Source organism: Proteus sp. HMSC14B05 (genome assembly GCF_001808035.1).
Classification (GTDB): Bacteria; Pseudomonadota; Gammaproteobacteria; order Enterobacterales; family Enterobacteriaceae; genus Proteus; species Proteus mirabilis.
This window is the reverse complement of the sequence record NZ_KV791964.1, coordinates 1-91,421: the sequence shown is the minus strand read 5'-3', so window position 1 is coordinate 91,421 and position 91,421 is coordinate 1. Positions and strand designations below refer to the sequence as shown.

Below are 91,421 nucleotides of genomic sequence, written 5' to 3'. Positions count from 1 at the left end.
GCTAATTAAGCCACTATTTTTATTTAACACACTCAATATGCGTATATTTCGGTCTTATTTTTACGTACCAATACTCATTTTATGGGCGTTAATAATAAATAAATTCAATGAACGAGTAGGAAAAATAACGATTGATAGATAGCGAAGTTTTAATTTAATCGTCTGAGTTTCTATTGTTATTATGTTAACGATAGTTATAAATTAAAAAATTATTTTTATATAATAAGGTGTAAATATAGAGATGAGATATATTGAGAATGAGAATAGAGGAAGGCAAAATAATTGAATGATTGGGCGAAATTAAACACCATCGCCCAATGATATCCAAAGCACTTTATCAGATCACGGTGCTTCCATAATGCGATTAAAGTGACGATAAGCATGATTTGTGGCTACCCGACCACGGGGGGTGCGTTGAATAAAACCTTGCTGAATTAAATAAGGCTCTAATACATCTTCGATAGTTTCACGCTCTTCACCAATAGCTGCCGCAAGATTATCAAGCCCTACGGGGCCACCCATAAATTTATCAATAATGGCAAAGAGTAGTTTTCGGTCAAGATAGTCAAAACCGGCAGCATCAACATTAAGCATATCGAGTGCTTTAGACGCGATATCTTCATCAATTTCGCCATTACCTTTGACTTGAGCAAAGTCTCTTACTCGGCGTAATAAGCGGTTAGTAATACGCGGTGTACCTCGTGAACGCATAGCAATTTGTCGCGCCCCTTCTGCGGTTATTTCTAACCCCATAAAGCTGGCACTACGTGCAACAATATGCTGTAAGTCATCGACATTATAGAATTCAAGGCGTTGTACAATACCAAAACGATCACGTAATGGAGAGGTTAACGAACCAGCTCGGGTCGTCGCCCCAACTAAAGTAAATGGCGGTAAGTCGATTTTAATGGAGCGTGCTGCCGGCCCTTCACCAATCATAATATCAAGTTGATAATCTTCCATTGCCGGATAGAGTATTTCTTCAACAACGGGAGAAAGTCGATGAATTTCATCAATAAACAGTACATCATGAGGCTCAAGATTGGTTAGCATAGCGGCAAGATCGCCGGCTTTCTCTAATACAGGCCCTGAGGTTGTACGTAAATTAACACCCATCTCATTGGCAATAATATTAGCCAGCGTGGTTTTACCAAGCCCCGGCGGACCAAAGATAAGTAAGTGATCTAAGGCATCATGACGTAGTTTAGCCGCCTGAATAAAGATTTCCATCTGTTCACGAACTTGTGGTTGTCCCACATATTCAGCAAGCAGCTTAGGACGAATAGCCCTATCGATAATTTCTTCTTCAGGTTGTTGTATATCTGCTGAAATCAGGCGATCTGCTTCAATCACAATCAATTACTCCTAAATCGCTGCGCGTAATGCTTCTTTGATAAGTGTTTCACTATCAGCACCCGCCGTTGCTACCCGACTAATCATCTTGGCAGCTTCTTGTGGTTTATAACCTAAGGCAATTAAGGCAGCGGAAGCTTCTGCTTCAATATCTGCAGCAGATGGCGCTTTCGATGATGCACTGGCTGGTAGCTCAATATCGCCGTTTTGTTCAAATAGATCGCCATTAAGCCCTTTGAAGCGATCTTTCATTTCAACCACTAATCGTTCTGCGGTTTTTTTACCGACTCCCGGTAATTTAACTAATGAGGAGATGGATTCATTTTCAATTGCGGTGACAAATTGGCGTGCAGACATTCCTGATAAAATAGCCAGTGCTAGCTTAGGCCCTACACCATTGACTTTTATCAATTCACGAAACAGTGCCCGTTCTTGTTTTTGATTAAAACCATATAGTAATTGCGCATCTTCACGAACAATAAATTGTGTGTAGATAATCGCCTCTTGACCAATATCAGGTAACTCATAAAAACAGGTCATAGGCATATTTATTTCATAACCCACCCCATTACCCGCTTCGATCAGCACCACTGGTGGCTGTTTTTCAAGAATAACGCCTCTAATACGTCCTATCACCCTAACGCCTCCGCAAAAATATTGACGCCAAATTTATAACATAAAAAAAGCTGGACGTATATCCAGCCTGCGAAAAACTCATCTGTTTTACCAACAGATAGCCTATCTTAACCTTCCTCGCGTTAAAACAAGACGCGGATCACCTACACGCAATAAGTTTTGATTAAAGTGGCAGTGTGTAATCGCAATCGCTAGCGCATCGGCAGCATCTGCCTGTGGCGCTGCAGATAGTTTTAAGATTGAGCGTACCATATGTTGTACTTGGCTTTTATCGGCTCCCCCTGTTCCTACCACACTCTGTTTTACTTGACGTGCCGCATATTCAAATACGGGAAGATCATTATTGACTGCCGCTAAAATCGCCACACCTCTTGCTTGGCCTAATTTTAATGCCGAGTCTGCATTTTTTGCCATAAAGACTTGTTCAACAGAAAATACATCGGGTGAAAATTGAGTGATGATTTCACTGACTCCCGCATAAATGCGTTTCAGTCGGCTTGGTAGATCAGGAACCTGTGTACGAATACATCCGCTTCCTAAATAGATAAGTTGTCGCCCTTGTTGGCGAATTACGCCATATCCCGTGACACGAGAGCCAGGGTCAATACCTAAAATAATAGCCATAACAATTCCTATGGCGGATAAGGTCGATGGCGAGAGAAAAGAGCAAATACGCTTGCTCTGCTCTTCTCTTCGCACTATTCAACGCAGTGTAAAACACCACTATTGGCCGTTATCGTGATACCAATTACAGAATATCTTCCAGTTGTTTTGCAACTTCATCAGAGATATCACCGTTGTGATACACTTCTTGCACATCGTCGCTATCTTCTAGCATATCGATAAGGCGCATTAATTTTGGTGCGGTATCAATATCAAGCTCTGCTTTTGTTGATGGGATCATGGAAACTTCCGCTGATTCAGCGACAAAACCCGCAGCATCCATGGCATCTTTTACTTCACCGAAAGCTTCAGGGGTTGTGTAAACGTCAATAGCACCATCATCATAAGTTTCAACGTCTTCTGCACCCGCTTCTAGTGCGGCTTCCATGACGGCATCTTCATCAACACCCGGTGCATAAGAGATAACACCTTTTTTGGTAAAGAGATAAGATACCGAACCGTCCGTTCCTAAGTTACCACCTGTTTTGGTGAAGGCATGGCGAACATCGGAAACAGTACGGTTACGATTATCACTTAAACATTCAACCATAACAGCAGTACCACCAGGGCCGTAGCCTTCATAAATGATGGTTTCCATATTATCGTTTTCATCATTTCCCGCACCGCGAGCAATTGCGCGGTTTAGTGTGTCACGAGTCATGTTGTTAGATAATGCTTTATCAACTGCCGCACGTAGACGTGGGTTAGTTGCAGGATCACCACCACCTAAACGTGCTGCTGTAACTAATTCACGAATAATTTTAGTGAAAATCTTACCGCGTTTCGCATCTTGCGCTGCTTTACGGTGTTTAGTATTGGCCCATTTACTATGACCTGCCATGAAAATATCTCCAAACGTGGTCTAATAATTAAATAACAAATTCTTCAATCGCTTGCTGATTGCTGGCTGACTTAGTTAATTTTGCCGCCAGTGGCGCATCTAACCATTGGTATTGCGTATGCTCAGTCAGTTCAATTTCCCGTTCAGAGGGAAGTGCTAACATAAACCAATGTTCCTGACAATGTGTCACATTAGGCGCATAACGATGGCGAAAGTGTGCGAATATCTCAAAAATAATTGAACGATGGCAATCCACCAGCTCAAGATTTTCTTTTATGATATCAATTCCTACTTCTTCCTGCACTTCTCGTAATGCGGCCTGATAAGGTGTTTCGCCCTCTTCAAGGCTCCCTGTCACAGATTGCCAGAAATCAGGATCATCTCGACGCTTCAGCATAAGCACCCGCTTAGTCTGTTTGGCATAGATAACAACTAAAACACATACTGGGTGCTTATATTTCATCATTTACTCGTTATCTGTGCTAACTTCTTTTTCTGTCACTTGAATAGCCAGCTCTTTTAACGCGTCTTCATTTGCAAAACTTGGTGCATTGGTCATTAAGCAAGCCGCTGCCGTGGTTTTCGGGAACGCAATAACATCACGGATATTATCTGTTCCTGTTAATAACATCACTAAGCGGTCTAAACCAAATGCTAACCCGGCATGCGGTGGTGTACCAAATTTCAGAGCATCTAATAAGAAACCGAATTTCTCACGTTGCTCATCCGGAGTAATACCTAAAATGCTAAATACCGCTTGTTGCATTTCATTACGATGGATACGCACTGAGCCACCACCAACTTCATAACCGTTAATGACCATATCATAGGCATTAGCTACAGCGCCTACAGGATGTGCGGTTAGCTCTGCCGGTGTGAGATCTTTTGGTGAAGTAAATGGATGGTGCATTGCACTTAGGCTGCCGGTATCTTCATCTTCTTCAAACATTGGGAAATCAATAACCCACAGTGGTTTCCATGCGTTAAGATCAGTTAATTCCAGATCACGACCGACTTTCAGGCGCAACGCTCCCATAGCATCACTCATGGTACCTTGACGACCCGCACCAAAGAAAATTAAGTCGCCATCTGTTGCATTTGTTGTCGCTAAGATGCTGTTAACCACATCATTAGTCAGGAATTTAGCAATAGGGCTTTGTACCCCTTCAATACCTTTTGCCTTTTCGTTGACTTTCATCCACGCTAGGCCTTTGGCACCATAAATACTGACAAATTGAGTATATTCGTCGATATTTTTACGAGTTAACGATGCACCACCCGGTACACGTAACGCGATAACACGACATTTTTCATCATTAGCCGCTTGTGCAAAGACGCTAAACTCAACATTTTTCACTAAATCAGCGATATCGATGAGTTCCATTGGGTTACGTAGGTCTGGTTTATCAGAGCCGTAACGACGCATAGCCTCTGCAAAGGTCATGACAGGGAATGCCCCTAAATCAACATTCAGGATATCTAGCCACAATGCGTGGATCATGCGCTCCATCACTTCACGCACTTGTTCTGCGGTCATGAAAGAGGTTTCAACATCGATTTGGGTAAATTCAGGTTGGCGATCAGCACGTAAATCTTCATCACGGAAACATTTTACGATTTGATAATAGCGATCAAAACCAGACATCATTAACAGCTGTTTGAAAAGCTGTGGTGATTGAGGTAATGCGTAGAATTTACCTTTATGAACACGACTTGGTACTAAATAGTCACGCGCACCTTCTGGCGTTGCTTTAGTTAGCATTGGCGTTTCTACATCAAGGAACCCTTCACCATCCATAAAGCGACGAACAAAACTTGTGATTTTCGCACGAGTTTTTAGGCGTTGTGACATTTCAGGGCGACGTAAATCTAAATAACGATAAGTTAAACGACGCTCTTCTGTATTCGTTTGGTTGCTATCTAAAGGTAGCGCTTCAGAACGGTTAAAAATAGACAGCGATTCTGCCGCTAGTTCAATTTCACCTGTTGCCATATTTTTATTAACTTGGCTATCAGGGCGAGCACGTACTGTTCCTGTGACTTGAATACAAAATTCATTACGCAGTTCTGAAGCCTGTGAAAATGCCTCTTTCTGCTCTGGGTCAAAAAAGACCTGAACGATACCTTCACGATCTCGCATATCAATAAAGATAAGTCCACCTAAGTCACGGCGGCGGTTAACCCAACCACAAAGAGTCACTTTTTGGCCCACATGGGCGCTATTCAACTGCCCACAATAATTAGTACGCATACAATATCCTTTTACTCAGCTTGTTGTGCTTTCTGCTGCGGAAATTTTGGCAATAGTCTTTTTCGAGTAGTGTCAAAAAAAAGGCAGACATTATAACGAAAATTCTTCCCGACGATAAGAGTATAGACCTAGATTATATGATACATCTTTTCAAGGATTTGCTAATCCCCAAATAATTAATTAATAATAATTATTTATAGCGACATAAATCGCTTTGAGGTTTATCATTAAATTCGCCGTTTTTTTAGTTTTGGCAATGGAGAAAAGATGGTTAGCTCGCTTTATATCGTATTGGGCGCACTATTATTGATTAAATTGTCCCTAAATGTTGTAAAACTTAGAACACAATATCGAGTTGCATACGGTGATGGTGGTTTTTATGAGTTACAAACCGCTATTCGCGTCCATGGTAATGCAGTGGAATACATCCCTATTTCTATGATTTTATTACTTATCATGGAAATGAATGGCGCCTTTGTTTGGATGGTACATATTTGTGGCTCCATTTTAATAGCCGGTCGTCTTCTTCACTCTTACGGGTTGAAACACCGCGAGATACGCTGGCGTCGCTCTGGTATGGCCGCAACCTATTTATCAATGGTCTTAATGATCCTTGCTAATATTTACTTCCTTCCTTGGATACAAATTTTTTCCTTCTACTATTAATACCACAAGGAAAATATGATCATCCATGATCACAATAGACATCCTTGCTGTTGAGTCTAATAACGGCAAGGTATCGAAAAGGTTTACCTGTTTTTCTAATTTATTTCTAAATAATGCAACTTTGTGAGCAACGTCGCTTCTGGTAGAATACCCGCTTCTTTTATTCTTTAAGTCTATTTTAGTTATGTCTAATTCAAAATCAGCACCACAAGACAACTTATTTGCGACACCTATTGCTAATCTTGGTGACTGGCGCTTTGATGAAAAAGTCGCTGAAGTGTTCCCTGATATGATCAAACGCTCAGTGCCCGGTTACTCCAATATTATTTCCATGATAGGCATGTTAGCGGGTCGTTTTGTCACCCCTCACAGCCAAGTTTATGACTTAGGATGTTCGTTAGGTGCTGCTACCCTTTCCATGCGTCGTAATATCGATGTAGCGGGATGTAAAATTATTGGTGTTGATAATTCACCTGCGATGGTTGAGCGTTGTCAACGTCATATTGATGCTTATAAAGCAGCAACACCCGTTGAAATTATTGAAGGCGATATCCTTGATATTGACATTAATAATGCCTCAATGGTTGTCCTTAATTTCACCTTACAATTTTTAGCCCCTGATAATCGCCAAAGATTATTAAATCGAATTTACCAAGGGTTAAATCCTGGTGGGGTTTTAGTGTTATCAGAAAAATTCAGTTTTCAAGATAAACAAATTGGTGAATTACTGTTTAATATGCACCACGACTTTAAACGTGCTAATGGCTACAGTGAATTAGAGATTAGTCAAAAACGTAGTATGTTAGAAAATGTGATGCTCACTGATCCTGTTGAAACACATAAATCACGCTTACATCAAGCAGGTTTTCCTCATGCTGAAGTTTGGTTCCAATGTTTTAATTTTGGCTCTCTGTTAGCCATTAAAGGCGAATAATCATGATAAATTTTAGCTCATTTTATCAACATATTGCGCAAGATGAACGGTTATTTCATTGGCTTGATACGCTGCCGGCACAATTATCAGAATGGCGCGCCCATGCTTTACATGGCCATTTTGCTTCATGGGAAAGAATGCTGGAAAACTTACCTGAGATTACGCCCACTGAACTTAATTTAAAGCAAGGTGTTATCGCCAATAAAACCCCAGCATTAAGTACCGGTGAACAACTTGGTTTAACGAATATTCTAAAAGCGTTAATGCCATGGCGCAAAGGCCCTTTTTCTCTTTATGGTGTCAATATTGATACTGAATGGCGTTCAGACTGGAAATGGGATCGCGTATTGCCCCATCTTTCGCCTCTTAAAGGCCGATTAGTTTTAGATGTTGGTTGTGGCAGTGGTTATCATATGTGGCGGATGCTTGGTGAAGGGGCTGATTTTGTTGTCGGTATCGATCCCACTCAGCTCTTTTTATGCCAATTTGAAGCAGTCAGAAAATTATTAGGTAACGATCAGCGTGCCCATTTAATCCCTGTCGGCATTGAACAAATGCCAGAACTAAATGCTTTTGATACGGTATTTTCAATGGGGGTTCTTTACCACCGTCGTTCACCACTTGATCATCTTTGGCAATTGAAAAATCAGCTCGTTTCTGGTGGTGAATTAGTATTAGAGAGTCTTGTGATTGATGGTGATGAATTCCAATGTTTAATTCCTGGTGAGCGTTATGCACAGATGCGTAATGTGTACTTTATACCGTCAGCCAAAATGCTCAAAGTATGGTTAGAAAAATGCGGTTTTAAAGATGTACGCATTGTTGATGAAAATGTCACATCACTCGAAGAGCAACGTAAAACGGATTGGATGGTGACTGATTCATTAGAAGCATTCTTAGATCCTCTCGATCACACCAAAACCGTTGAAGGCTATCCAGCTCCTAAACGGGCAATTTTAATTGCGACTAAACCTTAATTAACGACGAGTTATTTCTATAAAAAGGGTATTTATCAATAATACCCTTTTTATAACCTGTTGGTTTTATTTTCTGTTTATATAAAATCCCCGTGTCTATAAACAATAAATTTTATATGAGTATTGATTAAGGTTTTTTTGTCATTATAATTCTTCATGATTTTATCTTTTTTCTCTCCAAGAGGTACTTCCCTACAATGAACTAAATTCTGCCAGAAAATTCTCTCAATACCGTTTTGGTATCCATTTTCTGTTACTGGCAGACACTCGTTTATTGCTCTATAAACTCAATTAAGATCATTGCTGTCTGCCACCTATTTTTTAGGAGGCTTAATTATGACGATCGCCTGTCAATTTTCTCAGCTTAATATTGAATTCAATCAAGAAGCGCTTTTCCCACCGCTGACTCATTCACTGACTTGCCAAAGAAATGCTTTAATTGGTCAGAACGGTAAAGGAAAATCGGTGCTGTTAAAATTGTTAGCACAAAAACTATTGCCTTCATCAGGCCATATCATGTGGCGTATGCCTTTTATTCATGTCGACCAGCTTACTCGCCTAACAGGTAATACCATTGCTGATGCTTTAGGTATAGAGACTTTTTTTCAAGCATTTAAGCGGGTTGATAACGGCAGTGCTTCATTAGAAGATTTTGAGTTACTTGAAGATAAGTGGCATTTGCCCATGACTTGGCAAAATTTACTTCATTCAGCACAACTGCCGGTTTCACTTGATACACCTATTCCCCACTTAAGTGGTGGTGAGCAAACGCGTTTAGCATTATGTCAGGCTTTTTTACATGACGATCATTTTCTATTATTAGATGAACCAGATAACCATCTCGATCATCAAGGTCAGCAATGGCTCGTTGAACAATTAATGCATCATAAATCAGGTGTATTATTTATTAGCCATAATCGACATTTATTATCTTATGCTGAAAATATATTTGAACTGAGTGAAAAAGGCTTACAAGAATATGGCGGTAATTATTCGCTTTATGAAACACAAAAAAATGCGCAAATAGCCTCAATCGAAGCTGCAAATGAGCGTATCAATAGTCAAATAAAACAGGAAAAACGCCAACAACATGTAACATTACAAAAAGCATTACAGCGACGTAAACAAGGTGAAAAGATAAGAAACAGCGGCTCTCAATCACTGTTACTTCTTGATATGCAAACCAATCGAGCTGAGAAAAAACAGTCATCAATAGCTAAACGACATCAGCGCGTTATGGATGATATGCAGTCACAAAAACAACAGTTAGAACAAGAGTTAACTCATATTCATCAGCAAAAATTAATATTAAACTATCAAGGCGATGGCCATCGGTTAAATGTATTTGCCACAGAGCTTGTTTTACCTTTTGGCAAGCAAACTCCCTACTCCTTTTCCGCTTATGGTGGTGAACATTGGCATATACAAGGTAAAAATGGCAGCGGTAAGTCAACCTTATTAAAATGTTTAATGGGCAAGCTATCCCCGTTATCCGGCGAATATCGTCTCAACCCAAATTATTGCTATCTTGATCAACATTTAACTTTATTAGATAAATCATTACCCGTTGCTGAAGCGTTATATCAATACCAGCCATTAATGACCATTGAGCAGTGGCGCACAAAACTGGGTATGTTACGTATTCGAGGTAACAAGTCTTTATTTCCTTTAGAAACACTCAGTGGCGGTGAGCAATTAAAAGCAACACTATTAGCATTAATTTATAGTCCTCACCCCCCTGCCGTTTTATTATTAGATGAACCAGATAATTATTTAGATTTAGACTCTAAACAATTATTGGAAAATTTATTATCTCAATATCAAGGAACATTATTATTAATCTCTCACGATGAAGATTTTGTTAAACAATGTGGTATAACAAATACATTATTACTCTAATAGCAACATACCAAACTAATTAGCTCCCACGTTAAAACAGTATAGACGCTAGAAACAATAAAAAACTTTAGCGTCTTTATTGCTAATAATCTTTTTGTTTTAATCTTAACGATAAATATTATTAGCAGTTTCTATTGTTTTATTTTATTTTTTGGATATTTATTTTTAACAGTCTGTTAATTATAAAACTTAACTCAATAAACACTATTTCAATATTATTCTCCACTGTGAGGAATTTTATAATATAAAAAGCAGTAAAACATTTGCTAACTTTAATCTTTAACTTATTCATTATTAATGAAGATCTATTTTAATTTTTATCAAATTATTGTTAGCTAAATGGAGAAAACTTTATGTTAAAACATTATTTATTAGCCATTATTATAGGGTGCAGTATATTTCCTGCCTTCTCTGCCACTATGCCATCAAAGCAAGATAATAGTCCCGCACCAGCAGCAAAATGGAATTGCTGGGGAAGAAAAGAAGTGAATATGTCTAATCGAAATATCAATAATAAATCGGTCAGTTTAAAGTTAAGTACTGATATTTGTGATAGAAAAGATCTAAGACCATTATTTATCGATGTTTATCTACACAAGATATCCTTTAAAGGGGCGAAATACGATGGGATAACTATTGATATTATCGCCAATGCCACTCATAAATTAACAGGGAAAACACAAGAAATAAGATCAACAGAAAATATTAATAACATAGATGAACATGTGCAGAGATTGCAGTTTAGCGCAGTGCGTTCGGGAGATTATAACGTAGATATAAAACAGATATGGCTTATTTTTAGGGAGCATGGTAAAGCAGTAGGTTCATTTCAGATAACAGGGGATAATGCTCGTAATGGCGAGGCTTATATCGAATCTCATATCACCTATAATGCAATGCTTTCTCTCATTGAGAACGCAAAATCAGAAACGTTAACAACAGGAAAACCAAGTCATATCGTTTTTGGTGGTCATTATGAAATACCAATGAATGCAGGCTCAGGAACCTATACATTAGCCAATAACGGCAATCTACTGATTATTCCTAGGATCCATGAAAAAGAAAAATACCTTATTCCTCATCTATTAGGTGATACTCATCAAGGCGAGGCAGCCCGCTGCGAAGGTAATACAAATGCTAAAACACAGGATGGCACTTCACAGACAGCGGAGCTTTATACCCCAGAACAGGCATGGAACAAACTAGATAAACCGTTAGTGGCTTTAAATGCAAACTATTTTGATGTTCGTCCTCAACTCAATAACACCACTTGGCAGAGTAATCTTTGCTCAGTGCCATTAGGGATATATTACGATAATATCGCGCAAGGGCCCACTCATGGTACTCATAACGAGCCCAATCAGTTTTTTGCAGGGCCTAATTACTTTATCAATAACAATAATGAGCAAATCGCATTAGATGCACTGTTTTGGGTGTTAGATCAAACATCTAGGATAGATATCTACTATAGCAAAAAAGTATCTGATCCTGCGATTGAACTGTATGCCAATGAACTCTCTTTATCAGGATATCACTTTATTGCTATATCAGGCTCCGGTTTACCTGTTCGCGGATTAACACCACTCCCTACCCCTGATTCTGGCGATTCAGAGACAACCCGACTCGCAATGGGTGCTGATGATAACAATAGCCTTATTTATATTTTCCAAGGTGGTAGTTATAGAGAGGGAATAAGCCGCAATGATCTGCATCATTTATATTATGGCCTTAGCATTGCGCAATCTATGGAGTTAGATGGCGGTGGCTCAGCTGCGCTGGCTTTAAAGGCAGATGAATTCACAGTAAGAGGTGATACAAGGCCTGATTCATCTTGTAACGAAGCAGGTTTGTGGTGCTCTTTGATAACACAACCTGACGGAAAACATCGCCCCGTTCCATCTTGGATTGGTCTGGCTATTAATAATCTAGCTATTGGTCAATAAGTTTAATAAAGGGAGTGAAACACTATCACTCCCTTTCGATTTATAAAAGATTATATTAATTAACAGATGTTGTATAAATACTCATAATATCCTTCATTGCCCCCACCACATCTTCATCCACACAATAATGGGTAAATTCATCCACTTCGCTGTCTGAACTCATGGTGACCCCCGCTTTACGATAATTCATTGTCGAGGGTGCTTGTTTGCCCGCTGAGCTATGGATCTCTTGTAATCCCGAGTCTAAAAATTTCTGAATATTACTTAAACGAACTCCCGCCCCCGCCATGATAATCGGCCCTTGGGTTTTTTCATTCAGTGTTCTTAATAGAGGTAAGCCTAATTCAGCATTAGCTTGCTGACCTGAAGTTAAAATACGAGCAACACCTAATTGAGTCAGCTGATCTAACGCTAGCAATGGATTAATACACATATCAAAAGCGCGATGAAACGTAATGGCTAAAGGCCCTGCTAATTCCATCAAAATCGCCATTTTAGGTAAATCAATGTGACCTTCTTCATTTAATATACCAACCACAGCACCGGAAAAACCCATATCACGGATCATACTGATATCGTTTTTCATCGCAGCAAAATCGGCTTGGCTATAACAAAAATCACCACCACGCGGACGAATAATAGGATGAACGGGGATACGAACGAGATCTATGACTTGTTTTAATATTCCATAACTCGGTGTTACACCCCCTTCTGACGGGCTTGTACACAGCTCAATTCTATCAGCCCCCGAACGTTCTGCGATCAGTGCGCATTCTGCACCAAAGCAGCAAATCTCCAGTTTTGCCATACCACCCCTCTCTATCCTTAATACAGAAAGCAATTAGAAAATAACGATATTTCTCAGCAACTACTATCAGTAATTGTTAATAATAGTTGTCGAATATCGTTACTCATTCAATTCCAATATCAGAATTTTGTGCTGATACAAGCAATTTATTTTCTAAAAATGTTGTTCAACACTCACTTTCTACAATTTTCAGTAAGGAATATGGGTGATACTTTATGGTAACGATACCATCGGTTATGGCAACGGTTGGATTAGGTAAACGTTCTTTTTCAGCTTTAGGTTCACTTATTTTAATTCTAATCCCTTCAGGTAAAGGATGGGGTAATAATGTCATCACCTTTTCAACTAATTTTTCAGGAGCAACATTTATTACCTGTTCAATATGTTCCCAACCTTGATATTGGTATTTTTTATCTGTTGGATAAGGTAACTCAACAATAGATATTTGCTGGCCTAACAGTGTTAAAGGTGAGGCTAGCTTGAAGAGATAAATAGGTCGCCCATTAATCATATTATCTGAAATACACTCGCCACATTGACTTAAGCCATTACGCCACTGTTCTGCTAACGCCAAATCGTGACAACGTAACGATATATGATCGGTTTGATAAGCATCAAGGTCGAGGGATAGTTTATTCGCCAGTAGAGTTAAATTTTTTGCAAATAGAGGAAGCTCTTGCGTTAAGTTATTTAAGAAAGGAATTGCGGAAAAAAGCACCATGATAAGTAACCTAAGAGAAAAAACAGAGAAAAACCCTTAAAGATAAGGCGCAGATAGTAGCATGTTCTAGCTAGAATATGTTATAAATTCAAGGTTAAATTCATATTCTTTATAAAAACCTGTCTGGCTAATGTCGTCAGGTTTTATTTTCTCAATAATTTAAGGTAACCCGGTGAATATTCAGGCTTTTCTTTCAGAAAAAATCAGTATGGCGATGAGCGCTGCTGGCGCCCCTGCTGATAGCGAACCACTTGTCCGTCAGTCAGCTAAAGTGCAATTTGGTGACTATCAGGCGAATGGTGTCATGGGAGCGGCAAAAAAAATGGGTATTCCACCCCGACAACTCGCAGAAAAAATTCTGGAACACCTTGATATCACAGATATTGCAGATAAAGTTGAAATAGCAGGCCCTGGTTTTATCAATATCTTCTTATCACCCGTTTGGGTTGCACAACAAGCCGAATTCGCATTAGCGGATGAGCACCTTAATATTACCAAGGTAACCCCTGAAACGATTGTGATTGACTACTCATCACCTAACGTTGCAAAGCAAATGCATGTGGGTCACTTGCGTTCAACCATTATTGGTGATGCCAGCGCACGTACTCTCTCTTTTTTAGGTCATAATGTTATTCGCGCTAATCACCTTGGTGATTGGGGTACGCAATTCGGTATGCTGATTGCTTATTTAGAGAAAAAGCAAAATGAAAATGCCGCAGATATGGCATTAGCGGATCTCGAAGAGTTTTACCGTGAAGCTAAGAAATGTTATGACGAAGATGAAGTATTCGCTGAACGTGCCCGTAATTATGTCGTTAGACTACAAGGTGGTGATGAATACTGCCGTACTATGTGGCGCAAGCTTGTCGATATCACAATGCAACAAAATCAGCTAACTTATCAACGCCTTAATGTCACTTTAACCGAAGATGATATTATGGGTGAAAGTCTTTATAACCCAATGTTGCCGGGTATTGTTGCTGATCTTAAAGCAAAAGGTCTTGCTGTTGAAAGTGAAGGCGCTACTGTTGTTTTCCTTGATGAATATAAAAACAAGGAAGGCGAACCAATGGGAGTCATTATCCAGAAAAAAGATGGTGGTTACCTTTATACAACAACGGATATTGCCTGTGCTAAATATCGCCATGAACAATTACATGCAAACCGCGTATTATATTACATCGACTCACGTCAACATCAGCATTTAATGCAAGCTTGGACTATTGTCCGTAAAGCAGGCTATATTCCTGATAGTATGTCACTCGAACACCATATGTTTGGCATGATGTTAGGTAAAGATGGACGTCCATTTAAAACGCGCTCGGGTGGCACAGTACGTTTAACTGACTTACTCGATGAGGCTCATGAAAGAGCATTAACATTAATTCGCGAAAAAAATCCTGATATGGATGAAGAGGAATTAAATAATATTGCTCGTGTAGTGGGCATTGGTGCTGTTAAATACGCAGATTTATCAAAGAACAGAACCACCGATTATATTTTCGATTGGGATCTGATGTTAAGTTTTGAAGGTAATACTGCACCTTATATGCAATATGCCTATACTCGTGTTGCCTCTATCTTTAAACGTGCAGATATAGATGAAAGCGCATTAACCCAGCCTATCTCATTAACACAGCCTCATGAAAAACAACTGGCACTACGTTTAGTACAGTTTGACGAGACTATCACGCAGGTTGCACGTGAAGGTACACCTCATGTGATGTGTGCATACTTATATGATTTAGCGCAGTCCTTCTCAGGTTTTTACGAGAACTGCCCTATTCTATCGGCCGAAGATGACAATGTACGCCAAAGCCGTCTTAAGCTAGCACGTTTAACAGCAAGAACCTTAAAGCAAGGCTTAGAGACTTTAGGTATTGAAACTGTCGATAGAATGTAATTAAGCCATTATATTTATCTAAAAAAACCGATGGTGAAATCACCATCGGTTTTTCATTATAGAAACTTAATAGATAGAAACTTAATAGCGAGTTGATTAACCGTTACTATCTTAACTAACAATAAACCATGCCTTGATGCTAATATCACTAGTCTTCATTAGCCGTGATCACATCCTCACAGAGAAGACCAAAAACATCTTTAACATCAATCCAACCATCAACACTGTCTATTGGCTTATCTGGGCTGTATAAGCGCTGATCAACATCTTTTGCCGTAAAGCTGACTTGTTCATTAGTTTTATTAAATACGCCGACACAGTTAACGGGTGTCAGTTGAGAGGTTTTGATTTTTCCATCTGCAGTACAACCAGCAAGAAATAATGTGGCTAATGATACCGAAAGGATAATGGCCTTTTTCATAATCGCTCCTAAAACACACTTTATTTTTTAGTGTGATAAAATACTCGTTAAATGATTATTTAGTAGTTTTTATTCTACATATTCAACGGTTATAACGCTTGATAGCTTAGTTAATTATAATAAATTAGATAGAAAATAATTTGCGTTATAGAGCTATTAATAGAAAAAATAAAGAAAGGTATTCAAGAATAAGAAAAGAGAGGGAAAAACAGAAAACAAAGACGAGAGAAATGAAAAAACCACTATAAGGTTTTAGACCTAAAATGAGTAGTTATAACTACTTACCAATCACAGATCCAAAATAAATTTCATTATTAACACAATCTACTGTTCACTGCTTATCCCTAGCAATCGCATTATCTATCCGAAGCGCAGACAAAATAGATATGATTGCTTTCAGTAGTACTGAACGATAACAAGCAAATAACTTTACAGTCACTGTTAATCTACCTGAATGAAAAAATAATAATATGTCTCAAATCAAAGAATTCAAATGTTTTAAAATATAGCTCAACATTTTGAAATATTCGTAATATCTCATCATTTAGTAAGAAATATTTAACAGATGTGTCAATTTTTAAACCTAAACAACACAAGAGAGTTTATCTAAAAAAAGATAATTTGTCAAAGCGTAAGTTGCTAGAAAATAGCGTCTATTTTTTTACTTTATGTAAAATATTACTTAAAGTACACAATTTGTCTAAACCCATCACCTTTAAAATATGTTAAGTTTTTCTTATTAATTAACGGTTAAATATGGGCTAATATAGGCAAAAAATGGAGGATTTATTTATTTGACAGAAAAAAAATTAATAAAAAAATAAATGTTTATCTCTTGTTTTCCTTCACGACTATTCGCTAGAAAATTTAATCATGTATTTTATTGCGTAAATTACATGGTATAAATGTGATCTAGATAACAATATTTTTTGTCTAAAATAAGAGAAAAACACTAACTATAGGTGATGTTAAATAGTGGTAATAAATAGACAACGCCCCACTTTGTTACACTCAGTGGGGCGCCAGTTTGACAATAAAATTATAATGCTCGTAGAGAAAAATGTTTCGGTCTAAATCCAACAGCATATAAAGTGACAAAATAACTTGCGGCACCTGCCACAACAACAAGTAATAAACGTAAAATACGCATTAGCATATTCCCTTGTTGCCAATCAGGCATCACCCATAGCATACCGACTAATACAGCACTCATCACAGCTAACGCAATGGCAAGTTTTAATAAAAAGATAGGCCAACCCGCTAATGGCTGATAAATATCTTGTTTACGGATTTGCCAAAATAGCATTCCTGCATTAAAACAAGCGGCTAATCCAATCGAAAGAGCCAGTCCCACATGCTTTAAACTCCCAACAAAAGCAAGGTTCATTAATTGAGTCAAAATAAGCGTTGCAATGGCAATTTTAACTGGGGTTTTAATATCTTGGCGAGAATAAAAGCCCGGTGCCAATATTTTTATAATAATTAACCCCATTAACCCAATGCAATACGCCACTAATGCTTGTTGAGTCATTAGAGCATCATGCCCATTAAAATTACCATATTGAAATAACGAAATGGTTAAAGGGCCTGATAATAAAGCTAAACCCAAGGTACAAGGTAAAGCCAATAAAAAACAAAGCCTTAATCCCCAATCCATTAATTTCTGATATTCTTGTGTGTTGCCGCTGGCAAAACTTTTAGATAATGAAGGTAATAGAATTGTTCCTAATGCCACCCCTAACACACCAGTAGGAAGTTCCATTAGGCGATCGGCGTAATACATCCAAGAGACTGAGCCAGACACCAAGAATGAGGCAAAAATAGTATTGATGATCAGCGAAATTTGGCTGACAGAAACCCCTAAAATAGCGGGTCCCATCAATTTAATAACACGCCACACTCCGCTATTTTTAAACGAGATCCGCGGTAATACCAACATCCCTATTTTTTTCAGATGCGGAAGTTGATACCCCAACTGTAAAATTCCTCCTGCTAAAACAGCCCAAGCAAGCGCCATAATAGGTGGATCACAATAAGGAGCAACAACGAGAGCAAAAAAGATCATACTCACGTTTAACAACGTAGGTGCAAAAGCTGGAACAGAAAAGCGATTCCAAGTATTTAAAATAGACCCTGTTAATGATGCTAATGAAATTAATAAAATATAGGGAAAGGTGATTTTCAATAGATCCGTTGTGAGTTGGAATTTATCCGCTGAATCAGCAAAACCGGGTGCCGTAATATAAATAACCCACGGTGCGGCAACTATCCCTATTACTGTGACAATCGCTAAGATCAACGTCAGCATTCCCGATACATAAGCAATAAAGGTACGAGTTGCCTCTTCTCCCTGTTGACTTTTATACTCAGCTAAAATAGGAACAAATGCCTGTGAAAATGCGCCTTCGGCAAAAATGCGTCGCAATAGATTAGGTAGTTTAAAAGCAACAAAAAAAGCATCGGTTGCCATACCTGCGCCAAAAATACGCGCAATAATCGCATCACGAATAAAGCCCAGTACTCGTGAAAACATCGTCATCGAACTCACTGCAGCCAGTGATTTAAGTAAATTCATAGTTCATTCTAGTGTTTGTTGTGGTAAGGAATAAAAAGAAAGAGACTATACTCCGTCTCTCACACTGAAAAATCAATCATCAACTTGCTAGGAATACACTTAACTGTTTTTTTGATCAAAAAATAGTTCACCTTAGTCAAAAAACTCAATATTTTAATGTATATTCGCCATTATCCTTTGGGAAAAGGACGAGTTGTTAATGCGGTAAGCACATGATCACGCCATTCTTGATTTATCTGCAGATAATTTTTAGCGTAACCTTCTCGTTCAAAGCCATGTTTAGCCAATAAATTACCACTGCGTAAATTATGAGGCATATAATTTGCCATAATACGATGCATTCCTTGTTGACGTTGCATAAAGCGTAATGTTTCATGCAATGCTTCTGACATATAGCCTTGCCCTTGCCACTTCTCACCGACGGAATAACCTAAAAAGCAGGCATTAAAAGCACCACGCATGACATTGCTGTAATTAGCAACCCCTATGACTTCATCTTCTTTTGGCGTCAATAATAGAAAATGAAAAGCACTCTCTTGGCGGTGCAATTCATTTATATAAAGTAAGCGGTGCTCCCACCCTGAAGGTAAATAGTGCGATTTATCTCTTACTGGCTCCCAAGGGATCAAAAAATGGCGGTTTAGTGTATAGTAATTAGCTAACTTCTCTGCATCTCTTTCATAAGCTAAGCGAACGATCATTCTTTTCGTTTCAAAACGAACTTTAGGGATCCCACTACGATAACCAAACATATCAGTCCTGTTGTATTTTTGATTAATCTTATTCTGAAGTAATCCTACTATTTCTAGCATTATCATCAATAAAAAAATATCATCTATAATAAGCTATCAATTAATAAAATTAACAGACAGAATAGATAAACAAAGCTCTGTCTTTGCCCTTCCTTTTATTTATTTTAAATCATTTGTTTAACTTATGGTGAATAATGGCACTGGTAACACAAGCTCGCACCTTGGGGAAATACTTTCTCCTCCTTGACAATATGCTGGTTGTTTTAGGATTTTTTGTCGTATTCCCTTTAATATCAATTCGGTTTGTTGAGCAATTAGGCTGGGCGGGTGTGATTGTCGGCTTTGCCCTTGGGTTAAGACAACTTGTTCAGCAAGGCTTAGGTATTTTTGGCGGTGCCATCGCCGACCGATTTGGTGCTAAGCCGATGATTATTACCGGTATGCTATTACGTGCTCTTGGCTTTGCATTAATGGCTTTAGCGGATGAACCTTGGATCCTTTGGTTATCTTGTATTTTATCTGCACTCGGTGGCACTTTATTTGATCCGCCAAGAACTGCCCTCGTGATAAAATTAACTCGCCCTTATGAACGCGGTCGGTTTTATTCTTTATTATTAATGCAAGATAGTGCGGGTGCCGTTATTGGGGCTTTAATTGGCAGTTGGTTACTCCTTTATGATTTCCATTTAGTTTGTTGGGTTGGCGCTGGCGTATTCGTTCTTGCGGCTATTTTTAATGCTTGGTTACTACCTGCCTATCGTATATCAACCACGAGAACACCGATAAAAGAAGGGCTAAAACGCGTTATTCTTGATAAACGTTTTGTTCAATATGTTCTTACTCTTACGGGATATTTTGTACTGTCGGTACAAGTTATGCTAATGTTTCCGATTGTTGTTAATGAAATTGCCGGCACCCCTAGCGCAGTAAAATGGATGTATGCGATTGAAGCTTTATTATCATTAACACTGCTTTACCCTATTGCCCGTTGGAGTGAAAAACATTTTCGCCTAGAACAACGCTTAATGGCAGGTTTATTTCTGATGAGTATCAGTATGTTTCCTGTGGGGATCACCCACTCATTACATGCCATATTTCTTATTATCACCCTATTTTACCTAGGCACTATTACCGCAGAGCCTGCTCGAGAAACATTAAGTGCCTCTTTAGCAGATCCTCGTGCTCGAGGCAGTTATATGGGTTTTAGTCGATTAGGGTTAGCTTTTGGTGGCGCGATTGGCTATACCGGAGGGGGATGGATGTATGATATTGGCAAACAACTTGAACTGCCTGAACTACCTTGGTTTTTATTAGGCTCAATAGGATTTATCACCCTTTACGCACTACATCGACAATTTAATCGTAAAAAAATTGAAACAGCCATGCTTACCCCATAGAGATCAGGTACACTTAGCGTGTTTACCATCAAGGAGTGTGTATGAAAGCTATTTTTTTGACTGCTTTATTTGTATTAACTAGTTTAGTGACTGGCTGTGATCAAATCAGACAATTTGATGTCAGTGAAAAAGTAATTAATGACTATCTGAGTCAAAAATCGGGATTACAAAAACACATTGGGGAAGACGGTGTTGTTTCTGCCGATATCACATTAAGTGATTTAGCGATCCAAATTGGTCGTACTGAGCCTGGAAAAGTGAGCTTTTCTGGTAGTGCTTCTCTTAAAATTGATTCTTTGTTTGGCAAAACTGGCGCGAATGTGAATTTAACTTTATCAGGCCAGCCCTTTTATCAAGCAGAGCTTGGGGCGATATATATCAAGTCAATGAAAATTGATAGCTATAAAGTGTCTCCTGAAAAAATGGAGCCAGTTGTAATGGCATTAAAACCTTACTTAGATACGACTATTGCGACTTATTTTGATAATCAGCCTGTTTATGTGCTCAACCCTGAAAAAAATAGTGCAGAAGCGGCTGCCTTTAAATTAGCAAAAGGGATTGAAGTTAAACCGGGTAAGTTTGTGATCCAACTTTAATCACAAAATGGTTAATTAAATATTTTTATCGTAATAAGGGCATTGGTTTTTATAAATATAAATAATTATAATATATATTGAATATTAATCATGATGATGAGTCATAGGATTAATGCTGATATAAATTAATTATTTTCTAGCCATAACATGCGCAATAAGCGGAACGGCACCCAAATAAGATAGCTATTCTAGGGTGTCGTTCAAAACATCAACGTTTTTATTATAGGATTTGATTATTTATTTTTCGTCTTCTTCATCTGATAATTCTTCTCGTAATGCAGAAAGTGCACCACGCGTAATTGCTGCTAAAGTACGATAAAAATTTGTTTTAGCATGCGCTTCAACCTTACCTAAAAAAGTTCCCGCCCAAGGTAATAGATAGTTATCAAATAGCTGTGTTTGTGCTAATACTTCATCTTGTGCGGCATTATCTTCAAGCCAAGAAGCGGCAAGTAACAACGCACCAAAGCTATCTGTCGCTGATCCGGTGACAGGCATACCTCGAGTGACTAAGAATTGACGAATATCTTGCTCTTTTATATCACCGTAATCATGTGCATAAAGAGATACTGCGGGTATTGGGTCAGCAAAAAGCGATTGGTAGTCAGCTTCTACTGCCGCTAAATCAGCTACGCTACTTTTTAACGTTTTGAATAGTTCATCTTGCTCTAATGGCCATAATTGGCTTAGTTTATCTTCCGCTATCATGGTTATGATCGGTGCTAAAATAGCATCACTCGGTGCACGTTGAAATAATGTACCTAATAGACGGCAGACAATCGAAAATTCATTCATTCTATTTTTACCCCATAAAGTTTGGTTTTATTGTCCTGTTAACCACCAGAAAATCAACAATTTTCTTTATTCTCTTTTCACTCTATTCCATTAATTACACATTATTTTCAGTCATTAATAACAGAAAAAGCGCGCTCTTATCATTAAGCTATATAACCTAATATAAGAAACGCGCCTAATCCCATGTTATTTCTATTACGACAATAACACTTTATTGCATCATTTAGCTGGCGATATCGAGAAAATTATCTCTGACACCATTAACTCGAAACCACCCTGCAATACTGATCCTTTCTTTATGAGTAGGTAATACTTCATGTGGAAATTGTTCTGAAAGAAAAACCACTAAACGACCACCTTGAGGGGCGACTGTCGCTAATTGATTATCATCCAGATCATAGATAACTAGCTCTCCACCATCTTGTTGTGTCCATTCATCATTAAGATATAACACTGTCGTTAAACGTCTTGTGACATTTTCTTTAAATGCATCAAGATGTTTTTTATAGAAAGCACCTTTTTCATAACAAGCGAAATGCGCTTCATATTCAAACAGCCCTAAAAAGAACTCACGATTAACTGCTCGTTGAATGCTTTCCATTTGCATAAGGTAATGTTGAACTGGCTCTCCCATTTGCGGCTCTAGCCAACGAATTTTATCACTGCGTATCGTGGTTTCTGCTAATAGGTTTTCATGACGTCCTATACGTGCTTGTTGTGCATCATTACCAAAACAAGCACGCAATTGTTTAACCGCCTCAGGTGTAAGGAAATCATCCCATACACACCAACCTTTATCTGCAATTTGTTCAAGAAGACTTGCTATATTCATTAGTCATATTGTCTGATTAACAGGGGAAACTATCTTATAGCACCATATTAGGCCAAATGACAATCTAATAAACTTATCCTTTCGATTACATGAATTTATTAGAACTAAACTCTATAAAAAAGAAAAACACATTGAAATATAAGATATTATTCCATAGAGGGCTACTATAAAAAACTAAAAAGCATTGAATAATAATATATTGCGTTATACATCACCCCAAACAAAGATAAGAAAAATAAATGGTTTACTGAAAATAATAATTGGTAGTTATTTTATCCAATTGCTTTTCATATTCATCATATAAAAAATTAATTTCACCTTTAACTTGATGATGCATAATAGACTTTTTGCTTTCTAATCGTAAAAAAGCAAGAGGAAATGATTTTGCTTTATCAGCGAGTTCACTTATAGACATCACATCTATTGAATTAAGCTGATATACAATATTATTTAACTCTTGTTTCGCATTATTATAGAAATTATCTAATTTATCTTTTATATCATTAACTGTTAGATTTTCATCGGTTTTCACCTCATTGATAAGCTCTTCCAGTTGAGTTTCAAGCACTGTATAACGCGCTCTCCCCTCACTATTTAGCTGATATTTAGAAATAAAATATGGCGTAAATTTTTCATTCATATTATTTTTTTGCTGTGAAGAAAGTATTTTTTTCTTTTCTGTTAAATCAGCTAAGAATTGTTGTACTCTGTTATTATTGTGTACTAGATCTATTGAGTTATCTATTACATCACTCTTGAGAGAAAGATCATTCTCCATCAATTGTGGATTTAGTTTGTTTTTTAATTTCTTATTTGCATCCAACTGTAAATAAACATGATCAAGTTTATTTATACTTCTTTTAACATCGTATTGAACAGGGTATTTATCAAATAGCTTATTTATTTTAAGTACTCTTTTATAAAGTCCTTTTAAATTATTTTTATGTGCTTCAAATTCTTTTTTGTCTTGTTTTATTTTGCCATCATAAATTCTATGTTTAAATAGTGAATTAACTCTTTTTTCTAACATGACTTCAAAATTTTTCAATGATGTCAATGGATACCAGTGAATATTATGCGATGCTTTTGTCGCTGAAGGTGTAAATTTTAAATCTCGGTATAATTCAAAACTTCCGCTAAAATACTCAACATCAACATTTTTTTCCAACTGTTTTGCTTTGGTTTCTCCATGACCAATAAATTTATTTATATTGTGAATGACATTTATTATTTTTAAAGAGAGATTAGCACCAACCGCATTTCTCGGTAAATTTAATTCTATATTTTCATTAGCAGAAACTCCCACATCAAAACTAGCTTCACTTCTAAGTTCAACACCTAATGACGCGTTTTGTGTTCTATTAAATTCCAGCGTTGCATTATCCTTAAGTTCACTCTCTGTAAGAGATACCCCTTGATTAATAAATTCGACTAAATCTTTTGGTTGAATTTTAAATGAAAAATTAGATTTTTTTTCATAATGATAATCGAGTATCACACTGGCCATTAACGGTGTAACAAAACCATAATCAATCGGCCCTTCTCTCCATTTTTGATCATAGCTAAAAACCCCAGCAGATAAGCCCGTAGCAATCCCCGCATCCATTTTATTTACAAATGAGAATACAACTTCATCTTGCTTATTTTTTGAAATTGTCAGAGCATGTGTTTTTGCATAATTAGCTAAAAGAAATGCATTTACATCAATGCTTTTAGGTAAATTAAATGCACTAATGCCAAAGAATGCACGGATATCATTATATTGGCTAATTGTAATACTCTCTTTATCATTTAATTGTTCTACTAAAGAATAAACAACCTCACCTTGAGATTTACCATTGTTAATTCCAGTAATATATTTATTAAGCAGATGATAATCATGTTTAATCGCTTTTTTTACATCATTTAGAGCATCTGTTTTAATTGTTCTCGGTAATGTAGCAGAATTAACTATAGCTTTTATAGTAGAAAACATCCCTCTAAAACCAGGATCAAGACTTTTCGCGATATCTTTTACCATTGCACCATATTTTTTTAATGCATATTGTTGTTTTGCTCTATCAAAGTGAACCCTTGCATTATCAATAGCCGACGAAAAAAAGGGAATATTTTTAGCACTAAAATTACCTATTTTTTGAGTAGAAAATGGCTGTCCTGAGTGATAGTTTTTATAGTTATTTTCTCCAACCATTGAATAAAAAGATAACGGTGGCTCTTGAGTTAAACGAGTGATTTCATAATGATAATCTTTTAATGCAAAAATATGCAGAGGATCAAAGTAATATATTTTTATTTTATTACCTTTATCAACCACAAGTTGGATTTTATTTAACACCGGTTTTATCGCTAATATTTTATCTTTTGATTTTAATGGCAATTTTATTTCATTTTTTTTACTCTTACCATCTACGTCATCCTCTTTAGGCATTAGCGTTGGTGGTAAGCCATATGTAAAAAGTTTATTATCTTGTAAATTTATAGTAATAGGCATCCCTTCTCTATTTATTTTTAATACATTTCCTTCTTCTTTCTCTATAATATTATTAATATTAGATAAATCATGTTTTAAACTATCTTCTATTTCATATTTTTCATATTCAATAATAAAATTAATATTAGTATTATCGGTGGCGTCATCGCTTAAATTATATTCACCTTCAATCTTTTTAAACTTTATTTTATAAAGTTCATTATTATTTCCTGAACTATCTCTCTTACTCCCAATTAAAAACCCATTATAATCGACATATAGTTCTTTAAATTTTATATCATCACCATGTTGAGAGTTGATATGAAATACATTATATTTAAAACCTCCATTAAAGTACTTTTGAATTAATCCGGTAAATAAATCATATGTTTTCCCTTTTATTAACATTAAGGTTCCATCATCATCAAGGGTAATTCCCATATTATTAAGTAGTGGACTATTTGTTGATCCAAGATAAACATAATTATTTACATTATTTAAGCTAAACTGTTTAATATTTGTATTATATACAGCAGGGGTATTAGACACATCGGAAATATAATTTGTTGATTTATAATTATTAAAAACACCAACCTCTGTTAACTTATTAACATATGTCATTATTTTATCAATCATAAACACCTCAACATTTCAAGCAGATGAGGTATCATCGATAAGACATATTATAAGAGATATCTTTTATAGCCTATTTTTTATTATATTATCTAAAATTTAGAAAAAGTTCTTTTTTTGAAAGTTTAGGAAAAAAAATAGACAATAAAATAAAATTTATTGTCTATTTATATATATATTATATCTATATTATTTAATAGCCACTTTTCATATCCACAACACCAAAAGGTGTTTCGCCCTTTTCAATACGTTGAATATTTTCAACAATTGTATCCATTGCAATATCTGGAATAGTAAAAGCAGCAATATGCGGTGTAATAGAGATACGAGGATGAGTCCAAAACGGATGCATACCCGGTAATGGCTCTTGGCTAAATACATCTAAAGAGGCATCAGCAATATAACCTTGATCGATAGCTTCTAGCAGATCTTGATCAACAAGATGTGCTCCCCTTGCCAAATTAATTAAATAAGAAGAAGGTTTAAGCTGTTCAAAAAGCGAGAAATTTAAAATACCATGAGTTTGTGGTGTATAAGGTAATAGATTGATTAACAACTGACACTCTTTAACAAAATCGCTCAGTTGATCGTTACCATAAAAACTCTCTACCTGATTAATTTGCTTTTTACTACGACTCCAGCAACGCACGTTAAAACCAAGTTCAGCAAGCTTAGTCGCTACACTTGCGCCTAATGCACCTGCACCCAAAACACCAATAACAAAATTATGATAAGTATGTGCGGGGAGTTGTTTCCATAAGCGTTGTGATTGTTGACGTTTATAATCATCCATACGGCGAAAATAATACATCACTTTAGCAATGGCATACTCTTGCATTTGCAAACCCATACCCGTGTCTTCTAAGCGCATTACCGGAACCCCAGCGGGTAATGTGCCTGGTTTTTGTTGCTCTTGCTTTAAAATGGCATCAACACCCGCACCAAGTGCAAAAATACCTTTTAATTGGTTACGGCTTGCTAACATTTCATAGGGAGGAAGCCAGACCATTGCATAATCAGCAGGCTTATCATCACCATGCTCCCAAACACGAATATGCGCGTCAGGAAGTCGTGCTTTCATTCCACTTATCCATGTATTTGCATCAAAAAAAGGATGATAAAAAATAATATTCATTTTTGCCTTCCTCCAGCATTTTTACCATAGGGTGCGAGGGTTATGCTTTTATTTCAAGTCTGTTTGAAAAAGTTGTTAAGAAAAATGTTGATAATGTTAACCAGCTAACGAAATTTAGCTAAAAAATGGATGTTACATCTCAAAAGAGATCACATTATTTGCTTAAGCCTTGTTCATATTGTTTTTTATTTGACTGGTTGGCATAAAAGTTAAGGAAAAAACGCATTTAGCTGTTGACGCTTATCACTCTTTTCCCTATAGTAGCGCCCCGTTGAGCATGAATGCCATGTTTAGCCACAATACGGTGAGATGTCCGAGAGGCTGAAGGAGCACGCCTGGAAAGTGTGTATACGGCAACGTATCGAGGGTTCGAATCCCTCTCTCACCGCCATCTTCTAAGAAAGCGCCTAGTTAAAAAACTAGGCGTTTTTTTTGTCTTTCTGTCCTTAATCTATACAGCGACAAAGTTCTGCTTGCTACCAGTACTAAAATTGTAATAATAAATTTATTGTAATTGTTTTTATATACGTTGCTATTAACCTATTCTAGATACTTAATTAGTCTATTTAATAAAAATGCTCTTTTTCATATACACTAATTAGCTTTATTTATAGAATTGTTTTTTCCTTTATTTTATAAAATACTTTTTAGCTATTTTTATACATTACTATTTTTAATGACAATTATTCTAAAATAAAACGCTTTATATAATTTATAGAATAACGTCAAACTTCTTTTTCATGAAAGTAACAGAATAAATACAATACGTTACATAACGTTATCTCTTTTGCTTAAGTTTTTCAATTAATTGCTTTAATTTTCGCTAAGTATTAAGATAGTGTTTAATAATTTGATATATCACATTATTATTAGCAAATAAAAGCGATATCCTTTCTGCTCTTTTTTATCGCCTTTATTCGGCATTTGACTTCTTATTTTGGTTTAAGCCTAAATGAAAACGCATAAAGTTAACCGGGTTCGCCCCTTTAGTGCATTTATTGATGCATGTGTAAAAGAGCCTTACTCTTTTGCCCGTTTATTAAAAGATATTATTGCAGGGATCACCGTCGGCATTATCGCAATACCACTGGCAATGGCATTGGCTATTGGTAGCGGTGTTCCCCCGCAATACGGTCTTTATACCGCAGCTATTGCCGGTATTATTATCGCTGTAACAGGTGGCTCTCGCTACAGTGTTTCAGGGCCTACTGCCGCCTTTGTGGTGATACTTTATCCTGTTTCACAACAATTTGGTTTAAGTGGGCTATTAATTGCCACTTTGATGTCTGGGATTATTTTAGTGGTTATGGGGTTAGCTCGTTTTGGTAAGCTCATTGAATATATTCCCGTTTCTGTCACATTAGGATTTACTTCGGGGATTGCCATCACTATCGCCACCATGCAGATCAAAGATTTCTTTGGTTTAGAAATGTCGCATGTCCCAGAAACCTATATTGATAAAGTAATTGCTCTAGGTGCCGCTCTACCGACAATCCATCTTGGAGATACATTAATAGGCGTAACCACTCTCTTAGTATTAATTTATTGGCCTAAATTGAATTTACGCCTTCCCGGCCATTTACCAGCATTAATTGCCGGTACGGCTGTTATGGGGATAGTTAATTTATTTGGCCATGATGTTGCCACCATTGGTTCACAATTTAGCTATCTATTGCCTGATGGTTCAACAGGACAAGGTATTCCGCCGATCCTGCCACAATTTGTGCTACCGTGGAATTTACCCAGTAGTGGTGAGTCTATTGCATTAAATTGGAGCACGGTCAGTGCGTTATTACCCGCCGCTTTTTCAATGGCAATGTTAGGTGCGATTGAATCACTCCTCTGTGCTGTGGTGCTTGATGGTATGACGGGGAAAAAACATCACTCTAATGGTGAGTTAGTCGGTCAAGGTATTGGTAATATTGTAGCGCCTTTCTTTGGTGGGATCACCGCAACTGCGGCTATTGCCCGCTCAGCGGCAAACGTACGTGCCGGTGCAACGTCCCCTGTATCTGCGATTGTGCACTCTTTATTAGTTTTAGTAACTTTACTGGTTTTAGCGCCTTTTCTCTCTTATTTACCATTAGCAGCAATGTCTGCATTGTTATTAATTGTTGCATGGAATATGAGTGAAGCTCGTAAAGTTATCGATCTTATTCGTCATGCACCAAAAGACGATATTATCGTTTTAGTATTATGTTTATCGCTTACCGTGCTGTTTGATATGGTTATTGCGATCACTATCGGCATTGTATTAGCCTCTTTATTATTTATGCGTCGTATTGCTAATATGACGAAAATAACAGAATCAACTTATACTGATGATGATAAACAATTATTAGTTGTGCGTGTTAATGGTCCGCTATTCTTTGCTGCCGCCGAGCGTATTTTTAATGAATTACGTGAACGTAGTAAAGGATATAAAACTCTTATTATGCAGTGGGATGCTGTACCTGTATTAGATGCTGGGGGATTACATGCTTTCCAACACTTTGTGGCGGATGTGCAACATGATACTCATATTATTGTTTGTGATATTCCCTTCCAGCCATTAAAGACATTAGCAAGAGCACGAGTAACGCCAATTGATGGCACACTTAATTTTTATCCTTCGCTACAAAAAGCGCTGGATGATATGGAATTAATTCAGTAGTTTTTTAATTATTAATTATAAAAATCTTTAAGCCCTTAATTTACACTATTTAATTAAGGGCTTAATTATTAAGTTATTATTTATATTTTATTTGCCATTGAAAGTGCAGTATAAATGGTTTTAAAGGAAATTAATAAAGAAAGAGGGGTATCTAATAATGGTATTGCCCCGTAGCTAATATACCAATTAGCGACTCGTTCATTTTTAGCATCTATAAGTAAAGCAACGCCTCCCAATTCACTAGCAACGGAAAGACAACGCCTTCCTGCTGCAAGCAATAGTTGCCCACCCAAACCTTTTCCTTGAACGGATAGATCCGTAGCTAGTCGTGCAAGTTTAAAAACAGGGATATCATGACGCGCTAAGCCATGTTTGATCAATTCGGGCGTTCTTTCGAACTCAATAGAAGCAGGACATAAGCTGTAATAACCTAATATAATATTATTACTATTATTGATAGCTAAATATGTTTTCGCACTACCATTCTCATGATTTTGTCTTGCATGGCGATACAGAAATTGGTTTAGTACTGCATCGCCACAATTAAATCCATTTCTATTATGTTTTTTACTGATCGCTTCTTCGTGCCAATTTGGTATTGTCATGCATTGTCCGGTAGAGCAAAAGCCGCTGCAAGTAGTTTAGCATTAGGCTTTGGTGGATTATCTAAAAGTTCCATAACACGTAATGTGTCTTTTTCTGATAATTTTAAACGCTCATTATTTTCAATAACTTGCCGAGCTACAGGTACAATATTACGAAGTACAAACTCTGTTAAGTTTGTATTTTCCAAACTAGCAGCACGAACCAGCAGTGATTTATCTTCTGTAGTGATACGAATTGACACTCGTTCACTGTTTTCTACTAGTGCTTGAGCCATAGCAACCTCCTTTGTACAGCTTCAAAGCGTACAGTATGATTAAAAAAGTTACAAGTGATTTTATGTTGAGTGGATAATTATTTACAATTAGCCACAAAAGGGTTATTTATCCCACTACCTTGTACGCCTTTTTCTAATAAGTATTGATAGAGTGCATTCATACCCAACCAGTGATTTTCACACCATTCAGGGGCTAATAAAGTAGGTTTTCTGGCACTGGCACAAACACGATGATAAATAACTTCTGCAGGAGTATGACGGATTATTTCACCAGCAGTATAAACATATTGTTGTTGTGTTAATGCACGAATACGCCCTGCTTTCCATGCTTTGGCTATCGTACTCCCCTCAACTATGTGTAAAGGGTGTAATTTTAGTCCATCAACACCGGTTTCTACTACCTGCTCTAAGGTTTGCATATTTAACTGATGATCTTCACGAGGTAAACCGATAATAAGATGCGTACACACTTTTAAACCTCGTCGACGCGCTTCTTTTGTGGTTGCTTGATAACATTGAAAATCATGACCACGATTAATATGCTTTAATGTCTTATTATGTGCAGTTTGTAATCCTAACTCTAACCATACTTCATAACCTTGTTCGCAATAGCCTTGCAGTAGATCTAACACACTGACGGGCACACAATCAGGGCGTGTTCCCACACATAATCCAACCATATTGGCTTGTAATAATGCACTTTCATACATTTTTCGTAGATGTTCTACTTCTGCATAGGTACTAGTATAGGCTTGAAAATAAGCTAAATAACGGCGAGCACGGGTAATATGCTTAGCTTGGTAGGCGATTTGCTCTTCAATAGAGTGATATTGCGTTTGCTCATCAGCAAAAGAAGAGACATTGCAAAATGTACACCCTCCTCGTCCTAATGTGCCATCTCGATTAGGACAACTAAAACCACCATGAAGGGTTATTTTGTGGATTTTTTCATGATAACGGCGCTGGAGATCAGCGCCGAACATATTCACTACAGTGTGTAGTTGCATAACAATTTTATTTACTGGTATCTAACTCAGGGAAGCTTTTTACCAGAGAGTCAATCGCTTTAATTTGAGCTAAGAAAGGTTCTAATTTAGCTAATGGTAAAGCTGATGGGCCATCACAGCGGGCATGATCAGGATCGGGATGAGCTTCAAGAAATAACCCTGCCAGACCCACTGCCATACCTGCACGCGCTAACTCAGCGACTTGTCCACGACGACCACCAGAAGCCGCACCGAATGGATCACGGCATTGTAGTGAGTGGGTAACATCAAAAATCACTGGAGCCCCTTCTGAGGCTTGCATCATGACATGAAAACCTAGCATATCGACCACTAAATTATCGTAACCAAAATTACTACCACGGTCACATAAAATCACTTGGTCGTTACCGCCTTCTTTAAATTTCTCGACGATATTTCCCATTTGACCAGGGCTAACAAACTGTGGCTTTTTCACGTTAATTACCGCACCGGTTTTGGCCATTGCCTCAACCAAATCGGTTTGACGCGCTAAGAATGCCGGTAGCTGAATAACATCAACGACTTCAGATACAGGCTGAGCTTGTGAAGGTTCATGAACATCCGTGATAATTTTTACCCCAAAAGTCTCTTTTAGCTCTTGGAAAATTTTCATTCCTTCATCAAGACCCGGTCCACGATAAGAGTGGATAGATGAGCGGTTTGCTTTATCAAAAGAGGCCTTAAATACATAAGGAATATCTAATTTTTGAGTAACCGTGACGTAATGCTCACAAATACGCATGGCTAAATCGCGCGATTCCAATACATTCATGCCACCAAAGAGCACAAAGGGTAAATTATTTGCTACCTTGATATCACCAATACTCACCACTTTATGTTGCATATCTATTCCTATCTTATTTTGCCATGTACCGTTATATACCCAGTACGGGATTAAATTTTAATGTAAAACAACAGGATGCTGTTCTATTGAATGAATTTGAATTTTAATCATCTCTGAAATGGGATCTTCCGGACACTGTTCAACAAAGTAGTTAAGGTCAGACAATGCCACATGATTACACTCTAATTGAGCATAAATCAGCCCACGATCACGTATTTCATAGGGATCTTCTGGATCAAACAATAATACCGTTTCACTGGTCTTAAGTGCCTGCTCCATCTTCTTTTCTTCCATTAAAGAGACTTTGAGTGTATCTAATAACTTGCGAATAATAGAACTGTGTTCTGACTCTTCTAGATCGGATGCTGATAGCTCAGATGTACTGCCTACATTACCTTTTAGCCAAACGTCTAAAGTATGACGAGAAAGATATTCACCATTAATGGGATTTAAGAAAAGTGGTTTTTCATCCGGAATATCTATTCTGATAATTAACTGTGTAGGAAAAATAACTGGCGCTAACGGTAAATTTATTGCCTGTGCAATATAAATTAAAATGGAACCTAATGACACAGGTGAACCAATATGAGTGGCCAATACTTTATCTAACCATAACGTATCAGAAAGACAATATTTGCCACTTGCACCACTGAAATGCCATTGTTTATAAAATAGCTTCAGCAGTGCATCAATTCTCTCTTGTATACTGGCTTGGTGGGGAATTTCCGCTTCTGCTTGCTCCACCAGCTGTGCCAATTGATAGCCAACTGAAGTGACCGGAAAATCTGGGCGAATTGCCTGAGAGATAAGGATCATACCCTTAACCAAAGGGGCTTTGTTAAATTCGTAATCAGCTATGGTTTCTATCATCATTCCAACGACCTACTGTCACTCGCTCATTACCGCCGTAATCACGGAAAGTTTCCACGCAGCAGTAACCCTTATCAATAAAAATATTACGTACTCTTTCACCTTGCTGCCAACCATGCTCTATTAATACCCAACCGTTATTAGCTAAAAACTGACGGGCATTTGTAATAATAAGCTCAATATCAGCAAAACCATGATCTGCCGCGACCAATGCGGTTAATGGCTCAAAGCGAACGTCTCCTTGAGAAAGATGTTCATCTTCTTCATCAATATAAGGAGGATTGCTGATTATCATATCAAATTGATAACCAGAGAGTGAACTAAACCAGCAACTTTCCATAAATTCTACGTTGCTAAGTGCCAAATGTTGTGCATTTTCTGTCGCTAATGCTACCGCTTCTGGTTGAAAATCAACACCAAGGACACGACAGTCAGAACGTTCCGAAGCTATCGCTAAAGCAATAGCCCCTGTCCCCGTACCTAAATCTAAAATTCGACTTGCTTGTGCAGAGAGTTTCTCTAATGCTTTTTCAACTAGACATTCGGTATCAGGCCGAGGGATAAGTGTTGCAGGAGAGACTTTTAAAGGTAGTGACCAAAATTCTCTCTCTCCTACTAAATAAGCGATAGGCTCGCCCTTTATACGTCGAGCAAGGAGGGATGACAATTGCACTAGCTCATCTTCTAAAAGTACAGTTTCACTAAAAGCAATCAAATAAGTACGAGCACGTTTTGTTACGTGCCCTAATAGAATTTCTGCGTCCCGCTTTGGGCTGTCACTATCAATTAATTGCAAGGCTGCTTGATGCAGCCATTGTTTATAATTCATTAATCTTGCTCAGATAAAGCGGATAGCTGATCGGCTTGATATTCAGTGACAATAGGTTGAATAAGTGCATCTAGTTTACCTTCCATCACCTCATCTAACCGGTAAAGCGTAAGGTTTATGCGATGATCCGTCACGCGACCTTGTGGGAAATTATAAGTTCTAATACGATCAGAACGATCTCCTGAACCTAATAAGTTACGGCGTTCAGATGCTTCGGCTTCTTGACGTTTTTGTACTTCGGCAGCACGAATACGCGCACCTAATACTGACATTGCTTTCGCTTTGTTTTTATGTTGAGAACGCTCATCCTGACACTCTACCACAATGCCTGTCGGGATATGCGTAATACGGATGGCCGAATCCGTGGTATTTACGTGCTGACCACCCGCCCCTGATGAGCGAAAAGTATCAATACGTAAATCACTTGGGCTAATTTCAGGTAATTCCGCTTCTGGCACTTCAGGCAATACCGCAACTGTACAAGCAGAAGTATGAATGCGTCCTTGAGATTCTGTTTCAGGCACGCGTTGTACACGATGTCCGCCTGATTCAAATTTCAGTACCCCATAAGCACCATCACCAATCACTTTGGCAATGATCTCTTTATAACCGCCATGTTCGCCTTCGTTTGCATTCATCACTTCAATACGCCAACGACGTGCTTCGGCATAACGGCTATACATACGGAATAGGTCACCGGCGAAAAGTGCGGCTTCATCACCACCCGTTCCGGCACGAATTTCAAGGAAACAGTTGAACTCATCATCAGGATCTTTAGGCAATAACAGTACTTGAAGTTGCTGTTCTAGCTCCTCATTGACGCTTTGTGCTTCTTTTAGCTCTTCTTGAGCCATCTCTTTCATTTCAGGATCATCAAGCATCATTTCTGCCGCTTCCATATCATCTTGCACTTTTCGCCATTGACGATAACAAGATGTGACATCCGTTAATTGAGCATACTCTTTTGAAAGCGCACGAAAACGCTCCTGAGAGGCAATAACATCAGCTTCTGCTAGAAGTGCTTGAATTTCTTCATAACGCTCTTGTAGAGCTTCCAACTTAGCGACAATAGAAGGCTTCATTCGTAGATTAAGATCCTGTTAGATAAAGTTAATTATGGGTAATACCCAAACTTTCACGTAAGAGATTCAGGCGTTCAATATCACCATCACTGGCAGCCTGTTGAAGAGATTTGGTTGGTGTATGAATAAGGCGATTCATCAACTGATGAGAAAGCTGTTGGATCACTTTTTCTGCATCAGCGCCATTTTGTATCAATGCAATCGCTTTTTCTGCCATTTCTGCACGTAACATTTCTGCACTATCGCGATATTCTCTAATCGCCCCGACAGCACCTTGAGCACGTAACCAATCCATAAATTGGCCACTCTCTTGTTGCACGATATGTTCAGCTTCAATGGCTGCGGCTTGGCGCTGTTCACGGTTATGCTGAATGATAGCTTCTAAATCATCAACACTATAAAGATAAACGTTACTCAGTTTTTCAATATCTTGTTCAATATCACGAGGCACAGCAATATCAACAAGTAGCATTGGTTGATTACGACGTTTCTTTAACGCCCTTTCTACCATGCCTTTGCCAATAATAGGCAACGGACTTGCTGTTGAACTGATCACAATATCCGCTTGAGAAAGTGACTCATCAATATCAGATAAAGTGATAACCTCAGCGTCAACTTCATTCGCTAAACGTTGCGCTCGCTCTTTGGTGCGATTAGCAATAATGATTTTTTTGACTTGATGTTCACGTAAATGACGCGCCACTAATTCAATCGTTTCACCCGCACCGACCAATAAGATAGTCAATGATGATAATGACTCAAAGATTTGGCGCGCTAAAGTACAGGCAGCAAAAGCGACAGAAACAGCATTAGCACCAATTTGGGTCTCTGTTCTCACTCTTTTCGCAACTGAAAAGGATTTCTGAAACAGACGTTCCAGCTCTGAAGAGAGCGAGTGATAATTTTGAGAATCGGCAAACGCTTTTTTGACTTGCCCTAAAATTTGCGGTTCACCTAATACCAAAGAATCTAAACCACTAGCAACGCGCATCAGGTGGCTCACTGCTTGATTATCTTGATGCCAATAAACACTATTTTTAAGCTCATGAGGCTCAATTTGGTGATACTGACATAACCAACTGATCAGTTGTTCATGGCTATTTTCTTTATCTTCTAGACTCAGATAAAGCTCAGTACGGTTACAAGTAGACAGCACTACACCACCTCTTACAGCAGGTTGCTGTAACAAGTTATTTAAGGCGTCACCCATGGTATCAGGAGAAAAAGAGACTTTCTCACGTAACGCTACGGGGGCTGTTTTGTGATTAATACCTAATGCTAATAACGTCATATCTTATAATTGAGTTATGAATAAATACCGACTCGCGACTTGACTTAGTATAAACCTAAAACAGCGCATTTAGTATGGACTCTTCATTGCCGCCATTCTACTTGATGAACTCTTTCAATAAAAGTGCTTACTTGTATGATAGGCAAATTCAATCGACTATTTAACGAAATATCGTTATATCTTCGCGTTTATGATACGCTTTTTTGCAACAAAGAACGAATGTAAGGAATATCTCAGCTATGCGCTCACGCATTTTTCCAACCAAATCACTTTTGCGTCTCCTTCCGCTAGCTGCGCTGTTACTTAGTGCATGTAATTTAAATAATATACAAACACAAGGTTCAGCGTCAGATAACGATGTTCAATGGCAAACGCGTCAACAAGCATTAAATAAGATTTCACAATATGAGACACGTGGCGCCTTCGCTTACATTGAAGGCACCTATAAAACTTACGCACGTTTCTATTGGCAAGATAAAGATACCGATCGCTATCGCTTACTTTTAACCAATCCATTGGGGACGACAGAGCTAGACTTAAATGTGATGCCTGGAGTGATTGAAGTGACTGATAATGGTGGTAAAAAGTATTATAGTGACAATCCAACTGAAATGATTTATCAGCTCACCGGTATGGTGATCCCTTTAAAAAATTTACGCGCTTGGTTAATTGGTTTACCGGGTGATGCCACGGATTTTGAACTCGATGCAAATCATCTTTTAAAATCGGTTACATGGCCAACCCCAGAAGGTGATTGGGTAGTAACCTACCAATCCTATGACACCGCAATAACACCGAACTTGCCACAGCGCCTTGAATTAAAACAAGGTGAACGCACGATAAAATTAAAAATGGATAACTGGGATATACAGCAATGACACTAAGTTGGCCCTCTCCTGCCAAATTAAATCTTTTTCTCTACATTACCGGGAAACGCCCCGATGGTTACCATAATCTACAAACCTTATTTCAATTTTTAGATTATGGCGATACGCTAACTTTTACGCCCCGTAATGATACGCAGTTAACCATCTTAACCCCCGTTGAAGGGGTTGCAGATGAAGATAATCTGATTATTAAAGCAGCCAAATTATTACGTCAATACTGTCATCAGCACCATATTCCCCTACGCTATCAAGGGGCAGATATTAGTATTGATAAAAAACTGCCCATGGGAGGAGGTTTAGGGGGAGGCTCTTCCAATGCTGCGACAACACTGATAGCCCTTAATTACCATTGGCAAGCAGGCCTAAGCGATGAAACATTAGCCACACTCGGCGTGACGTTAGGCGCAGATGTGCCGGTATTTGTTAAAGGGCATGCCGCTTTTGCTGAGGGTGTTGGTGAAATATTAACCCCGGCATCACCCAAAGAGTGTTGGTATTTAGTTGCTCACCCCGGAATTTCTATCCCAACCCCGACAATCTTCACAGATCCAGAATTAAAACGTAATTCGCCTATTCGCTCTCTGGGCGCATTATTACAGGCTCCGTTTGCAAATGACTGTGAAATGATCGCAAGAAAACGTTTTCGTGAGGTTGAATATCTGCTTTCGTGGCTGTTAGAATATGCACCGTCACGCTTAACTGGGACAGGTGCTTGTGTATTCGGTGAGTTTGAATCGCAAGAGGCCGCTAGTGAAGTGTTAATTAACGCCCCTGAGTGGGTGCACGGATTTGTGGCGCAAGGCGTTAACATTTCCCCTGTGCATTTATTCCGCTCAAGGATACCTGTGTTATTGCACCCGTAACTATGATGTTTACAAACCCTATGTTGATAAACACGTTCTTTACAGGTCAACAATATCTCTCTCTGGACGCAAGCCTGAGGTTTTTCTCGTGCCCGATATGAAGCTTTTTGCTGGTAACGCAACCCCGGAACTGGCTCAACGTGTTGCCAATCGACTCTATACTAGCTTAGGAGACGCTGCTGTAGGTCGTTTTAGCGACGGTGAAGTCAGTGTGCAAATCAACGAAAACGTACGTGGTGGTGATGTTTTTATCATTCAATCAACCTGCGCACCAACTAATGATAACTTAATGGAATTAGTGGTCATGGTTGATGCATTACGTCGAGCTTCCGCTGGTCGTATCACTGCTGTTATTCCTTACTTCGGCTATGCCCGTCAGGATCGCCGTGTTCGTTCAGCCCGTGTTCCTATCACGGCTAAAGTTGTTGCGGATTTCTTATCTAGTGTAGGCGTAGACCGTGTTTTAACCTGCGACTTACATGCAGAACAAATCCAAGGGTTCTTTGATGTACCGGTTGACAATGTCTTCGGCAGCCCGATCCTTTTAGAAGATATGCTTCAAAAAGAATTGGACAACCCTATTGTTGTTTCTCCAGATATTGGCGGTGTTGTTCGCGCTCGTGCTATCGCTAAACTTCTGAATGATACTGATATGGCAATTATTGATAAACGTCGCCCTCGTGCTAACGTTTCTCAAGTTATGCATATTATCGGTGACGTTGCTAATCGCGACTGTATCCTTGTTGACGATATGATCGATACAGGTGGTACATTATGTAAAGCAGCAGAAGCGCTGAAAGAACGTGGTGCTAAACGTGTATTTGCTTACGCGACTCACCCTATTTTCTCTGGTAATGCTGTTGAGAACATCAGAAGCTCTGTTATTGATGAAGTGGTTGTCTGCGATACAATTCCATTGTCAGCAGAAATCAAAGCATTAAATAAAGTCCGCTCATTGACCTTGTCTGGTATGTTGGCTGAAGCCATTCGTCGTATCAGTAATGAAGAGTCAATTTCTGCGATGTTCGAACATTAATTTGTCGATTTAATATCGTACTTTGAGATAATTAAACCCGCTATAGCCTATGTTATAGCGGGTTTTTTGTTATCTTTTTAAGATAAAATATTTAGACAATAAAAAACCCGCGATCACTTTATCAGCGGGTCTTTAGATATGTATTATCTGCATATTAACGACAATGAGTTACTTATTATCTATTCTTACTTTATTATGAATTATGATTTTATCTATATTTTATTGATGCCCACACTGTTATGGATAACGATGATTATCATGGCGACGATAACGTTCGTCATGATTACGCAACCACCAATATCTTTCTGCAACGGTTTCTCTACCACCAATACGAGCCCCTGCTAACCAAACAAGTGCACCAATAAAGATCCCCATTAGCGAAGCATCAGATAAAATATCAGGTAGTCCTAATGGAAAAATATGGCTAAGAAGATTATAACCGAGACTACCGAGCATAAGCACCATACCGATAGCCATCAATAAATTGCCAACGGCAAAAGCATGTTTATATTTCATGTTGCACCTCCAAGCGCGTCGTCAGACGATTCAACACCAAAATACATCGAATAACCTTTTATTCATTGTAGTTATTATAGCCATAAAGACTAAAAAGGTATTGTCGCAGTGATCACATGCTCTGAAAATTATTGACAATTCTTTGCAAAAAATGTGTTTTATTGCTTTTGTAAATCATTTATCGGTGCTAATACGCCTATTTCGCTCTTTTTGCCCTATAAATAATAAGTATTTTCTCCTAGAAAGATTTCAACAAAATAATCATGACAATCTATTTTGTGCTTCTTGACAGAGAAAGGTAAACTAGATGCTTTCTTTTAAGACGATAACAGTGAAAGGCAATTGTGAGTAAAATTAAACTTATCGTCGGGTTAGCCAACCCCGGTGCTGATTATGCCCAGACTCGCCATAATGCGGGTGCTTGGTATGTTGATTTATTGGCTCAACGTCATCAACAATCTCTAAAAGAAGAGAGCAAATTCTTCGGCTATACTGCTCGTATTAATTTAAATGGTAATGATGTTCGTTTATTAGTCCCTACCACTTTTATGAATTTAAGTGGTAAAGCGGTATTAGCGATGGCAAATTTTTATCGTATTCAACCCGATGAAATATTGGTTGCACATGATGAACTGGATTTACCACCAGGTGTGGTAAAAATGAAATTGGGTGGCGGTAATGGTGGCCATAACGGACTAAAAGATATTCAGAGTAAATTTAGCAATAACCCCAATTTTTATCGATTACGTATTGGGATTGGTCATCCCGGTGATAAAAACAAAGTGGTCGGTTTTGTGTTAGGTAAACCACCAACAAGTGAGCAAAAACTTATTGATGATGCAATTGATGAAGCCCTTGCTTGTACAGATATTCTGATGCGTGATGGTTACGAAAAAGCCATTAATCGTTTACATAGCTTTAAAGCTTAACCCCTATCAATAAAGCTATTGGTGTATCAAATAAGTTAACTGGGCAATGCCATGCCCTTTTCTTTTGCGCAATTAATCCCTGATGATTTAATCAAACAGGGATTTGTTCTATAATAGCGCCAATTTTTTTAACAGCACACAACAGGAGCTCCCCCTTTCCTGTTGTTTTTTATGTGACAAGGTGAACGTTTATGGGATTTAAATGTGGTATCGTCGGTCTGCCTAACGTAGGGAAATCTACACTGTTTAATGCCTTAACTAAGGCAGGTATTGAGGCAGCCAACTTCCCATTCTGTACTATTGAGCCAAATACAGGTGTTGTACCCATGCCTGATCCTCGCTTAGATAAGTTAGCAGAAATTGTAAAACCACAACGAGTGTTACCCACTACAATGGAGTTTGTTGATATTGCAGGTTTGGTTAAAGGTGCATCTAAAGGTGAAGGCTTAGGTAACCAATTCCTTACCAATATCCGCGAAACTGAAGCTATCGGCCATGTCGTGCGTTGTTTTGAAAATGACAATATTGTGCATGTGGCGGGTAAAGTCGATCCTGCTGAAGATATTGAAACAATTAATACCGAATTAGCGCTTTCTGACTTAGATACCTGTGAACGAGCAATGCATCGTAATCAGAAAAAAGCCAAAGGTGGTGATAAAGTTGCTAAAGCAGAGATGGAAGTTTTAGAGAAATGTTTACCGCACTTAGAAAAAGCCGGTATGTTGCGTGCATTAGATTTAAGTGATGAAGAAAAAGCGATTATCCGTTATTTAAGCTTTTTAACCCTGAAACCAACCATGTATATTGCTAACGTCAATGAAGATGGTTTCGAAAATAATCCTTATCTTGATACGGTACGTAAAATCGCTGAAGCCGAAGGCTCTGTTGTTGTTCCTGTTTGTGCTGCTATCGAAGCAGATATTGCAGAGCTAGACGATGAAGAGCGCGAAGAGTTTATGCAAGATTTAGGCATCGAAGAGCCGGGCTTAAACCGTGTTATCCGTGCAGGTTATGCGTTACTCGATTTACAAACTTACTTTACCGCTGGTGTAAAAGAAGTCCGTGCTTGGACAATCCCTGTAGGTGCAACTGCCCCACAAGCTGCAGGTAAGATCCATACTGACTTTGAAAAAGGTTTTATCCGCGCCCAAACCATCTCATATAATGACTTTATCACTTATGGTGGTGAACAAGGTGCGAAAGAAGCAGGTAAAATGCGTGCGGAAGGTAAAGATTATATCGTGCAAGATGGCGATGTGATGAACTTCTTGTTTAATGTGTAATAAATAGCTTTATTATTATTTAGTATTATTCGGTTTTCTTCACGTTTAAATACTAACAAAAGCAGCATAAACTCTACGAGACTTATCGAAGGTTTATGCTGTTTTATTTTATAAAAAATAACTTTAATATAATTTAATATCTAATTTATGCATTAAATTTGCATCCCACTCATTTAATGAGTTTTTACTTAAAAATAAAATAGATTATATATTGATAATCAAAAAATAATAAAATGCGTATATTTCAATAAAAACAATTTATTACATTTTAATCATTATAATTTCCCATTAAATAGTTTCATTGCAATTTTTTACAACGAAAGTGCCCAATTAATACGTGTTGAGCAACAGACAAATCACCCTTATCGCCAATTTGGGTGGACTGATGCCGGTGTTATGGCGTGGCATAGCGATAAATATGGCTTACGCAATGAATACCGCTGGGCACTTTCAGAAGATAATCTTTGGCGAGTGATTGAAAACAAAACGAGCGAAGGCGAAAGCTATCGTCTTGAATATGATGATATCAACCTCACACGAACCGCTTATTGGCACGATGGTTCAACCTCATTTTGGCAACTTAATCATGATCACCAAATTATTCATTATACCGACCGTACAGGCATTAAAACGGCGCTAATTTGGGATGAGTTTGGATTACCTTGCGGTTGTCGCAATGCGTTGGGTCATACACATATTAGTGAATGGGACGCACTGGGCCGACTACTCAGCATAACGGATGGTAATGGTAACCAAACGCGTTGGCAATATCAGAATGAACGCGAGCGCCTTATCACTGTATTTTGGCCGGATAACACAGAGTCGCGTTTAGCGTATGACAGTTTGGGGCGACTGGTTGAAGAAGCTCACTTAGGCGACCGAGTCTTCACATCCGCACCACGCACAATATTACTCGACTATGATGCGGCGGGTAACCTTGTCAAACGTGAGACCTTAACTGATCGCTACCAATATCAATGGGATAGTATGAACCGCCTATTGGTCGCCAGCAAACAGCCCAATCAACGTGGTCTTGAAATGGGTTTGCAAGCGAATCAAAGTCCATTTTACCTACGATGCACTTGGCCGCATTACTCGTGAACAAACGGGCGACGATATCGTCGAATTTAATTATGATGAACTCAATAACCTAAGCCGTCTGACGTTACCTCAAGGTGACAGCCTCAACTGGCTCTATTACGGCTCCGGACATGCCACTGCCATCAACCACCTTATTGACGGTCGCTCACAGTTAATTACTGAATTTGACCGTGACGACCTACACCGTGAAATCAGTCGAACTCAAGGAGCTCTCACCCAATATCGGCAATACGATAAACTGGGGCGAACCATTAGCACTTTCAGCTCTCGTGATAAACAGCACCCGTTAAATGGCATTACCTTATGGCGTAAGTGGTTTTATGATCCCCAAGATAATCTTGGTGCCATGGAAGACACCTATCGAGGTTGGGTAGAATACCTGTATGACTCAGAGCAACGTTTAAAAAAAGTCGCCAGTAGTGAAAACCTTGATACCATGCTGTTTTACGATCGCGCGGATAATCTACTTGAGCGTCCGCAATCAGAAATTGATGGTGAACACTCCCCTAGCACTAAAGACAGTTTTCTATTCATGGGGACAAAATTATAGATCTTAGCCCCAATGATAATATTACAGCAATTGCTCTGTAATATATAAAGGAAACATAATATGGCGTTCCCTTTTTGAATAAGATTAAAATAAATTACTTATATAATGCATTAATAATTATGCTACTTTTTAGTGAACCTTTTTCAACAATTTGAGATTGAGCATATGGTTTTGCAAAAAAACTAATATCAAATTGATTATTAAGATCTGCACTAAAACTTTTATTCACTCCAGATAGATTTATTGGGCTTGAGTCTGCCCATGATAAATAAATTCCTACACCAGATAAATTGGTTTTAAGTTCACCACCAATACCATTATTTAATGCACCTTGGCTACCAGGCTTAACTTTGATATCAATATGCTCAGGTTTAAAACCACTTTTTTGGCAATCAACAATAAACTGTGTTTTTACGGCTGGTTGATTACCAGCTAATAAATTACTTTCGTTGATAACATCAAAATCTACTATTTTATTAAATCCTTTTCCATTATTAATATCACAAGTGATTCTAACTACATCCAAAGAAATTGTTAATTGAGCATCAGGTAAGATTTCATCTGATAAACTTGGTTGAGGAAAATTACTTAAACAAGTAATAATAAAATACATATATATTTTTTTATTCATACAAAAACTCATATCAGATATATTTTATTTTGATAGTTATATGGGTATTTCCATTACCCAAATGAACGGACTTTCCTCCTAATGGAAGTACAACTGGTTTTATTTTAAGTTTAACTTTCATCAATGAAGCATCCGTTTTTTTAAAAAAAAGTGCCTTCCCCATTGGTACCCCTTCACCAATAGCACCTATTTGTTCATCTTCCCACGACACAAAATAGCCAAGTGTGGTATTTTTTGAACCAATATAACCCACACTACCCATGGTTAAATGAGGATTAGCAGGTTCAAAAAGTATTGTAACTCTTTGTGGCTTAATTGTGCCCGTACAATCCAAAAAGAGTGTTGAGTGCCCTTCAACTTCACCCGATAAAATAGTCGCTGTATCAACTGCTCCAAAAGTAACATTGTCAACAGTAGCGGGTAAGCATGTAGCTATTTTTACATTCATACTAAATTGCGATTGAACAGCACCGCCAATGATTGAGGTTGCATTTAACTCAGAGCCATAACAACTTCTTGTGATAAAGATTAACAGGCTGGTAAGCAATATAGATTTGCACATAGTCCCTCAACTAATTGAAAGTTAGTTTAATGTTTAACGCCGTATTTGCTGCACCAGGAGAAACAGTCTCCCCAAGAGCAACAGGTTTAACTTTGATTGGAATAGTAAAACTTTCTTGCGTTGGCTTGTTTGTTGGGGTAATTGTACTGCCATTAATAGTAATTGCTGTATCCACAGGTTTAACGGTCGAATCTCCCCACTTAAGTTGATAACCCACCGTTGAATTTAATTTAGTATTAATAATGCCATTTGCTACATCTTTAACACCATCAGCCGCCGTAAATGCTAATGTGTAATTAGTCATTTTTGTATCGCATACAATAGCCAATGATATTACCTTCTCTGCGACAGCTCCTTTTTTAATATCACCCGCGCTTTGGTCACCAAATGTCACATCACCAACCGTTGTACTGCAAGAGGCTTTCACTGTCATACTTAAATTTGAAGTGACTGTTCCACCAGTAACATTAGAGGTGAAACTTGTTGCTCCAACATAAATAGGAAATAAAATAACGCTAAACATAAAACAAGATTTTTTTACCATCGTTAACTCCATTTAATTTAACTTTATATTAATCGTTAATGCAGTATTAGCCGGCCCAGGGATTGGCTGAGTGGATAACGCAACAGGTTTTACCCTTATCGGAATAGTAAAATTATTGGTTTTTGGCTTTGTATTCGGAGCTATTGCCACATTATTAATAACTACAGCACTATTAATGGGTTTAACCGTGCTATCTGCCCAAGAAAGTTGATACCCCACAGAACTATTATCTTTAACCTTAATGATCCCTGTTGTGGCATTATTCACACCATCTTTACCAGAAAAACTGAGTGTGTATGCAGGTAATACAGCATTACACGTAAAAGAAATATTTATATTTTTTCCTGCAATAGTATTCATTTTTACGTCACTAGCGGTTTGTTCACCAAATGCGACGTCATTAACAGACACTGCACAAGAAGCATTATTTATCAACGTCATCGATGTTGGTGCACTAAGAGCAACGCTTTCCTTTTGTAACGTATTGCCCATTTGACCAATTCGAGAATAATAATTACGTTTCAACATATAGACAGGATTAATAACCGTTTTTCCTACAGGTGGCTTTTTTTGTAAATAAACAACGCCTGAATCAGTACCACCACCGGGACCTGTTAAATTGGTCCAGCCAACCCCAGATATTTTATAATCAAGAACTAGCAGCCAAGAAGAATTAGCACAACTTCCCGTTGAACGAAAACGCAAGTATCCATCTGGTGAATTTTTATCAACTGTACCAGTAGTCGGGCATAATGTTGGTGATGATCCATATTGATCAACAATATAAATATAATTTCCATTTGTATTTCCCGCCCCACTATTAGCACGTAGACATTGACCAGCAACGTTTATAGGGGCGTCTGGCGCACCAAAAGAATAAAGCTTATCTCCCACTTTTTTATTTGTAATATCTATTTGGGCTGGAAAATTATATTTGATTGACACATTCCGACATCGAGCAGCAGAAGTATCCATAGCAATAAAAAATAATAATAGCGTGAAATAAAATGATTTATTTTTCATTTTTACTTCCTTAATTAAGCTCAATAACACGTCTAGCACCATAATCATCAATAGCTTCAACGGTTACTTTACCTAACAATGGGCGCTGCACATTTACCTCACTGAAAGGTGGAAATAAACTAATAGATTGCTCAATGTCTTTTGACAAGACCAAAGGATTATTATTGACTGACACTTGAGTTAATGCAAAATAGTAAGGTGTAGGATTCTTTAAAACTGAACCACTATATGTCAGACGTTTTTCTGCATCCTCGCGTTTTTCAGCTAAAATCTTAGGGCGATAAATCAGTTTAACTTGTGTGTTTAATGCAACAGCAAGCACATTACTGTCATCGGCAGAAGAAATTGGCGGGATTTCCTGAATATTGAGCCAAAACAATGATTCCCTATCTTTAGGTAAAATATCATTTACATATAGCAAGCGGATTAATTGTTTTTCTCCTCCAGTTATTTTGAATAAATTAGGTGCAGGAATAAAGAACACTTCATTCCCATTAAGATTATCAATCCAAACTTGGCCACCATAGGTTTTATCACTATTATTCTTAACTTCTATCGCGATATTCTTGCGACCTTCATCATAAATAAAGCGAGTACCATTAAGCGTAAACGCTGAATATGCTTTAAAACAGGTTAATGACGATATGATTAAAGCAAAAACAAATACTATTCTATTCATTACATTCAATTTCCATAATTTTATGATCATTAGATTCTACTTTCTCCAAATTTAAAGTACATTTTTCACCATTAGGTGATATAACGAATAGCTTATTAGGCTTATCTAATAAATTTAATAAAAGAACCCCAGAATTTGAAACAAACCCTATATATTCATCGTTTTTATTTCTAACAGCACTTCCAGCAGAAATAAAATCACCATTTTTATTTTTTATTCTTAATATATACCTTTGAATTGTTGAATATTTAAACTCGCGATAAATAATAGCTTTATCTGCTGGAGTAAAATTTTGAACAGAATCAAGTAATTCAACATTATTCGGAATTTCTTCTGTATTTATTTTTAAATTATTTTCAATGTATGGTGATACCCCAACAATAGTGTTTCCTTCTTTGTCAGTTGGCGGTGAATCATTGAATGTTATACCCTCTATATTTTTAATTTTTGCAATTGCGACAGTATCTCTTCTGACATTACTGAATAATAATCCTGTATCTGGGGTGGCTAATAAACTTCCTGAAGCATTAATAGAACTGGTAGTTTGATGGCCATTCTGAGAAATCGCATATCCCGTATTAATAATACTATGATCAATACCAAAATAAGCAGAATTAGACCAGTTATCACGATCTTTACTTGTATTGATACTATAGTTTATTTTTTCATTAATACTTCCAGAAACACCAGAATTAAAACTAGCTTTATTTTTCCTATCGTAGCTAACAGAATTTGCCCAAAAATGATTTTTATCATATAAGCTAAAGGGAATATTTATTCCAACAGAAATAATATAATTATCATGCTCATAATCGTTTAATTTTTGATAATCCGCTGATAATGAGAAATCGACAGATTTAATTGTTGTATTGTAAGTAATATTTGCGCCAACTTCATTACTAATACTATTTCTATATGTTTGCATCCAAGCAGATAAGCTAACAAAGCTACCATCAAAACTTTGGGACAATATCGTTTCATAACGCTCTTTACGATTACTGCGATGATATAAAGCATTTGAATTAAATTCATTAAAATCAACATAATCTTTACCAGTATAGCGATATGCGAGTAGCTGTAAATTAGTATTATCAGTCAATGAATTTGCATATTGTAACGAATAGCTGATACCAGACTGCCTAACTTCGGATGCTGTTGGTGTCTGTTTTTGAAATACACTTACAGCAGTATTAGCAATAAATGACATTGCACCAAATCGTCCAAAATCTTTACTCATTCCTAATGCTGCACTTTTATAATTATTATGCAAAATTCCCGCAGCATGAACCGTAACATTAGTTAATCCGTAGTCAAATGCACCTAGAAAAAATAAACTATTTTCTCTTTTACCTACTGTTTCTTTTTCTCCGATAGCAATGTTGTAATTTATTTCATCTGTGCGTAATAAGGAAGAAAGTGTGGCAACAGGATAATAGCGAACTGTTTTTGTCCCATCACTTTCTTCTACTGTCACTGTTATATTTCCATTACTTACTGGTGCTATATTTTTTAATTGATAAGCCCCTGCGGGAACAACTTGTGAACTTAATACATATCCATTTTGAGATATAGTAATTTTAGCATTAGAGTTTGCAACACCAGAAATAACCGGTGCATAACCTCGTTTTTCCCATGGGCGCATATCCCTTTCCGAGCGCAGTGACATTCCATAAAAAGCAAAGTTAGGTAATATTGATAAAGAGGTTATTGTTTTACCTACGGTAAAACTTCCTTGTATTGATTTAATTGCTGTGGAAACTGTTGCCTCCGATGTTTCTGTACCCGAGTTCCTTTGGTAACTACTACGAACATAAGCGACCCAACGACCTAAATTAGCATATAAATCAAAATCACCATAAATTTGTGCTTGTGAAGAACTGGTTTTAGAAATATAGCCCGAATAGTTTAATTTAATACCTGTTATCCCATAATCCCATTCCTGCCGGCGCAGAGATTCATCTAATACAATTTGAGGAATACTAAATGTTAAAGTTTGCTTCGAATTATCAAAAATAACCTGAGCCCCAGGATAACGGCTAATATCATAACAATCGCGCTCAGGATGATAATATAATTCAAATAAATTTAATTTTATTGGAAGCGATAACTCATTAATCCAATCTTTTTTTAAACATAAATTTTCATTATCTTCTGGTGAGATAATTAATTCTTTTTTACTAATTAATTTTCGATTGAAAATAACCTCAACAATATAATGCCCAGCAGGATAATTGGTATTTTCATCAAATACACCAGCAGCTTGCAGTTGAACTCCTCCATGTAAGAAGTCCATATTTAAATCTGCGCAAACATAAAATGGACTTACTAACAAGGATAACACAAAAGCATTAATTGATTTTAAACGCATTGATATTATCCATTAATATTTTCAAATGAAATAAAGGATCAATGACCCTTTATTCCAGTCATAATGCTTATATTAAACTTTATTTATATTCACAAAAATAGAATAGATTAAAAGCACCCTAAATAGAGCATAATAATAACTATTATTAGAATAATTAAATAAAAGTAACTACATTGATAATAGACATTATAAAATTAAATAATGAAACATTATTTATAAGCTACTGCATAAGTTGCGCTTGAAATTACAGTACCCTCTGTAACAGTTTGACCTGCCGTTGCTGTCATTCTTGCTTTAAATTTCATATTACCAATTGGATCATTACCATTACCAAAATCAACACTTTGGTTATTATAAGTTACATCCTGATTAGGTGTGGTTGAATTAATCGCTGTTAATTGAATAGATACACCACCGGCAGTACCTTTCATATTAGCAAGACCTGAATTAGTAAAACCTGCACTTTGCCAACCAACTTGGCCACTGGTTTTTTTCAGGCATTCATCCGTACGAGGGACTAATTCAAATTCAACATATTTACCATTGGTATCTGCAGTGGTCATTTTACCCAAATCGATTGTTGATTTAACTAAACCACCAATTTCTGTATCAATATCACACGTTTCCGACGTAACCGCACCAATAAATTGAACTTCACCGGTATTAGCTAATGTATATCCACTAAATAATGCACTGCTCATGACTAAAGGTAATAATAATTTTTTCATTTAAACTTCCCCATATATTAAATATTAATTAACAACAATTAAATCAGAATTAATACCTATCAGTTAATTCATTAAATGTTAAAAACTCACTCCATGATGAGTCCAATATCATCAGTATTTTATTAAGTAAGGTAACAGTAATATTTGTAGTTCCATTTTCATATCGAGAAATTTGTTGCTGACTAACATTCAATATGATCGCTAAATCCTGTCCTGTTAAACCTAACTCTTTCCTTTTATACTTTATAAACAACCCTGTTTTTTTATTAAAAAAATCCGACATACTAACGCTATTATTATCATCTTTTTTCATTTGTGAAAGCATTCCTTTTTCTTACTTTACCCTCTACTTAACTAAAATTTTTATTACTATATTGTCATAATTAGACTTAGTAAAAACGTTTTAATCGATCAATTAAGTGAAATGTGATAGATAAAACCTATCATAATCAGACCATCGATCGGAGATACCGATCATAAATGTAAAAAAATCAACATAATCTGTTGATATATAATGACAAATGAAAATTAACAACTTACATAATAACAACAGCAATCTTACATATATAGATACATTTCTGTTTACCTGGAATTAAAAGTTACATTTTGTAACACTTTTATCCTTCTTGATAACTCTAACTTCCTCCTAAATAATAATTATTAAAATTAATCTTTTTTTAAATTTTAAGAAAATTAATTTTATTATTTATAACTAAAAATATATTTCTAATAAATCACAATGAAAATAAAAAACTATTAATATCCATTTTCTTTAAATTCTTCTTTAATTTCCTTGTGATTACTCATAATCGCTCAAAATAATTACATTAATTTATAGTTTCCAATAGAAACAAACAAAGCAACCTCATCAATAACATTGATATTTTTTTAATTTTTTTTTAATAAAGTTACACGTAAAATTAAATTTATAAAAAACAATAAAATAGCTTTAATCTCACTCTCTATGATTATCACATCTTTTTTGATATCAATTAAAACATTTGAAAATCTTACCTATAGGGCTAATAATGAAATTGATAGTTGATGAATGTCTATCTAAATAAATAAGGATCTGCTTCATTATGAAAACTAGCTTTAACCATATCGAGCGAGATAATAGTGATATCACCCATAACCATAAAAATACTCATAGTTCCTGCAACTGCACCCAAGAAATAATAACTTCTTTAAATCATTATATTAATAAACATCCAGAATGTACTATCTACCAAAATTCTTTAATGAGTAGTCTTATTGCTGGTGTTTATGATAGTGATGTTACTATTGCTGATTTATTAAAGCATGGTGATTTTGGTTTAGGTACTTTTAATCATCTTGATGGCGAATTGGTCGCCTTTGATAGTAACGTTTTTCAATTACGTTCAGATGGCAGTGCGCGAGAAGCCCGTCCAGATCAAGGCTCGCCTTTTGCTGTAATGACATTCTTTAAACCTGATATTACACATCAGTTTTCGGCTCCTGTCTCCCAACAACAGGTTCACAATATTATTAACCAATATGTTCCTTCCGATAATCTATTTTGTGCCATCAAAATTGAAGGCGAATTTGAATTAGTTAAAACACGTACAGTGCCACGTCAAGAGCCTCCTTATGTGCCCATGCTAGAAGCCATTGAAAATCAGCCTATTTTTACCTTTCACGATGAAATGGGTATTATTGCCGGCTTTCGTTCCCCGCAATTTATTCAAGGCCTTAATGTTGCTGGATTTCATGAGCATTATATTAATCACCAACGTGAAGGTGGTGGCCATGTACTTGATTATCAATTAAAAAAAGGCACCCTACAAATCGGTGTTATCTCTCGTTTTACTATTGACTTACCTCATCAATCAACATTCTTAGAAGCTAATTTAATGCCCGATGACCTTCATCAGGCAATAGAACAAGCCGAAAACTGAAAGTAATCATTCCTAAAGGTCATTCTGTTTTTATTCATTCACTTGCAAACTTAAAGAAGGTTTTATGAACTCTCATCATTGGAATTGCGGTGCTGACTTGGTGGTTAAGCAATTAGAACAACATGGTGTTAAACAAGTTTTTGGGATCCCCGGAGCCAAAATTGACCGTGTTTTTGATTCTTTGGTTGATTCAACAATTAAAACTATTGTTGTGCGTCACGAAGCCAATGCAGCTTTTATGGCGGGTGCGGTAGGACGTTTAACCGGTAAAGCGGGTGTGGCGATAGCCACTTCTGGTCCCGGTTGTTCTAATCTAGCAACGGGCATTGCGACAGCTACATCAGAAGGTGATCCTCTAGTTGCCTTAGGAGGCTCAGTTAAATCTACGGATAGACTTAAACTGGTTCATCAAAGTATGGACACAGTAACAATGTTTAACCCAATCACTAAGTTTTGCGCTGAAGTTGATTCTTCACAATCAATTTCAGAGACGTTAGCCAATGCTTTTCGTCATGCGGAGTCAGGTCGTCCCGGCTCGGCTTTTTTAACCTTTCCAATGGATATACTCAATAATGAGGTAGATAGCCCGTTATTAACACCTAAATCCAAACCTAATTTAGGTGCCGCGAGTGATAGTGCAATTCAAGAAGCGATCAGCTTATTATTACAAGCGAAAAACCCTGTGATATTAATAGGGCTTCAAGCCAGCGATCCGGAAAATGCTCTTGCCTTACAGAATTTTCTTGATATTTTTCCTGTTCCTATTGTAGGTACTTATCAATCTGCCGGGGCTATTGCTCATCGCCATTTTCCACTCTTTGCCGGACGAATTGGCTTATTTAATAATCAGCCAGGGGATGAATTACTGGCACACGCTGATTTAGTTATCACTTTAGGTTATAGCCCGATTGAGTATGAACCTTCCTTATGGAACAGTCATAATGCCAATATTATCCATATTGATGAGATCCAAGCTGAAATCGATTTAGCTTACTGCCCTGCCTTAGAATTAACAGGCAATATTAAATTAACACTGGATAAGTTAACGCAACAATTAACTCACCAGCCTAATTCAAAATTACAATTGTCTAATCAGAGCCAAGGAATACTAGAGAAAATACGTCAGCAAAGGGAAATTTTGCAACAAAATAGTTATTTTAGACAAGGCACACCTATTCATCCTTTAACTATCATACATGAAATGCAAGATATCATTGATAACGATGTCACTCTTTGTATTGATATGGGGAGTTTTCATATTTGGCTTGCACGTTACCTTTATAGTTTTAGAGCGAGACAAATGCTAATTTCTAATGGCCAACAAACCATGGGAGTTGCATTACCTTGGGGAATAGGCGCTTCTTTTGTACGTCCTTGCGATAAAATTATCTCTGTTTCTGGTGATGGGGGATTTATGCAATCTTCAATGGAGCTAGAAACCGCAGTTCGTCTTAATACCAATATATTGCATATTATCTGGGTTGATAATGCTTATAATATGGTGGAGATGCAAGAAGAAGTAAAATATGGCCGTCCTTCTGGCGTAAAATTTGGTCCCATTGATTTTAAACGCTATGCAGAATCTTTTGGTGCTAAAGGATTTTCTGTTGAGTGCGCATCTCAACTTCGTGAAACCTTACGTAAAGCGATAGCTGTTGATGGTCCTGCTGTGTTAGCCATTCCTGTTGATTATCGTGATAACGATAAATTAATGAAGCACATTAATTATAATTTAATTATTTAGTAATAAGCCCCTCCAGTTAACGGATTAGTCATTAAAATGGAGGGGCATTTTATTTACAAGCTCTTGACTTACTTTTTCTGACCATTAAATTTTGCTAGGCTAACGGACAGTCTGGTATAAAGATGCACTCTATACTAAAGGGGCAAAATATTATCAAAGGAGAATAAAATGGAGATACTCCATTCAATGCTTGACACATTAAGTCATGTTTCTCCTATCGCTTTATTTTTTACTATTACCCTACTCACTGCGGGAAAATCTACTATTGGTATTTCATCCTTTTTACCTCCCGCATCGTTAATGCTGATCTTAATATTTGGGGTTTGCTTGCCCTTCCATTCGCCTATTTTACTTTGGTTAGCAACTAGTTTAGGTGCCTTATTAGGATCTATAGCGAGTTATCAGTTAGGACGTTCCATTTATTATTTCCCTCGCTTAAATAAATGGGTTACCCGCTATCAAACAAAGATCTTACGTATACAACAACTGTTAAAAAATAAAGCATTCTTTATTCTTTTTATTTCACGCTTTTTAGCTGTGTTTCGCTACCTTACGCCTTTTAGCGCAGGTTTATTAAAACTCCCCATTTATGGTATTTATCTAACAAGTGCTGTTTCAGCCTTAGTGTGGTCAGGAGTATTTATTTTAATAGCCAATGGCGTAATCTCCATCTCATTATAAAATAATAATTTTTAATTATTTATTATCTTTAATTGACTAATTTTGATATTTATTTGTTAGCCATACCCGTTAATTATTGTTTTCTCGCCCCTCTCTGCTCTTATTTATTCCTTTAATGTAAATAGTTATTTATTTTAGAAAATCTATTATTAATTTATTTTTTAGTGAATTATTTTTCAAATACCCCAAGTTATCGATATTTTCTCTGTCTTCTTGATAAAAACCCCTTGATTATGGATATAATTTACATAATTACCATCATGATCACAATTTGTTACATTCACGTATCAAATTAATCAACCCAGTTCACAATTTCGTAACCTTCCTTTACCTATAAAAGTTGTCATGTTGTATACAAGTTGATGTGAAATATTCACCTGCGTTTTTATGTACAGGAACAACATCATGAGAATAAGAAAAACAAAGCTTGCCATCGGTATTGTTGCTGTTATTGCTGTTGTATCACTAGCAATGATCGGCAAAAAAGAGAATGCCAATAAGCAATTTCTCTCTGTAGCAACGGCCTCAACAGGAGGAACTTATTACCCGATGGGAGTCGGTTTAGCCAATGTTTGGAGCACCCACCTCAAGGATAGAGGAATACAAGTCACAGGGCAGTCCTCTGCTGGCTCAATTGAAAATATCTATTTAATGCAACAAAACGAAGCTCAGCTTTCTATTCTACAAAGTCTATTAGCTGTGGAAGCTTACGAAGGTGTACGTAATTTTGAAGGCAAACCAGAAAAAAATCTACGTTCTATATCAATGCTTTGGCCAAATGTAGAGCACTTTGTCTTAATGAATGACAAAGTAAAAACAGGAACATTGGATGATATTCGTGCCACCAGCTTCTCTGTCGGGCCACAAGCCAGTGGCACTGAACAATCGACCATTATCATTCTTAAAGGTGTGAATTTAACTAAAAAAGAGATCACTCCTGAATATCTTGGTTATGGAGATACCGTTTCAGCAATGCGTGATGGACGCCTTGATGGGGGAGCATTACCTGCGGGTGTTCCCGCCTCTGCGGTTACCGATATGTATGCCAGTGGTGTTAATGCCAAATTACTTGAAGTGACTGATAAGCAACTTGATGATATTAATCATATTGCTAACTCTTGGTTTCGCTTTGAAATACCAGCAAATACCTACCCTCGCCAAGCAGAAAAAGTAAACACCATTGCACAACCTAATATCTTAATGACAACCACAAGTATTGATGACCAGTTAGTTTATGAATTGACTAAAACCATGTTTGAAAACTTACCAGAAGTTCATCAAGTACATAGTGCTGCAAAATACATCACCACCGAAAATGCGTTAAAAGGTGTTTCTGTGCCATTACACCTTGGAGCTTATCGTTATTACAAAGAAATTGGATTAGATATCCCTGACTATTTAATTCCACCTGAAGCTCAAACGCAAACTAATAATAAATAACAGGAGTGAGTTATGACTAATAATGACCACCTAACTCCGGTAGAGCCACCAGCATTAGATAAAGAAGCTAGCTCAGGCACTCGTCACCTTACCGGTATCTATTTAAAAATCACCACCACGCTGGCGATATTCATTTCGTTGTATGCTATTTACTCTAATGCCTTATCCAACACCCAAGAGTTTTATCGTAATACTATTTTTCTTAGTGGTATTTTGATCCTTGGTTTTATTTTATTTCCATTCTCTAAACGATTTTCTACCGCAAAATTTAATGGCTGGGATTATCTTTTTATCGCTTTAACATTAATCAGCTATGGCTATTTTTTCTTTAACTATGTTGATCTCCATGTGGTAAGAAAAAGTATTCCCAACACAATGGATTATGCGATGGCAATTCTTGGCATTATTGTTCTTTTTGAAGCAGCAAGAAGAACAACGGGCTATTTTATTCCTAGCCTAGCCACATTCGCTATTATCTATGCCCTATTTGGCCAATACTTTATGGGTATTTTTGGTCATGCAGGATTTTCTGTAGAGAGACTGTTATATCGTTTATTTATGACCAGTGAAGGTATTTTTGGTATTACACTCTCTACTGCCTCTACCGCTATCGTGGTATTTATTTTATTCGGTTCGTTTTTAAGTGTTAGTGGTGCCACAGCACTATTTAATGATTTAGCGCTAGCTATGGCCGGACGTCGCCGTGGGGGACCTGCTCAAGTTGCCGTCATTTCATCAGCATTAACAGGTTCATTAAGTGGTAGCGCGGTCGCCAACGTAGCCACTACGGGAACCTTTACCATTCCATTAATGAAAAATATTGGCTTAACATCACGTTTTGCGGGTGCCGTTGAAGCTACTGCATCTACGGGTGGAATGATCATGCCACCGATTATGGGTGCGGCTGCTTTTATTATGGCGGGCTTTTTGGGAATTTCTTATACCACGATTGTTATTGCCGCGATTATTCCTGCGTTGCTCTATTACGCGGCCTTGATCATGGCAATTGATATTGAAGCGAAAAAACAAGGTTTAAAAGGACTTAGCAAAGAGAATATTCCACAAGTTAAAGCGGTATTAAAAGCACGCGGTTTATTACTATTACCTTTAATTATTGTAATTGGCACGTTATTAATGGGTAAAACTCCTATTTATGCGGGTTTTCTTGGTATCTTAACCATTATTGTTGCCAGCTGGCTAACACCTGATAAAACGGTACGAATGACATTAACTAAAGTGGCTGATGCTTTAGCAGAAGCGGCTCGTGGCTCGGTACAAGTGACTATCGCTTGTGCTGCCATTGGTGTGATTATTTGTGTTGTTACCATGACCGGTATCGGTGCGACCTTAGCATTTAATATTGTCTCTATGACTGACAATACATTATGGATGATCTTACTGGTTGTGATGTTAGTCTGTATTGTATTAAGTATGGGCTTACCATCAACTGCTCTATATATCGTGGTTGCCGTTACAGTGTCACCTATTTTAATTAAAGCCGGTGTGATGCCTTTAGCGGCTCATTTCTTTGTATTCTGGTTTGGCGCGTTATCCAATATTACTCCTCCGGTCGCCCTAGCAAGCTATACGGCAGCAAGTATTGCGAGAGCCGATCCGATGCAAACTTCATGGGATGCGGTACGTTTAGCACTCCCTGGTTTTATTATTCCTTTTATTTTGGTTTATAACCCTGCATTACTGATGCAAGGTGATAATTTAAGTGTTATCTCTATCGGGTTAATGGTCATTAGTGCATTAGTGGGAATTTATGCACTAAGTATTGCCACTGCGAATTTTTGGATAATCAAAACAACATGGTTTGAACGTATCGCCTTTGCAGCGGCCGCTATTTTAATGATTAAGCCCGGACTATATACCGATTTATTAGGTATGGCGTTGATCTTACTTACTGGCGCTTTCCATCTGTTGCGCTCTAAAAAACAGTTGGTCAATGTAGGGCAAGTATCTGGAGAAAACTAGATGATAAAAAAGATCTCACGCCAAAAAGCGTCGCAACAAATTCTTGATCAAATTAAGCAAAATATTTATGACGGGACCTATCCTATTGGTGAAAAGCTACCGTCTGAAAATGTACTCGCTGACGCCTTTGGCGTTAGCAGAGTTCCCATCAGAGAAGCATTAGGGGTATTAGAAGCGAGTGGCATTATTACGTCACGCCAAGGAGGCGGTAGACGCGTTATTGACCACTCTATCTTGAGTAAATACGAACCTATTGTGATGGAAATTGCTTGTCCTCAAGAAATTGAATCACTGCTTGAAATGCGTGAGGTCATTGAACATGAAGCGGCAGCCATTGCCGCTTTACGCCGAACACCAGAAGAATTGCTGACGATAGAGCAAGCACATCAGGCCTTTATCTTAGCCACGCAGAAAAACAACAACATTGGTCATCAAGAAGACTATCAATTTCATCGTGCCATTATGGTTGCTTCACATAATCCTTTTTTCGTGCGCATCCTCGATAACTTACATGAGCTTTATCTTGGCGTATTGATGTATTCCTTAAGTCAAAATAAAGGACGTATTGCCGAAACTGAGCGTGTTATTGCAGAGCATGAAGCTATTGTTGAAGCAATAAGACAACAAGATAGTGATGAAACTAGCCACAAAATGCGTCTTCATTTAGCCAATGTACGTGGAAAGTTAAAGCGTTTACAACAAGAAAAAAATTAACTCTTATACTGGATTATATGGGTAGTATTATGACTTATGACGTAATTATCATCGGTGCAGGATTAGTAGGATTAGGGGTTGCCAGTGCATTACAAGAAAGCCAACCTGAGCTTAAAGTACTGGTGATTGATAAGGAGTCTGGCCCCGCCGTTCATCAAAGTGGCCATAACAGCAATGTTGTTCATTCGGGGATTTACTATACACCAGGAAGCCTAAAGGCAAGACTCGCTAAGCAAGGTAACATCACGACTTACAATTTTTGTAAACAGCATCATCTCTATTACGATCGTTGTGGCAAAGTGATTGTGGCAACTGATGAAAAAGAGCTACCAGCATTAGAAAATATCTATCAACGTGGAATACAAAATGGCCTTGAAGTGATTAAAATGACCGAGAGCGAGCTAAAAGCCAGGGAGCCTTATGTTAATGGTATTGCTGCTTTGCTTGTTCCTGATGCCGGTATTGTCAATTATCCGGAAATTGCCGCCAAACACGTTGAAATCATTCAAGCTCGAGGTGGAGTATTTGCCTTTAACCAAGCAGTAAATGCGATTAATGAAACAGACGAAACGGTAACAGTCACCACGTCCACAACACAATTTACCGCAAAGTGGCTGATTAATTGTGCTGGATTATTTAGTGATCGGGTAGCAAAAATGGCGGGCTACGATACCGGCATGAAGATAGTTCCCTTTCGTGGCGAATATTTTATGCTCAACTCAAATAAAAATTATTTAGTTAATCATCTTATTTATCCCGTGCCGAATCCTGATTTCCCATTTTTAGGTGTCCATTTTACACGTATGTATAACGGGCATCGTGACGTAGGCCCTAATGCCGTATTAGCCTTTAAACGTGAAGGCTACAAGAAAAGTGATATTGACTTAAAAGATCTCACTGAAGTACTAACCTATAAAGGATTTTGGAAAATAGCCGGAAATTATTTAGGTGAAGGGATGGCCGAATTACGTCGTTCCTATTCACGTAAGCTGTTTGCCCAAAATGCACAAAAGCTTATTCCTGCTCTACGTGAAGCAGATATTCACCCAGGTCCGGCAGGTGTACGCGCCCAAGCTTTAACTCGCGAAGGAAAATTAGTTGATGATTTTCACTTTGTTAAAGGCAAACGTTCATTACATGTATGTAATGCCCCTTCTCCTGCCGCAACAGCATCAATTGAAATTGGTCGTGAAATTGTAAGAGAGCATTTTTTATTATAAAAAATCTTTCGTCTCACTCGCAGAGTGTCTCCCGTTGTCTGCGAGTGAGCTTATTTAGTATATCTGCTTTTATCTTCTGCTCCTGCCTACAATTCCCCCTATGCAATAACCGTATTTTGACAGATTTATGTTAGCCTTTATATATTGATAAAAGCACTTTAAACAACCAAGTACCAATACTTATTTTAATTAGAAATATTAATCATTAAAAAAACGATTTCAACCAATAAAATTGGATTTGAAATACATCTTCATCAATGATTTAATTGATTTTTTATCAAAAAATATAACAGTCTGCAAAACAACATCTATAACAAATTTTAGCGATTGCTAAATAATAGAGTAAATTCAATAAAATAAAATGCGCCAATTTTATAAAACTTATCACTTTCTTTTTGATAGACTATCTATCAATCATTGTTTATTACTTACTCCTATTGCTTTGATAATGATTATCAATCATAAAAAGCACTTTTTGCCTACCTATTATTTCCTCTATGCTTAAAATAGATTACAAATAACATACGTTACTATTCTATTTAATTGGGCACTATGTCCCCACCTATTGTGGGAGGTTTTTATGGCTGAAAATGTCGTTAATGATATTCTGAAATGGTTAGAAACTCAGTTACAACGTAATGAGGGTATAAAGATTGATACGATTGCAAATAAAAGTGGCTACTCGAAGTGGCATTTGCAACGTAATTTTAAAGATTTTAAAGGTTGCACATTAGGCGAATATGTACGTAAACGTCGCTTATTGGAAGCAGCAAAGTCTTTACAAGAAAAAGACATGTCCATTTTAGATATTGCTTTGATGTATGGCTTTAGTTCCCAAGCAACATTTACTCGTATCTTTAAAAAACACTTCAACACTACACCAGCTAAATTTAGAGAACATGGTGAGTTACCAGATACACGTCGTTTTATGTCATGTGAAAATAGCTAATATAGCCAGAAGTATTGACTGACAAAACAAAGCGGGAAAACATCATGTTTTCCCGCTTTGTTTATTATATCAAACCATTTTATTGTCAGTCGTTTTCTTAAATAGATAATAATCAATTAAGAAAGCGCATGAACAAGCCACTGTTGCAGCTCTTCAAGCTCTGATTGGTTATTTGGGGACTGCTCTATTAATTGTGCTAATAGTCTTTTCATCGATCCAGAAGCATAACGCTGTCCAACTAACATCTGCGATAACTTTTCTAATGGTGCGGGATCTAAACTGTCGGTATAAATTTGGCTTCTAATAATCGTACCGCGTTCAATATCAAAGTGCAGCTCAACACCACCCCATTTAAAGCGATTATCTAATAGATGTGAAAACGCAGGCGCTTGACCAAAATTCCACTCCCAACTACTTTGTTTTGCAAATGTTTCTGCAAAACCCGGTAAATCAGGTAATTTTTGTGGTGAAATAATTTCAGCTTCAACACGCTCACCATAATAGTCAAAAAAACTGTCAGTAATCGCTTGGCATAACTTTTCATGAGTTATATCGGGTTTTAATTCCACTAAATTAGTGACACGAGAGCGCACCGAAGTGATCCCTTTCGCCTGTAGTTTTTTTGGATCTGGGTTTAAATAGTTAGCTAAACGAGATAAATCAGCATTAATTAATAAAGTACCATGATGAAAACCACGATCTTTTGTCTCTTTATAGGCTGAGCCAGAAATTTTTCTTTCACCATCAGCCAATGGTACGACTAAATCATTTCGTCCTGATGCCGTTGCTTGTATGTCGGCTTTCGATAACCCATCTAAAATAATTTGCGTCGAAATGGTTTTATTATATTCGGGTTTGCCTGCCATAAAAGTAAAACAGGTATTACCTAGATCATGAAATACTGCACCGCCACCACTTGAGCGACGCGCCAATTTCACACCATCTTCTTCCATTTTTCGGGTATTACACTCTTTCCATGGGTTTTGTGCTCGACCAATTACCACAGTATTATCATTACGCCATAAAAAAAGGACTCGTTGATCAGCTGGCATCTGTTTAAAAATGCACTCTTCAACCGCGAGGTTAAACCATGGATCATAAGACTCAGAAAGAAGTAGACGCAATTTGCCTGACATAAGATATCCCTATATGAAAAAAGTTAGCTATAAGATAGCATAACACTCAGTAGGTTAGCGCCTTCAATGGCACAAAATTACAATCGACGAGCCTGCCAGAAAGTTTTTTTCCAATACGCATTATCTAATGATGAACGAATAACGCCTTTACTGGTAGAAGCATGAATAAAGGTATTGTCAGTATCATAAATACCAACATGAAGCCCGTTATCCCCTCCTCCGGTTTTGAAAAATACTAAATCACCAGGCATCAAATCACTTTTACTAATTTGTGTACCATATTTAGTTTGGTCGATAGTCATTCTTGGCAGTTGTATATCAAAACGATCACTATAAGTCCTATACACAAACCCTGAGCAATCAATACCGGATGGGCTCATGCCACCATAGCGATAAGGCGTACCATACCATTGCTCTAGCTGAGATTTTAATTGCACAATGACCATAATAGGATCAGAAAGTTGCGTTTTTAACGGGGGCGCGGGTGGGAAACGCTTAGAGGGACTCGATGAGCATCCAGCTAGCAGAATAATACAGAGTAAGAAAGAATAAAAAGTAGGCTTTCTCATTGCATCCACCCAATTATTGACAATAGATTTAAAATCTATCTGCTTTTTTACGTAAAAACAAGTGATTGAAGGTGAATACACAAGCATTGATAGTGTCAATCGCACAATAGCTCACTTTAAAGAGAGAATAACACTTGATCAGTTAAGCTAATGCGATGTTGTTTGCTCCGTTTTTTGGCTTATTAACCAAACACCTAGCATAATAAAAATGATACCTATTGTTTTAGACCACGACAGTGTTTCTTGAAACCAAGGTAAAACCACCGCGAGAATATAAACAAAGACATAGCTAAGGCTGATGAGTGGATAAGCTTTGTTTAGGGGGATTGTACGTAAAGTCAATAACCAACAAACCATTGACAGTACGTAGCCAATCAGTCCCACGAAAACAACGCTGATAGGTATTATGTTTGCCCATAACCAATGAAGATCAAACCACTGTTTTTCTAATTGCAGATCAGGTAATTCTGACATACCTATTTTTAACAGCAGTTGTGCAACTGTGACTAATAATGCGCTGGCGATGGCCCATAAGTAACCGTTTTTCATGACTGCATACTCATTAACACAATACCTAACATAATCGAGGCAATACCAACCCAATGTTTCACATTAACCGTCTCTTTATAGATAAATTGGCCTATCAAAGTGACGACAATAAAGTTAATACTCAACATCGGATAAGCAATACTAAGTGGGAGGATTTGCAGTAAACGTAACCAAAATAACATGCCAAAGCCTAGCATAGCGATGGCAGTAATAAGCCAGAAAATCGTCTTTCTGGCTTTAGTGGTTGAATTATTTTGCCAACTCACCACTGCTTGTTTCTGACAAACTTGGCCAATACAGGTTAGCAAACTAACAATAAGTAACAAAAAAAAGGCCATTACTTACGTTTCTCATAGGTCAAAATAGCCATACGACGATTCGTCACTAACTCTTCAGGTCGTGGCATCTGCGCCAGTTTCTTCGGATCTTTATAAGTGATCACCACAGAGACATTACCTTCTTTTCTGGCATTTTCTAACCATTGCTCAAAACTTTCAGGTTTTAGTAATCTATGTTGAGAATCTGGATATTCAATTCCATAGGTTAATTCCCCTGTTCTCTCATAAAGGTAGATATCGCTACGTTGCAATTCCCAAGCTAATCCAGCCCCCACACCAACGCTGTTACTGACTATATATTTGCTCGCATTGAGGGTATCGATATTTTGGCGAATAAACTCTTGTGGTAATTTGCCATCAATAGAGCTATTGGGAATGGCTTGCCCAATACATAAGCTTACCCCTAAAGAGCAAGAGGCTGCCCATAGCCAATGTTTACCATTTAATGTAGAGCAGAGATAACCAATGATGCCCCATAATGAGAAAGCGACTATCGCTAATACCCATTTTGACCATTCATAAGGCATATAGATAGGTTTAGAAGAAACCAATTGAATAATTAATATTGCAACAACAGCAGCGACACCAATAAAAATATTAATATAGCCATTAATGCGCAGTGCTTTCATTTTAAATTTTCTAGCACAGTCTACACCGTATTTGGCCATTAACATCGCCAATGGTCCCATAAATGGCAACATGTAAGTAGGTAATTTACCTTTCGCGATACTAAAAAATAGGAAAGGTACTACAAACCAACATAGTAAGAAAAAGAGTTCAGGACGCTTACGGCGCTTCTTCCATGCACTAGTTAGTGCCCCTGGTAATAATCCAAGCCAAGGAATAACACCCAGTAAAATTATAGGGATGTAATACCAGAAAGGAGAACTATGCTGAGCATCATCACCAGAAAAACGCTGGATATGCTCAACCCAAAAGAAATAATGCCAATAATCAGGCTCAGCCTTCGCCACCGCTAAAACCCATGGCAAGCTAATTAACGCCGCACTTAAAACAGCAAGCACACCATAGAGTAACATCTGAGTGAACTGTTTTTGGTAAAGGGTTACAGGGATCATCACAATAACAGGGATAGCTAATGCCAAAAAGCCTTTGGTCATAAAGGCCATACCACAAGCTAAACCTAGCGTTATCCATGCCAGTATACGCGTTTTTGCCGTGGTTGCTTTCAACGCCCAAAAACAACACACCATACTTGCAGTAACCCAAAGCGCTAACATCGGATCAAGTACGCTATAAGTTCCGACGCTAAACACCAAAAACATGGATAAATAAATTAAGCTAGCCACAAAAGCGACTTGGCGATTACGCCACATCATTCGTGCTAATAAATAAATAAGTAACGCACTTAATAGAATAGAAATAACTGAACCAAAGCGTACGGCAAAATTGGTGTGGCCAAATATTAACTGGCTAATATTATTAATCCAGTAACCTGCTATTGGTTTTTCAAAATAGCGGATATCAAGCATATGGGGAACAATCCAGTTCCCGCTCACCACCATTTCACGGCTAATTTCCGCATAACGTGTTTCATCAGGTTGCCATAATAACCGGCTGTTCAATGGAAATAAGTAGGTAAGAACAAAAAAAAGAGCCAAGAGGATGGCCCCGATTTTACTCGCCCGGTTATTCAACATAGTTTTGTTAGACCTCTTGTTGGCACCCTAACCAGCCTTCTCGACCTGGAAAGTCAGATCGGACAACTTTACCCATCGGAAGCATGTCTATATCTTGTGGTAGTAGATGGCTTAATGGACAGAATTCGATGCCTTCGTTTGCAATCATTGCCAATAACTGCTCAAATTGAGCCGCTTTTGACATTCCCTCAACTTCGGTATGAATAGTATAAACAGGTATACCCTGATCTTTTTTGATTTCATCAATAATAAATTGATTAAAATCTTCGTCCTTTACCTTAGTACCGACCACTTCATCATAAGTTGGTAATGTTACTGGAATTTGCACTGTACCGATAGAACCATTTTCTAGAACTGGCCTAAATGGATGCGTTCCCCGACAATCACTATTGTAGTCAAATTGGAAAGCTTCTTTAACCATTAGAACACGTTCATCAGCACGCCACCCAGCAACCGCAGAACATTTTACAGGTTTTTCAAGTGCTTTTTCCAGTGCTTCTACACCTAAACGAACCTGTTGCATTAATTCTTCTGTTGACCAACGGCCTACTTTAGCTTGCCAACCTTGATGATCCCATGAGTGTAATCCGACTTCATGCCCCGCATCTTGGGTTTGTTTCATCAAATAGCCTAAATTTTTGGCAATTTTTTTACCCGGCCACGCCGTACCGGCCAATAGAATATCCAGTCCATATAATGAAGCGGCATTCGACCTTAGCATTTTCCACAGAAATTTCGGTTTTAAAAGGCGCCATAAATGGCGCCCCATATTATCTGGACCGACACTGAAGAAAAAGCTGGCCTGAATGTTATGCTTGTTAAAGACATCCAGCAATTGTGGAATACCTTCTTTTGTACCTCGATAAGTATCCACATCGACTCTCAAGCCAACTTTCTTCATTACTTATTACCTAACTCTTCAACTGCACCACGTAAGAAGAAGTCTAATGTCTCTTCTACCGTTTGGCGTGTTTCGATAGTTGGTTTCCAATCTAACAGACGCTCAGCATTTTTGATGCTTGGTTTGCGGTGTTCAACATCTTGATAGCCTTTACCGTAGTAGCTGCTACTTTCGATTTTCTTGAAGCCAGCAAATGGAGGGAAGTGACCGCGTAACTCATGTTTTTCAAAGCAATCTAACAGCATTTCTGCTAGCTCACGAATACTTGCTTCGTTAGTTGGGTTACCGATATTGATGATCTGACCATCACATTTGTTATCACGATTTTCAATAATGCGGAATAATGCTTCAATACCATCATTAATATCAGTGAAACAACGTTTTTGCTCACCACCATCAACCAGTTTAATCGGTGAACCTTCCACTAAGTTCAAAATTAACTGAGTAATTGCACGAGAGCTACCAATACGCGCTGAATTTAAGTTATCAAGACGTGGCCCCATCCAGTTAAATGGACGGAATAAAGTGAATTTCAGCCCTTCTTTAGCACCATAAGCCCAAATAACTCGGTCTAATAACTGTTTAGAAACAGAGTAAATCCAACGTTGTTTATTAATAGGACCAACGATTAAGCGTGAATTATCTTCATCGAACTCTTTATCATCGCACATACCGTATACTTCTGATGTGGATGGGAAAATAATACGTTTATTGTATTTAACACAATAACGAACAATTTTTAAGTTCTCTTCAAAATCTAATTCAAATACACGTAATGGATTACGGGTATATTCAATCGGTGTTGCAATAGCTACTAATGGCAAGATCACATCACATTTCTTGATGTGATACTCAATCCATTCTGTATGAATGCTGACATCACCTTCAATAAAGTGGAAACGAGGGTTACCAATAAAGCGTTCAATTGCTGATGAACCGATATCCATACCGTAGATATCATAGTTACCATCTTTTAATAGACGCTCGGTTAGGTGGTTACCAATAAAGCCATTGACACCTAAAATCAGTACACGTTGACGACGTTTGACTTGTGCTGTTGCTTTTGGTCCAACGCGTACATCTGTCACGATCCCCATTTCAGTGGCTAAACGGCTGCCTTGAACATAAAGACCATTTTCACTTTGACCTGTGATAACTTCAATTGCACCTTTCGCACATGCGATAACTAAAGGCTTAGTCGAAATAACAGTACCCGGACGTTTACCTTGGTTATCTGCCACTGGACGTGCGCGCCAGATAATCATTTTGCGCTCACCTAAGAAAGTGAAAGCACCTGGGTATGGTTCAGTAACGGCACGAACTAAATTATGAACCGTTTTAGCATCTGCATTCCAGTCAATTAAACCATCATCAGCACAACGACGACCATAATAAGTTGCTTGGCTTTCATCTTGCGCTGTTGTTGAATAGTTACCTGAGGCGATATGCGGTAACGTATGAGCCATTAATTTCGCCGCAGCTTCTCTGACTTTTTCATGTAAAATTAATGAAGTATCAGTATCTTCAATCGTTACTTTTTCTTGTGCAACGATATCACCAGCATCTGCTTTAGCCGTCATTTTATGTAAAGTGACACCTGTTTCAGTTTCACCATTGACAATGGCCCAATTGATAGGTGCACGACCGCGATATTTAGGTAATAAAGAGCCATGTAAATTAAATGCACCTTTAGGTGCTAAATTCAGGATCTCATCGCTTAGCATATGGCGATAATAGAAAGAGAAAATGACATCTGGCTTCATCTCACGAATACGCTCAATCCATAATGGATGATTAACGTTTTCTGGAGCAAACACGGTTAATCCCATTTCTGCGCTAACACGCGCTACGGATGAGAAGAAATGATTTTCGTTAGGATCGTCAGTATGGGTAAATACAGCTTGAATATCGAAACCCGCTTTTTCAAGTGCTTTTAAACCAACACAGCCAATATCATGATAGGCAAATACTATTGCTTTCATTAGTCTTCTTCCTGATTTTTGTTGGGTTTTTTAACGCCAACCACTTTTTGGATAAAATACCGAGGACGCGCTCTTACATCATTATAAATTCGGCCTATATATTCACCTAATAGACCCATTGCAACGAACTGCGCACCGATAAACATGAATAAGATAGCAAAGAGTGTAAACACTCCGTCTGCCGCCCAAATTGCACCGAAAATAAGTCGTAGTACAATCAGTAATACGGCAAGTAAAAAGCCGGCAACAGCAATCACACTACCTACGACACTTAATAAACGTAATGGTGCAGTTGTCAGACAGGTTAATAAGTCGTACATCAAATTGATGAGTTTTAAGAAACTGTATTTTGAATCACCATATTCACGCTCAGCGTGAGCGACTTCAATTTCAATCGTACGACGAGCGAAGGTATTCGCTAAAATTGGGATAAAAGTACTACGCTCATGGCATTGCAACATCGCATCAATAATATGACGACGATATGCTCTTAACATACAACCATAATCTCCCATTGAACGACCTGTTGCCTTGGTTATCATGGCATTAATCATTTTAGAGGCCGTTTTACGAAACCACGAATCTTGACGGTTACGGCGTCGAGTTCCGACAACATCATACCCCTCTTCTGCGGTTGCCACTAAACGAGGGATCTCCTCTGGTGGGTTTTGTAAATCAGCATCTAAGGTAATGACTAAATCCCCGTCAGCTTGGTTAAAACCCGCCATAATAGCGGAGTGTTGACCATAGTTGCGATTTAAAATAATCGCAATAACATGGTTATCTTCAATGTTGGCAGCTTCTTCTAGCATTTTTGCTGAATTATCGCTGCTTCCGTCATCAACAAGGATCAGCTCATACTCTTGTTCTAACTGTTTACAGCTTTTGATTGTTCGCTCTAAAAGCTGTGGGAGACTCTCTTCCTCGTTATAAACGGGAATAACGACTGATACTTTATTGATTTTTTCAAATGTTGACACTAGATATGCTCCGAAAGAATTTCATTGATCGCATCGACAACGCGAATAACATCTTTATTGCTCATATCAGGAAACAGTGGCAGCGAGCATAACGTTGCAGAGTTCCATTCTGATTGAGGAAGGGATAACGAAGGGTAGCGCTCACGATAATATTTTTGTGTATGCGCAGCACGGAAATGAAGCCCTGTACCAATCTCTTTTTGTTTGAGTTTTTCCATAAATGTATCACGATCGATACCACAGACATTTTTATCAACTCTGACCATAAAGAGATGGTTAGCATGTAAGTGTGGATATTCCGGCACACTTAACATTTCCAATGGTGAATCTTGAAGTTTTTCACGATAAAGGGCAACTAACTCAGCACGTTTAGCATTCATTTCTTCTAAGCGACTTAATTGCACTACCGCGATAGCAGCATGAATATCCGAGAGATTATATTTATAACCAGGCTCAACGACTTCCGCTTGAGGTTTACGTCCTTGGATTTGACGATCAAAAGCATCAACACCCAAACCATGAAATTTTAAGCAACGGACTCGATTGGCTAATTCATCATCGTCCGTAACAACTAATCCACCTTCGGCACAAGTGACATTTTTAATAGCATGAAAAGAAAAAATAGAAGTTCCCTTCTCACCTATCCATTCATCTTTATATCGAGTACCTATCGCATGTGCTGCATCTTCAATTAGAGGAATGCCCGCCTCATCAGCAACCGCTCTGAGTGCATCAAGATCACAAGGCGCTCCGGCATAATGCACAGGGATAATTGCTTTGGTTCTTGGGGTAATCGCTTTTTTTACCGATTCAGCGCTAACCATTAATGTGTCACGATCAATATCGACCATTACTGGCTCTGCGCCTAATAACGTAATGATATTGATAGTTGATACCCAAGTTTGGGAAGGTGTAATAACTTCATCACCAGGCCCTATTCCCATCGCCATCAAAACAACATGCATACCCGCTGTTGCAGAACAAACCGCAATAGCATGTTTGCTACCAAATTTTTCACAAAAATCTTGTTCTAGCTGATGATTTTGGGGACCTGTTGTGATCCAGCCGGAGCGTAAAACGCTTTCAACTGCTTTAATCTCTTCATCCCCGATAGCAGGACGGGAGAATGGAAGAAAGTGACTCATAAAAATGTAGCCTAATTAATGAATGAATAAAAACTAATTATATACAATTTGCTGTTTCACAGCACCCGTTGTTATTAAGAAAGCCTTAAAGAAGGCTTAATAATTTCCGATGCGCAGACTCTGACTCAATAACATCACTCTATTACTTGCCAAATTACACTATTTGCTGATCTATTACATCTAATCTTAGTATTAAATGTAGTAGATAATAAATTTTCATCCAACAAAAGTGCTGAGTCACCTGAGTTGATTATTTTTCCCTCTAACATAAACCATAACTTATCTGCTTTTAGATAAGAATGATTCAAATCATGAGTACTCATAATAATACTGCCACCTTGTAGACAAAATTTATCTAGCCATTTATCCAATAAAGTAAGTTGTACAATATCTAAATTATTTGTCGGCTCATCAAGCATCATTAATTTTCCTGTTAAATCATCGCTTGACCATAATTGTATAAAAGTGGCAACAATCCGAACGCGTTGCCATTCCCCACCAGATAAATGATGAATATTTTTTGACAATAATTTATTGATTTGAAAATCGCTTAATAGTGCATTCAATTCTTGAATATCCATTTTTGATAACTGATAGGATAAAGAAAGATAATGAAACACTGGCATAAATGGCAAAGCTAACGATTGTTGTCTAACAACGCTTTGTATTCTAGAAAGTTCGGCAATTTTATAATCTCTCATTGAAGTTTCGTTTAAAAATATATTTCCAACGTATGAAACTTCACCAGCAATGGCCATTAACAACGTACTTTTACCCGCCCCATTCGCGCCAATTAAATGAATGCGTTCGCCATCATTAACTTGTTCAGTAATACCATATAGTCTTTTATTGACAGCTAATTTATATAGTTTTAATTGTGCCATATTATAAGCGCTCCATCTGTTTAGTGGCTAATAACCAAATAAAAAGAGGTGCGCCTAAGGTGGCAGTTATCACGCCAATAGGGACTTCTGCGCCATTTAACATCAGCCTTGATATTAAATCAGCGAATATCAGTAAACTCGCTCCCGTTAAAGCACAGCCCGGTAACAAGGTTTTATAATGTGTGATACCAGACAATCGTAATAAATGCGGTACAATCAACCCGACAAAACTAATTGCGCCGGCTAGAGCAACGCTAAAACCAATTAATAAACCAACGGTTAAAATAAACCAATTACGCCATATAATCACAGAGATGCCGAGTTTTTTGGCTTCAAAACTCCCCAGAGAAAGGTAATTTAAAATATCGGCTTGCCAAATAAGAAGTGTGATGATTGGAAGTAATGCCCAAAATAATATTTGGTGGCGCCAGTCAATGCCACTAAAGCTCCCCATAAGCCAGTACATTAATTGTCTTAAATCTAACGCAGAGCTAAAATAGACCAGCCAAGTCATAACAGCACTTGCTAATACCCCTAATGCTACGCCTATTAATAATAATTGAGCATTAGATAGCTTTTTTATTTGTGAGAAAAACATTAATAAGCAGGTGATCCCCAAAGCCCCTAATATCGCGGCACTGCTTATTAACCAGTATGCAGTTCCTAATTGGAAAACAATCAGTAACACAACACAAACACCCGCACCACTGCTTACACCTAAAAGTCCCGGCTCTGCTAACGGATTTTCAAAGATTGCCTGCATAATGGCACCAGCAATAGCTAAGCTTGCGCCAACCATCATCACAGCCAATATTCTTGGAAGCCTAATTTGCCAAATAAATAAACTAGCTTCTTCAGTGAGCCATTTATTGGGGAATAACCAAATTTCACCGGCTGAAAGTGAGATAACAATAAGAACAAATAAAACTAACACCAGCAAAGTGAGTTTTAGCTTATCACTAATTTGCTGTTTGTTTCGTAATTGATTAAGCGGATCATCATATTGATTATTCATATTGTTTAGTAAATAGCCCATAAATTACGCTATTTTTATAAATATATTGCTAATAAATGTAGGGCAACATAACACAGTCCCTTTCAATGAAGAAAATATAATTTTCTATCCTAAGGAAATAAACCTTCCAGTATGATTAATTTTAAACCAATGATTATTCCCCTCAAGCACATCTTATTTAAACAATAAAATGACTATTAGGCGCTATCACAGATAAGCAAAAGAAAAATAGAAGGAGTAAATCGTAGAAGTAAGTCGCAAAAAAAACGGCTTTCAATAGAAAGCCGTTTTGGTGTTTAAGTATTACTCTTTTGGTGTCGCATTTTCAACCCGGCTTTTTAACTTTTGTCCCGGGCGGAAAGTTACAACACGGCGGGCTGTAATAGGAATATCTTCCCCTGTTTTCGGGTTACGACCTGGGCGCTGATTTTTATCACGTAGGTCAAAGTTTCCGAATCCAGACAGCTTCACCTGTTCTCCATTTTCCAGAGAACGACGCACTTCCTCAAAAAAGGCTTCTACAAGGTCTTTTGCATCGCGTTTGCTAACGCCAAGTTTTTCAAACAGATTTTCTGCCATTTCAGCTTTTGTAAGCGCCATAGGTCTAGTCCCTCAAGGATGCTTGGAATCGCTGTTTCAATGCTGCAACACAGGTATTGACTGTGGCAGCAATCTCATCTTCTTCCAGAGTATGCTCGATATCCTGCAAGATTAAGCTAATAGCGAGGCTCTTATAACCCTCCGCTACTCCCTTACCACAATACACGTCAAATAAGTTTATGCCAACTATTTGATTTCCGCCAACTTTCTTACATTCAGCTAAAATATCTTCTGCAGCCACATCATTTGGAACAACTACAGCGATATCTCTACGATTCGAAGGGAAACGTGAAACAGCTTTCGCTTGCGGTAAATTGCGGTTTGCGATTGCGTCCCAACGTATTTCGAATACTACCGTACGGCCGTTTAAATCAAGTTTACGTTCAAGCTCTGGGTGAACAACACCAATACAGCCAATATATTCATTTCTCAGATAAATCTCAGCACTTTGTCCCGGATGGAGCGCTGAATGATTGGCTGGTTTAAATGTAATTTCATCTAACTGGCCTGTCAATTCCAGAATTGATTCAATATTACCTTTCAAATCAAAGAAATCAACAGTTTGCTTCTCTAAAGTCCAATGTTCTTCATAACGGTTGCCCGCGATCACACCAGCTAGCATAAGTTCCTGACGTATTCCATATTCTGCTTGATTATCAGGAACAAAACGCAGACCTGCTTCAAATAACCTAACTCTAGCCTGTTGACGGTTCTGATTGTAAACCACTGTGGTTAATAATCCGGTCAACAATGACAAACGCATGGCTGACATATCGGCAGAAATTGGGTTAGGTAAGATCAACGCTTCTTCATTAGGATGTAGTAAGCTTTGGATCTTCGGATCAACAAAGCTATAAGTGATAGCTTCTTGGAATCCATTATCAACCAGCATGGTTTTTACACGTTTTAATGGCAGATCCGCTTCACGGTGGTCTGTCATAATCAGATCGGCACGTAAAGGTACATCTGGAATATTGTTATACCCGTAAATACGTGCAACTTCTTCAATTAAGTCTTCTTCAATTTCAACATCAAAACGCCATGAAGGCACAGTGGCTAACCACCCGTCATTTTCAACGGTGACGCCAAAACCTAAACGTGTTAACGAATCAACAACTTGTTCATCATCAATAACATGACCTAATAAACGGTCTAATTTTGCACGTGTTAATTTGATAGGAGCGACATGGGGTAAATAGCTGTCATTGGTGACATCAATAATTTCACCCACTTCACCACCACAAATTTCGAGTAATAATTTCGTTGCTCGCTCAATGGCCTGATATTGCAGCGCTGAATCAACACCACGCTCAAAACGATGAGATGCATCGGTATGTAAACCATAACGACGTGCACGGCCGGTGATCGCTAATGGAGAGAAGAATGCGCACTCTAAAAATACGTTTTTAGTTTCTTCATTAACACCAGAAGATTCACCACCGAAAATACCTGCCATTCCTAATGCTTGTTTTTCATCAGCAATAACCAGTACATCATCTTTTAAGGTGATTTCATTACCATCAAGTAAAGTTAGTTTTTCACCCTCTTTGCCCATACGAACAACCACAGCCCCATCGACATGGTCAAGATCAAACGCATGTAATGGTTGTCCCATTTCAAGTAAGACAAAGTTAGTGATATCAACGATTGGATCGATAGAGCGAATACCACCACGACGTAATTTTTCTTGCATCCATAATGGTGTGTTCGCTTTCACATTCACATTAGTGAAAACACGACCTAAATAGCGAGGACAAGCTTGTGGTGCTTCAACTCGCACAGGAAATGTCGCTGAAGAAGTGGCTGCAATTGGTGACATATCAGGGATTTGGCATGTCATTTTATTAATGACCGCGATATCGCGAGCAACCCCCATAATACCTAAGCAATCTGCTCGGTTTGGTGTAATGCTGATTTCAATCGCATTATCATTTAATTTTAAGTATTCGCGAATATCGGTACCGATAGGTGCATCAGCAGGTAATTCGATAATGCCTTCATGGTTTTCTGAGATAGCTAATTCAGAAAAAGAGCACAGCATACCTTCAGAAGGCTCACCACGTAGTTTGGCTGCTTTAATTTTAAAGTTACCCGGTAATACCGCCCCAACCGTTGCTACAGCAACTTTTAAGCCTTGGCGACAATTTGGCGCACCACACACGATGTCCAATAAACGCTCACCACCGACATTGACTTTTGTCACTCGTAGTTTATCTGCATTTGGGTGTTGTCCACATTCAACCACTTCACCCACAACAACACCGTGAAAATCACCGGCAACAGGCTCTACACCATCAACTTCAAGGCCAGCCATGGTTAGCTGTTCAGAAAGCTCTTCGCTACTAATTGCTGGGTTTACCCACTCACGTAACCAAAGTTCACTGAATTTCATGAGATAATCCCACCTTATTTAAACTGTTTGAGGAAACGAAGATCATTTTCGAAGAATGAACGTAAATCGGTGACACCGTAACGTAACATAGTTAAGCGTTCCATACCCATCCCGAAAGCAAAACCAGAATAAACTTCAGGATCGATACCTACATTACGCAACACATTTGGATGCACCATACCGCAGCCCAAGACTTCTAACCATTTGCCATTTTTACCCATTACATCAACTTCAGCTGAAGGCTCTGTAAATGGAAAATAGGATGGGCGGAAGCGAATTTCCATATCTTCTTCAAAGAAGTTTTTCAGAAAATCGTGCAGTGTTCCTTTTAAATTAGTGAAGCTAATGTCTTTATCAACAATTAAGCCTTCAACTTGATGGAACATTGGAGTATGAGTTTGGTCATAGTCATTACGATAAACACGGCCAGGTGCAATAATGCGGATCGGTGGCTGTTTATTTTGCATAGTGCGAATTTGTACACCTGAGGTTTGAGTACGCAATAAACGTTTAGCATCAAACCAGAAAGTGTCATGATCAGCTCTTGCAGGGTGATGAGCAGGAATATTTAACGCATCAAAGTTATGATAGTCATCTTCAATTTCAGGGCCTGATTCCACAGAGAACCCTAATTCGCCAAAGAAAGTTTCAATACGTTCAATTGTGCGAGTAACAGGGTGCAGACCACCATTTTCAATACGACGTCCAGGCAAAGAGACATCAATTTTCTCAGCCGCTAAACGTTCGTTTAATAGCGCTGATTCCATTTGTTCTTTACGAGCGTTCAGTGCTTGCTGAACCTCTTGTTTTGCCTGATTAATGACCGCTCCAGCAGCTGGACGCTCTTCAGCGGGTAAGTCGCGCAGCGTGGACATCTGGAGCGTTAAATGACCTTTTTTCCCCAAGTATTCAACACGAACCGAATCCAGCGCAGCAACATCCTGTGCCTCTTCGATAGCTGCTTTAGCTTGAGCAACGAGTTCAGCGAGATGTGGCATCGTTTCCTCTTCCTTTGACCTGATGAGGTCTATTAGTTGTTATCAATGATGACGATTAAAAAATTGCCCTTTTGATTTCTGAACTCAAGTTTGAGTACTGAAAACAAAAAAGCCTCCAAAATGGAGGCTCCGGCGCTACTTTTCGTTTCTTTTCTTACGCGCAAAAGCCCCCAAAATTAGGCGCTAAAGTAAAAAAAGAAGCGGAAAAAAGCGATATTTAACATTGAGACATTCTCATTATGTGTAACTTATTGAATTTTACCATTAAGCCACAAATTTAGACAAAATAAAAGAGGGAGTTAACTCCCTCTTCCATTGACTTAATTAAGCCAGAGCACCTTTCGCTTTTTCAACTAAAGCAGCAAATGCAGCTTTGTCGAATACAGCGATATCCGCCAGGATCTTACGGTCGATTTCAATAGATGCTTTTCTTAATCCATTGATGAAACGGCTGTAAGACATGCCGTTCTGACGAGCTGCTGCGTTGATACGCGCAATCCACAGCTGACGGAACTGACGTTTTTTCTGACGACGGTCACGGTACGCATATTGACCAGCTTTGATAACAGCCTGGAAAGCTACACGATATACACGAGAACGTGCACCGTAATAACCTTTAGCTTGCTTTAAAATTTTCTTGTGACGAGCACGGGCGATAACACCACGTTTAGCGCGAGCCATATAACACTCCTAATGTCTATAATTCTGTTAAAAAAACTGATACTTATGCGTATGGTAGGCAAGCTACGACCAGGCCTAAATCTCCTTTAGAGATCATACCTTTTGGACGTAAATGACGTTTACGCTTAGTTGATTTTTTAGTCAGAATGTGACGGAGGTTAGCGTGCTTACGCTTAAAACCACCACCTGCAGTCTTTTTAAAGCGTTTAGCTGCACCGCGTACTGTTTTAATCTTTGGCATTTCTATAATCCACTTCGCATTGTTAATAACATAAAATAATAAGGCGAATAGCAGTCAGTCAATAAAGACTGACGCTATTACTTGAATTGCCTAACTATTTCTTCTTCGGCGCTAGCACCATGATCATCTGACGACCTTCAATCTTATTAGGGAAAGATTCAACAGAAGCCAGTTCATCCAAATCTTCACGGATGCGATTAAGCATTTCCATACCGATTTGTTGGTGTGCCATTTCACGACCACGAAAACGCAGTGTGACTTTGGCTTTATCGCCATCTTCAAGAAAACGAATCAGGTTGCGTAGTTTGACCTGATAGTCGCCTTCATCTGTACCAGGACGGAATTTAACTTCCTTGACCTGAATAACCTTTTGTTTCTTTTTCTGTTCTTTGAGAGTCTTACTTTTCTCATAGAGGAATTTGCCGTAGTCCATAATACGACAAACTGGCGGCTCGGCATTAGGACTGATTTCAACTAAATCAGCACCTGCTTCCTCGGCTTTCTCAAGAGCCTCTTTCAGACTAACAACTCCAATCTGTTCGCCGTCTAAACCTGTTAAACGAACTTCATGAGCGCGAATCTCACCATTGATACGATTCTGACGCGTTGATTGAATTCTTTTTCCGCCTTTAATACCTTATTCCTCCAACTGATGAAGACTTCTGCTTCTGATTTCTTGCAGAAGTTTTTCTTTAAAATCGTTAACGTCGATACTGCCAAGGTCTTTACCTCGACGAGTACGAACCGCTACTTTGCCTGATTCGACTTCTTTATCACCGCAAACAAGCATGTACGGAACACGACGTAAAGTATGTTCACGAATTTTAAAGCCAATCTTCTCATTTCTCAAGTCTGCTTTTGCACGAATTCCGGCATCTTGCAATTCTTTGACGAGTTTTTGTACATAATCAGCCTGTCCATCCGTGATATTCATCACGACAACCTGCTGTGGTGCTAACCAAGTCGGGAAGAATCCTGCGTATTCTTCAGTTAGAATACCGATAAAACGTTCTAATGATCCTAACACCGCTCGGTGAAGCATAACAGGTACTTTACGCTCATTATTTTCAGCAACATAAGAAGCGCCTAATCGACCTGGCAATGAGAAGTCCAGCTGTACTGTACCACACTGCCATGCACGATCTAAACAGTCGTAAAGTGTAAATTCAATTTTAGGGCCATAAAACGCCCCTTCACCCGGCTGATATTCAAATTCAATATTGTTATCAGTCAAGGCTTTTGCTAAGTCTGTTTCTGCAATATCCCATAAAGCATCTTCACCGATGCGTTTTTCTGGACGAGTAGACAGCTTAACAACGATTTTTTCAAATCCGAAAGTAGAATATACATCATAAATCAATTTGATGCAGTTATTTACTTCACTTAAAATTTGTTCTTCTGTACAGAAGATATGTGCGTCATCTTGTGTAAAGCCACGAACACGCATTAAACCGTGTAATGCACCAGAGGGTTCATTACGATGACAGCTACCAAATTCAGCCATACGTAATGGTAAATCACGGTAAGAACGTAGACCTTGTTTAAAAATCTGCACGTGGCCTGGGCAGTTCATAGGTTTGATACAATATTCACGGTTTTCCGAAGAAGTAGTGAACATATTCTCTTTGTAGTTTTCCCAGTGACCTGTTTTTTCCCAAAGAACACGATCCATCATAAATGGACCTTTTACTTCCTGATAATCATATTCTTTTAATTTGCAACGTACAAATGTTTCTAACTCACGGAAAATAGTCCAACCATCATTATGCCAGAAAGCCATACCCGGCGCTTCTTCCTGCATATGATATAAATCAAGTTGTTTACCTATTTTACGGTGATCACGTTTAGCGGCTTCTTCTAAACGTTCTAAATAAGCTTTTAACTGTTTCTTATCAGCCCAAGCGGTACCGTAAATGCGTTGTAGCATTTTGTTATCGCTATTACCGCGCCAGTATGCACCTGCGATTTTCTGTAATTTAAAGTGATGGCAGAAACGCATGTTTGGCACATGGGGGCCACGGCACATATCAATATATTCTTGATGATGATAAAGTGCTGGGTGTGCATCTTGACTGATATTTTCATCAAGGATAGCGACTTTATAATCTTCACCACGAGCAACAAAAGTTTCCCGTGCTTGTGCCCAAGTTACGCGTTTTTTAATGACATCGTAATCTGTTTTCGCCAACTCTAGCATACGTTTTTCTAACGTTTCTAAATCTTCCTGCGTCAGAGAATGATCTAAATCCACATCATAGTAGAAACCATTTTCGATAACAGGACCAATCGCCATTTTGGTTTGTGGCCATAACTGTTTAATTGCGTGTCCTAATAAGTGGGCACAAGAGTGACGAATAATTTCAAGACCTTCATCGTCTTTTGCGGTAATAATCGCCAGTTGTGAATCTTGCTCGATTAATTCGCAAGCGTCCACCAGCTCACCATTAACGCGCCCTGCAATGCAGGCTTTGGCAAGTCCAGGACCGATATCTGCAGCGACATCCATGACAGAGACTGCATTTTCAAATTGACGTTGGCTCCCGTCAGGAAGAGTAATAATTGGCATTTAAAATCCTTAGTTACAGTGGTGACCCATACGCAAGATCACATGCATTCTTAATTTTACTTTAAAATTTAATACGTTATTAGCAGTTACTTGCTTCACTCTGCAAGTTATGTACACCAAAGTTTTTACGACAATAAAAGTACTTTGGCATACTGCTATAACTCAAGCGTGATATTATCATAGCAACAACAAATTATATATGCTTTTAATTGCGCGAGTATATCTGTCCCCATTTGCTATTTACGCTAATTAAAATCATAGATATTAAATTAATAAATAATTCACTCATATATAAAGTTAACATCTATAATTGATTTTACTTTTCCAGCAGTTACACGCTCGCCAGTCATACCATACCTTGCCTTTAAACCTAATGAAGTCGACGAATTAACTCTACCTAAAGATATTGCTTTATTAGCAGGGATTACATATCCATTACGCATTAATTGAACTCCCATACCTTTAGAGACTTCCCCTGCAGAGCCTGCTAAATTAATAAAGGTTGTATCATCATTAGTGGTTTGTCCGGAAAGATAAAATGATATATTTTGTGGTTGCGCGCAGTGGATATTTAAATTGACCGGAGCTTCGCCTGGGTAAGGAGGTAAATTAACATTGACATTTCGGCTACTAACGTCGCATCCACTAATTGGCATTGTAACATCATATTTAGACACTATTTCCCACGTAAAATATTTAGGATTACCACCATCCCAATCCGCTATTTTATACATATTAATAGTTGCAATAGTTTCACCCGATCTAATGAGTACTCCTCCTGCAGGTGAGTTATTTATAGGCGTTAAATACAACATCATTGGCATCGGCATAGGGGTAAGATCACCGATATGTAAAACTTTAGTCGCACTATTTAAAGGTAATGAATATGTATTTCCATACCAATATACTGAACCACTAAAATTAAATAGTGGCCCAGATAAGCCCGTCCCTGGTTCTAAATTGATATGGTCAACATCTTGCCATCCACCATAACTATTCCAACATTTTAAATGCCTAGATAGATCAACAATTAAATTCTGATAAGGTTGCACTTCAGCCTCTAATTGCACATAAATATTATAATTACCAGATTCAATATCATATCCATTATCAACACTGCACCCAAAAGATAATGCATATGCTGAAAAGAAAACAAAAAAAGGATAAAGAAGCCCCTTTATTATTAAATTCATTTACATATCCAATTTAAAAATATTAGTTAATATTATTTTAGCAATACATATAGATTTTGACAAAAAATATTAATAATCAATGAAATACATTCAAAAAAAGACTATACAAATAATATAACCTTGTTGTTCTCTATTTATCTACAATAAATAGAGAATAAAAAATAAATTAATAAAATTAATTAATAAATCACATATCAAAAGTCAGCATTTTTATCAGTAAGTCGTTTACTGTCGATATTCACTGGGGGTTTTATGAAAGTATTGACGAAAAGCTTGGCTAAAAGCCGAATGTGAATCATACCCTACCGCTAAAGCAATATTTTCAATCGTTAATGATGTGTATTTGAGCAACTCTGCGGATTTAGCGAGTCGCTTTTGCATCACATACTGCATAATAGATATGCCTAATTCCGCTTTTACTTTGCGCTGTAGCGTACTGATTGATATGTTTAATGCACCAGCAATATCAGAAGCTGTTAATGGCATATGCAGTTTATCTTCTAGCCAGAGATCTAATTTATCCCCCCAGCTTGGTTGTACTTTCATTTGGGCTAATAGCAGACGTGCGAGAGTGGAATGATGTTCTGGCGCTTGAGGGTATTGATGTACCCACGCTAATAATCCTATTGCTGCGGGTGATAAGGCAAACATTCCCCCTCTTTCATTCAGTCGCCACTGTGATGTGACAGGAAGTTCTAAAATAAGATTTTTATTATTGAGATGACCGGCAAAAGCATGATCGATGGTAGGTGGGATAATTAAACAGTTTTGTTGAGAAATAAGAAAATCTTGCCGATTGAAATTAACTTCCATCGTTCCGGTTAAGCCAAAGATGATCTGCCAGATATTCTCATGCTGATGTGATACTGTATCTTGTGTATAACATCGCAAATGTAATTCAGGTAATAACAAAACATCCCCTTACACATTAACGCTCACAGTGAAATAAATACTACAACAAAATCGCTGTGAGCGTTAAAAGAAAAGGACAATTAGCTATAGATCATGCTAAACGAGCCCCATCAGGCACAGGTAAATTAAATTCTGCGAGAACGATAGCACCGTTTTCATCAGCAGCCCCGGTAATCAACACCTCAGACTTGATCCCTGCAATCCGCTTAATAGGAAAATTGCAAACACATAAAACTCGGCGACCAATTAGCTCTTCAGGAGTATAATTCACGGTAATTTGCGCACTAGAGCGTTTAGTCCCTAGCTCTCCCAAGCTGACTTCCATTACATAAGCGGGTTTCTTCGCTTTTTTATTTATTTCAGCACTTATAATTGTGCCAACCCGCATTTCTACCCGTAAAAAGTCATCCCATTCGATGGTGTTGGTGGTGTCAGTCATCTTGCTACCTATTATTTTATTGCTATGTCTTCATTAAGATTATCGAATAAGTATAGATTAGCATGACATCGGTATCCTGCCCTGTTGCTAAGCTGTCATTCTCTGTTGTTAAACACTCATGACGTTACTTTTCTCTTTATACAAAAACAAATTCTTAAGCTATTTTTAATCACCGTTAAAATAAGCGTACCAATTAATAAATTTGTTATGTATAAAAAGTATTCTTGCCTTGAAACTATTTAATACACCGACTTAGAGAATCGCCTATGAGAAAGATAACAGACTGGACTACCTTAGAAGGTAATTTAGTACGTTTAGTACCATTAAGCATGGAGCATGCATCACCATTACGTGAACTGATTGCTAAAGATAGGCCTGATGAACTTTGGTTTACCACAGTTCCTTCTGTCACTACATTAAAACAAGATATTGAGCATAAAAGACAATTACAAAAACAAGGAGTAATGCTTCCTTTTGCCGTTATTGATAAACGCCGTGAGCGTGTGGTGGGAGTGACGACCTATATGAACGTAGATAACCATACACCTCGAGTAGAGATTGGTTCAACATGGTATGCAAAAGAGGTACAAAGAACGGGTATTAATACCGAGGCGAAATATCTATTACTTAAATATGCATTAGAAGATCTGCAATGTATTGCTGTTGAATTCCGCACTCATATCTTAAATCAAACCAGTCGTAGAGCAATTGAGCGTTTAGGTGCAAAACTCGATGGCATATTACGTAATCATCGTTTAACCACCAACGGTCAACGCAGAGATACCTGTATCTATAGTATTACCGATTATGATTGGCAAGCGGTGAAAACACATCTTGAGTGGTTAATGAAAAAATACCCATAACCTTCTTATAAATATAAAAATATTTCTTGATATCAACACTATTATTACTATTTATTTGCTATGATCGGTAGCCTTAATTACCTGTTGTTAGGAGCCTTTACACTCTATGTACTCTGTTTACCAGTTTTTTCAGGCTATCGGTCTTGGTCTTATTTTACTTCTACCGCTAACTAACCCACTCACCACGGTCGCGCTTTGGCTTGGTCTGTCGGGGAATATGACCAAGGAACAGCGTAATCAACAATCCTTTATGGCATGTGTCTATATTTTTATTATTATGACCATCGCTTTTTATGCGGGTCGTGTAATAATGACGACCTTTGGTATCTCTATTCCAGGCCTTCGTATTGCTGGGGGGATGATCGTTGCTTTTATTGGTTTTAGTATGTTATTTCCCCATACTCCCAATGTGGACGATCCGCTTTCAGAAGAAAAAAATCCGCATCGAAATCCTCAGGCGCCCAATATTGCTTTTGTGCCCTTAGCCATGCCAAGTACCGCAGGGCCGGGGACAATTGCGATGATCATCAGTACAGCAGCATCAATTCCTTCACGTACAGATATTGCGCAATGGGTATTGTACGTTGCACCTATTACCACTTTCTTTTTAATTAGCCTGATTGTTTGGCTTTCACTGCGCGGTTCAACCGGTATTATGCGCTATCTCGGTCACAGTGGTATTGATGCTATTTCTCGTGTTATGGGATTTTTATTAATTTGCATGGGAGTACAGTTTATGATTAATGGTGTACTTGAAATCATTGCTGACCTCCCCGCTTTATTACAACAAGCTCAATCAGCGGCTGCTGCCAGCTTATCAGAAAAGTTATCCGCTAAATGATAGGCTGCTTTGACCTTCGCTAAATAGCGTGGTGCTTGAGATGCAGGATGATTTTTTTCAACGTAACGATAAAAATCATCCGCGCTCATGGCATTAATTTTGGCAATCGCCGTATCTCTATTTTTATCAAAAGTTCTGAGTAATGCACCCGCCCCATTCACATAAGCCAAAATAGTCGCGTAATAGAGTGTTTCAGGATTGGAGATCCCAGATAAATGGCGCTCTCTTAATAATTGAATATAAGCAGTTCCTAAATCAATATTAGTAGCCGGATCTTTTAGCTGAGCGGTGGTTGGTTGCCCTGCTTTTCCTCTATTTTGATAAATATCTCTCCCCGCTGTGGATGCCTTTATTTGCATTAATCCAACCGCATTCGATTTACTTATCACTTCTGGCCTAAAATTAGATTCTACCTGAATAATGGCTTTAATTAAGGTTTCATCAACACCATAACGGGCTGAAGCTTGTTTAATATGCTCATCAAAAGGGGTGTTTTTCCATTGAGCAGTAGAAATTGAGGCATTATTAACTCTGTGCTCTACAGGCTGGCTATTTAAAAATCGCGGTGTCTCTTTTTTCGCCGTTTGGTGATTGGGATCTGCACACCCTGCCAGCAGTAAAATTGCCAAAGGAAATATTATGTTGGTCTTCACACGTTATCCTCATCATTTCGCCCTATGCTTTATAGGAGATTATTAAAAAACACAAACCTAACGCTGTCCATTAAAAAAATGGACTAAGGATAAGCTTCTCTCATAAAAACAGATACCTTAACCAGCAGTAAGCCATGATTTGGCTGTAAATTTCATCAATTGTGAGTATTAAACAACCTTTCACACCAATAGTTACCATCGATTGTTAATTTTTATAAAGAAAGACGACAATTTACTTAACATTTATTGAAATACATGCTGTTATCTTAGTATCAGCTGTTATCAAATAGCTATTTTCACTTTCACACAGAGATAACTTGACTTTTTTGAAATGATATTGATAATCATTATCAGTTAGAGAATTCCACGAAAATTATAAGGCTATATAATATGGATATGTTCCGCTCTGTAAATAAAATTTCGCTTACGGCATTATGCTTAGTTGCCTCAATCTTCTTTATAACCCCTGCACAGGCAAAAGATAAGCTAAAAGTTGTCACGACTTTTACTATTATCCAAGATATCGCACAAAATGTTGCTGGCGATGCTGCCGTTGTTGAATCTATCACCAAACCCGGTGCAGAAATTCATGATTATCAACCAACACCAAAAGATATTGTCAAAGCGCAAAAAGCTGATCTTATTTTATGGAATGGGTTAAATCTTGAGCGTTGGTTCGAACGTTTTTTCAATGAATTACGTAATGTGCCTGCGGTCGTTGTCACTGAAGGTATTACCCCTATGCCTATTCGTGAAGGAGCTTACAAAAACAACCCAAACCCACATGCATGGATGTCGCCTAACAATGCATTAATTTATATCGAAAACATTCGTAAAGCGCTCGTTGAACACGATCCAGATAATGCCGCAATTTATAACCAAAATGCCGCGCGTTACGCTGAACAAATTAAACAACTTGATGCACCATTAAGAGCAAGATTAGCGCGTATTCCTGAAGAAAAACGCTGGTTAGTAACGAGTGAAGGTGCCTTTAGCTATTTAACCAATGATTATGGTTTTAAAGAAGTGTATTTATGGCCAATTAATGCAGAAGAGCAAGGCACCCCTCAACAAGTAAAATACGTGATTGATACCGTAAGAGAACACCATATTCCTGTCGTGTTTAGTGAAAGTACGATTTCCGATAAACCTGCTAAACAAGTGAGTAAAGAGACTGGTGCAAAATATGGTGGCGTTCTTTATGTAGACTCACTTTCTGCCCCGGGTGGAGAAGTCCCTACTTATATTGATCTACTTAATATTACTGTCGATACCATTGCGAAAGGATTTGGACAATGAATGATAAAAAAATAAATCCTACTCTTACTGTTGATAATGCAACGGTAACCTATAACAACGGTCACACTGCTATTTATGATGCAAGTTTCTCTATCACTGGTGGCACAATTTGTGCCCTAGTGGGCATCAACGGTAGTGGTAAATCCACACTTTTTAAAACCATTATGGGATTAGTCAAACCCTCAAAAGGTACCGTAACATTAAATAATCAACCTATTCAGCAAGCACTTAAACAGAATATGATTGCTTATGTGCCACAAACAGAGGAAGTTGACTGGAACTTTCCTGTACTGGTTTCTGATGTGGTGATGATGGGACGTTATGGAAAAATGGGTTTTTTTCGTATTCCATCGAAACAAGATCATGAAGTGGTTGAAGCTTGTTTAGAGCGTGTCGGCTTATCAGGCCTTGGACATCGCCAAATTGGTGAGCTATCTGGTGGGCAGAAAAAACGGGTATTCTTAGCACGAGCAATGGCACAAGAAGGCACCGTACTGTTATTAGATGAACCTTTTACTGGCGTGGACGTAAAAACAGAAAATGCCATTATTGAATTATTACGTAACTTGCGTAAAGAAGGTCACCTAGTATTAGTATCAACTCATAACTTAGGTAGTGTACCCGAGTTTTGTGATCACGTTATTTTAATTAATAGAACAGTGCTTGATAGCGGGCCAACAGAAACCACCTTTACCCAAAAGAATTTAGAGCATGCTTTTGGTGGCGTATTGCGTCATATCAGCTTATCAGGCCCTGATCTTCACGACGACGACGATCCACGTTCACTTACCGTTATTACCGATGATGACCGCGCTGCCGTTTTCTATGGTCACCATGAACAACATACTCCCGCTCATCAAAGTAAGCGTAAACAAGGAGATTAGCGATGCTAGAATTACTCCTACAACCTTTTGAGTATAACTATATGGTAAAGGCTATCTGGGTAAGTGCCTTAGTTGGTGCTGTCTGTGCCTTTTTATCTTCTTACCTTATTCTTAAAGGTTGGTCATTAATGGGAGATGCCCTCTCCCACTCCGTCGTTCCCGGCGTTGCCGGTGCTTATATTTTAGGGCTGCCATACGCCGTGGGTGCTTTTTTTACGGGTCTACTTGCTGCTTTATCAATGACTTTTATTCGTCACATCACACGATTACGTGAAGATGCGGTGATTGGCTTTATTTTTTCTACTTTTTTTGCTTTTGGTCTGTTGCTGGTTTCATTAAACCCTACTGCCGTCAACGTTCAGACCATTATTTTAGGGAATATTCTCGGCATTGCTGATGAAGATGTCTGGCAAGTCGTTATCATTACTGGTGTCTCTTTTCTTATTCTATTTTGTATGTGGAAAGATTTATTAGTTGTATTTTTTGATGAAGTACATGCTCGCTCTATTGGTTTATCCCCTTTAAAACTAAAAATCATCTTCTTTACCTTGCTCAGTGCATGTACCGTTGCTGCGCTACAAACGGTCGGCGCTATCTTAGTTATTGCTATGGTGGTTACGCCCGGCGCTACCGCTTATTTACTCACTGACCAATTTAAACGACTCGCTATTATCGCTATTTGTATTGGTACAGTAACCAGTGCTGTTGGTGCTTATCTAAGTTATTTCTTTAATGGTGCTACGGGGGGCGTTATCGTCACAATGCAAACCGCCCTTTTCTTATTAGCCTTCTTATTTGCGCCTAAACATGGCATGTTGGCAGCCCGTCGCCGCGCACGTCAAAGTTCACAAGCACTTATTTCACAATCCCAGCATCCAAAAGACGTTACTCAACAAGAAGAGGTGCAACTATGAATGAATTAATGGAATTTTTCATTGAACCTTTTCAATATCCTTTTATGCAACGTGCAATTATTGCCGCGGTTATCATTGGTATCGCCTGCGCTATTTTATCTTGCTATATGGTGTTAAAAGGTTGGTCACTAATGGGAGATGCTATTTCTCACGCTGTTTTACCTGGCGTGGTATTAGCTTATGTCACTGCAATTCCTTTAACGATAGGGGCTTTTCTTTCGGGCCTATTTTGCTCATTTGCAACAGGTTATTTAAAAGAGCATAGCCGAATAAAAGAAGATACGGTAATGGGAATTGTCTTTTCTGGTATGTTTGCTGTCGGTTTGGTGATCTTCGCTAGTGTAGATACTGACCAACATTTAATGCATATATTATTTGGTAATATCTTAGGTATCACCCCAGATGTGCTTATACAGATTAGTGCTATTTGTTTAATTACTATTACTATTATGCTGGTTAAACAAAAAGACTTTATGTTGTATTGTTTCGATCCTAATCAAGCAAGAATTGTCGGTCTCCCGGTCGCTTTATTACATTATGGCTTACTCTCTATTTTGGCGTTAACGATTGTCGCCTCGATGCAAGCCGTTGGGATTATTTTAGTGGTCGCCATGCTGATTTCTCCGGGGATCACCGCTTATCTATTAACGCGAAGCTTCTCTCGAATGATCACACTCGCTATCCTTTTTTCTGTTATATCGAGTGTTATTGGTACATTTATCAGTTTTCATATTGACGGTGCCACAGGCCCTTCTATTGTACTCACGCAAGCGGTGTTCTTTATTATTGCATTACTCTGTAATCAGATTAAATTGGCAAAAATAAAACGGCAAACTAAACCCGCCAATGCCTAATGAAAATCTTTATTACTATAAAAACGGGATAATCATCCCGTTTTTTAGTTTTATACTGTATTGATTTAATTAAAGTGTTATTGTCATAGTATAAACATCGCTCGTTACTATTTGGGTCTACTAAGTAAACAACTTTGCGAGGTGTAATCTATGTGGCAGAATATTGGTCGTTTGCTTGAATCAAATTTAGGATTTTCAGCAAAGATCAGCGAAAAACACCACCTTTCAAGCGGTGATATACACCACACTTGGAAAATTCAATATGGTGAGATCCCTGTCTTTGTAAAATCTAACCTACGGGAATTTTTGCCCACCTTTAAAAATGAAGCAGAACAGCTTGAAATGTTGGCAAAAAGCCAAACGATCCGTATTCCTCGCGTATTAGGCATTGGCAATAGTAAAGATACTAGCTTCTTACTGTTAGAATTTCTGCCTGTGCAACCTTTTACACCTCACAGCGCGTATTGTTTTGGTCAACAGTTAGCTAAATTGCATCAATGGGAAGAACAACCCCGTTATGGTTTTGATTTCGATACCCATATAGATACCACTCCTCAAGCAAATGGTTGGGAGAAGCGCTGGAATTACTTCTATTCGGAAAAGCGTATCGGTATCCAGTTGCAACTCGCTTCAGAGAAAGGGATGGTTTTCGGTGATATAGAAGAAATCATTCAAATCATTAATCACCGTTTAGCCGATCATCATCCACAACCCTCGCTATTACATGGCAACTTATGGCCTAAAAATTGTGCTGCTATAGGTCAATCTGAAGGAACGATGTTCGATCCTGCTTGTTATTGGGGTGATCGCGAATGTGATATTGCCATGTTACCGCTATGCTCTTCTGTGCCGGCCAATATTTTTGATGGTTACCAAAGCATCTGGCCTTTATCTGAAAAATTCCTATCACGCCAGCCTATCTACCAACTCTACTATTTCCTTAATCGCTGTCATTTATTCGGTGAAGAAAAAGATTACCTAGCAGCCAGAAAAATCATTGATGATTTGCTCGGCACACACTAAAACAATCTGATTTTATTTACCGATAGATAAAAATAAACCTCGCCAAATGTTACCCTGCGAGGTTTATTTTAATTAAGTCAATGTGATAGATGACTACCAGCCTAAAAATTTCAGCAGAAAATAACCAATTGCGATCACAATAATAGGTGAAATATACAGCACCATGACTTGAGTAAATAGTGTATGTCTTGGCAATTTTATATTCTGCTCTAGCTCTTGCGCTGTAATACCACTTTTTAGTGCTCGTTCAATAATTAGTTGATCTTGAATATTTTCCTTTAAATATTTCACTTGGCGATACATTCTTAACCCTGATGCACTCAGTGCTAAGCCAATAAACATTAAAAAGAAGATCACAAAGAAGATAATATTCTGTTGGCTAAAACCTATTTGAGTGTTAGGTACTGGAGAATGACGCCAAAAAAAGTCTAGCCACGGGGTGTTAAATTGTACCATTTCTGCTAATACTCGAAAAAAATCATTAATTACAGCATTAACACCCTCGCCATTTGCTCTTGGCATCGCAGCTAACTCAATCAACGAAACTGTCGTTGAAATAAAGGCAGGAATAAAAATAAGCCAACCAATAACACGTTTTACAATGGCATATATTCCTGCATGTTGATAACTCATTTTGTCCTCACTCATAGAATTCGGCAATATGCACCTAAATATCCTAATCTAATTAACGGCTAATATGTCAATAATTTAATAGCTATCATTTTCTCTATTTATTTTTTAAAAGAAATAAGAAACTGATTAAAAAAGATTTTCCAATCAACTCTTGCTACAATCATTTTTCATCAACATAGACCTTATTATGGAGAGTAAACATGTCTTTTAAATTGCCCATCGAAGCCGCTATTTTTGATATGGATGGTTTGCTAATCGACTCAGAGCCGTTTTGGGCACAAGCAGAACATGAGGTCTTTGCACAATTAGGTGTCGATTTATCACTTGCTGACAGCATGCCCGACACCGTCGGCTTAAGAATAGATCAAGTTATCGAACTTTGGTATCAAGTATCACCTTGGCAAGGCGTAACACAACAAGAAGCTAAAGAGAGAATGATTGCTCGCGTTGTACAACTTATTGAAGATAAAAAACCGTTGCTCCCTGGTGTTGAACATGCCCTATCTTTATGTCAATCATTAGGTTTAAAGATAGCCTTAGCCTCAGCATCACCGCATTTTATGCTAGAGCGTGTACTTGAGTTATTTAATATTCGTCATTACTTCTCTGCTGTTGTCTCTGCAGCTGATTTAGCGCACAGTAAACCTCACCCAGAAGTCTATCTCAATGCTGCTAAGGCACTTAATGTCGCACCCATTAATTGTGTCTCTTTAGAGGACTCACGCAATGGTATGATTGCTTGCAAAGCTGCAAGAATGCGCTCAATTGTTGTGCCTGCAGCGGAGCAGTTTAATGACAAATGTTGGGGATTAGCCGATGTTAAAATTGCCTCTCTCAAAGAATTAACCAAATCTCAATTATTAGGCTAACAACTTTAGTTATAGCCTATAACAGTTTATCCAAAGCACCGTAAAACCCCGTCCTTCAGGTCGGGGATATAAGGCGCGGTTTTTTAACTAACTCGGTGTTTCCTGTTGCTCAATGTACTGGCGGATAATGGATATTGGTTCGCCACTACAACTCCCTGCGAAATAACTCGGCGACCAAAGAACCCCCCTTGCAGTAATCACGTTGGGCAATATCAGGACGATCACGTCGAAGTAATCGACTCGATACCCCTTTAAGGCTGTTAACCAGATTAGATATCGCCAGTTTTGGCGGGTAATTAATCAGTACATGAACGTGATCCCCATCCATTTCAACCAGTTCAACATCAAAGTCAGCACAAACACTGGCAAAGTAGCCTCGCAATT

General features: G+C 38.0%; 88 protein-coding genes, 1 tRNA gene, 1 pseudogene and 1 other annotated feature. Of the genes and pseudogenes, 33 read left to right on the top strand and 57 right to left on the bottom strand.

The features are described from left to right. Positions 1-342: 342 nt before the first annotated feature. The 6 genes from ruvB to aspS form a co-directional block, all read right to left on the bottom strand. Positions 343-1,353 carry a Holliday junction branch migration DNA helicase RuvB gene (ruvB, locus tag HMPREF3129_RS02090; protein ID WP_004242732.1) on the bottom strand — a complete coding sequence of 337 codons (1,011 nt, stop codon included), beginning with the start codon at positions 1,351-1,353 and terminating at the stop codon, positions 343-345. A gap of 12 nt (positions 1,354-1,365) precedes the next feature. Then, positions 1,366-1,989, bottom strand: a complete 624-nt coding sequence (ruvA, locus tag HMPREF3129_RS02085) for a Holliday junction branch migration protein RuvA (protein ID WP_004242731.1) — start codon at positions 1,987-1,989, stop codon at positions 1,366-1,368. Positions 1,990-2,091: 102 nt separating this feature from the next. Continuing rightward, complete coding sequence (ruvC, locus tag HMPREF3129_RS02080; protein WP_004242730.1) at positions 2,092-2,613, bottom strand: crossover junction endodeoxyribonuclease RuvC; 522 nt, start codon at positions 2,611-2,613, stop codon at positions 2,092-2,094. Between the two features lie 124 nt (positions 2,614-2,737). After that, positions 2,738-3,493: a YebC/PmpR family DNA-binding transcriptional regulator gene (locus HMPREF3129_RS02075; RefSeq protein WP_004242729.1), complete on the bottom strand. Its 756-nt coding sequence runs from the start codon at positions 3,491-3,493 to the stop codon at positions 2,738-2,740. Positions 3,494-3,521: 28 nt separating this feature from the next. Continuing rightward, complete coding sequence (gene nudB, locus HMPREF3129_RS02070; protein ID WP_004247981.1) at positions 3,522-3,956, bottom strand: dihydroneopterin triphosphate diphosphatase; 435 nt, start codon at positions 3,954-3,956, stop codon at positions 3,522-3,524. A 3-nt stretch (positions 3,957-3,959) separates the two neighbouring features. After that, on the bottom strand, positions 3,960-5,744 hold the full coding sequence (gene aspS, locus HMPREF3129_RS02065; RefSeq protein ID WP_004251370.1) for an aspartate--tRNA ligase: 1,785 nt from the start codon (positions 5,742-5,744) through the stop codon (positions 3,960-3,962). A 267-nt stretch (positions 5,745-6,011) separates the two neighbouring features. On the opposite strand from aspS, the gene HMPREF3129_RS02060 reads away from it, so the two are divergent. The 5 genes from HMPREF3129_RS02060 to HMPREF3129_RS02040 all read left to right on the top strand — a co-directional run bounded on the left by HMPREF3129_RS02060 (position 6,012) and on the right by HMPREF3129_RS02040 (position 12,163). Continuing rightward, positions 6,012-6,410, top strand: a complete 399-nt coding sequence (locus tag HMPREF3129_RS02060; protein WP_004242719.1) for an MAPEG family protein — start codon at positions 6,012-6,014, stop codon at positions 6,408-6,410. A gap of 184 nt (positions 6,411-6,594) precedes the next feature. Then, positions 6,595-7,344, top strand: coding sequence for a carboxy-S-adenosyl-L-methionine synthase CmoA (gene cmoA, locus HMPREF3129_RS02055; RefSeq protein ID WP_004242718.1), 750 nt, complete (start codon positions 6,595-6,597; stop codon positions 7,342-7,344). Positions 7,345-7,346: 2 nt separating this feature from the next. After that, on the top strand, positions 7,347-8,321 hold the full coding sequence (cmoB, locus tag HMPREF3129_RS02050) for a tRNA 5-methoxyuridine(34)/uridine 5-oxyacetic acid(34) synthase CmoB (RefSeq protein ID WP_004242717.1): 975 nt from the start codon (positions 7,347-7,349) through the stop codon (positions 8,319-8,321). A 336-nt stretch (positions 8,322-8,657) separates the two neighbouring features. After that, positions 8,658-10,220, top strand: coding sequence for an ATP-binding cassette domain-containing protein (locus tag HMPREF3129_RS02045; RefSeq protein ID WP_036918257.1), 1,563 nt, complete (start codon positions 8,658-8,660; stop codon positions 10,218-10,220). 353 nt (positions 10,221-10,573) lie between these two features. Then, positions 10,574-12,163 (top strand): phosphodiester glycosidase family protein, encoded by a 1,590-nt coding sequence (locus HMPREF3129_RS02040; RefSeq protein WP_004247978.1) that lies wholly within the window; start codon positions 10,574-10,576, stop codon positions 12,161-12,163. 55 nt (positions 12,164-12,218) lie between these two features. Here the strand turns inward: HMPREF3129_RS02040 and cutC are convergent, their stop codons facing one another. Both cutC and HMPREF3129_RS02030 read right to left on the bottom strand, forming a co-directional pair. Then, the gene (cutC, locus tag HMPREF3129_RS02035) at positions 12,219-12,971 is read right to left on the bottom strand and encodes a copper homeostasis protein CutC (RefSeq protein WP_004242710.1); all 753 of its coding nucleotides are present in this window, start codon (positions 12,969-12,971) and stop codon (positions 12,219-12,221) included. Positions 12,972-13,137: 166 nt separating this feature from the next. Continuing rightward, the gene (locus HMPREF3129_RS02030) at positions 13,138-13,692 is read right to left on the bottom strand and encodes a VOC family protein (protein WP_004247977.1); all 555 of its coding nucleotides are present in this window, start codon (positions 13,690-13,692) and stop codon (positions 13,138-13,140) included. A gap of 172 nt (positions 13,693-13,864) precedes the next feature. Here HMPREF3129_RS02030 and argS point away from each other — a divergent pair, with 172 nt between their 5' ends. After that, positions 13,865-15,595 (top strand): arginine--tRNA ligase, encoded by a 1,731-nt coding sequence (argS, locus tag HMPREF3129_RS02025; protein ID WP_012367856.1) that lies wholly within the window; start codon positions 13,865-13,867, stop codon positions 15,593-15,595. A gap of 148 nt (positions 15,596-15,743) precedes the next feature. Here argS and HMPREF3129_RS02020 read toward each other — a convergent pair whose 3' ends face one another. The 3 genes from HMPREF3129_RS02020 to rimJ form a co-directional block, all read right to left on the bottom strand. Further along, positions 15,744-16,016, bottom strand: coding sequence for a hypothetical protein (locus HMPREF3129_RS02020; RefSeq protein WP_036918251.1), 273 nt, complete (start codon positions 16,014-16,016; stop codon positions 15,744-15,746). A 1,039-nt stretch (positions 16,017-17,055) separates the two neighbouring features. Next, the gene (gene murJ, locus HMPREF3129_RS02015) at positions 17,056-18,591 is read right to left on the bottom strand and encodes a murein biosynthesis integral membrane protein MurJ (protein WP_004242702.1); all 1,536 of its coding nucleotides are present in this window, start codon (positions 18,589-18,591) and stop codon (positions 17,056-17,058) included. Between the two features lie 170 nt (positions 18,592-18,761). Then, complete coding sequence (gene rimJ, locus HMPREF3129_RS02010) at positions 18,762-19,343, bottom strand: ribosomal protein S5-alanine N-acetyltransferase (protein WP_004251376.1); 582 nt, start codon at positions 19,341-19,343, stop codon at positions 18,762-18,764. 194 nt (positions 19,344-19,537) lie between these two features. Here rimJ and mdtH point away from each other — a divergent pair, with 194 nt between their 5' ends. Both mdtH and HMPREF3129_RS02000 read left to right on the top strand, forming a co-directional pair. Further along, positions 19,538-20,740, top strand: a complete 1,203-nt coding sequence (gene mdtH / locus HMPREF3129_RS02005; RefSeq protein WP_004242700.1) for a multidrug efflux MFS transporter MdtH — start codon at positions 19,538-19,540, stop codon at positions 20,738-20,740. A 41-nt stretch (positions 20,741-20,781) separates the two neighbouring features. Continuing rightward, positions 20,782-21,336, top strand: a complete 555-nt coding sequence (locus tag HMPREF3129_RS02000) for a lipoprotein (protein WP_004247972.1) — start codon at positions 20,782-20,784, stop codon at positions 21,334-21,336. 237 nt (positions 21,337-21,573) lie between these two features. Here the strand turns inward: HMPREF3129_RS02000 and HMPREF3129_RS01995 are convergent, their stop codons facing one another. The 4 genes from HMPREF3129_RS01995 to ghrA all read right to left on the bottom strand — a co-directional run bounded on the left by HMPREF3129_RS01995 (position 21,574) and on the right by ghrA (position 27,201). After that, positions 21,574-22,131, bottom strand: coding sequence for a TorD/DmsD family molecular chaperone (locus tag HMPREF3129_RS01995; RefSeq protein ID WP_004247971.1), 558 nt, complete (start codon positions 22,129-22,131; stop codon positions 21,574-21,576). A 223-nt stretch (positions 22,132-22,354) separates the two neighbouring features. Then, the gene (locus HMPREF3129_RS01990; RefSeq protein ID WP_036918240.1) at positions 22,355-22,963 is read right to left on the bottom strand and encodes a 2OG-Fe(II) oxygenase; all 609 of its coding nucleotides are present in this window, start codon (positions 22,961-22,963) and stop codon (positions 22,355-22,357) included. Positions 22,964-23,207: 244 nt separating this feature from the next. Then, positions 23,208-26,069, bottom strand: coding sequence for a hypothetical protein (locus tag HMPREF3129_RS01985; protein ID WP_036918238.1), 2,862 nt, complete (start codon positions 26,067-26,069; stop codon positions 23,208-23,210). A 190-nt stretch (positions 26,070-26,259) separates the two neighbouring features. After that, complete coding sequence (gene ghrA, locus HMPREF3129_RS01980; protein ID WP_036918236.1) at positions 26,260-27,201, bottom strand: glyoxylate/hydroxypyruvate reductase GhrA; 942 nt, start codon at positions 27,199-27,201, stop codon at positions 26,260-26,262. A 303-nt stretch (positions 27,202-27,504) separates the two neighbouring features. Between ghrA and HMPREF3129_RS01975 the strand changes: the two genes are divergently transcribed. Together HMPREF3129_RS01975 and dauA are read left to right on the top strand one after the other, a co-directional pair. Beyond that, positions 27,505-27,592, top strand: a tRNA-Ser gene (locus HMPREF3129_RS01975). A gap of 561 nt (positions 27,593-28,153) precedes the next feature. Then, positions 28,154-29,854: a C4-dicarboxylic acid transporter DauA gene (gene dauA, locus HMPREF3129_RS01970; protein WP_004247967.1), complete on the top strand. Its 1,701-nt coding sequence runs from the start codon at positions 28,154-28,156 to the stop codon at positions 29,852-29,854. An 80-nt stretch (positions 29,855-29,934) separates the two neighbouring features. On the opposite strand, the gene HMPREF3129_RS01965 is transcribed toward dauA, so the two are convergent. The 8 genes from HMPREF3129_RS01965 to hemA all read right to left on the bottom strand — a co-directional run bounded on the left by HMPREF3129_RS01965 (position 29,935) and on the right by hemA (position 36,675). After that, a complete protein-coding gene (locus HMPREF3129_RS01965; protein WP_004247966.1) occupies positions 29,935-30,459 on the bottom strand; it encodes a hypothetical protein in 525 nt (174 codons plus the stop codon). Next, positions 30,456-30,734, bottom strand: a complete 279-nt coding sequence (locus tag HMPREF3129_RS01960) for a type II toxin-antitoxin system TacA family antitoxin (protein WP_004247964.1) — start codon at positions 30,732-30,734, stop codon at positions 30,456-30,458. Before HMPREF3129_RS01960 ends, HMPREF3129_RS01965 begins: the two co-directional genes overlap by 4 nt. Positions 30,735-30,811: 77 nt before the next feature. After that, entirely contained in the window at positions 30,812-31,741 is a 930-nt protein-coding gene (locus HMPREF3129_RS01955) for a tRNA modification radical SAM protein MnmL/YtqA (protein ID WP_017628160.1), read from the bottom strand. Between the two features lie 7 nt (positions 31,742-31,748). After that, positions 31,749-32,603 (bottom strand): 3-deoxy-8-phosphooctulonate synthase, encoded by an 855-nt coding sequence (kdsA, locus tag HMPREF3129_RS01950; protein ID WP_004242689.1) that lies wholly within the window; start codon positions 32,601-32,603, stop codon positions 31,749-31,751. A 57-nt stretch (positions 32,604-32,660) separates the two neighbouring features. Then, entirely contained in the window at positions 32,661-33,476 is an 816-nt protein-coding gene (gene sirB1, locus HMPREF3129_RS01945) for an invasion regulator SirB1 (RefSeq protein WP_004242688.1), read from the bottom strand. Next, positions 33,454-34,302 (bottom strand): peptide chain release factor N(5)-glutamine methyltransferase, encoded by an 849-nt coding sequence (gene prmC / locus HMPREF3129_RS01940; protein WP_004247962.1) that lies wholly within the window; start codon positions 34,300-34,302, stop codon positions 33,454-33,456. Before prmC ends, sirB1 begins: the two co-directional genes overlap by 23 nt. Beyond that, positions 34,302-35,384 (bottom strand): peptide chain release factor 1, encoded by a 1,083-nt coding sequence (gene prfA, locus HMPREF3129_RS01935; protein WP_004242680.1) that lies wholly within the window; start codon positions 35,382-35,384, stop codon positions 34,302-34,304. The genes prmC and prfA overlap by 1 nt, the downstream gene beginning before the upstream one ends. A gap of 28 nt (positions 35,385-35,412) precedes the next feature. Continuing rightward, the gene (hemA, locus tag HMPREF3129_RS01930) at positions 35,413-36,675 is read right to left on the bottom strand and encodes a glutamyl-tRNA reductase (protein WP_004242677.1); all 1,263 of its coding nucleotides are present in this window, start codon (positions 36,673-36,675) and stop codon (positions 35,413-35,415) included. A 239-nt stretch (positions 36,676-36,914) separates the two neighbouring features. Between hemA and lolB the strand changes: the two genes are divergently transcribed. The 3 genes from lolB to prs all read left to right on the top strand — a co-directional run bounded on the left by lolB (position 36,915) and on the right by prs (position 39,461). Further along, on the top strand, positions 36,915-37,553 hold the full coding sequence (gene lolB, locus HMPREF3129_RS01925; protein WP_017628161.1) for a lipoprotein insertase outer membrane protein LolB: 639 nt from the start codon (positions 36,915-36,917) through the stop codon (positions 37,551-37,553). After that, the gene (gene ispE, locus HMPREF3129_RS01920) at positions 37,550-38,425 is read left to right on the top strand and encodes a 4-(cytidine 5'-diphospho)-2-C-methyl-D-erythritol kinase (RefSeq protein WP_004247961.1); all 876 of its coding nucleotides are present in this window, start codon (positions 37,550-37,552) and stop codon (positions 38,423-38,425) included. Before lolB ends, ispE begins: the two co-directional genes overlap by 4 nt. Before the next feature lie 88 nt (positions 38,426-38,513). Further along, positions 38,514-39,461, top strand: a complete 948-nt coding sequence (gene prs, locus HMPREF3129_RS01915; RefSeq protein WP_004242665.1) for a ribose-phosphate diphosphokinase — start codon at positions 38,514-38,516, stop codon at positions 39,459-39,461. A gap of 237 nt (positions 39,462-39,698) precedes the next feature. On the opposite strand, the gene ychH is transcribed toward prs, so the two are convergent. Continuing rightward, positions 39,699-39,977, bottom strand: a complete 279-nt coding sequence (ychH, locus tag HMPREF3129_RS01910) for a stress-induced protein YchH (RefSeq protein ID WP_004242663.1) — start codon at positions 39,975-39,977, stop codon at positions 39,699-39,701. A gap of 344 nt (positions 39,978-40,321) precedes the next feature. Between ychH and pth the strand changes: the two genes are divergently transcribed. The 4 genes from pth (at position 40,322) to HMPREF3129_RS18810 (ending at position 43,840) form a co-directional block, all read left to right on the top strand. After that, positions 40,322-40,906 carry an aminoacyl-tRNA hydrolase gene (gene pth / locus HMPREF3129_RS01905; RefSeq protein ID WP_004242660.1) on the top strand — a complete coding sequence of 195 codons (585 nt, stop codon included), beginning with the start codon at positions 40,322-40,324 and terminating at the stop codon, positions 40,904-40,906. A 191-nt stretch (positions 40,907-41,097) separates the two neighbouring features. Then, complete coding sequence (gene ychF / locus HMPREF3129_RS01900) at positions 41,098-42,189, top strand: redox-regulated ATPase YchF (protein ID WP_004242658.1); 1,092 nt, start codon at positions 41,098-41,100, stop codon at positions 42,187-42,189. 396 nt (positions 42,190-42,585) lie between these two features. Further along, positions 42,586-43,290 carry an RHS repeat protein gene (locus tag HMPREF3129_RS18815; protein ID WP_004251406.1) on the top strand — a complete coding sequence of 235 codons (705 nt, stop codon included), beginning with the start codon at positions 42,586-42,588 and terminating at the stop codon, positions 43,288-43,290. Beyond that, positions 43,223-43,840, top strand: coding sequence for an RHS repeat domain-containing protein (locus HMPREF3129_RS18810; protein ID WP_065423404.1), 618 nt, complete (start codon positions 43,223-43,225; stop codon positions 43,838-43,840). The genes HMPREF3129_RS18815 and HMPREF3129_RS18810 overlap by 68 nt, the downstream gene beginning before the upstream one ends. Before the next feature lie 94 nt (positions 43,841-43,934). Here HMPREF3129_RS18810 and HMPREF3129_RS01885 read toward each other — a convergent pair whose 3' ends face one another. The 8 genes from HMPREF3129_RS01885 to HMPREF3129_RS01850 form a co-directional block, all read right to left on the bottom strand. Further along, positions 43,935-44,471, bottom strand: coding sequence for a fimbrial protein (locus tag HMPREF3129_RS01885; protein ID WP_004242654.1), 537 nt, complete (start codon positions 44,469-44,471; stop codon positions 43,935-43,937). A gap of 13 nt (positions 44,472-44,484) precedes the next feature. Continuing rightward, a complete protein-coding gene (locus tag HMPREF3129_RS01880) occupies positions 44,485-45,033 on the bottom strand; it encodes a hypothetical protein (protein WP_004242653.1) in 549 nt (182 codons plus the stop codon). A 10-nt stretch (positions 45,034-45,043) separates the two neighbouring features. Beyond that, the gene (locus HMPREF3129_RS01875) at positions 45,044-45,577 is read right to left on the bottom strand and encodes a spore coat protein U domain-containing protein (protein WP_004251411.1); all 534 of its coding nucleotides are present in this window, start codon (positions 45,575-45,577) and stop codon (positions 45,044-45,046) included. A 12-nt stretch (positions 45,578-45,589) separates the two neighbouring features. Next, the gene (locus HMPREF3129_RS01870; RefSeq protein WP_004251413.1) at positions 45,590-46,600 is read right to left on the bottom strand and encodes a fimbrial protein; all 1,011 of its coding nucleotides are present in this window, start codon (positions 46,598-46,600) and stop codon (positions 45,590-45,592) included. 10 nt (positions 46,601-46,610) lie between these two features. Next, entirely contained in the window at positions 46,611-47,279 is a 669-nt protein-coding gene (locus HMPREF3129_RS01865) for a fimbrial chaperone (protein WP_036918232.1), read from the bottom strand. After that, positions 47,272-49,647 (bottom strand): PefC/AfrB family outer membrane usher protein, encoded by a 2,376-nt coding sequence (gene pefC / locus HMPREF3129_RS01860; protein ID WP_036918230.1) that lies wholly within the window; start codon positions 49,645-49,647, stop codon positions 47,272-47,274. The genes HMPREF3129_RS01865 and pefC overlap by 8 nt, the downstream gene beginning before the upstream one ends. A gap of 209 nt (positions 49,648-49,856) precedes the next feature. After that, positions 49,857-50,375: a fimbrial protein gene (locus HMPREF3129_RS01855; RefSeq protein ID WP_004247956.1), complete on the bottom strand. Its 519-nt coding sequence runs from the start codon at positions 50,373-50,375 to the stop codon at positions 49,857-49,859. Between the two features lie 49 nt (positions 50,376-50,424). Further along, the gene (locus HMPREF3129_RS01850; protein WP_004247955.1) at positions 50,425-50,688 is read right to left on the bottom strand and encodes a helix-turn-helix domain-containing protein; all 264 of its coding nucleotides are present in this window, start codon (positions 50,686-50,688) and stop codon (positions 50,425-50,427) included. Positions 50,689-51,457: 769 nt separating this feature from the next. Between HMPREF3129_RS01850 and budA the strand changes: the two genes are divergently transcribed. From budA to HMPREF3129_RS01810, 8 genes are all read left to right on the top strand, one after another. Then, complete coding sequence (gene budA, locus HMPREF3129_RS01845; protein ID WP_036908053.1) at positions 51,458-52,294, top strand: acetolactate decarboxylase; 837 nt, start codon at positions 51,458-51,460, stop codon at positions 52,292-52,294. A gap of 64 nt (positions 52,295-52,358) precedes the next feature. Next, complete coding sequence (gene alsS / locus HMPREF3129_RS01840; RefSeq protein WP_012367840.1) at positions 52,359-54,038, top strand: acetolactate synthase AlsS; 1,680 nt, start codon at positions 52,359-52,361, stop codon at positions 54,036-54,038. Positions 54,039-54,206: 168 nt separating this feature from the next. After that, positions 54,207-54,719 carry a DedA family protein gene (locus HMPREF3129_RS01835; protein WP_004242635.1) on the top strand — a complete coding sequence of 171 codons (513 nt, stop codon included), beginning with the start codon at positions 54,207-54,209 and terminating at the stop codon, positions 54,717-54,719. 405 nt (positions 54,720-55,124) lie between these two features. After that, positions 55,125-56,159, top strand: a complete 1,035-nt coding sequence (locus HMPREF3129_RS01830) for a TAXI family TRAP transporter solute-binding subunit (protein WP_004242633.1) — start codon at positions 55,125-55,127, stop codon at positions 56,157-56,159. Positions 56,160-56,171: 12 nt separating this feature from the next. Further along, on the top strand, positions 56,172-58,139 hold the full coding sequence (locus HMPREF3129_RS01825) for a TRAP transporter permease (protein ID WP_004242632.1): 1,968 nt from the start codon (positions 56,172-56,174) through the stop codon (positions 58,137-58,139). Further along, positions 58,140-58,853 (top strand): FadR/GntR family transcriptional regulator, encoded by a 714-nt coding sequence (locus tag HMPREF3129_RS01820; protein ID WP_004242631.1) that lies wholly within the window; start codon positions 58,140-58,142, stop codon positions 58,851-58,853. Between the two features lie 17 nt (positions 58,854-58,870). Then, a complete protein-coding gene (gene lhgO, locus HMPREF3129_RS01815) occupies positions 58,871-60,073 on the top strand; it encodes an L-2-hydroxyglutarate oxidase (protein ID WP_004242630.1) in 1,203 nt (400 codons plus the stop codon). A 580-nt stretch (positions 60,074-60,653) separates the two neighbouring features. After that, positions 60,654-61,022 (top strand): helix-turn-helix domain-containing protein, encoded by a 369-nt coding sequence (locus HMPREF3129_RS01810; RefSeq protein WP_070486669.1) that lies wholly within the window; start codon positions 60,654-60,656, stop codon positions 61,020-61,022. A gap of 116 nt (positions 61,023-61,138) precedes the next feature. Here the strand turns inward: HMPREF3129_RS01810 and HMPREF3129_RS01805 are convergent, their stop codons facing one another. The 22 genes from HMPREF3129_RS01805 to HMPREF3129_RS01705 form a co-directional block, all read right to left on the bottom strand. After that, complete coding sequence (locus HMPREF3129_RS01805) at positions 61,139-62,158, bottom strand: lipoate--protein ligase (RefSeq protein ID WP_004251432.1); 1,020 nt, start codon at positions 62,156-62,158, stop codon at positions 61,139-61,141. Positions 62,159-62,235: 77 nt separating this feature from the next. Continuing rightward, entirely contained in the window at positions 62,236-62,727 is a 492-nt protein-coding gene (locus tag HMPREF3129_RS01800; protein WP_017628170.1) for an NlpC/P60 family protein, read from the bottom strand. 147 nt (positions 62,728-62,874) lie between these two features. Further along, entirely contained in the window at positions 62,875-63,276 is a 402-nt protein-coding gene (gene arnF, locus HMPREF3129_RS01795) for a 4-amino-4-deoxy-L-arabinose-phosphoundecaprenol flippase subunit ArnF (protein WP_004251439.1), read from the bottom strand. Then, complete coding sequence (gene arnE, locus HMPREF3129_RS01790) at positions 63,273-63,614, bottom strand: 4-amino-4-deoxy-L-arabinose-phosphoundecaprenol flippase subunit ArnE (RefSeq protein ID WP_004242624.1); 342 nt, start codon at positions 63,612-63,614, stop codon at positions 63,273-63,275. Before arnE ends, arnF begins: the two co-directional genes overlap by 4 nt. Beyond that, positions 63,614-65,275 carry a lipid IV(A) 4-amino-4-deoxy-L-arabinosyltransferase gene (arnT, locus tag HMPREF3129_RS01785; protein WP_036918228.1) on the bottom strand — a complete coding sequence of 554 codons (1,662 nt, stop codon included), beginning with the start codon at positions 65,273-65,275 and terminating at the stop codon, positions 63,614-63,616. The genes arnE and arnT overlap by 1 nt, the downstream gene beginning before the upstream one ends. 7 nt (positions 65,276-65,282) lie before the next feature. Next, the gene (arnD, locus tag HMPREF3129_RS01780) at positions 65,283-66,176 is read right to left on the bottom strand and encodes a 4-deoxy-4-formamido-L-arabinose-phosphoundecaprenol deformylase (protein ID WP_004242622.1); all 894 of its coding nucleotides are present in this window, start codon (positions 66,174-66,176) and stop codon (positions 65,283-65,285) included. After that, positions 66,176-68,158, bottom strand: coding sequence for a bifunctional UDP-4-amino-4-deoxy-L-arabinose formyltransferase/UDP-glucuronic acid oxidase ArnA (gene arnA / locus HMPREF3129_RS01775; RefSeq protein ID WP_004251444.1), 1,983 nt, complete (start codon positions 68,156-68,158; stop codon positions 66,176-66,178). The genes arnD and arnA overlap by 1 nt, the downstream gene beginning before the upstream one ends. Next, entirely contained in the window at positions 68,158-69,138 is a 981-nt protein-coding gene (gene arnC / locus HMPREF3129_RS01770; protein ID WP_004242618.1) for an undecaprenyl-phosphate 4-deoxy-4-formamido-L-arabinose transferase, read from the bottom strand. Before arnC ends, arnA begins: the two co-directional genes overlap by 1 nt. Further along, complete coding sequence (gene arnB, locus HMPREF3129_RS01765) at positions 69,138-70,283, bottom strand: UDP-4-amino-4-deoxy-L-arabinose aminotransferase (protein ID WP_004251446.1); 1,146 nt, start codon at positions 70,281-70,283, stop codon at positions 69,138-69,140. Before arnB ends, arnC begins: the two co-directional genes overlap by 1 nt. 134 nt (positions 70,284-70,417) lie before the next feature. Then, positions 70,418-71,167: a vitamin B12 ABC transporter ATP-binding protein BtuD gene (locus HMPREF3129_RS01760; RefSeq protein ID WP_004242614.1), complete on the bottom strand. Its 750-nt coding sequence runs from the start codon at positions 71,165-71,167 to the stop codon at positions 70,418-70,420. A 1-nt stretch (position 71,168) separates the two neighbouring features. Next, on the bottom strand, positions 71,169-72,203 hold the full coding sequence (btuC, locus tag HMPREF3129_RS01755; protein ID WP_004251448.1) for a vitamin B12 ABC transporter permease BtuC: 1,035 nt from the start codon (positions 72,201-72,203) through the stop codon (positions 71,169-71,171). 282 nt (positions 72,204-72,485) lie between these two features. After that, positions 72,486-72,782, bottom strand: a complete 297-nt coding sequence (gene ihfA / locus HMPREF3129_RS01750; protein ID WP_004242612.1) for an integration host factor subunit alpha — start codon at positions 72,780-72,782, stop codon at positions 72,486-72,488. Between the two features lie 4 nt (positions 72,783-72,786). After that, positions 72,787-75,174 carry a phenylalanine--tRNA ligase subunit beta gene (gene pheT / locus HMPREF3129_RS01745; protein WP_004247944.1) on the bottom strand — a complete coding sequence of 796 codons (2,388 nt, stop codon included), beginning with the start codon at positions 75,172-75,174 and terminating at the stop codon, positions 72,787-72,789. Between the two features lie 14 nt (positions 75,175-75,188). Beyond that, positions 75,189-76,172 (bottom strand): phenylalanine--tRNA ligase subunit alpha, encoded by a 984-nt coding sequence (gene pheS / locus HMPREF3129_RS01740; protein ID WP_004242610.1) that lies wholly within the window; start codon positions 76,170-76,172, stop codon positions 75,189-75,191. 102 nt (positions 76,173-76,274) lie between these two features. Further along, positions 76,275-76,397, bottom strand: a sequence feature (Phe leader region). Beyond that, on the bottom strand, positions 76,349-76,396 hold the full coding sequence (gene pheM, locus HMPREF3129_RS19100) for a pheST operon leader peptide PheM (protein ID WP_120655563.1): 48 nt from the start codon (positions 76,394-76,396) through the stop codon (positions 76,349-76,351). It overlaps the preceding feature by 48 nt. 99 nt (positions 76,398-76,496) lie before the next feature. Then, entirely contained in the window at positions 76,497-76,853 is a 357-nt protein-coding gene (gene rplT / locus HMPREF3129_RS01735; protein WP_004242609.1) for a 50S ribosomal protein L20, read from the bottom strand. A gap of 43 nt (positions 76,854-76,896) precedes the next feature. Then, the gene (gene rpmI, locus HMPREF3129_RS01730) at positions 76,897-77,094 is read right to left on the bottom strand and encodes a 50S ribosomal protein L35 (protein WP_004242608.1); all 198 of its coding nucleotides are present in this window, start codon (positions 77,092-77,094) and stop codon (positions 76,897-76,899) included. 94 nt (positions 77,095-77,188) lie between these two features. Further along, the gene (infC, locus tag HMPREF3129_RS18200; RefSeq protein WP_012367833.1) at positions 77,189-77,728 is read right to left on the bottom strand and encodes a translation initiation factor IF-3; all 540 of its coding nucleotides are present in this window, start codon (positions 77,726-77,728) and stop codon (positions 77,189-77,191) included. A 3-nt stretch (positions 77,729-77,731) separates the two neighbouring features. Continuing rightward, entirely contained in the window at positions 77,732-79,660 is a 1,929-nt protein-coding gene (gene thrS / locus HMPREF3129_RS01720) for a threonine--tRNA ligase (protein WP_004242605.1), read from the bottom strand. A gap of 281 nt (positions 79,661-79,941) precedes the next feature. Then, on the bottom strand, positions 79,942-80,853 hold the full coding sequence (locus HMPREF3129_RS01715) for a fimbrial protein (RefSeq protein ID WP_012367832.1): 912 nt from the start codon (positions 80,851-80,853) through the stop codon (positions 79,942-79,944). Between the two features lie 225 nt (positions 80,854-81,078). Then, on the bottom strand, positions 81,079-81,765 hold the full coding sequence (locus HMPREF3129_RS01710; protein WP_004251463.1) for a helix-turn-helix transcriptional regulator: 687 nt from the start codon (positions 81,763-81,765) through the stop codon (positions 81,079-81,081). A 91-nt stretch (positions 81,766-81,856) separates the two neighbouring features. After that, on the bottom strand, positions 81,857-82,204 hold the full coding sequence (locus HMPREF3129_RS01705; protein ID WP_004242601.1) for a tRNA-binding protein: 348 nt from the start codon (positions 82,202-82,204) through the stop codon (positions 81,857-81,859). A gap of 266 nt (positions 82,205-82,470) precedes the next feature. Between HMPREF3129_RS01705 and HMPREF3129_RS01700 the strand changes: the two genes are divergently transcribed. After that, positions 82,471-83,067 (top strand): GNAT family N-acetyltransferase, encoded by a 597-nt coding sequence (locus HMPREF3129_RS01700; RefSeq protein ID WP_004247938.1) that lies wholly within the window; start codon positions 82,471-82,473, stop codon positions 83,065-83,067. A gap of 106 nt (positions 83,068-83,173) precedes the next feature. Further along, entirely contained in the window at positions 83,174-83,908 is a 735-nt protein-coding gene (locus HMPREF3129_RS01695) for a MarC family NAAT transporter (RefSeq protein WP_004242597.1), read from the top strand. Here the strand turns inward: HMPREF3129_RS01695 and HMPREF3129_RS01690 are convergent. Next, positions 83,860-84,561, bottom strand: coding sequence for a transglycosylase SLT domain-containing protein (locus HMPREF3129_RS01690; protein ID WP_036918227.1), 702 nt, complete (start codon positions 84,559-84,561; stop codon positions 83,860-83,862). The two genes, HMPREF3129_RS01695 and HMPREF3129_RS01690, sit on opposite strands and share 49 nt — an antisense overlap. A gap of 390 nt (positions 84,562-84,951) precedes the next feature. Here HMPREF3129_RS01690 and HMPREF3129_RS01685 point away from each other — a divergent pair, with 390 nt between their 5' ends. The 5 genes from HMPREF3129_RS01685 to HMPREF3129_RS01665 all read left to right on the top strand — a co-directional run bounded on the left by HMPREF3129_RS01685 (position 84,952) and on the right by HMPREF3129_RS01665 (position 89,535). Next, the gene (locus tag HMPREF3129_RS01685) at positions 84,952-85,860 is read left to right on the top strand and encodes a metal ABC transporter substrate-binding protein (RefSeq protein ID WP_004242594.1); all 909 of its coding nucleotides are present in this window, start codon (positions 84,952-84,954) and stop codon (positions 85,858-85,860) included. Beyond that, positions 85,857-86,744, top strand: coding sequence for a manganese/iron ABC transporter ATP-binding protein (locus HMPREF3129_RS01680; protein WP_070486667.1), 888 nt, complete (start codon positions 85,857-85,859; stop codon positions 86,742-86,744). The genes HMPREF3129_RS01685 and HMPREF3129_RS01680 overlap by 4 nt, the downstream gene beginning before the upstream one ends. Before the next feature lie 2 nt (positions 86,745-86,746). Then, positions 86,747-87,658, top strand: coding sequence for a metal ABC transporter permease (locus HMPREF3129_RS01675; protein ID WP_004242585.1), 912 nt, complete (start codon positions 86,747-86,749; stop codon positions 87,656-87,658). Then, positions 87,655-88,512, top strand: coding sequence for a metal ABC transporter permease (locus HMPREF3129_RS01670; RefSeq protein WP_004242584.1), 858 nt, complete (start codon positions 87,655-87,657; stop codon positions 88,510-88,512). The genes HMPREF3129_RS01675 and HMPREF3129_RS01670 overlap by 4 nt, the downstream gene beginning before the upstream one ends. A 150-nt stretch (positions 88,513-88,662) precedes the next feature. Next, positions 88,663-89,535, top strand: coding sequence for a fructosamine kinase family protein (locus tag HMPREF3129_RS01665; RefSeq protein WP_004242583.1), 873 nt, complete (start codon positions 88,663-88,665; stop codon positions 89,533-89,535). Positions 89,536-89,628: 93 nt separating this feature from the next. Here the strand turns inward: HMPREF3129_RS01665 and HMPREF3129_RS01660 are convergent, their stop codons facing one another. Next, on the bottom strand, positions 89,629-90,183 hold the full coding sequence (locus HMPREF3129_RS01660) for a YniB family protein (protein WP_004242582.1): 555 nt from the start codon (positions 90,181-90,183) through the stop codon (positions 89,629-89,631). 185 nt (positions 90,184-90,368) lie between these two features. Here HMPREF3129_RS01660 and hxpB point away from each other — a divergent pair, with 185 nt between their 5' ends. Beyond that, the gene (gene hxpB, locus HMPREF3129_RS01655; protein WP_036918226.1) at positions 90,369-91,037 is read left to right on the top strand and encodes a hexitol phosphatase HxpB; all 669 of its coding nucleotides are present in this window, start codon (positions 90,369-90,371) and stop codon (positions 91,035-91,037) included. Between the two features lie 87 nt (positions 91,038-91,124). Here the strand turns inward: hxpB and tnpA are convergent. Continuing rightward, a pseudogene (tnpA, locus tag HMPREF3129_RS01650) lies at positions 91,125-91,421 on the bottom strand (IS200/IS605 family transposase); the annotation flags it as partial.

Excerpts from the sequence above, each read along its gene's own strand:
- ruvC (WP_004242730.1), bottom strand. The coding sequence starts at position 2,613 with ATGGCTATTATTTTAGGTATTGACCCTGGCTCTCGTGTCACGGGATAT.
- HMPREF3129_RS02075 (WP_004242729.1), bottom strand. The coding sequence starts at position 3,493 with ATGGCAGGTCATAGTAAATGGGCCAATACTAAACACCGTAAAGCAGCG.
- nudB (WP_004247981.1), bottom strand. The coding sequence starts at position 3,956 with ATGAAATATAAGCACCCAGTATGTGTTTTAGTTGTTATCTATGCCAAA.
- aspS (WP_004251370.1), bottom strand. The coding sequence starts at position 5,744 with ATGCGTACTAATTATTGTGGGCAGTTGAATAGCGCCCATGTGGGCCAA.
- HMPREF3129_RS02060 (WP_004242719.1), top strand. The coding sequence starts at position 6,012 with ATGGTTAGCTCGCTTTATATCGTATTGGGCGCACTATTATTGATTAAA.
- cmoA (WP_004242718.1), top strand. The coding sequence starts at position 6,595 with ATGTCTAATTCAAAATCAGCACCACAAGACAACTTATTTGCGACACCT.
- cmoB (WP_004242717.1), top strand. The coding sequence starts at position 7,347 with ATGATAAATTTTAGCTCATTTTATCAACATATTGCGCAAGATGAACGG.
- HMPREF3129_RS02045 (WP_036918257.1), top strand. The coding sequence starts at position 8,658 with ATGACGATCGCCTGTCAATTTTCTCAGCTTAATATTGAATTCAATCAA.
- HMPREF3129_RS02040 (WP_004247978.1), top strand. The coding sequence starts at position 10,574 with ATGTTAAAACATTATTTATTAGCCATTATTATAGGGTGCAGTATATTT.
- cutC (WP_004242710.1), bottom strand. The coding sequence starts at position 12,971 with ATGGCAAAACTGGAGATTTGCTGCTTTGGTGCAGAATGCGCACTGATC.
- HMPREF3129_RS02030 (WP_004247977.1), bottom strand. The coding sequence starts at position 13,692 with ATGGTGCTTTTTTCCGCAATTCCTTTCTTAAATAACTTAACGCAAGAG.
- HMPREF3129_RS02020 (WP_036918251.1), bottom strand. The coding sequence starts at position 16,016 with ATGAAAAAGGCCATTATCCTTTCGGTATCATTAGCCACATTATTTCTT.
- murJ (WP_004242702.1), bottom strand. The coding sequence starts at position 18,591 with ATGAATTTACTTAAATCACTGGCTGCAGTGAGTTCGATGACGATGTTT.
- rimJ (WP_004251376.1), bottom strand. The coding sequence starts at position 19,343 with ATGTTTGGTTATCGTAGTGGGATCCCTAAAGTTCGTTTTGAAACGAAA.
- mdtH (WP_004242700.1), top strand. The coding sequence starts at position 19,538 with ATGGCACTGGTAACACAAGCTCGCACCTTGGGGAAATACTTTCTCCTC.
- HMPREF3129_RS02000 (WP_004247972.1), top strand. The coding sequence starts at position 20,782 with ATGAAAGCTATTTTTTTGACTGCTTTATTTGTATTAACTAGTTTAGTG.
- HMPREF3129_RS01995 (WP_004247971.1), bottom strand. The coding sequence starts at position 22,131 with ATGAATGAATTTTCGATTGTCTGCCGTCTATTAGGTACATTATTTCAA.
- HMPREF3129_RS01990 (WP_036918240.1), bottom strand. The coding sequence starts at position 22,963 with ATGAATATAGCAAGTCTTCTTGAACAAATTGCAGATAAAGGTTGGTGT.
- HMPREF3129_RS01985 (WP_036918238.1), bottom strand. The coding sequence starts at position 26,069 with ATGATTGATAAAATAATGACATATGTTAATAAGTTAACAGAGGTTGGT.
- ghrA (WP_036918236.1), bottom strand. The coding sequence starts at position 27,201 with ATGAATATTATTTTTTATCATCCTTTTTTTGATGCAAATACATGGATA.
- dauA (WP_004247967.1), top strand. The coding sequence starts at position 28,154 with ATGAAAACGCATAAAGTTAACCGGGTTCGCCCCTTTAGTGCATTTATT.
- HMPREF3129_RS01965 (WP_004247966.1), bottom strand. The coding sequence starts at position 30,459 with ATGACAATACCAAATTGGCACGAAGAAGCGATCAGTAAAAAACATAAT.
- HMPREF3129_RS01960 (WP_004247964.1), bottom strand. The coding sequence starts at position 30,734 with ATGGCTCAAGCACTAGTAGAAAACAGTGAACGAGTGTCAATTCGTATC.
- HMPREF3129_RS01955 (WP_017628160.1), bottom strand. The coding sequence starts at position 31,741 with ATGCAACTACACACTGTAGTGAATATGTTCGGCGCTGATCTCCAGCGC.
- kdsA (WP_004242689.1), bottom strand. The coding sequence starts at position 32,603 with ATGCAACATAAAGTGGTGAGTATTGGTGATATCAAGGTAGCAAATAAT.
- sirB1 (WP_004242688.1), bottom strand. The coding sequence starts at position 33,476 with ATGATGATAGAAACCATAGCTGATTACGAATTTAACAAAGCCCCTTTG.
- prmC (WP_004247962.1), bottom strand. The coding sequence starts at position 34,302 with ATGAATTATAAACAATGGCTGCATCAAGCAGCCTTGCAATTAATTGAT.
- prfA (WP_004242680.1), bottom strand. The coding sequence starts at position 35,384 with ATGAAGCCTTCTATTGTCGCTAAGTTGGAAGCTCTACAAGAGCGTTAT.
- hemA (WP_004242677.1), bottom strand. The coding sequence starts at position 36,675 with ATGACGTTATTAGCATTAGGTATTAATCACAAAACAGCCCCCGTAGCG.
- lolB (WP_017628161.1), top strand. The coding sequence starts at position 36,915 with ATGCGCTCACGCATTTTTCCAACCAAATCACTTTTGCGTCTCCTTCCG.
- ispE (WP_004247961.1), top strand. The coding sequence starts at position 37,550 with ATGACACTAAGTTGGCCCTCTCCTGCCAAATTAAATCTTTTTCTCTAC.
- ychH (WP_004242663.1), bottom strand. The coding sequence starts at position 39,977 with ATGAAATATAAACATGCTTTTGCCGTTGGCAATTTATTGATGGCTATC.
- ychF (WP_004242658.1), top strand. The coding sequence starts at position 41,098 with ATGGGATTTAAATGTGGTATCGTCGGTCTGCCTAACGTAGGGAAATCT.
- HMPREF3129_RS18815 (WP_004251406.1), top strand. The coding sequence starts at position 42,586 with ATGGCGTGGCATAGCGATAAATATGGCTTACGCAATGAATACCGCTGG.
- HMPREF3129_RS01885 (WP_004242654.1), bottom strand. The coding sequence starts at position 44,471 with ATGAATAAAAAAATATATATGTATTTTATTATTACTTGTTTAAGTAAT.
- HMPREF3129_RS01880 (WP_004242653.1), bottom strand. The coding sequence starts at position 45,033 with ATGTGCAAATCTATATTGCTTACCAGCCTGTTAATCTTTATCACAAGA.
- HMPREF3129_RS01875 (WP_004251411.1), bottom strand. The coding sequence starts at position 45,577 with ATGGTAAAAAAATCTTGTTTTATGTTTAGCGTTATTTTATTTCCTATT.
- HMPREF3129_RS01870 (WP_004251413.1), bottom strand. The coding sequence starts at position 46,600 with ATGAAAAATAAATCATTTTATTTCACGCTATTATTATTTTTTATTGCT.
- HMPREF3129_RS01865 (WP_036918232.1), bottom strand. The coding sequence starts at position 47,279 with ATGAATAGAATAGTATTTGTTTTTGCTTTAATCATATCGTCATTAACC.
- pefC (WP_036918230.1), bottom strand. The coding sequence starts at position 49,647 with ATGCGTTTAAAATCAATTAATGCTTTTGTGTTATCCTTGTTAGTAAGT.
- HMPREF3129_RS01855 (WP_004247956.1), bottom strand. The coding sequence starts at position 50,375 with ATGAAAAAATTATTATTACCTTTAGTCATGAGCAGTGCATTATTTAGT.
- HMPREF3129_RS01850 (WP_004247955.1), bottom strand. The coding sequence starts at position 50,688 with ATGAAAAAAGATGATAATAATAGCGTTAGTATGTCGGATTTTTTTAAT.
- budA (WP_036908053.1), top strand. The coding sequence starts at position 51,458 with ATGAAAACTAGCTTTAACCATATCGAGCGAGATAATAGTGATATCACC.
- alsS (WP_012367840.1), top strand. The coding sequence starts at position 52,359 with ATGAACTCTCATCATTGGAATTGCGGTGCTGACTTGGTGGTTAAGCAA.
- HMPREF3129_RS01835 (WP_004242635.1), top strand. The coding sequence starts at position 54,207 with ATGGAGATACTCCATTCAATGCTTGACACATTAAGTCATGTTTCTCCT.
- HMPREF3129_RS01830 (WP_004242633.1), top strand. The coding sequence starts at position 55,125 with ATGAGAATAAGAAAAACAAAGCTTGCCATCGGTATTGTTGCTGTTATT.
- HMPREF3129_RS01825 (WP_004242632.1), top strand. The coding sequence starts at position 56,172 with ATGACTAATAATGACCACCTAACTCCGGTAGAGCCACCAGCATTAGAT.
- HMPREF3129_RS01820 (WP_004242631.1), top strand. The coding sequence starts at position 58,140 with ATGATAAAAAAGATCTCACGCCAAAAAGCGTCGCAACAAATTCTTGAT.
- lhgO (WP_004242630.1), top strand. The coding sequence starts at position 58,871 with ATGGGTAGTATTATGACTTATGACGTAATTATCATCGGTGCAGGATTA.
- HMPREF3129_RS01810 (WP_070486669.1), top strand. The coding sequence starts at position 60,654 with ATGGCTGAAAATGTCGTTAATGATATTCTGAAATGGTTAGAAACTCAG.
- HMPREF3129_RS01805 (WP_004251432.1), bottom strand. The coding sequence starts at position 62,158 with ATGTCAGGCAAATTGCGTCTACTTCTTTCTGAGTCTTATGATCCATGG.
- HMPREF3129_RS01800 (WP_017628170.1), bottom strand. The coding sequence starts at position 62,727 with ATGAGAAAGCCTACTTTTTATTCTTTCTTACTCTGTATTATTCTGCTA.
- arnF (WP_004251439.1), bottom strand. The coding sequence starts at position 63,276 with ATGAAAAACGGTTACTTATGGGCCATCGCCAGCGCATTATTAGTCACA.
- arnE (WP_004242624.1), bottom strand. The coding sequence starts at position 63,614 with ATGGCCTTTTTTTTGTTACTTATTGTTAGTTTGCTAACCTGTATTGGC.
- arnT (WP_036918228.1), bottom strand. The coding sequence starts at position 65,275 with ATGTTGAATAACCGGGCGAGTAAAATCGGGGCCATCCTCTTGGCTCTT.
- arnD (WP_004242622.1), bottom strand. The coding sequence starts at position 66,176 with ATGAAGAAAGTTGGCTTGAGAGTCGATGTGGATACTTATCGAGGTACA.
- arnA (WP_004251444.1), bottom strand. The coding sequence starts at position 68,158 with ATGAAAGCAATAGTATTTGCCTATCATGATATTGGCTGTGTTGGTTTA.
- arnB (WP_004251446.1), bottom strand. The coding sequence starts at position 70,283 with ATGAGTCACTTTCTTCCATTCTCCCGTCCTGCTATCGGGGATGAAGAG.
- HMPREF3129_RS01760 (WP_004242614.1), bottom strand. The coding sequence starts at position 71,167 with ATGGCACAATTAAAACTATATAAATTAGCTGTCAATAAAAGACTATAT.
- btuC (WP_004251448.1), bottom strand. The coding sequence starts at position 72,203 with ATGGGCTATTTACTAAACAATATGAATAATCAATATGATGATCCGCTT.
- ihfA (WP_004242612.1), bottom strand. The coding sequence starts at position 72,782 with ATGGCGCTTACAAAAGCTGAAATGGCAGAAAATCTGTTTGAAAAACTT.
- pheT (WP_004247944.1), bottom strand. The coding sequence starts at position 75,174 with ATGAAATTCAGTGAACTTTGGTTACGTGAGTGGGTAAACCCAGCAATT.
- pheS (WP_004242610.1), bottom strand. The coding sequence starts at position 76,172 with ATGCCACATCTCGCTGAACTCGTTGCTCAAGCTAAAGCAGCTATCGAA.
- rplT (WP_004242609.1), bottom strand. The coding sequence starts at position 76,853 with ATGGCTCGCGCTAAACGTGGTGTTATCGCCCGTGCTCGTCACAAGAAA.
- rpmI (WP_004242608.1), bottom strand. The coding sequence starts at position 77,094 with ATGCCAAAGATTAAAACAGTACGCGGTGCAGCTAAACGCTTTAAAAAG.
- thrS (WP_004242605.1), bottom strand. The coding sequence starts at position 79,660 with ATGCCAATTATTACTCTTCCTGACGGGAGCCAACGTCAATTTGAAAAT.
- HMPREF3129_RS01715 (WP_012367832.1), bottom strand. The coding sequence starts at position 80,853 with ATGAATTTAATAATAAAGGGGCTTCTTTATCCTTTTTTTGTTTTCTTT.
- HMPREF3129_RS01705 (WP_004242601.1), bottom strand. The coding sequence starts at position 82,204 with ATGACTGACACCACCAACACCATCGAATGGGATGACTTTTTACGGGTA.
- HMPREF3129_RS01700 (WP_004247938.1), top strand. The coding sequence starts at position 82,471 with ATGAGAAAGATAACAGACTGGACTACCTTAGAAGGTAATTTAGTACGT.
- HMPREF3129_RS01695 (WP_004242597.1), top strand. The coding sequence starts at position 83,174 with ATGTACTCTGTTTACCAGTTTTTTCAGGCTATCGGTCTTGGTCTTATT.
- HMPREF3129_RS01685 (WP_004242594.1), top strand. The coding sequence starts at position 84,952 with ATGGATATGTTCCGCTCTGTAAATAAAATTTCGCTTACGGCATTATGC.
- HMPREF3129_RS01680 (WP_070486667.1), top strand. The coding sequence starts at position 85,857 with ATGAATGATAAAAAAATAAATCCTACTCTTACTGTTGATAATGCAACG.
- HMPREF3129_RS01675 (WP_004242585.1), top strand. The coding sequence starts at position 86,747 with ATGCTAGAATTACTCCTACAACCTTTTGAGTATAACTATATGGTAAAG.
- HMPREF3129_RS01670 (WP_004242584.1), top strand. The coding sequence starts at position 87,655 with ATGAATGAATTAATGGAATTTTTCATTGAACCTTTTCAATATCCTTTT.
- HMPREF3129_RS01665 (WP_004242583.1), top strand. The coding sequence starts at position 88,663 with ATGTGGCAGAATATTGGTCGTTTGCTTGAATCAAATTTAGGATTTTCA.
- HMPREF3129_RS01660 (WP_004242582.1), bottom strand. The coding sequence starts at position 90,183 with ATGAGTGAGGACAAAATGAGTTATCAACATGCAGGAATATATGCCATT.
- hxpB (WP_036918226.1), top strand. The coding sequence starts at position 90,369 with ATGTCTTTTAAATTGCCCATCGAAGCCGCTATTTTTGATATGGATGGT.